Origin of the sequence: Pantoea sp. BJ2 (assembly GCF_040255075.1) — a bacterium.
Lineage (GTDB): Bacteria > Pseudomonadota > Gammaproteobacteria > Enterobacterales > Enterobacteriaceae > Pantoea > Pantoea leporis.
Map to the genome: position 1 here is coordinate 403,701 of NZ_CP158293.1, position 115,343 is coordinate 519,043.

The 115,343-nt window shown below is 53.0% G+C and carries 105 protein-coding genes and 3 pseudogenes (2 of these 108 cut by a window edge); 48 read left to right on the forward strand and 60 right to left on the reverse strand.

Annotated features, from left to right (window positions below; genetic code table 11):
* The 5 genes from AAF463_RS21345 to AAF463_RS21365 form a co-directional block, all read left to right on the forward strand.
* Positions 1–410, forward strand: the end of a protein-coding gene (locus AAF463_RS21345) for a beta-propeller fold lactonase family protein (protein ID WP_350262431.1). 739 nt of this gene lie to the left of the window's left edge; the window shows 410 of its 1,149 coding nt (coding positions 740–1,149); its start codon lies beyond the left edge, outside the window; its stop codon occupies positions 408–410.
* Between the two features lie 42 nt (positions 411–452).
* Positions 453–1,160, forward strand: a complete 708-nt coding sequence (locus AAF463_RS21350) for a hypothetical protein (RefSeq protein ID WP_350262432.1) — start codon at positions 453–455, stop codon at positions 1,158–1,160.
* A gap of 115 nt (positions 1,161–1,275) precedes the next feature.
* Entirely contained in the window at positions 1,276–2,685 is a 1,410-nt protein-coding gene (locus tag AAF463_RS21355) for a c-type cytochrome (protein WP_350262433.1), read from the forward strand.
* Complete coding sequence (locus AAF463_RS21360) at positions 2,675–3,193, forward strand: sugar dehydrogenase complex small subunit (RefSeq protein WP_350262434.1); 519 nt, start codon at positions 2,675–2,677, stop codon at positions 3,191–3,193. Before AAF463_RS21355 ends, AAF463_RS21360 begins: the two co-directional genes overlap by 11 nt.
* Positions 3,190–4,842 (forward strand): GMC family oxidoreductase, encoded by a 1,653-nt coding sequence (locus AAF463_RS21365; RefSeq protein WP_350262435.1) that lies wholly within the window; start codon positions 3,190–3,192, stop codon positions 4,840–4,842. The genes AAF463_RS21360 and AAF463_RS21365 overlap by 4 nt, the downstream gene beginning before the upstream one ends.
* A 71-nt stretch (positions 4,843–4,913) precedes the next feature.
* Here AAF463_RS21365 and AAF463_RS21370 read toward each other — a convergent pair whose 3' ends face one another.
* From AAF463_RS21370 to AAF463_RS21415, 10 genes are all read right to left on the reverse strand, one after another.
* A complete protein-coding gene (locus AAF463_RS21370; protein ID WP_101761475.1) occupies positions 4,914–6,017 on the reverse strand; it encodes an NADH:flavin oxidoreductase/NADH oxidase in 1,104 nt (367 codons plus the stop codon).
* A gap of 97 nt (positions 6,018–6,114) precedes the next feature.
* Complete coding sequence (locus AAF463_RS21375; RefSeq protein WP_350262436.1) at positions 6,115–7,395, reverse strand: HipA domain-containing protein; 1,281 nt, start codon at positions 7,393–7,395, stop codon at positions 6,115–6,117.
* Positions 7,396–7,404: 9 nt separating this feature from the next.
* Complete coding sequence (locus tag AAF463_RS21380; RefSeq protein ID WP_222233953.1) at positions 7,405–7,854, reverse strand: helix-turn-helix transcriptional regulator; 450 nt, start codon at positions 7,852–7,854, stop codon at positions 7,405–7,407.
* A 153-nt stretch (positions 7,855–8,007) separates the two neighbouring features.
* The gene (locus tag AAF463_RS21385; protein ID WP_350262437.1) at positions 8,008–9,393 is read right to left on the reverse strand and encodes an amidohydrolase; all 1,386 of its coding nucleotides are present in this window, start codon (positions 9,391–9,393) and stop codon (positions 8,008–8,010) included.
* Positions 9,390–10,163, reverse strand: a complete 774-nt coding sequence (locus AAF463_RS21390; protein ID WP_350262438.1) for an isochorismatase family cysteine hydrolase — start codon at positions 10,161–10,163, stop codon at positions 9,390–9,392. Before AAF463_RS21390 ends, AAF463_RS21385 begins: the two co-directional genes overlap by 4 nt.
* A gap of 1 nt (position 10,164) precedes the next feature.
* Positions 10,165–10,587: a cupin domain-containing protein gene (locus tag AAF463_RS21395; protein ID WP_350262439.1), complete on the reverse strand. Its 423-nt coding sequence runs from the start codon at positions 10,585–10,587 to the stop codon at positions 10,165–10,167.
* A gap of 3 nt (positions 10,588–10,590) precedes the next feature.
* On the reverse strand, positions 10,591–11,529 hold the full coding sequence (locus AAF463_RS21400) for an ABC transporter permease (protein ID WP_350262440.1): 939 nt from the start codon (positions 11,527–11,529) through the stop codon (positions 10,591–10,593).
* Positions 11,526–12,641, reverse strand: a complete 1,116-nt coding sequence (locus AAF463_RS21405; RefSeq protein ID WP_350262441.1) for an ABC transporter permease — start codon at positions 12,639–12,641, stop codon at positions 11,526–11,528. Before AAF463_RS21405 ends, AAF463_RS21400 begins: the two co-directional genes overlap by 4 nt.
* Positions 12,625–14,178, reverse strand: coding sequence for an ABC transporter ATP-binding protein (locus tag AAF463_RS21410; protein WP_350262442.1), 1,554 nt, complete (start codon positions 14,176–14,178; stop codon positions 12,625–12,627). Before AAF463_RS21410 ends, AAF463_RS21405 begins: the two co-directional genes overlap by 17 nt.
* A gap of 5 nt (positions 14,179–14,183) precedes the next feature.
* Positions 14,184–15,194, reverse strand: a complete 1,011-nt coding sequence (locus AAF463_RS21415; protein WP_271460416.1) for a BMP family protein — start codon at positions 15,192–15,194, stop codon at positions 14,184–14,186.
* A 105-nt stretch (positions 15,195–15,299) separates the two neighbouring features.
* Here AAF463_RS21415 and AAF463_RS21420 point away from each other — a divergent pair, with 105 nt between their 5' ends.
* On the forward strand, positions 15,300–16,199 hold the full coding sequence (locus tag AAF463_RS21420; RefSeq protein ID WP_101761485.1) for a LysR family transcriptional regulator: 900 nt from the start codon (positions 15,300–15,302) through the stop codon (positions 16,197–16,199).
* 47 nt (positions 16,200–16,246) lie between these two features.
* Here the strand turns inward: AAF463_RS21420 and AAF463_RS21425 are convergent, their stop codons facing one another.
* Positions 16,247–17,062, reverse strand: coding sequence for a creatininase family protein (locus tag AAF463_RS21425; RefSeq protein ID WP_336768204.1), 816 nt, complete (start codon positions 17,060–17,062; stop codon positions 16,247–16,249).
* A gap of 137 nt (positions 17,063–17,199) precedes the next feature.
* Complete coding sequence (locus AAF463_RS21430; protein WP_350262022.1) at positions 17,200–18,123, reverse strand: substrate-binding domain-containing protein; 924 nt, start codon at positions 18,121–18,123, stop codon at positions 17,200–17,202.
* A 310-nt stretch (positions 18,124–18,433) separates the two neighbouring features.
* Here AAF463_RS21430 and AAF463_RS21435 point away from each other — a divergent pair, with 310 nt between their 5' ends.
* Positions 18,434–19,438 (forward strand): LacI family DNA-binding transcriptional regulator, encoded by a 1,005-nt coding sequence (locus AAF463_RS21435; protein WP_350262023.1) that lies wholly within the window; start codon positions 18,434–18,436, stop codon positions 19,436–19,438.
* Positions 19,439–19,609: 171 nt separating this feature from the next.
* On the opposite strand, the gene AAF463_RS21440 is transcribed toward AAF463_RS21435, so the two are convergent.
* Both AAF463_RS21440 and AAF463_RS21445 read right to left on the reverse strand, forming a co-directional pair.
* On the reverse strand, positions 19,610–20,602 hold the full coding sequence (locus AAF463_RS21440; RefSeq protein ID WP_101761489.1) for a sugar phosphate isomerase/epimerase family protein: 993 nt from the start codon (positions 20,600–20,602) through the stop codon (positions 19,610–19,612).
* A 150-nt stretch (positions 20,603–20,752) separates the two neighbouring features.
* Entirely contained in the window at positions 20,753–21,358 is a 606-nt protein-coding gene (locus AAF463_RS21445; protein ID WP_217548218.1) for a LuxR C-terminal-related transcriptional regulator, read from the reverse strand.
* Between the two features lie 396 nt (positions 21,359–21,754).
* Between AAF463_RS21445 and AAF463_RS21450 the strand changes: the two genes are divergently transcribed.
* Both AAF463_RS21450 and AAF463_RS21455 read left to right on the forward strand, forming a co-directional pair.
* Complete coding sequence (locus AAF463_RS21450; RefSeq protein WP_110866905.1) at positions 21,755–22,258, forward strand: GNAT family N-acetyltransferase; 504 nt, start codon at positions 21,755–21,757, stop codon at positions 22,256–22,258.
* A gap of 70 nt (positions 22,259–22,328) precedes the next feature.
* The gene (locus tag AAF463_RS21455) at positions 22,329–22,772 is read left to right on the forward strand and encodes a VOC family protein (RefSeq protein ID WP_350262024.1); all 444 of its coding nucleotides are present in this window, start codon (positions 22,329–22,331) and stop codon (positions 22,770–22,772) included.
* Between the two features lie 163 nt (positions 22,773–22,935).
* On the opposite strand, the gene AAF463_RS21460 is transcribed toward AAF463_RS21455, so the two are convergent.
* Positions 22,936–24,468 carry an IS3 family transposase gene (locus tag AAF463_RS21460; RefSeq protein WP_350262025.1) on the reverse strand — a complete coding sequence of 511 codons (1,533 nt, stop codon included), beginning with the start codon at positions 24,466–24,468 and terminating at the stop codon, positions 22,936–22,938.
* A gap of 119 nt (positions 24,469–24,587) precedes the next feature.
* Between AAF463_RS21460 and AAF463_RS21465 the strand changes: the two are divergent.
* Together AAF463_RS21465 and AAF463_RS21470 are read left to right on the forward strand one after the other, a co-directional pair.
* Positions 24,588–25,049 (forward strand): annotated as a pseudogene (locus AAF463_RS21465) (helix-turn-helix domain-containing protein); the annotation flags it as partial.
* A gap of 542 nt (positions 25,050–25,591) precedes the next feature.
* The gene (locus tag AAF463_RS21470; RefSeq protein WP_350262026.1) at positions 25,592–28,894 is read left to right on the forward strand and encodes an AAA domain-containing protein; all 3,303 of its coding nucleotides are present in this window, start codon (positions 25,592–25,594) and stop codon (positions 28,892–28,894) included.
* Here the strand turns inward: AAF463_RS21470 and AAF463_RS21475 are convergent.
* A protein-coding gene (locus tag AAF463_RS21475; protein ID WP_350262027.1) for an IS3 family transposase occupies positions 28,887–30,007 on the reverse strand; the annotation gives its coding sequence in 2 pieces (ribosomal slippage) (positions 28,887–29,749 and positions 29,749–30,007; 1,122 coding nt in all). The genes AAF463_RS21470 and AAF463_RS21475 overlap by 8 nt on opposite strands.
* 73 nt (positions 30,008–30,080) lie before the next feature.
* Between AAF463_RS21475 and AAF463_RS21480 the strand changes: the two genes are divergently transcribed.
* From AAF463_RS21480 to AAF463_RS21510, 7 genes and pseudogenes are all read left to right on the forward strand, one after another.
* Positions 30,081–30,473 (forward strand): AAA domain-containing protein, encoded by a 393-nt coding sequence (locus tag AAF463_RS21480; protein ID WP_350262028.1) that lies wholly within the window; start codon positions 30,081–30,083, stop codon positions 30,471–30,473.
* A gap of 1 nt (position 30,474) precedes the next feature.
* A complete protein-coding gene (locus tag AAF463_RS21485; RefSeq protein ID WP_350262029.1) occupies positions 30,475–32,319 on the forward strand; it encodes a phospholipase D-like domain-containing protein in 1,845 nt (614 codons plus the stop codon).
* Between the two features lie 494 nt (positions 32,320–32,813).
* Positions 32,814–33,016: pseudogene (locus AAF463_RS21490) on the forward strand (helix-turn-helix transcriptional regulator); the annotation flags it as partial.
* Positions 33,017–33,444: 428 nt separating this feature from the next.
* Positions 33,445–33,993 (forward strand): aldehyde dehydrogenase iron-sulfur subunit PaoA, encoded by a 549-nt coding sequence (gene paoA / locus AAF463_RS21495; protein ID WP_217548224.1) that lies wholly within the window; start codon positions 33,445–33,447, stop codon positions 33,991–33,993.
* Positions 33,990–34,940: a xanthine dehydrogenase family protein subunit M gene (locus AAF463_RS21500; RefSeq protein ID WP_110866897.1), complete on the forward strand. Its 951-nt coding sequence runs from the start codon at positions 33,990–33,992 to the stop codon at positions 34,938–34,940. Before paoA ends, AAF463_RS21500 begins: the two co-directional genes overlap by 4 nt.
* A 3-nt stretch (positions 34,941–34,943) precedes the next feature.
* Positions 34,944–37,142 carry an aldehyde oxidoreductase molybdenum-binding subunit PaoC gene (paoC, locus tag AAF463_RS21505; protein ID WP_350262030.1) on the forward strand — a complete coding sequence of 733 codons (2,199 nt, stop codon included), beginning with the start codon at positions 34,944–34,946 and terminating at the stop codon, positions 37,140–37,142.
* 17 nt (positions 37,143–37,159) lie between these two features.
* Positions 37,160–38,083, forward strand: coding sequence for an XdhC family protein (locus AAF463_RS21510; protein ID WP_350262031.1), 924 nt, complete (start codon positions 37,160–37,162; stop codon positions 38,081–38,083).
* Here the strand turns inward: AAF463_RS21510 and AAF463_RS21515 are convergent.
* Entirely contained in the window at positions 38,070–38,645 is a 576-nt protein-coding gene (locus AAF463_RS21515; RefSeq protein ID WP_110866894.1) for a nucleotidyltransferase family protein, read from the reverse strand. The genes AAF463_RS21510 and AAF463_RS21515 overlap by 14 nt on opposite strands.
* Before the next feature lie 183 nt (positions 38,646–38,828).
* On the opposite strand from AAF463_RS21515, the gene AAF463_RS21520 reads away from it, so the two are divergent.
* Together AAF463_RS21520 and AAF463_RS21525 are read left to right on the forward strand one after the other, a co-directional pair.
* The gene (locus tag AAF463_RS21520; protein ID WP_350262032.1) at positions 38,829–39,311 is read left to right on the forward strand and encodes a MarR family transcriptional regulator; all 483 of its coding nucleotides are present in this window, start codon (positions 38,829–38,831) and stop codon (positions 39,309–39,311) included.
* An 81-nt stretch (positions 39,312–39,392) separates the two neighbouring features.
* Positions 39,393–39,599, forward strand: a complete 207-nt coding sequence (locus AAF463_RS21525) for a hypothetical protein (protein WP_101761503.1) — start codon at positions 39,393–39,395, stop codon at positions 39,597–39,599.
* Here AAF463_RS21525 and AAF463_RS21530 read toward each other — a convergent pair whose 3' ends face one another.
* Positions 39,600–39,872 carry a hypothetical protein gene (locus tag AAF463_RS21530; protein ID WP_110866893.1) on the reverse strand — a complete coding sequence of 91 codons (273 nt, stop codon included), beginning with the start codon at positions 39,870–39,872 and terminating at the stop codon, positions 39,600–39,602.
* 398 nt (positions 39,873–40,270) lie between these two features.
* Here AAF463_RS21530 and AAF463_RS21535 point away from each other — a divergent pair, with 398 nt between their 5' ends.
* A complete protein-coding gene (locus tag AAF463_RS21535) occupies positions 40,271–40,447 on the forward strand; it encodes a hypothetical protein (RefSeq protein ID WP_158238597.1) in 177 nt (58 codons plus the stop codon).
* A 256-nt stretch (positions 40,448–40,703) separates the two neighbouring features.
* Positions 40,704–40,925: a hypothetical protein gene (locus tag AAF463_RS21540; protein WP_101761506.1), complete on the forward strand. Its 222-nt coding sequence runs from the start codon at positions 40,704–40,706 to the stop codon at positions 40,923–40,925.
* A 41-nt stretch (positions 40,926–40,966) separates the two neighbouring features.
* On the opposite strand, the gene ugpC is transcribed toward AAF463_RS21540, so the two are convergent.
* The 13 genes from ugpC to AAF463_RS21605 form a co-directional block, all read right to left on the reverse strand.
* Positions 40,967–42,034 (reverse strand): sn-glycerol-3-phosphate ABC transporter ATP-binding protein UgpC, encoded by a 1,068-nt coding sequence (gene ugpC, locus AAF463_RS21545; RefSeq protein WP_350262033.1) that lies wholly within the window; start codon positions 42,032–42,034, stop codon positions 40,967–40,969.
* Positions 42,035–42,037: 3 nt separating this feature from the next.
* Positions 42,038–42,862: a carbohydrate ABC transporter permease gene (locus tag AAF463_RS21550; protein WP_110866890.1), complete on the reverse strand. Its 825-nt coding sequence runs from the start codon at positions 42,860–42,862 to the stop codon at positions 42,038–42,040.
* Positions 42,863–42,871: 9 nt separating this feature from the next.
* Entirely contained in the window at positions 42,872–43,792 is a 921-nt protein-coding gene (locus AAF463_RS21555) for a sugar ABC transporter permease (RefSeq protein WP_192234862.1), read from the reverse strand.
* Between the two features lie 24 nt (positions 43,793–43,816).
* Positions 43,817–45,088, reverse strand: coding sequence for a sugar ABC transporter substrate-binding protein (locus tag AAF463_RS21560; protein ID WP_222183326.1), 1,272 nt, complete (start codon positions 45,086–45,088; stop codon positions 43,817–43,819).
* Between the two features lie 20 nt (positions 45,089–45,108).
* Positions 45,109–46,275, reverse strand: coding sequence for a PLP-dependent transferase (locus AAF463_RS21565; RefSeq protein WP_350262034.1), 1,167 nt, complete (start codon positions 46,273–46,275; stop codon positions 45,109–45,111).
* A complete protein-coding gene (locus AAF463_RS21570; protein ID WP_350262035.1) occupies positions 46,262–46,972 on the reverse strand; it encodes a FadR/GntR family transcriptional regulator in 711 nt (236 codons plus the stop codon). The genes AAF463_RS21565 and AAF463_RS21570 overlap by 14 nt, the downstream gene beginning before the upstream one ends.
* A 214-nt stretch (positions 46,973–47,186) precedes the next feature.
* Positions 47,187–47,651: a nucleoside deaminase gene (locus AAF463_RS21575; protein ID WP_350262036.1), complete on the reverse strand. Its 465-nt coding sequence runs from the start codon at positions 47,649–47,651 to the stop codon at positions 47,187–47,189.
* Between the two features lie 209 nt (positions 47,652–47,860).
* A complete protein-coding gene (locus AAF463_RS21580; RefSeq protein ID WP_101761514.1) occupies positions 47,861–48,202 on the reverse strand; it encodes a hypothetical protein in 342 nt (113 codons plus the stop codon).
* Positions 48,203–48,360: 158 nt separating this feature from the next.
* The gene (locus AAF463_RS21585; RefSeq protein ID WP_350262037.1) at positions 48,361–48,621 is read right to left on the reverse strand and encodes a biofilm/acid-resistance regulator YmgB/AriR; all 261 of its coding nucleotides are present in this window, start codon (positions 48,619–48,621) and stop codon (positions 48,361–48,363) included.
* Between the two features lie 442 nt (positions 48,622–49,063).
* The gene (celB, locus tag AAF463_RS21590) at positions 49,064–50,416 is read right to left on the reverse strand and encodes a PTS cellobiose transporter subunit IIC (protein ID WP_210080341.1); all 1,353 of its coding nucleotides are present in this window, start codon (positions 50,414–50,416) and stop codon (positions 49,064–49,066) included.
* 31 nt (positions 50,417–50,447) lie between these two features.
* The gene (locus AAF463_RS21595; protein WP_101761517.1) at positions 50,448–51,761 is read right to left on the reverse strand and encodes a 6-phospho-beta-glucosidase; all 1,314 of its coding nucleotides are present in this window, start codon (positions 51,759–51,761) and stop codon (positions 50,448–50,450) included.
* Positions 51,754–52,095 carry a PTS lactose/cellobiose transporter subunit IIA gene (locus tag AAF463_RS21600; RefSeq protein WP_210080343.1) on the reverse strand — a complete coding sequence of 114 codons (342 nt, stop codon included), beginning with the start codon at positions 52,093–52,095 and terminating at the stop codon, positions 51,754–51,756. Before AAF463_RS21600 ends, AAF463_RS21595 begins: the two co-directional genes overlap by 8 nt.
* A gap of 58 nt (positions 52,096–52,153) precedes the next feature.
* Positions 52,154–52,462, reverse strand: coding sequence for a PTS sugar transporter subunit IIB (locus tag AAF463_RS21605; RefSeq protein ID WP_101761519.1), 309 nt, complete (start codon positions 52,460–52,462; stop codon positions 52,154–52,156).
* Positions 52,463–52,750: 288 nt separating this feature from the next.
* Here AAF463_RS21605 and AAF463_RS21610 point away from each other — a divergent pair, with 288 nt between their 5' ends.
* From AAF463_RS21610 to AAF463_RS21620, 3 genes are read left to right on the forward strand one after another with little or no spacing between them, the layout of a single operon-like run.
* Positions 52,751–53,698, forward strand: a complete 948-nt coding sequence (locus AAF463_RS21610; RefSeq protein ID WP_350262038.1) for an SIS domain-containing protein — start codon at positions 52,751–52,753, stop codon at positions 53,696–53,698.
* Positions 53,699–53,756: 58 nt separating this feature from the next.
* Positions 53,757–54,299 (forward strand): TetR/AcrR family transcriptional regulator, encoded by a 543-nt coding sequence (locus AAF463_RS21615; RefSeq protein ID WP_350262039.1) that lies wholly within the window; start codon positions 53,757–53,759, stop codon positions 54,297–54,299.
* On the forward strand, positions 54,296–55,408 hold the full coding sequence (locus AAF463_RS21620) for an MFS transporter (RefSeq protein WP_350262040.1): 1,113 nt from the start codon (positions 54,296–54,298) through the stop codon (positions 55,406–55,408). The genes AAF463_RS21615 and AAF463_RS21620 overlap by 4 nt, the downstream gene beginning before the upstream one ends.
* Here AAF463_RS21620 and AAF463_RS21625 read toward each other — a convergent pair.
* Positions 55,395–55,535 carry a hypothetical protein gene (locus AAF463_RS21625; protein ID WP_167391175.1) on the reverse strand — a complete coding sequence of 47 codons (141 nt, stop codon included), beginning with the start codon at positions 55,533–55,535 and terminating at the stop codon, positions 55,395–55,397. The two genes, AAF463_RS21620 and AAF463_RS21625, sit on opposite strands and share 14 nt — an antisense overlap.
* A gap of 65 nt (positions 55,536–55,600) precedes the next feature.
* A complete protein-coding gene (gene blaPSZ, locus AAF463_RS21630) occupies positions 55,601–56,734 on the reverse strand; it encodes a PSZ family class C beta-lactamase (RefSeq protein WP_350262451.1) in 1,134 nt (377 codons plus the stop codon).
* A 116-nt stretch (positions 56,735–56,850) separates the two neighbouring features.
* On the opposite strand from blaPSZ, the gene ampR reads away from it, so the two are divergent.
* On the forward strand, positions 56,851–57,735 hold the full coding sequence (gene ampR / locus AAF463_RS21635; RefSeq protein WP_192234829.1) for a LysR family transcriptional regulator AmpR: 885 nt from the start codon (positions 56,851–56,853) through the stop codon (positions 57,733–57,735).
* 309 nt (positions 57,736–58,044) lie between these two features.
* On the opposite strand, the gene clcA is transcribed toward ampR, so the two are convergent.
* Positions 58,045–59,427, reverse strand: a complete 1,383-nt coding sequence (gene clcA, locus AAF463_RS21640; protein ID WP_350262041.1) for a H(+)/Cl(-) exchange transporter ClcA — start codon at positions 59,425–59,427, stop codon at positions 58,045–58,047.
* Positions 59,428–59,593: 166 nt separating this feature from the next.
* Positions 59,594–60,070, reverse strand: a complete 477-nt coding sequence (locus tag AAF463_RS21645; protein WP_350262042.1) for a ferritin-like domain-containing protein — start codon at positions 60,068–60,070, stop codon at positions 59,594–59,596.
* Positions 60,071–60,265: 195 nt separating this feature from the next.
* Here AAF463_RS21645 and AAF463_RS21650 point away from each other — a divergent pair, with 195 nt between their 5' ends.
* Complete coding sequence (locus AAF463_RS21650; protein ID WP_137387362.1) at positions 60,266–60,538, forward strand: hypothetical protein; 273 nt, start codon at positions 60,266–60,268, stop codon at positions 60,536–60,538.
* 17 nt (positions 60,539–60,555) lie between these two features.
* On the opposite strand, the gene AAF463_RS21655 is transcribed toward AAF463_RS21650, so the two are convergent.
* On the reverse strand, positions 60,556–60,801 hold the full coding sequence (locus tag AAF463_RS21655) for a hypothetical protein (protein ID WP_350262043.1): 246 nt from the start codon (positions 60,799–60,801) through the stop codon (positions 60,556–60,558).
* A gap of 4 nt (positions 60,802–60,805) precedes the next feature.
* On the reverse strand, positions 60,806–60,967 hold the full coding sequence (locus AAF463_RS21660; protein ID WP_217548267.1) for a YnfU family zinc-binding protein: 162 nt from the start codon (positions 60,965–60,967) through the stop codon (positions 60,806–60,808).
* 406 nt (positions 60,968–61,373) lie between these two features.
* Here AAF463_RS21660 and AAF463_RS21665 point away from each other — a divergent pair, with 406 nt between their 5' ends.
* The 5 genes from AAF463_RS21665 to AAF463_RS21685 all read left to right on the forward strand — a co-directional run bounded on the left by AAF463_RS21665 (position 61,374) and on the right by AAF463_RS21685 (position 73,291).
* On the forward strand, positions 61,374–69,836 hold the full coding sequence (locus AAF463_RS21665; RefSeq protein WP_350262044.1) for a glucoamylase family protein: 8,463 nt from the start codon (positions 61,374–61,376) through the stop codon (positions 69,834–69,836).
* Between the two features lie 106 nt (positions 69,837–69,942).
* Positions 69,943–71,313 carry an amidohydrolase gene (locus tag AAF463_RS21670; protein WP_350262045.1) on the forward strand — a complete coding sequence of 457 codons (1,371 nt, stop codon included), beginning with the start codon at positions 69,943–69,945 and terminating at the stop codon, positions 71,311–71,313.
* Positions 71,314–71,447: 134 nt separating this feature from the next.
* Positions 71,448–72,158 (forward strand): SDR family oxidoreductase, encoded by a 711-nt coding sequence (locus AAF463_RS21675; RefSeq protein WP_101761530.1) that lies wholly within the window; start codon positions 71,448–71,450, stop codon positions 72,156–72,158.
* A gap of 138 nt (positions 72,159–72,296) precedes the next feature.
* A complete protein-coding gene (locus tag AAF463_RS21680) occupies positions 72,297–72,740 on the forward strand; it encodes a hypothetical protein (protein WP_350262046.1) in 444 nt (147 codons plus the stop codon).
* 5 nt (positions 72,741–72,745) lie between these two features.
* Complete coding sequence (locus AAF463_RS21685; RefSeq protein ID WP_350262047.1) at positions 72,746–73,291, forward strand: RNA polymerase sigma factor; 546 nt, start codon at positions 72,746–72,748, stop codon at positions 73,289–73,291.
* 27 nt (positions 73,292–73,318) lie between these two features.
* Here the strand turns inward: AAF463_RS21685 and AAF463_RS21690 are convergent, their stop codons facing one another.
* The gene (locus AAF463_RS21690) at positions 73,319–74,338 is read right to left on the reverse strand and encodes an MBL fold metallo-hydrolase (RefSeq protein WP_350262048.1); all 1,020 of its coding nucleotides are present in this window, start codon (positions 74,336–74,338) and stop codon (positions 73,319–73,321) included.
* A 134-nt stretch (positions 74,339–74,472) separates the two neighbouring features.
* Here AAF463_RS21690 and AAF463_RS21695 point away from each other — a divergent pair, with 134 nt between their 5' ends.
* The 3 genes from AAF463_RS21695 to AAF463_RS21705 all read left to right on the forward strand — a co-directional run bounded on the left by AAF463_RS21695 (position 74,473) and on the right by AAF463_RS21705 (position 76,639).
* Positions 74,473–74,802, forward strand: coding sequence for a gamma-glutamylcyclotransferase family protein (locus AAF463_RS21695; RefSeq protein ID WP_350262049.1), 330 nt, complete (start codon positions 74,473–74,475; stop codon positions 74,800–74,802).
* 141 nt (positions 74,803–74,943) lie between these two features.
* Complete coding sequence (locus AAF463_RS21700) at positions 74,944–75,747, forward strand: MBL fold metallo-hydrolase (RefSeq protein ID WP_350262452.1); 804 nt, start codon at positions 74,944–74,946, stop codon at positions 75,745–75,747.
* Between the two features lie 91 nt (positions 75,748–75,838).
* Positions 75,839–76,639 (forward strand): MetQ/NlpA family lipoprotein, encoded by an 801-nt coding sequence (locus tag AAF463_RS21705; RefSeq protein WP_110866857.1) that lies wholly within the window; start codon positions 75,839–75,841, stop codon positions 76,637–76,639.
* 41 nt (positions 76,640–76,680) lie between these two features.
* Here AAF463_RS21705 and AAF463_RS21710 read toward each other — a convergent pair whose 3' ends face one another.
* Complete coding sequence (locus AAF463_RS21710; RefSeq protein ID WP_350262050.1) at positions 76,681–77,790, reverse strand: SDR family oxidoreductase; 1,110 nt, start codon at positions 77,788–77,790, stop codon at positions 76,681–76,683.
* Positions 77,791–78,138: 348 nt separating this feature from the next.
* Between AAF463_RS21710 and kup the strand changes: the two genes are divergently transcribed.
* Together kup and AAF463_RS21720 are read left to right on the forward strand one after the other, a co-directional pair.
* Positions 78,139–80,007 carry a low affinity potassium transporter Kup gene (gene kup, locus AAF463_RS21715; protein WP_350262051.1) on the forward strand — a complete coding sequence of 623 codons (1,869 nt, stop codon included), beginning with the start codon at positions 78,139–78,141 and terminating at the stop codon, positions 80,005–80,007.
* Between the two features lie 350 nt (positions 80,008–80,357).
* Entirely contained in the window at positions 80,358–80,663 is a 306-nt protein-coding gene (locus AAF463_RS21720) for a DUF1471 domain-containing protein (RefSeq protein WP_350262052.1), read from the forward strand.
* Positions 80,664–80,792: 129 nt separating this feature from the next.
* Here AAF463_RS21720 and AAF463_RS21725 read toward each other — a convergent pair whose 3' ends face one another.
* From AAF463_RS21725 to leuC, 4 genes are read right to left on the reverse strand one after another with little or no spacing between them, the layout of a single operon-like run.
* Positions 80,793–81,755, reverse strand: a complete 963-nt coding sequence (locus AAF463_RS21725) for a LysR substrate-binding domain-containing protein (protein WP_350262053.1) — start codon at positions 81,753–81,755, stop codon at positions 80,793–80,795.
* Positions 81,756–81,786: 31 nt separating this feature from the next.
* Positions 81,787–82,701: an alpha/beta hydrolase gene (locus AAF463_RS21730; RefSeq protein WP_350262054.1), complete on the reverse strand. Its 915-nt coding sequence runs from the start codon at positions 82,699–82,701 to the stop codon at positions 81,787–81,789.
* The gene (leuD, locus tag AAF463_RS21735) at positions 82,698–83,333 is read right to left on the reverse strand and encodes a 3-isopropylmalate dehydratase small subunit (protein ID WP_350262055.1); all 636 of its coding nucleotides are present in this window, start codon (positions 83,331–83,333) and stop codon (positions 82,698–82,700) included. The genes AAF463_RS21730 and leuD overlap by 4 nt, the downstream gene beginning before the upstream one ends.
* Position 83,334: 1 nt before the next feature.
* On the reverse strand, positions 83,335–84,756 hold the full coding sequence (gene leuC / locus AAF463_RS21740; protein ID WP_350262056.1) for a 3-isopropylmalate dehydratase large subunit: 1,422 nt from the start codon (positions 84,754–84,756) through the stop codon (positions 83,335–83,337).
* A gap of 456 nt (positions 84,757–85,212) precedes the next feature.
* Here leuC and mqo point away from each other — a divergent pair, with 456 nt between their 5' ends.
* On the forward strand, positions 85,213–86,859 hold the full coding sequence (mqo, locus tag AAF463_RS21745) for a malate dehydrogenase (quinone) (RefSeq protein ID WP_101761541.1): 1,647 nt from the start codon (positions 85,213–85,215) through the stop codon (positions 86,857–86,859).
* 90 nt (positions 86,860–86,949) lie between these two features.
* Here mqo and AAF463_RS21750 read toward each other — a convergent pair whose 3' ends face one another.
* The 5 genes from AAF463_RS21750 to AAF463_RS21770 all read right to left on the reverse strand — a co-directional run bounded on the left by AAF463_RS21750 (position 86,950) and on the right by AAF463_RS21770 (position 91,385).
* Entirely contained in the window at positions 86,950–88,200 is a 1,251-nt protein-coding gene (locus AAF463_RS21750) for an NAD(P)/FAD-dependent oxidoreductase (RefSeq protein ID WP_350262057.1), read from the reverse strand.
* A 126-nt stretch (positions 88,201–88,326) separates the two neighbouring features.
* The gene (locus AAF463_RS21755) at positions 88,327–89,145 is read right to left on the reverse strand and encodes an ABC transporter permease (RefSeq protein ID WP_350262058.1); all 819 of its coding nucleotides are present in this window, start codon (positions 89,143–89,145) and stop codon (positions 88,327–88,329) included.
* A 1-nt stretch (position 89,146) separates the two neighbouring features.
* Entirely contained in the window at positions 89,147–90,001 is an 855-nt protein-coding gene (locus AAF463_RS21760) for an ABC transporter permease (RefSeq protein ID WP_350262059.1), read from the reverse strand.
* A 63-nt stretch (positions 90,002–90,064) separates the two neighbouring features.
* Positions 90,065–91,096, reverse strand: a complete 1,032-nt coding sequence (locus AAF463_RS21765; protein ID WP_192413067.1) for a polyamine ABC transporter substrate-binding protein — start codon at positions 91,094–91,096, stop codon at positions 90,065–90,067.
* Entirely contained in the window at positions 91,086–91,385 is a 300-nt protein-coding gene (locus tag AAF463_RS21770; protein ID WP_350262060.1) for a hypothetical protein, read from the reverse strand. Before AAF463_RS21770 ends, AAF463_RS21765 begins: the two co-directional genes overlap by 11 nt.
* A gap of 79 nt (positions 91,386–91,464) precedes the next feature.
* On the opposite strand from AAF463_RS21770, the gene AAF463_RS21775 reads away from it, so the two are divergent.
* Positions 91,465–92,427 carry a LysR substrate-binding domain-containing protein gene (locus AAF463_RS21775; RefSeq protein ID WP_101761546.1) on the forward strand — a complete coding sequence of 321 codons (963 nt, stop codon included), beginning with the start codon at positions 91,465–91,467 and terminating at the stop codon, positions 92,425–92,427.
* Between the two features lie 32 nt (positions 92,428–92,459).
* Here the strand turns inward: AAF463_RS21775 and AAF463_RS21780 are convergent, their stop codons facing one another.
* The 8 genes from AAF463_RS21780 to AAF463_RS21815 form a co-directional block, all read right to left on the reverse strand.
* Positions 92,460–93,389 (reverse strand): glyoxylate/hydroxypyruvate reductase A, encoded by a 930-nt coding sequence (locus AAF463_RS21780; RefSeq protein WP_350262061.1) that lies wholly within the window; start codon positions 93,387–93,389, stop codon positions 92,460–92,462.
* Entirely contained in the window at positions 93,386–93,835 is a 450-nt protein-coding gene (locus AAF463_RS21785) for a type II 3-dehydroquinate dehydratase (protein WP_350262062.1), read from the reverse strand. The genes AAF463_RS21780 and AAF463_RS21785 overlap by 4 nt, the downstream gene beginning before the upstream one ends.
* A 64-nt stretch (positions 93,836–93,899) precedes the next feature.
* The gene (locus AAF463_RS21790; RefSeq protein ID WP_350262063.1) at positions 93,900–94,511 is read right to left on the reverse strand and encodes a glutathione S-transferase family protein; all 612 of its coding nucleotides are present in this window, start codon (positions 94,509–94,511) and stop codon (positions 93,900–93,902) included.
* Entirely contained in the window at positions 94,508–95,506 is a 999-nt protein-coding gene (locus tag AAF463_RS21795) for an NAD(P)H-quinone oxidoreductase (protein WP_350262064.1), read from the reverse strand. Before AAF463_RS21795 ends, AAF463_RS21790 begins: the two co-directional genes overlap by 4 nt.
* 18 nt (positions 95,507–95,524) lie before the next feature.
* Entirely contained in the window at positions 95,525–96,673 is a 1,149-nt protein-coding gene (locus AAF463_RS21800; protein WP_350262065.1) for an ABC transporter ATP-binding protein, read from the reverse strand.
* A 38-nt stretch (positions 96,674–96,711) separates the two neighbouring features.
* A complete protein-coding gene (argE, locus tag AAF463_RS21805; RefSeq protein ID WP_350262066.1) occupies positions 96,712–97,863 on the reverse strand; it encodes an acetylornithine deacetylase in 1,152 nt (383 codons plus the stop codon).
* An 8-nt stretch (positions 97,864–97,871) separates the two neighbouring features.
* Positions 97,872–98,546, reverse strand: coding sequence for a DUF1028 domain-containing protein (locus tag AAF463_RS21810; RefSeq protein WP_350262067.1), 675 nt, complete (start codon positions 98,544–98,546; stop codon positions 97,872–97,874).
* 13 nt (positions 98,547–98,559) lie between these two features.
* On the reverse strand, positions 98,560–98,985 hold the full coding sequence (locus tag AAF463_RS21815) for a RidA family protein (protein ID WP_008106850.1): 426 nt from the start codon (positions 98,983–98,985) through the stop codon (positions 98,560–98,562).
* 232 nt (positions 98,986–99,217) lie between these two features.
* Here AAF463_RS21815 and AAF463_RS21820 point away from each other — a divergent pair.
* A pseudogene (locus tag AAF463_RS21820) lies at positions 99,218–99,376 on the forward strand (acyl-CoA thioesterase); the annotation flags it as partial.
* Between the two features lie 123 nt (positions 99,377–99,499).
* Here AAF463_RS21820 and AAF463_RS21825 read toward each other — a convergent pair.
* A complete protein-coding gene (locus tag AAF463_RS21825) occupies positions 99,500–100,519 on the reverse strand; it encodes a LacI family DNA-binding transcriptional regulator (protein ID WP_336768245.1) in 1,020 nt (339 codons plus the stop codon).
* A 249-nt stretch (positions 100,520–100,768) separates the two neighbouring features.
* Between AAF463_RS21825 and ascF the strand changes: the two genes are divergently transcribed.
* Both ascF and AAF463_RS21835 read left to right on the forward strand, forming a co-directional pair.
* Positions 100,769–102,220: a PTS cellobiose/arbutin/salicin transporter subunit IIBC gene (gene ascF / locus AAF463_RS21830; RefSeq protein WP_271460460.1), complete on the forward strand. Its 1,452-nt coding sequence runs from the start codon at positions 100,769–100,771 to the stop codon at positions 102,218–102,220.
* A gap of 11 nt (positions 102,221–102,231) precedes the next feature.
* Entirely contained in the window at positions 102,232–103,668 is a 1,437-nt protein-coding gene (locus AAF463_RS21835; RefSeq protein ID WP_101761556.1) for a 6-phospho-beta-glucosidase, read from the forward strand.
* Positions 103,669–104,024: 356 nt separating this feature from the next.
* Here the strand turns inward: AAF463_RS21835 and AAF463_RS21840 are convergent, their stop codons facing one another.
* Positions 104,025–106,112: an FUSC family protein gene (locus AAF463_RS21840; RefSeq protein WP_350262068.1), complete on the reverse strand. Its 2,088-nt coding sequence runs from the start codon at positions 106,110–106,112 to the stop codon at positions 104,025–104,027.
* 379 nt (positions 106,113–106,491) lie between these two features.
* On the opposite strand from AAF463_RS21840, the gene AAF463_RS21845 reads away from it, so the two are divergent.
* Genes AAF463_RS21845 through AAF463_RS21855 form a run of 3 tightly spaced genes read left to right on the forward strand, consistent with a single transcriptional unit; the run spans position 106,492 to position 108,834 of the window.
* Positions 106,492–107,148, forward strand: coding sequence for a YfiR family protein (locus AAF463_RS21845; RefSeq protein WP_233501695.1), 657 nt, complete (start codon positions 106,492–106,494; stop codon positions 107,146–107,148).
* A gap of 1 nt (position 107,149) precedes the next feature.
* Positions 107,150–108,364, forward strand: coding sequence for a diguanylate cyclase (locus AAF463_RS21850; RefSeq protein WP_350262069.1), 1,215 nt, complete (start codon positions 107,150–107,152; stop codon positions 108,362–108,364).
* The gene (locus AAF463_RS21855) at positions 108,361–108,834 is read left to right on the forward strand and encodes an OmpA family protein (RefSeq protein ID WP_271460465.1); all 474 of its coding nucleotides are present in this window, start codon (positions 108,361–108,363) and stop codon (positions 108,832–108,834) included. The genes AAF463_RS21850 and AAF463_RS21855 overlap by 4 nt, the downstream gene beginning before the upstream one ends.
* Here AAF463_RS21855 and AAF463_RS21860 read toward each other — a convergent pair.
* Positions 108,821–109,795 (reverse strand): UV damage endonuclease UvsE, encoded by a 975-nt coding sequence (locus AAF463_RS21860; protein WP_350262070.1) that lies wholly within the window; start codon positions 109,793–109,795, stop codon positions 108,821–108,823. The two genes, AAF463_RS21855 and AAF463_RS21860, sit on opposite strands and share 14 nt — an antisense overlap.
* Positions 109,796–109,878: 83 nt before the next feature.
* Entirely contained in the window at positions 109,879–111,909 is a 2,031-nt protein-coding gene (locus AAF463_RS21865; protein ID WP_350262071.1) for a choline transporter, read from the reverse strand.
* A gap of 255 nt (positions 111,910–112,164) precedes the next feature.
* Between AAF463_RS21865 and betI the strand changes: the two genes are divergently transcribed.
* The 3 genes in view from betI to betA are tightly spaced (at most 28 nt apart) and all read left to right on the forward strand, a layout consistent with a single transcriptional unit that may run on beyond the window.
* Positions 112,165–112,758 (forward strand): transcriptional regulator BetI, encoded by a 594-nt coding sequence (gene betI, locus AAF463_RS21870; RefSeq protein WP_101761563.1) that lies wholly within the window; start codon positions 112,165–112,167, stop codon positions 112,756–112,758.
* A 13-nt stretch (positions 112,759–112,771) separates the two neighbouring features.
* A complete protein-coding gene (gene betB, locus AAF463_RS21875; protein WP_192413098.1) occupies positions 112,772–114,244 on the forward strand; it encodes a betaine-aldehyde dehydrogenase in 1,473 nt (490 codons plus the stop codon).
* 28 nt (positions 114,245–114,272) lie between these two features.
* On the forward strand, positions 114,273–115,343 hold the 5' portion of the coding sequence (betA, locus tag AAF463_RS21880) for a choline dehydrogenase (RefSeq protein ID WP_350262072.1). The gene runs 609 nt beyond the window's last position; only the first 1,071 of its 1,680 coding nucleotides appear in the window; the start codon lies at positions 114,273–114,275; the stop codon falls past the right edge of the window.

The following is a 115,343-nucleotide window of genomic DNA, read 5'->3' on the forward strand; positions in this document are numbered from 1 at the left end:
CGACACCGTCACTCGATCCAGCCATTGCCGCCAACATGCAGCGTGGCGAAGCGCGACCACTGACTGGCGATGATGATTTGCCAAAATCCGCCAAACCGCGTTTATGGCAAGCCGATATTCATATCACGCCGAATGGACGTTTCCTTTATTCCACCGAACGCACCAGCAGTCATATTACTGCGTTTCATGTATCACCGATCGATGGTCGATTGACGTTGATTAATAGCACGCCAACAGAAACTCAGCCGCGTGGATTTGCTATTGATAATTCCGGGCGCTATTTAATTGAATCGGGTCAGAAGTCGACACAAATTTCGCTCTATTCCATAGATCAAACTACTGGCAAACTGACATTAATTGAGCGCGTCCCTACCGGCAAGGGCGCTAATTGGGTCACTATCGTTGAGTAAATTTCTGCTCTACTTAATTCAATCGTAAGAAAAGGAGTGTTTATGTCGACTATTCGCAAAACATTATTCAGCACATTATTGTGCTCGACGCTGTTAAGCGCAGGATTACCGACACAAGCGGCTGAAAAAGGGGTTGCCACCGATCTGGAACCACTGCACCACGTCATTCTGGAAAATAAATACGTCACGGTAATGCGCGTATTAATTCAACCCGAACAATCGACGCTATTTCATGAGCAGCATCTGGATTATGTTAATACGCACATTGAAGGGAGTCCGGTCAAAATAGAGTATCCCGACAAGCCGGTAAACATGACCGAAATGAAAAGCGGCAATGTTAAATTCGGTGAGCATCAAGGGAAATCGGATACGGATAAGGTTACCAATACCGGAAATAACGTCAATCATCAGGTGGCGTTCGAAATTAACATCCCAGGCCCGCAACATTTCGGTAACGCTTCCCGGCCTGCCAATGCCGCATTTAGTCAGGTGCTGGATAAGAAAACCGTGAGAGGCTGGAAGGTCACGCTTAAGCCTGGCGCCAGTACCGGCGAATATACGCAACACGGGCCTGGCGTGCGCGTGTTCTTCACCGAAGGGCGGGTACTGATTGCCGATCAAACTCATACCAATCGGGTAAAAGAAGTTTGGGTACATCCCGGCGATGCCTTTTTAACCGAGCCAGGTAAAGTCGATATAACGGCCGCAAGTGGCGAGAATATTATCTTCAATGATTATGAATTGTTATAGCACTGTTTGTATTTTGTGAATTGACGTTGTCTGATAATGTGCACTTCTGTGGGTTGCCACAGAAGTGCATTATTGTTTTTACCATACTAATAATTATTTACCGGAAGTAATTACAATGAAAGCAAGAAAGGTGAGACAGTGTTGTCTGCCTTTCGCGTTGAGCATTCTGATGTCTGCCACATTTTCAGCTCACGCTGAAGATGCAGCTGAGTCTGCAGCTCTTATTGCGAAAGGCAAGTATCTGGCTATTGCTGCGGACTGTGGAGCTTGCCACACCGCACCGAATCAGGGCAAGGAAATGTCGGGTGGCTATATTATCTCCTCGCCGTTGGGGAATATTGTTGCCAGTAATATCACGCCATCAAAAACCGCCGGCATTGGCGATTATAGCGAACAAGATTTTGTTAAAGCCGTGCGAAGTGGCATTAATAAACAGGGGCAACATCTTTATCCGGCGATGCCTTACACCTCATACGTGAAAATTTCTGATGCCGATATGCATGCGCTGTATGTTTATTTTATGCACGGTGTAAAAGCAGACGATAATGTACCGCCAGCAACGGATTTGCCTTTCCCGTTTAATATTCGCTCAAGTATGTTCTTCTGGAATATGCTGTTTGCCGATAATAAGCCGTTTATTCCGGCAAAAGATAAATCTGATGTGGTTAATCGCGGTGATTATCTGGTCAATGCATTGGCGCACTGCGATACCTGCCATACGCCACGTAACGCGCTGATGGGGCAAAACAATGCTCAGGCCCTCAGCGGTGGCAGCCTGGGCAGTTGGTATGCGCCGAATATCACTCCCGATCAACAAGCCGGCATTGGCAACTGGAGCAATGCGCAGATCGCGCAATATCTCAAAACGGGCCATGTTGCAGGCAAAGCGCAGGCAGCAGGTCCGATGGCGGAAGCTGTCGAGCACAGCTTACAGCATCTATCTGATGACGATATCAAGGCGATAGTGGCTTATCTGCGGCAGATCCCCGCAGTGACTCAGGCCACCCATTCGCCACGCGACGCGCTTGGCAAACCTGCAACAGATGAAGCGGCGCTGCGCGCGGTTAAAAATCCTGATGCGGGCTGGCAGGTTTACGCCAGCTCTTGCGCTAACTGCCATCAGGCGGATGGTGCGGGCAATCACTTCTATCCTTCGCTGTTCCATAACACCGCCACCGGCGCACCGCAGGCCGATAACCTGATTGCCACCATTGTCTACGGCGTACATCGCCAGGCTGATGGCAAAGATGTGGTAATGCCCGCTTTCGGCCCGGATGGATTATTTACCGATCGACTGAGCGATCGGCAAATTGCCGACGTCAGCAACTACGTGCTGAAAAACTTTGGTAATGCTCAGCTGAACGTAACGCCTGAACAGGTGAAAACCGTGCGTGAAGGCGGCCAGCGCCCGCTGATTGCACGCCTGTCGCAGCCTGCTGTGTGGGGCGGTGGCGCGGTAGTTGTCATTATTTTACTGGTGCTGCTGGTTTCAATTTCGCGTAAGGGGAAAAAGCATGGCGCATAACCTTTCCCGACGTCGTTTGCTGCAAGGCATGGGTATTTTGTCACTCGGCGCGATGTGTAATTCCCTGTCCCCGGCGCGCGCTCTGGCTGCCGATCAGCTGGCTGAAAATGGTTTTCTGACCGTTTCGCAGTTCCTGGTGAGTCGCCCGGTCGGCCCGATTTTGGGGCAGCGCTATTTCGATGCCTTAAATCGCCATAATGCCGACTTCACACACCGGCTTAGCAGCCTGCAGGCATTGTTGCAGCAGCATAATTTTGCTCATGTCGACGAATTTCTTGCCGCATTTGGGGCCGATAATTCTGATTGGCAAACGGCAAAACGCATCATTTCTGCGTGGTACACCGGCGTGGTCGGTGACGGCAGCGATCTGGAGTTGATCGCGTATGCCGATGCGATGATGTACCTGCCCACCAAAGATATTCTGGTGGTCCCAACCTATGGCGGCGGGCCGTTCTACTGGGCAGTAACGCAAGATGGCAAAGTGGCAACCACAGGAGAAGGCGCATGAGTGCACAAAAAGTCGATGCCGATGTGATCATCATTGGCTCGGGCGTGATGGGCGGGTTGATCGCCTGCCAGATGGCGAAAGCGGGTAAATCGGTGATCATCCTCGAGGCGGGCCCGCGAGTCTCTCGTCAGGAAATCGTCGAACGTTTCCGTAATTCCCCATTCAAGATGTCGTTAACCAACATCAAATTACAGGGCGTGGGTTCGCCTTACCCCAATCCGCCGCATATTCCGTCCACCTACGGTGACTATTTGCAGCAGGTTGGGCCGGTTAAATATCCCACCAAATACCTGCGCGTTGTCGGTGGCACAACCTGGCACTTTGGCTCCGCGCTGTGGCGCATGATCCCCAACGATTTCAAACTTAACACCCTTTACGGTCGTGGCCGCGACTGGCCTTTTGGTTACGACGAGCTGGAGTCGTGGTATGGCAAAGCCGAGCATGAGCTGGGCGTTTCAGGCGTCGATGGACAAGATGAAAGTGGGCAGGGCGGCAAAGCCTGGCCACCGCGATCTACGCCATTCCCGATGCCGGGTTTACCAACCAGTTATCTGTTTGATCGCCTAACCGAGATGTTGGGTAAAGGCGGTTATAACCCGGTACTGGAACCGAACGGTCGCGCGACTAAGCCGTGGGGTAAGCGCCCGATGTGTGGCGGCAACAATAACTGCAATCCGGTTTGCCCCATCGCCGCCAAATATGATGGCTCGATGCATATTGATGAAGCGGAACGTTTGGGAGCGAGGCTGCTGGATAACGCGGTGGTCTACCGTATTGAAGCGGCGGATGACGGCAAAATCACCGGCATTTGGTATAAAAAGCCGGATGGTTCCGAGCACCATTTAACCGCCGACTACTTTGTGCTGGCGGCCTACGGTATCGAATCGCCCAAGCTACTGTTGATGTCGACGTCGGAGAGATATCCCAACGGCATCGCAAACTCTTCCGATCAGGTGGGGCGCAATTTGATGGGCCACACCGGCATTAGTATGAACGTGATGATGTCAGAAGATGTGTGGCCAGGTCAGGGGCCGACTGAATTACTGGTGTATCTGAACAACCGCGATGGCGCCTTCCGCAAGGATTTCCCCAGCTACAAGATCAAAGTGCGCAACACGGTGCCAACTGCAGATTATGCTGCATCGCTGATTGAGAAAGGCGTGCTGGGCTCCAAACTGGATGCTGAAATCCGCCGCCAGTCGGCGCGCTCGCTGAACTTTGCTATTGATTTTGAAACCTTGCCGCTGGCGGAAAACCGCGTTACGCCGAGCAAGACGAAAAAAGATGCGATTGGTATTCCGTTGCCGGAGATTTATTACAGCGTGACGGATTACTGGCATGCCGGGAAAGAAGCGGGCATCAAAGATTTTCACAGGTTCGCAGAGCTGCTGAATGCGGAAATATTATCGATCGATACTAAGTTTCAGGATCGCCAGCACATCATGGGCACCACCATTATGGGCGATGATCCCCACAATTCAGTGGTAGATCGCGATTGCCGCACGCACGATCATCCCAATATGTGGATTGCCGGAACCAGTGTGATGCCGTCGGCGTCATGCATGAACCCAACCTTGACCGGCGCGGCGTTGAGCTTGCGTTTGGCTGAGCATATGTTGCAGACCATGAAGTCGGAAGTAGCAGGTTAGGTGTGAATCGGTCGCCATAATGACGACCCTACGTTGGAGCGGTGCGCATTGATGCGCACCGGCTCAAATAATCACTTTTTATTCGAAATTAGCGTGCCTTTCAGGCCGTGCGGCTCGGAGCGCAGATACTGCGGTGGCGCTTTGGCCTGCGCGCCCAATTCAGCGGCGGCATGCCACGGCCAGCGCGGGTCGTAAAGTACTGCCCGCGCCAGCGCGATCAAATCTGCGTCACCTACCTGCAATGCTTGTTCTGCCTGCTTTGGTTCCGTAATCAAGCCTACGCCAATCACCGGAATCTTTACCTGTTTGCGGATGTCGCGTGCAAAAGGCAATTGATAACCGGGACCAACCGTGATTTTCTGCTGCGGTGACAAGCCGCCGCTGGAGACGTGTACGTAATCGCTGCCCGCCGCTTCGAGTTGCTGGCTGAAGACAATCGACTGCTCAACATCCCAGCCACCGTCAACCCAATCCGTTGCAGAGAGGCGCACACCTACCGCCACTGAATCTGGCACGGCGCTGCGCACCGCATGGAACACTTCCAGAGGGAAACGCAGACGATTCTCCAGCGAGCCGCCGTACTCATCCTCACGCTGGTTACTCAGTGGCGACAGGAACTGATGCAGCAAATAGCCGTGCGCAGCATGCAGTTCAATCAACTGGATACCGAGTTTCGCCGCACGCTGCGCGCTGTCAACGAAGGCCAGTTTCAGGCGCTCAAGATCCTGTTTACTTAGCGCAACCGGTGCGCGATCTTCAGGATTAAAGGCTTGCGCGGATGGTGCAACGGTTTGCCAGCCACCTTGCTCCAGCGACAGCTGATTGCCGCCCAGCCACGGCGCGGCGCAGGACGCTTTGCGTCCGGCGTGACCGAGTTGAATACCAATGGGAGTGTCAGAATAGTGACGGATATCTTGCAGAACGCTGGCTAAAGCCGCTTCCGTTGCATCATCCCACAAGCCTAAATCGCCCGGAGAAATACGTCCGGCGGCTTCCACTGCTGTCGCCTCAATGATCAGCAAACCGGCGCCGGAAAGTGCCAGTTGCCCGAGATGAATGCGGTGCCAGGCGCTGGCTTTGCCATCCTCCGCAGAGTATTGGCACATCGGCGCGATGACGATGCGATTATCGAGCGTTAACTTACCCAGTTGCGTCGTACTAAACAGTAAACTCATTGAAACCTCATCTTCAGTGGCTGAATGGCTTTAAGCTTAGGGCGAAAAGCGCATTTTGCAGAGGGCTATGAGTTTGAATGTTGTAGCAAAAAGTAAGTTAAGCGGAATGTGCCGCTGCAAGTCGAAACGCATCAGACATTTTTTCCTGCTCACGTTGTGATAACCCTAAATGTCTGGCGACCACGCGCCATTGCGCAACAATGCTGCTGAAGTTTTCTATGATAGTTTCGGCTTCAGATGCCTTCAGCCGGAAATAGGGCGCAACTTCACGCGCCAAATCGAGATCAAGCGCATTATCAGCTGCCGTCACATTTAATTTCAGACCATCAGCATAGGGCACTGGATTGAGATCGAAGGCGGCAGATAACCGCCAGCCCTTGCCTGGAACCAGAATAAATCCATGATTGCGCAGATGATCATCGGTGTTAGAGACCAGCATATTAAAGACAATCCGCGACCACAGCTCGCGTAAATCAGCATTGGTTTGGGAACCATGACGAATCAATACTTCCGCCAGTTCGAGATAACTCACTCCGGTGGATGCATCTTCGCCATCAGTATGGCCAGTCATGGTCATCGCGGAGGCAAAGTGCAGACGCTTCCCTTCGGGCGTGCGATCGAAACGGCGCACCATGAAACAGTGATAATCGCTGGCAAATTTTTTCGCCATGGCAGCGGCAACGTTAAGTTCACAAGCCGTGGCGAGAGCATTGACGACCATTTCCCACCCACCCACATCATATTCATCGCGGATGCTGGGGAACTTGGCGATAAATAGCTGACCTTGCTCATCAACCACACTAGCTTTGGGCCGTGCGCCACCCAGAGAACCGCCTGGAGCGATCAACATCCTGAGCCATTCATGTCCCTGAACAGCACGGTTATCCGGATCGCTTTCCAGCGCGCGGCTTGCACGTTCAAGTGCTGCGATTTCAGTAAATGGGGGAGCCGCAGTTTCCAATCTGTTATCAAGAAATTCCCCCTGATCCTCCAGCCGGTAACGTAAAGCACCCACGCGATACAGGTCATGAACCCCCAGTAAAAAATCGGATTCAAACATGCGCGTGCCGGAAGGCAATAATCCGCCACGGATATCGCGTTCCAGGCGACGCTCCATCAATAAGCGTCCCCATCTGTCGGGGCTGGAATCGCCAAACACACCAAATCCAGCACGATTGTTGGCAGGATATTGTGGCCCTTCGAATAAGTGGATGCCGGGATCTAACTGGATCAACATCAAATCGGGATCGCTAAGCGCTTGCGGATCATACTGAAATTCAAAAGATTCACGCGCCCGGCTGCGGCGAATATGCAGATAACCGAGACGTTTTGGTTGCTTGAGTCCGTTCCAGTCGGCGTAGACGCTAATCATGGTCATTGTCGTGTCCTATTTTTTCTTCCCTGAAATTAGCAGTGAGGCGAGGCCGGCAGAGGTGACTGTCTGAGCGTTTTTTTGCTCAACTCCGCGCTTATTCGCCTCAGCTACCTGCGTGCTGTTCTCACCCTCATCAACCTTATACGCTGATTTAGCGGCAAATAATTTAGTCGTTGAGGTAAGACGTGCATCTTGCAGTTGGCGACCCAGAGTATCCTCAGCAGCCAGCAGATTGAGATCCTGTTCGAGTCCTAACACCTGCATCACAGCCAGATAGGCTCCGATAGTCACACCCGCGCTACCCGCTTCAAGCGAACGCAACGTCATCGGGGTCATTCCCGCGCGTTCCGCCACCTGTTTAGCCGTAAGTTTTCTTCTTTTACGAGCGAGTTTTAATCGCTCTCCAAAAGCGGCAAGCATTTCGCTCGTTTGAGGAAGAAGCAGAGAAGTTCGCTGTGCCATTGTGTCACTATTTTATCTTTTAATGGGGTTAATGGATAAAATATTAGCATTTTGTCGATCTGCATTCCATTTTTAATGATTAAAATAAAAACGAAAAAGTGCTAATAAATTATCATTTAATGAACCTAAAATATAAAATATTAGCACTTCAATTTAAAACGTCGCCGATCGCCAGCCGCGCGCTTTATCATTGCCGGTGCGCACCGCCAGTGAATGCGCTGCACGTTGCGAACGCGCCATCACCTCTTTTTGATTGAGCTGGGTAAACTCCCCGGCGCGCAGCAGATAAGCGCCATCAACAAATACATCGCAGACTTCATGGCCGAGCGCCGAGTTGACCAACGATGAAACCGGATGATGGATTGGCGTCATCGCCGGATGTGAAGTATCAACGATCACCACATCGGCACGTTTGCCGACTTCCAGCGAACCCACCAGATGGTCGAGGCCAATTGCCCGCGCACCGTCGATGGTGGCCATCTCCAGCACTTTTTCCGCCGTCATAATGGTGGGATCGCGGTGCACGCCTTTTTGCAGCAGCGCCGCCACTTTCATCGCCTGAAAAAGGTTGTGATTGTTGCTGCTGGCCGGGCCGTCTGAACCCAAACCAACGGTTAAGCCGGCAGCCAGCATATCCGGAATCGGCGGCACGCCGGAAGCGAGGTAGAGATTGCTGCAGGGATTGTGCGACACGCGCGTGTCATGATGTTTAAGTGCGCGGATGTCGCGCGAATTGCACTGCACGCAATGCACCGCCAGCACATCCGGGCCGAGGAAGCCGATATCGCTGAGGAATTCGGTATCGCTGGCCTGAAAACGCAGCTTTGCCTGCTCGATCTCAAAATCGGTTTCCGCCACATGCGTAGTGATCAGCACGCCGGTTTCATCCGCCAGCTGGCGCGTGCCGCGCAGCACTTTCTCATCCAGCGCCCAAATCATGCTTGGTGCCAGACCGACTTTTACCCGGCCATCGACCTGGTGATAACGATCGATCACCGCGCGCGCATCGGCCAGCGCCTGTTCAGGCGTTTCGATCAATTCAGCAGGAATACCGTGCTCTGCGCCGCTGGTGAGAAAACCGCGACACACATGACCGCGAATGCCGCTGACTTCAAAGGCCTCGATCACTTTGGCGGTTAATCCTGGACGCGGATGCGCGTACATAAAATCGACCAGCGACGTGACGCCCGAACGCAGTGATTCCATGCAGCCGTGCAGCGCGGCGGCGTAAACATCCTCTTCTGTCAACGCTACGGCGCTGGGTCCGGTCATGCAGGTGAACCACTTTTTCAGCACCATGTCATCGCCGAGACCTTTCAGCAGCGTCTGAAACAGATGCGTATGCGTGTTCACCATGCCCGGCATGATAATGCGTTCGCGGCAGTCGATAATTTCCGCTTCAGGATAGCGCTGCTGCAAAGCGTCGCGCGTGCCGATGGCGCGAATGGTCTTATCTTCAATCAGCAAACTAGCCTGTTCCAGAATCTCGCGTTGCGGATTCATGGTGATCATCCAGCCGTCAGCCAGCAGGTAACTCATGAGGCGTTCTCCAGTTGCTGCTGTAATTCGGCGGCATTGACCACAAAACCAAAGCATTGCTGCACGTTATACAGCGTGGCATCGCGGCAATAAGCCGGCGAGGTGGTGGCGCTGCAATCTTCCAGCAGCAGGCAGTCGTAACCGCGAAAGTTGGCATCCTGTAAGGTGCAAAGCACGCACTGATCGACGTTAACACCGGCAAACAGCAGCGTGGTGACGTTGAGATTGCGCAGAATGCTGTCGAGTTCGCTGTCCTGAAAACCGGACATGCGGTATTTGTTGACGCGAATGTCATTGGCATCCGGCGTCAGTTCGTCCACTACTTCCGCCGCCCAGCTGCCGGCCTGCAACACCGGCGCGCCGGAAACCGGCAGCGGATCGCCTAATCCCACGCCATCACCGTTCGGGTTATAGACGTGCAGCAGCGCAGGGCTGAGATTGAGTTTATCAGCGCGATTGCCCCAATTGAGCCAAATCACCGGCACCTGTGCAGCGCGCAGCGTCGGCAGCAAGGCTTGCAGCGCCGCAATTGGCGCGCGCGCGGGCGTGACATCGACGCCGATATGCCCGAGCCAGCCTTCGGCATGACAAAAGTCGTTCTGCATATCAATCACCAGGATAGCCGTGCGCTGCAGATCAAAAATCACTGAACGTTCACGCGATGTAAGCTGCACGCTGCGCGACACCTGCGCTGGACGCCGCGTATCAACCACTTGCGCTGAAACGCGCCATTGATTGTGTCGACTGCTGCCTAAAACGTTCTCCGGCATATCAGGCTCCCGTTAACACGCGGATATCTTGAGCATCGAGCGTGACAGGGTCACCGCTACGAATCAGTTCAGAGAAGCCTTCATTCGGCGTCATCACCGTCAGCGTATAGAGTTTGCTGCTGCCGGTATTACGAATGGCGTGATCGTTGCCCGGATGCAGCAGGAGAGAATCGCCTTTCCTTATCTCAATTTCATCATCGTTACAGCGCGCCACGCCTTCGCCGTGTAGTACATAAAAGAACTCGTGCGCGGTGGCGTGTTCATTCGGTGGCGTAGCACCGCCGACGTTGAAAATCTCCACCACGAAAATGTTCTCAATGCCGTCTAACGGCTTGTCGAACAAGATGGCGAAATAGTTGCTGCTGTCCGCACTGATACGGAACGCCTTAACATCCGCAAGATTGTTGAAACGAAACGATTTCATAATTTATTCCTTTCGATAAGGCTGCGTTAACGCGCCGGGTTGCAATGTGCGTCCCACCACGCCGGACATCGCCAGAATGGTGAGCAAGTAAGGCAGCGCCAGCAGCACCTGCGGCGGCAGCGTGTTTTCAAACAGCTGTAGCGAGAGTTGCAGGGCATCTGCAGCGCCAAAGATAAAAGCGGCGACCAGCGCTTTAAGCGGGCTCCAGCGTCCAAAGATGACAATCGCCAGCGCGATAAAACCTTGTCCACTGACGATGTTGTCGCGGAACAGGCCGATCTGCGCCGTGACCAGATAGCTGCCCGCCAATCCAGCGCCCACGCAGGAGAACAGCACGCCCCACGTGCGAATCTTCAACACGTTGAGCCCGGCGGCATGTGCCGCGCGCGGGTTTTCGCCCACCGCACGCAGCGACAGGCCGAAGCGGGTGTGAAACAGACCAAAGTGCGCCAGCACCGCCAGCAGCAAAGTGAGATAGAGTGGCAGCGGCTGCTGGAACAGAATCGGGCCAATAAACGGCAGCGAAGAGAGCAGCGGCACATGCCAGGGTTCGAGCATTGGGATGGTGGGCGAGGATGCATTGCCCATTACCAGCGCGTAAATCCAGGTGGCTAATCCCGCTGCCAATATATTGAAGACGATGCCCACCACAATCTGGCTGGCATAGGCGCGCAGGTAGAGCGCCGCCAGCACGCAGCCAACCAGCAGTCCGCCGACGCCACCGGCGATAAAGCCCAGCGCGGTCGATCCGCTCTCAACCGCCGTCATGTAGCTGGAAAGCGCGCCCAGCAGAATAGTGCCTTCAATACCGATATTCAGTACGCCGGAGCGTTCGGCATAGATCTCGCCCAGCGCCGCCAGTAATACCGGACCGGCAAGGCGCACTGCGGCGGCCAGCCAACTGACGAAAAAAGCGGTATCGAGATTCATCCACAGATTCATGAGTGTTCCTCCGCCAGATGGCTGCGCGATTTACGCCCGCCGGGCAGGTTGATGCGGTAATAGCGCATCAGATCGCCCGCCAGAATCAGTAGCACCACCAGACTTTGCAGAATCAGCACCACCGATGTGGGCAAGCCAGTTTGGCGCTGCATGGCGCTACCGCCCACTTCCAGCCCGCCGTAGAGAATGGCGGTCGGGATCACCAGCAGCGGATTGAGGCGTGCCAGCAAAGCCACCACCACGCCGATAAAGCCGACGCCGCCGGAAATGCCTTCCATCAGGCGATGTTGCACGCCTAATACCGCGCACAATCCCGCCAGCGCCGCCAATCCTCCGCCGAGCAGCACCGCGCCCATTTGGCGGCGATTGACATCCACGCCGCTGTAGCGCGCCGCGCGCGGATTCAGCCCGGCAATTTTGATTTCGAAACCGGCGGGCGTGGCACGCATCAGCCAGAAGACAAACAGCGTGGCGACTAGCGCGATGGCGATGCCCCAATGTGCGCGCATGCCGTTCATCACAAACGGCAGCCAGCTCTCCACCGGCAAACGTGGCGTCTGCGGCAGATCGCCCGGCGCGCGCATTGGGCCGGAAACCAGATACTGCACCATGAACAGCGCCACATAGTTGGCCATCAGCGAAATCAGCACATCGTTGCCGCCAAATTTTACCCGTAACGCGCCAACCCAACCGGCCCAAAGCGCGCCCGCAAGGAAGGCGGCAATCAGCACCATCGGCCAGTAGAGCAGCGCGGGAATCGTCCACGGAAAGCCCTGCGGCGTACCCGACAGCGCGATCCAGCTGGCCGCCGTGGCACCCAGCAGAAAACAGCCTTCGAAGCCGATATAACCGAGCCCGGCGCGCCACACCACGATGGTTGCCAGCGCGATCAGCATCAGCGGCGTGGATTGCACCAGGCTGAGACCAAAGCTGCGCAGCGAGCCAAAAGCGGCATCAAACAGGAAGCCATAAGCCGAGAGCGGATTGCCGCCAAACGGGATAAACAGCAAACCGGCAATGATGAAAGCGGCAAGGATGCCGCAAAAACTGGTTAACACTAGCGCGCCGCTGGATTCGGCGGGCGCCAGACGTCGCTCAAGCAGCTTCTTCATGGTTGCCTCCGGTTTTTTTCAGGTGCGCGCCCGCCATCAGTTCGCCGAGGCGTTCTGGCGTGGCGTCGGCGGCGTCCATTTCTCCGGCAATCTGGCCGCTGTACATCACCGCGATGCGATCGGAGAGATTGATGATCTCCTCCAGCTCGGCGGAGATCATCAGAATGGCGCAGCCGCGATCGCGCGCCGCCATCAAACCCTGCCACACGCTCTCAATCGCGCCGACATCCAGCCCGCGCGTAGGCTGTTCAACCACTAATAAGCAGGGATTGCTGGCGACTTCGCGCCCGAGAATCAACTTTTGCAGGTTACCGCCGGAGAGTTTTCCGGCTTCGAAATCGGCATCCGGCGTGCGTACCGCAAAGCGGGCGATGATGTCGCGCGCATGCTGGCTAATGCGCTGGCGATCCAACAGCCAGCCGCCCGCGCGGGTGAAGGTGCGCTGGCGGCCAAGCATGGCGTTATCGGTAATCGATAAATCGGTCACCGAACCGACGCCACGCCGATCCGCCGGAATAAAACTGATGCCTTTATGGCGGCGCGTAGCGGGGGAATCGTCGCTGATGTCTTCGCCATTCAGCAGAATGCGGCCTGCTTCCAGTTCACGCAGGTTAAGGAGCGCTTCCGCCAGCTCCGATTGACCGTTGCCTTCCACACCAGCAATGCCGAGGATTTCGCCGGCAGCGACGTTGAGCGACACGCGCCAGATTTTCTGCTGGCCGCTGGCATCACGCACTGCAATGCTCTCCACCTGCAACACGGTTTTGCCCGGCTGGCACGGCGTTTTTTCGACGCGCAGCACCACATCGCGCCCAACCATGCGGCGTGCCAGATCGCGTTCCGAAGTGTCTTTAATATCCACCGAATCGACCATTTTGCCGCCGCGCATCACCGAAACGTGATGGGCAATCGCCATGATTTCATACAGTTTGTGAGTGACAATCACTACCGAACGGCCTTCTGCGCACAGTGATTTCAGGGTAGCGAACAGGCCGGCTTTCTCCTGCGGCGTCAGCACCGCCGTCGGTTCGTCGAGAATCAGCACCTGCGCATCACGGTACAACAGCTTGAGGATCTCCACACGTTGCTGCACGCCGATCGGCAAATGCTGCACTTTCGCCCAGGGATCGATCGCCAGCCCGTGTTTATCCGATAGCGCCTGCAAACGCGCCGCCGCCGCGCGCAGATCAAGTACGCCGCTAGCGCCTTCTTTTAATCCCAGCACCACGTTTTCCACCACGCTCATCGGCTGCACCAGCATGAATTCCTGATGCACCATGCCAATGCCGCAGGCGATGGCATCGCTGGGATCGCGAAAACGCTGCGCCTGGCCATCCACCTCAATGCTGCCTTCATCGGCCTGATACAGGCCGTAAAGGATTTGCATCAGCGTGCTTTTGCCCGCGCCGTTTTCACCCAGCAGCGCGTGGATTTCGCCGGCTTTAATGCTGAGCGACACGTCATCATTGGCCACCACGCGCGCAAAGCGTTTGGTGATATTTTTCAGCGCGACGCGGATGTTTGCTGTTGCTGTCATGATGGTTAAACCACTGGCTTCAGCGCGCCGCTATCAAGCTGCTGCCAGATCTGCTGGAAGCTAGCCCATGCGCTGGCACTCACCAGTTTGGCGTTGTAATGTTCGCTGCCATTGACCACCGACCAGGCTTTGCCAACGGTGGGGTGCCATTCGTCGCCGCCTTTGAAGGTTTTATTCGCCACCGACTCGCCAACCTGTTCCACCATCCAGTCGAGGTTCTGGCGGAAGCTGCAGGCAACATAATCGGGCGCGACATCACGCTGATCGACATAGCAGCCGATAGCTTTGACTTTCGCCGCTGCCGCGCCTTGCATCGCGCCGAGGCCGGTGACGTCTGCGGCATGCCAAATCACATCCGCGCCGTTGCCAATCATGGTGGTGGCAGCTTCACGGCCTTTGGCGGCGTTGTCGTAATCGCCGGTCACCACGCCCATGCCTTTGATGCCCGGACGGGTTTTCTCAGCGGCCTGAATAAAGGCGCGCATCATTGCCTGCTGCGTGGGATTATCGCCGCCGCCCACAAAGCCGACCGCTTTGCCTTTTGCGGAGATCAGCGCCGCCAGCGCACCGGCGGCATAGGCGCCTTGCAGATAGGCGAGGTTGACGTATTCCACGTTGTCCGGTGATTTTTCGCCTGGCTTGAAGGTGGACGCGAAGAAATAGGTATCAGGATATTCCGGCGCGATTTCGGCAAACGCCGAGCCGTATTCAAAGCTGTGGCCAATGATCAGCGTGTAACCGTCATCGGCGTAGCCACGTATGGTTTGATCCATCTGCGCCTGCGACACGCTTTCGCTGTGCGCCACGCTGAAACCGGCTTTTTGCAGGCTCTGCAATCCGGCATACGCCAGCGAACTCCAGCCGCCATCGGCAACCGAGCCGGGCAACAGCAGGGCGATTTTTATGGTGTTATTCGCCGCCATCGCTTTGCGCGACAACATCGGTGCCAGCGCGGGTAACAACAGTGCGCCAGCCACTAACTTCGCAAACTTTCTGCGGGATACGTCTGCCATCATGTGTTCTCCTGGTGTGGTTTTGATGTATTAATCACCGGAAGAGCATTATCTTAAAAGCATCATTTTTAGTACTTACCGATGCCTAAAAGGCAACGCAGGGGGAATATGCTGCAACATCGTTTGTTTGTGTATATCGATCAGGTGGCGCGCAGCGGTTCGATTCGCAAAGCGGCTGAACGGCTACACATTTCGGCGTCGGCGATTAACCGCCAGCTGATTGCGCTGGAAGAGGAGCTGGGCACGCCGCTGTTTCAGCGTTTGCCGCGTAAAATGATTCTTACCGCCGCCGGTGAAGCGCTGATTCATCATGTGCGGCAGAGCTTTAAAGAGATTGAAATCGCGCAGATGAAAATCGAAGAGCTGAAAGGACTGCGGCGCGGCGAAGTGACGGTGGCGATGATGAGTGGATTAGCGGCGAACCTGATTCCGCGCGTGGCAGCGGAGTTTCGCCGCGCCAATCCGCGCGTGAAATTGCTGCTGCAACAACTCACCACCGGCGAGAACATCACTAACGCGGTGGCAAGTGGCGAGGCCGATTTGGGGATTGGATTTGATTTCGACCTGCAGCCGGTACATCGCAACATTGCCAGCGTGCCGGTGCGATTGGGCGCGGTGGTGGGCGCGGGGCACCCGCTGGCGGAGAAATCCAGTTTACGTTTGAGTGATTGCTTGCCGTATCCGGTGGTGATTGCCGACAAATCGATGGTGATTCGGCCTTACCTAAATGAAGTGTTCGCGCGCGCCTCGATCAATATGCAGCCAGTTATTGAAACCAATTCGATCGAGGTGATGCGCCAGTCGGCAATGATGGATCAAACCCTGACGTTTCTCACGCCGATTGATATTGAATCTGACCAGCGCAGCGGCCGGTTAATCTATATTCCGGTGCGTGAACTGGCCCAGCACACGCAAACACTGATGTTGATCGGCCACGATCGTGGTACCAGCGCGATTGGTAGCGTGTTCGCCGAAACCATTAAAGGGATGATGTCGGAATTGCGTTAATCGTAGGGTGCGCATTAATGCGCACTTGGTCACCTTACATGGCGACCCTACGAGAATGCGGTGCAATCGGTCAGGAAATGAATATCGAAATCGTTCACTTCGCGTGCCAGCTTTAGCAGCGCATGTGCAGCACGATCGGTGGCAATCGCACCGCGCTCAGCATCCGCCGCTGCGGCGTTGCCGGTAGCACCAGACAGATGCAGATCCTGCGCCATCCAGCCAAAACCAATGCCGCCTTCCGGCGTTAAAATACCGCCGGTCGCTTCAAGCGCCACCGAAGTGGAAACGAAATTAGCGGCGTGCTGCATCTGCACCAGTTCAGGGTGCAAATGCAGCATCATGCTGGTTTCTGATTCACCGCCGTGAATGCCGTGATTAAGTTCATGCGCGCTGTAGAGATCCGATGCATCAATGGTACGGAACCAGCTGGCGCTGACGGCAAACATGCCCAGTTCGATGCGCAGCTGGCGACAGACGATTTCCATCAGCTGCGGCTGTCCGCCGTGCGAGTTCCAGAAAATCAGCTTGCGAATTCCGGCGCGCCAGGCGCTTTTCGCGACTTCGAACCACACTTTGCCTAACACGTCATACGGCAGCGAAAGGGTGCCGGGATAGGCAAGATGTTCATCCGATTTACCCATCGGCAGCGCGGGCAGCACCAGCAAAGGAAGATCGTCGGGCAATAATTCCACCGCGCGTTGAATAATGCCGGCGTTGATCGCCGCATCCACACGCACCGGCAGATGCGGGCCATGTTGTTCAACTGCGCCAATCGGCAGCACGGCGACGATATTCGCCATATCAAGTTCACTGAATTCCCGGGTTGAGAGATCCCACCACCAGGGCGAAGACGGTTTGAGCATGTTGACCTCCATTTTTAACCCCAACATAGCGAGTTAATAGTGCAATGGAAGCAACAAAATTCGCACTTAGCGTTGCTTTAAAGGCAATGGTCATAAGCAGGTCGCCATGAATGATCGGCGACCCAACAAGAGCGGCGTTACTTCTGATTTTTACTGGTGAATTCCTGATAATTTTCTTTGGTCACCGTATGGTATGGCACCCAGTTGTAGGCTTCGGTCTTTTTACCGCTCAGCATGTCGTAAGCCACATCGACTGCGCCGGTTGCCTGACCTTTCGCATCCTGGAAGATCGTCACCGCCATTTTGCCGTTCTTAATAAACTGCAAACCATCCGGCGTGCCGTCGATGCCGGCGACTAACACATTGTTTTTCTTCAACTGATCGAGCGCCATAATCGCCCCGATCGCCATTTCATCGTTGTTAGCGATGATGGCGTTGATATCATTCCCATCCTGCAACCATGACAGGGTTTTATCGACCGCTTCGTTGCGCTGCCAGTTGGCGCTCTGTTTCTGGATCACTTTCAGGCCGGGATGATCCTTCACATAATCTTCAACCGCTTTGGTGCGCTGACGTGCTTCTTCGGTGGAGAGGGCGCCCATCAGAATGGCGATATTTCCTTTGTTATCCAGACGTTTGGCTAAGGCTTCGATCTCCATTTTGCCGCTTAACGCTGAGTCGGAACCGACATAGGCCATTTTACCGGTCAGTTTCACTTCGGGTTTACGGTTCACGAAGATCAGCGGGATATTGGCTTTTTGCGCGGCGGCGATCACCGGCATTACGCCTTGCGTATCCACCGGGTTGATGATGATCGCGTCTGCGCCCTGATTGATGAAATCATCCACCTGCTGGATTTGCAGAGATACATCGCCTTTAGCATCGGCAAACTGGCTGTTAAGCCCTTTGTCTTTAAGCTGCTTTTCCATCTGACTTCGTAAGATGGAAACAAAATTGAGATCGAGATTAGCCAGAGCGACGCCAACCATGTAGGTTTTCGCCTGGGCAGTGAACATACTGAGCAAACCGCAGATAAGCATTACTACTTTGAATAATTTCATTTTTTTATCTCTGTAGGGAAGGTTTCTATTATTTTGCATCCGGGTGCAAAATCAACGGGATGAGTTCCGCTGATTGACATCATGTTCAGACGGACAACGCGATGTGCTGCATTCACTCTCTGGCACGGTTGAAAAATAGTCAACGCAGCAAAAAGCGATTTCATCACCACGATCACAAAATCATCACGATTTGCACCCGAGTGCATTACAGAAATGCAACCGGGTGCAAAGTTTGCAAAAATCGCCTCTTGCTTACATGAGGAATCGCTCTATGCTCGCTTTTTGTCAGGTAATTTGCGGAAGGGAGCCGATGACCAGAACAGTAAAAAAAGCCACGGCCAGCGATGTAGCACTTCTTGCCGGCGTATCGAAATGGACGGTATCGCGCGCGTTTATGCCTGGCGCTTCAATCTCTGAGAAGGCGCGCGAGAAGGTGATGCGCATCGCTAAAGAGCTGGGATATCGGCCCAATTTGCTGGCGCGTAGTCTGGTAAAGAAGAAAACGCATATTATTGGCGTAGTAATCGACGAGCTGAAAAATCCGCATACGCTGATGATTCTCAATGAAGCTACGCAGCAGCTACAACGTCGCGGCTATATGGCGATGATCCTCAACATCACCGACGGCGAGCCGTATCGATCGGTAATGACGCAGGCGGATCAATTGCAGATCGACGGCATTTTGTTTCTCGGTACGGTGTTATCGGCGCAGCTGATTGCGCTGGTGGAGGATATGTACAACATTCCGCTGGTGCAGCTGTGCCGCAATACGCATGCGCAGGGCATCGATGTGGTGGCGATTGATGGTTATGCCGCCGGCAAGCAGATCGCCGAGCTGTTGCTGGCGCAGGGCGCGCAACGGTTTGGTTTTATGCAAGGTCCGGATACACCAACGTCACATCTGCTGCGCAAAGAGGGATTTGAAGCGACGCTGCAACAAGCAGGCTGTCAAATTGATGTGCTGCTTAAAGCCGGCAGCTACGATCGTGCACGCAGCTGGCAAGCGATGAGCGATTATCTGCATCAACCGGATGCGCCCGCAATTGATGCGCTGTTCTGTGAAAACGATGTGCTGGCGCTCGGCGCGATGGAAGCGATGCGCGCCGCCCCGACCAGGCCAAGGATTGCGGTGGTGGGATTCGATGATATTGAAGAAGCCAGCGCGCCAGGCTGCCAACTCACCACCTTTAGCCAACGTATTGATCTGCTGATCGCCGAAGCGTTAAACCGATTGATTGATGGTCGCGAGAGTGCGGATGAGCATTGGCGGCGGGGTGAAATGCGAGTACGGCGTTCGCATTTGAGGTCGCCATAAATGACGTAATGCTCCTCAGTTAAGACATGAAAACCCGTAATTACCGAGAGCACACATTGTAGCGGCGCAATTCATTGCGCGATAAATCGCGCCGCTACGGAAGGTGCGGTAATTTGATTCGGCGCTTGACTGATCACCATTACGCCATAAATGACGACCCACGACGTAAAATCACTGTTCTATGCTGGTCAGCAACGCATTTTGAATAATTCTTTGCGCTTTCAGCGGGTTTTGCTCACGCTGCGCTTCCTGCAACGCGGCGATATCCAGCTTATCCAGCGCGCGATAGATATGTTTGAGGAAGCGAATCGACAGATTGGCGGCTTCAACATGATCTTCACGGAACGGGAATTGATCAAGCTGCCACACGCCGTCCCAGTTATTGATCTTCAGAACATAGAAGAACTCAAAAATCTCGGTCATGTGCACGGTACCGACCACCAGATCGTCATCCCAGCCGCGCAGGTTGTCGTTGACGTCCATACCAAACAGACGACCACGATCGATAATCAGCTGGGCGGAATCCGCTGGGGATTCACCGGCAAACAGTGCATGACCAAAATCGAGCAGCACGCCAACGTTATCCAGTCCAATATCCTCAATGCCGAGCAGCGTACGCGCAGCTGAATCCCAGGTCATTTTCACGCGTGGTTCACGCGGTTTGTACTCGATAGCAAATTTGACGTCTGGATTGGCGCTCGCCAGTTCGCGCATACCCTCTACAGCCATCTTCCACAGGTTTTTATGATCGACCTGGAACGGATAATCCCAGCCATCCTGACCCGGCCAGACTTTCACGTAGTTAGCCCCCAGCTCACGCACTACGGTGGCGGCTTCGTGCATTAAATCAAACGCCTGTTGGCGAATGGCGGCGTCGGGATTGGTGAAAGCACCGCGTGAAAAGCGGCGCAGATAGATTTCTGGCGTCACGCCAATCGCTTTCAATCCGGCATCGGCGAGCGCTTGTTTAACCTGCGCTACGGTTACGCCTTCGGTGAAGGGATAGGGCACATCAACATAGGATAGATCCTCGACACTGCCAGCGAGTTTAATCTGATCAAGGGTGCTAAGCGCTGGCCCGTAACCATCTACGGCGTAGCGATCGATATAGTTGGCGAAGTGCCACAATCCGGCACCAAATTTCGGATACGTGTAGGAACTCATTAGACCTTCTCCTCAGATGATTGCGTCATTGAATATATATTCACATATGGTTATATATTCCATTCTGCGCCTCGGCGTGCGCAGTTAACCAGCAATCATTGACGGAAATGCAACCGTAATCACACAATATTCGATGCCATGCCCCTTTGTTCAAACCGGTTTGCTGTGATATCCCATCCGGCTTAACCGGCTGAATAACTCTTTATTATTGGCGCAGTTGAGCTTGCGAATAATACTCTGCCGATGATGGCTGATGGTTTTACAACTGAGATGCAGTTTGTATCCAATATCGGTGAGATTGCTGGTTTGCCCCAGCATGCGCAATAAGCCGAACTCCCGCGCTGAAAGGGTTTGCTTGGTGCGGCGAACACCCGCCTCAAATTCTGTAGCCAACGGTAAACCTAATACAGCATCAGAAAGCGCTTTCAGACTGCACTTTTTCGAAAGAAAAGTAACACCTGGCAGCAAACTGACCACATAGCTTATGACCGCTTTCTCATGCAAATCGGTTAGCACGATAATCCGCGTGTCTGGCGAAGTCCGTTGGACTTTTAGCAACAATTCGGTAAAGAATTGCACATCGCGGCCATAAGCGGTTAATTCACTGATGAGCAAATCCGTTCCTGCGATCTTACTCAGCGCTGAGTCAATATCGTCACTATCTATATTTTTTACATGAATAAATTTCCCGGAAAAATAACGCGAAATCCCTTCAGTAATCCATTTGTTATTGTCTATCAGCGTTAATGACAACATAGTTATCCCCATCTTTATTATGCTGGCATTAAAGCGCGATCCCGGTGCTATGAATATCGGACTGGGGAAGGGAGGTTTGTACGAAATTTCCCAAATTCGCGATTACAGATTTAAAGGCATGTCAGTGTTGTTGAGATATAACCGCTGGGTGAACGTATGGCCGCGCTGGGCGTTAGCCTTGCATCGGGCTTGCCACTGAAAAAAATGTGAACCAAAAATAAGAACATGCAGCGATGCACAGCCAGGAACGGCAGCGGGTGGTGTATCAGCCTGGCGCCTTTCATTTGCTGTTGAGGAAAATAGCCGACATAGTTAACTGGAGCAGCAGCTGGATATTTCTGAAGCGTCACCGTATGCGATGACGCTGGTGTAGGCTCTTCATTAAGTGGAGGAATGATGGAATTAGAAACAACCCGACTGCGGCTGGAACCCTTTGAGCTCGCGCATTTTGACGGACTGCGAGCGATGGAAAGCGATCCGGAAATTATGCGTTACATCAGCAATGGCGTAGTTAAAACGCCAGAAGAGACCCTGACGAGTATTGAACGCGTTCAATCGCGCTGGCAACAATATGGTTTTTCCTGGTGGGCGATGCGGGAAAAAGAGTCTGGCGAAATCGTCGGTGCTTGCTGTCTGCAGCATTTAGCCAATCAGGATGGTGCGCCATTGGAAATTGGCTGGCGTCTCAATGCCAATTATCACGGCAAAGGTTTTGCCACCGAAGCCGCGCAGGCGATAGTTAAGTTTGCGGTAGAACAGGTTGGCGTTAAATATTTGGTTGCGGTGGCCGATCCTGAGAATGCCGCTTCGCAGAAGGTGATGCAGCGGCTTGGCATGACCTACAAAGCGATTGAGCAACACTACGATGTGCCTTGCGTGGTGTATGAGCTTCATCTTTAGGCATTCGTGAACAAGTGCCATCAACATTTTATGTCATATTCCAATTCTGCTTATTTTACAGGATTGGAATATGAAAGAGCACGATATTGGTTTTAGCCACATAGCGCTGCAAGTGAGAGATATAGAACGCAGCATCGATTTCTATCAACGTTACGCAGGGATGCAGGTGATCCATGAGCGGGCACCAGGCATTGCAGAAGCGCAAAAAGTCGCATGGCTTTCTGATTTAACACGTCCATTTGCGTTGGTGTTGGTGCAATCTCAAACCACATTGGATACGCCTCTGGGTCCGTTTGGTCATATTGGCGTTGCGTGTGACAGTAAAGAAGAGATTGATGCCAGGGTTGCTCAGGCTGAATGCGAAGGTGTGTTACGCCGCCCAGCGCAACAATCAGCCGCTCCCGTCGGTTATTGGGCATTCTTCGCCGATCCCGATGGCAACACGCTTGAACTTTCATATGGCCAACAGATTGGCCTTGAGATTATTACCAGCCGCCTTAACGCGGGTGTTTAACGTTAAACGTCACTTGAAAGGGGGACGGTTGATATCGGGTTTAGACGTGGCTAGAGTGCGTGATGAGACACTTCATTTAACATAATCATGATTATGCGCACTTAAGTTGTGGGTGCTATTTGATAATGTCACTTTTGGAGATGCGGATGTTTTGTTGGACTGGTTATGTTGAGATCCTCAGATGCTGCCGGTACTTCACCGGGCTCATTGCACCTAATGAGATTTTAATACGCTCCTCGTTAAACCAGCGTATGTACCTGTCTAGGAAGCACATAAAATTTTCCAGCGTTGCGCCCGCCCAGTTTCTACCGTAGTACATTTCATTTTTGACCCGCCCGAAGAAGCCTTCGCACGCTGCGTTATCCGATGAGCAACCTTTGCGCGACATGGACCTTATAAGTCCCGACGCGTTGATACGATCAAGCCAGCCCGGCCATCGATAATGACTGCCTCTGTCGCTGTGTATTACCGGCTTTTCATTTTCTCTGAGCGTATCGATCGCATCATCCAGCATGGTATTTACCAGCTTTGCATCCGGTCGCGTTCCGATAGTCCAGCTCACCACTTTGCCATCAAAACAGTCAATGACTGGTGACAGATAGACTTTGCCTGCTGGGATCTGGAACTCGGTTATATCGGTCAGCCACTTTTCATTTGGCCTGCAGGATCGAAAATTTCTGGCGAGAAGATTTTCAGGTGCCGGACTGATTTCTCCGCAATAAGCGTTGTAGCAACGCCTTCCGGTTCGTTTAACAACAAGCTGCTCTTCAGCCATCAACCTGCGGACGACCTTCTCAGAGATATGCATGTTATTTTTACGCAGCATCGCGTGCAGACGCCGGTAGCCGTAGCAACGGTAATTCCCGTCAAAGAGTTTTGCCATCGTCACGCGTATTTCAGCGTACTTATCGTGCCGGCGCAGCTTTGCTTTGTGATAGAAATAGCAACTGCGCGCAAGTCGCAGTGCATTAAGCAGCTCAGCTAAAGGATATATTTCCTTAAGGGCATCAACGACCTGGGTTTTGTCCCTGTTCTTCAGGGTCTGGAAGCTGATGCCCATGTCTTTTTTTATCAGTTCATTCGCTTTAGTCAGAATGTCACGCTCAAGCTGCAGCTGATGAACTTGCTGTTTGAGCCGTGCGAACTCTTCTAGCAGTGCATCCTGGTTTTTATCCTGAGAACCTGATTTACGTTTACGCATGGATTGATAAGCCTCATCGTCGATTAAGTCTTTCTTCCACTTGTACAGAACCGGAACGCTGACGCCTATATTTTGTGCAACTTTAAGAGCCGTCCCGCGCCGGTTGCAGAGTGCGCGAACAGCCTGTGTTCTTTCGTCCGGACTGAAGCATTTGTTGGTATTCGAGCGAATAATCAGCGGACGTCGTCCCGGATAAATCTCTATGACCCAGCGTTTAAGCACTTCGCTGCTAGGATATCCGATGGCGCGGCAAGTGAAAGCAAGACATCCACCATGCGTAAGATAATGCTCAACAGCGGCGACTTTCTGCGCATAAGAGTAACGTTCCCTTGGCTTTAATTCTCTCGGTAAATCACCCTTCTCTTCATAAATACGAACCCAGCGGCCAAGCTGTTTTATGGACGGGTAACCTAATTCCCTGACTACTACAGACGCTTTTCTGCCATATAGATAATAGAGTTCAACAGCGCGAATCCGGTCCTCATAAGAATGCATAAATCATCTCCTGAAGGTCCAGGAAAACATCCGCACTCCCCTTTAGCTAGTTCATAATGTCACCCAGATATGGCGCTTTTGCCACCTTTTCTGGGAGATCTCTGCTGATGCTGGTGACCATGTCGAACAAAGAACTTCACCGCCTTCCCGTCATTCAGGCTGTTATCGAAAAACGTCTGCGCCGTCGCGATGCGGCTTCACAGTTGCAGCTCACTGAACGTCAGGTTCAGCGGTTGATGAACCGCTATCGCGAGTCCGGCGCTGCCGGGCTTACGAACGCGCGCCGCGGTAAACCCGGCACTCACAGGATTGATGATGCGCTGCGATGCTGGGTGACTGCTGACGGACTCTGGATCCCGCACGCTCGCCGTCAGCCCCGGATTTATCAGCCACGCCAGCGGCGGGATTGTCTTGGCGAACTTATCCAGATCGACGGATCTCACCATGACTGGTTCGAAGGCCGCGCACCAAAATGCTGTCTGCTGGTTTACATCGATGACGCGACCGGTCGTCTGATGCACCTGCGCTTATGCCAGAGTGAATCGGCCTTTGATTACATGATGGCCACGCGCGATTACATCAACAAGATTGATGATGCATTGCGCTGTCAGATACTGACGCTGCTACATGAAAATTACGACGGTTTCGTTCCCATTTCTGTAGCAGAAAACATTCAGGAACGTCAGGTGTTGAACACTCTGAGCACACAGTGGTTCGCAAAAACGATGCAAAAATGTATATACTAAATACCCGCATCCGGTGATGTCTGAAACCCATTTACAATTAGGCACTAATTTTAAAAAATACGCCCCGAAGTGTGTTCACATCTTGAAACGGCCTTCGGTTTTGGCCAATCCTGTACTCTTCATACTTGGCCTATCAAGATAGCTCCCCGCACTTATCTAATGATTAACCAGCATAAAATTACAGTTGAAACTGAGATAGATATCGAATGATTTGTTGAATTTCTTACACTACAAGATTATAAAGGAATGACAGTGTCAGCCCTCAGATCCGACCTCGTGGATGAATATGTCGATGAACATATCCAGATGTGGTCATACAATTTTCATAGACATTTTTTAATTACTCAAAGCACTTACCAAGGACACAAGGTGATCAAATGCATGATATAGACGAACTCCCCTATTTTAATAAATTCACGGACCAGTTCTTGATACGCAATTACGACTTTCAATTAGGTAATCCCGGGCTTCTGTGCGCAGAAGTTGATGGCTTGCAGGTAATTATAAAGTATTGGTTGAACCGTGATGAAGATCAAACCGAAATACTTAAAGAGATCTGGCTTTATGAAAAAAGACAATTGCAAAGATTAAAAGGATGTCCGGGTGTTGGTGACTTTATATCACCTATACATGAATCATATACTGATAAGCATGGCTTTTATTTAGTGATTAATAGTGGGACACGTTTACCTCTGGCATACCATTACGAGTTAATTTCACAAACTTTACAAATAAAAAGAGCTTGGATCTTTAATCTTAAACAAATACCTAACCGATTAAAATTCTGGAGAAATATTAGCAGAATAGTTTCTGCAATTGGTATTTTACACTCGCAAGGACTTTTGCATAGACATCTTAATTTAGACTCAATACTCACGGACACTACCGCTGACCTTGATTTTCAACTTACTGGATTTGAATGGTCTATTCGCGTACAAAGAATGTCAGAATCGAAAGTATTAAATGAGTCTTTAGAAAAAATAAGAGACTCTTTCTCATTTCTTACCGACTGGATAGATCTTGGACACCTAATATGTAGAATATTAAAAATCAATGTTGAAGAGATATCTAAAAGCGACTTTAAGATTGATGAACTTATTGTAAAAACCGGATTAACTTTGAATGAAATTGTATTTATAAAGGGAATGATCGGAGTCATTGATATTGATAAGAGCATATCAAGTAAAGTTTTAAATTCTGATATTGCATTAAACAAAATAAAGGAAATAACCTCAGATTTAGATGAATTATTACAAAAAAGCCCTGAACCATTAGCTATCGCATTTCTTTTCAACACATCCTCAATAAAAACACATAAAATCATAGGTAAAACATCTGTTTTCAATGCTGTACAACATATCCTTCATGAAAAACATTCAATCTATCTAAAAGAAGATGATTTCTCTGATCTTCTTGAATTCATAAATAAGGACATCAAGGAATCAAGCTTAACTAAAATATCAAACAACGGCTCTGATGATGAGTATTTATTGATTGGCTCTCAGCTAACATATGTCATTAGCAAAAATAAGATCAGTAGACAAGACTTAGATGGTCATTGGGATGTTGCTTTTTGTCACTCTGCATATTTATCTCAACCAAAAAATATAAATCCAAGAAACAGAAAAATAAAGATTCAAAGATATATTCAGTGCGTTATTCATACAAATAAATCTGAACTGCAGAGAATTAATCCACATCCATGGAATGAATACATAGACAATTTGAACTTACCATATGAAAAGGACGAGATAGCAAAGGATTTGACCACGGGATTTGCAGCATACCATTTAACTGAAATTGCATTTGCCAAAGCTGAAATATACCCAATTGAGGTTGTATCCTATGATTTAGATGAGGATGACCCCTCGCTATACAATGTTAAATTGCGGACACGAATAGATCCCGAAGCAGAAACAGTATCTGAAAGTCTATCCATAAAAAGCCCTGCCGTAAGACTTAAAAAAATATTCACAGAGAATGGTGAATACTCGAGGTGGATGTTTTTAAGCAACTCAAATTTTAATGATGAAGACCATGAAATTGTCTTGGACTTTTTATCAAAGCAATCAAAAGATGGTGATGTAATTTATGAGTTTACAACGAGCATCCCAAACCCGGATTTCAAGTCTCCATTCATTATTACCAGTTCAACGCAAGGTACAATTAGTCAGTTGAGTAGACGAGCCGCAGCAATTGATGCTTTAAGCCAACATGATGAACTTATCAGCCTGCTCAAATCGCCACATAAGTGGATAACAAATTCTAGTGAAAATTTAATCCTTCACAAATCATTTGAGGAGTTAGATAGCTCTAAAAGAGATGTTTTTAAGAATGTAATGAATACTCTCCCGTTATACTTAGTCCAAGGACCACCAGGTGTTGGAAAAACATATCTTGTAACTACATTGGTACAACAAGTATTTTCAAGTGAGCCTAACAGCAGATTGCTTCTTACAGCACAAAGTCACTCAACAGTACATCATCTATTTAATGAGGTCAATAAAGCACTCGACAAAGAGCATCCCGAAAACAATCCGTTATTAATAATAAGTTGTGTAAAAAGCGGTTCCCACGATGATGACGTTGACCCAAATTTAAAAGTTGACGAATTAGCAAGAGAGAATATTGAAAATCTTATTTCTAGTGAGTTATTTAGACGCTGTCCTTCAGAAAGCACAAAGAGTAGAGTACATTCTTTGAATAGTATAGGTAATCGTTCGGGAAGGAGTACATTAGTTAATCAACTCCTCAAATCAGCTAATCTAGTTTTTGCGACAACCAACTCTAAGCAGGTTGAAGGTCTAATCAAATCTAGAACTCAGTTCGATTGGTCAATAATGGAAGAAACTGGCAAGGTTACTGGTCTTGAGCTTTTGAGCCCGATGCTATTATCACACCGGAGATTAATGATTGGGGATCATAAACAACTACCCCCCTATGCTTCGGAAGTTATGAGGAAAGCTTTAGGAAACACTGATAATTTAAAAAAAGCCCTCCTGTTTTCACAAGACATTTATAACAACAACATAAAAGGTGAATTTGTTAAGAAAAAATTAGGTCAAGAAGCTCTAGATAGCTTCACTGATCAAGATTATATTGACATTTGCAACGAAGCTTTACGCCTTCATTTATTATTTGAAACCTTAATAAATGAAGAGGAAACCGCATTAAAAAGCTCAAGTAAATATTATGGCGATGCGAAAAAACATAAGCCGGTGGCTAGCATGTTAGAAATTCAGCATAGAATGCATCCAGTTATTGCAGACGTTGTATCTGAAGTTTTCTACAATAAAAAGCTAAGCACTTCATTAGTTAAAAAGGATTTTTATACTAAAAATAATAAACCATTTCATTTCGATACCAGTTCTGAAATTGCAATTAACAGTACACCGATAGTATGGATTGAAACACCTGATGTGCAGGCAAACAAAGGGACGCAATCCGGAGATAGAATGCCCCAATGGAACAATCCTTTTGAAGCTCAAATTGTTGTAGAATTAATCAAAATGCTAAATGTTAAAGCTGGAGTAACAAAACCACCAAAGCTAGCTTTATTATCACCATATAATAAGCAAATAGAAAAGATATCAAATCTCATAGATAGAGAAGTCATCAAAGGCCTAAATCTTGATAGCTTCATTGACCTGCCCCCAGTATTAGATACAACCTTCAGTTAGTAATGTCGGTTGGTTTTTCTTCATGTTTCCCGTTTCGCCAGCATGCTGCAAATTCAGACGGCGTCTGGTAATTCAGCGATGAATGAGGTCTGGACTCGTTATAGTCCTGCCGCCAGTCACTAATGATTTTCCGGGCATGAAGAATATCGCTGAACCAGTGCTCATTCAGACATTCATCCCGAAAGCGTCCGTTAAAACTCTCAATAAACCCGTTCTGTGTTGGCTTACCCGGCTGGATGAGTCGCAGTTCCACGCCATGCTCAAAAGCCCACTGATCGAGCGCACGGCAGGTAAATTCCGGGCCCTGATCGGTTCTTATCGTTGCCGGATAGCCACGAAACAGCGCGATGCCGTCCAAAATACGCGCGACCTGAACGCCTGAAATACCGAAAGCAGCGGTGATCGTCAGACACTCCTTCGTGAAATCATCCACGCAGGTCAGGCATTTAATCCGGCGGCCGCTGGCAAGTGCATCCATGACAAAATCCATCGACCATGTCAGGTTCGGCGAATCCGGGCGGAGAAGCGGAAGCCGCTCAGTCGCCAGACCCTTACGGCGTCGCCTGCGTTTTACACCCAGACCATTAAGGTGATAGATGCGGTAAACCCGCTTGTGGTTGACGTGAAGGCCCTCCCGACGCAATAACTGCCAGATACGCCGGTAACCAAACCGGCGACGTTCAAGTGCCAGCTCTGTGATACGCAGAGATAGCTGCGCGTCAGCAGCCGGACGCTGAGCCGAATAACGACAGGTTGAAAGGGACAGACCAGCCAGCCTGCAGGCACGGCGTTGTGACAGACCCGTTGTCTCACACATGACTTCTACGGCCTCCCGCTTCTGGTCTGTCGTCAGAACTTTCGGCCCAGAGCCACCTGAAGCGCCTCCTTATCCAGCATAGCTTCAGCGAGCAGCTTCTTGAGGCGGGCATTCTCCTCTTCGAGTGACTTGAGCCGCTTCACTTCGGGGACTTCCATGCCGCCAAACTTCTTGCGCCAGGTGTAGAAGGTGGCATCTGAAATAGCATGCTTGCGGCAGAGTTCCCGGGCCGAAACCCCGGCTTCAGCCTCGCGGAGAATGCTGATGATCTGTTCGTCGGAAAATCGCTTCTTCATGGGGATGTCCTCATGTGACTTATGAAGACATTACTAACATCGCGGTGTATTAATCAACGGGGAGCAGGTCATCATGAAACCAGATGATTCGGCATCATTTTGCAGTACAGTAGATGCATTTCAGGGAGCAGAAGCAGATTTGACTATAATATCGCTGGTAAGAAACAATAGTGATTCTTATCCACTTAGCGCGCTAGGGATATTATTGGATAGTCGAAGAATGAATGTTTTATTCAGTCGAGCTAAGCATCAATTAGTTATCGTTGGCTCTTATCAATTCTTGAAACATTGGGCTTCAAAAATTAAAAATGAAGAATTAAGTAAGGGTAATCAACGAAATGAGTTTTTGTATAAATTAATTTATAAACTCGAAGAATTAAAGGCTTCTGGACAAGCTACATTTCTTAGCTCAGACGCATTAATATCTAATAATTTGGGCTGCAGCATTAAGAAAAAAGGAAATTAAAATGACTAAAAATGATTCCAGCCATAAGATTTTTGTCAAAATTCCATTTGGATTCGGAACTTATCGATTAAAAATACTTCGTTCTCAGAAATGGGGTGCTATTGATTTGATGATTCTCATTTCATTACTAGAAGGACCTAAAACCTCTCAACAAATTTCAACTGAATCGTCCCTGCCAAAGCAGCTCATCATTGAAATTTTAATTCCACTAATGAAGGCTGGTTGGGTAGAAATTGTAAATTCAGACAACCAATTTTTATTTACTTTAACTGAACGCGGAGTGGCTGTAGCTGATGGAGAAGATCTTCCTCCCAATCAAGACCCCATGAGTGTTGTTAGAAGTTTCCTTATCGATCCCTTAACTGAAGAATGTTATCGATTTGAGAAGAAAAAAAGAAAGCAAAACTATCTAATCTACAAGAGACCTAAAGCTAATAGCTTAGCAAAACAATATGGAAATTACTGCATAGAGTTGAAGGTTTTGAATCCAAAGTTCTCGCCAAAAATTTCAGAGATATTAAACTGCTTACCAAATGAAAATGAAGAAGTTGTTGGGATTGAAGATGAATATATCAAAGAAAACTTCAGTAACTCGCTCAGATTTATGCTTGCTTGTGTTGATAGTGAAAATAGAGTTACAGGCGTTCCTGATATTTCAACGACTCTGAAAGATGCAATCATTGAGGCCGCAATAAAACAAAGGAAGCAACTACTTGAAGCCCCCTTACTAGCATCAACCTCCAAGAGTAAAGCTGTTGCATTCGAAGTAACTGCAAAGGAGCGAGCTTTTCAAGAAAGGAAAGTTGATCCACAAATGATAAAAGTAATATCAGGAGGCGATGATCATCATCAACACATAATTGAGTGCATAACTAATGCGCACTCTCGATTGATAATTCATTCAACATTTATAAATCCTTCAACTATTGAACTTTTCATAGAATATTTACTTGCGTGTGCCAGAAAAAGAGTAAAAATTGACATTCTTTGGGGGCAAACAGAGCCAGATGAAACGATTAAATTACAACAATATAATCAAATAATTGTAGCAATTGAAAAGTTTCAACAACGCATAAATTCTGAAGGCCTATCTACACAGATTAATATACATTCCACCCCTACGGGGTCACATTCAAAATTCATTATTTGTGATGATAAATATGGATTTTGGAGTGTTACTATTGGTTCTTGTAATTGGTTATCAAGTGGTTTTAATCGATTTGAAGCTTCAGTAAAAGTTACGGATACATCTTTTGTAGCTGACTGCCTTAACATAACTTCTGAATTAGCCACAGGTAGCCTAGGCGTTTCAAATATGTTGAGCCGTGATTTAGCAATAGAGGCTTCTCGGTTAAGTAAAGTTATTGATAATGATCATAATAAAATTAGCAATGCTGTTAGCGTGCAATTACTTACATCACGAGAGCACCATGCCTTGATTAAACAAGCCAGTGATCGAGTAAGCGATAGTTTCTTCATTTGTAGCCATAGGTTTAGCTTTGCTGCAGACAGGCCTATTTTGACACCGCTAATATCTGCAAAAAAAGACAACCCTAACCTTTCGATAAAGGTTGCTTACGGACGTACGAGTGGAACTATGAAGAATAGAGATGTTAGATTACTTAATAAAGATCTTGAAAAAATTGGATTTGATATTATCAAAGCTGATGATCCACAAATTCATGCTAAATTCGTTGTTTGGGATACTAAAAATTTGATTATTAGTAGTCTAAATTGGTTATCCTCTTCATCTAAAGGCCATGATTTTAGTGAATTAGGGGTTTACTTGCATGGTTCTAGTTTCGGAGACGAGATTTTGAATTCATTTAATGCCATCTATGACTAATAGTAAGAAATAAGTTATGCATACTGATAATTGAAACATTAATTTTTTATTACAGGGCAGTGAGCACCTGCCCTAAACACTTAAACTAAAATTTAATATACTGATAATCTTATCAACATAATAATATAATAATTCATTTTTATTCGGATGCTGTTACTTTAGGAAAAAAGAATATGTTCGTTGGCAACGGAACATGCGGTGCCCTTATATCGCACCTCGTCCTTTAACATTGAAATAATAAATTTACTGTTGATATTTATTCGTAATTCTTTCACGACTTAATTACCTTTATCGAAAAGGATTATATAACAACCTTCATTCTCCCCCACCCACGACAGGAGTGTGCATCCGATCATGACACCTAATATCCAGCACAAAGCTAATCCCTATTATGATGGTAAAACACGAAATATAGGAATTGACATCTCGTAACTCGACTTTATTAACTCCATAATATTGGGTGTTAAAGTCATTTTTGGACGTTAAGCCACAATATGCTGGATTTAACTCTCAGCAAACCCGAAGAAATCGTCAAGCTGTTGAGCGGATGAAGCAGGCGGATGTCGCGGCCAGAGCGGGAATTGGCGTAAATACGGTTTCCAATCTGGAAGCGGGTCGTAACGTCGGCTTTGAAAACCTGGTGGAAGTGGCGATGGTGCTCGGTCGGGTTAACGAGCTGGAAGCGCTGTTTGCCCCTCTGAAAGGTCCCCGGTTGCGCAGAGATTAAACGCGCTCACCTGTTAGCGCTCGGGCAACAGGAAACTGAACTCACGCCAGCGCAGGTAGGCGATATCATCGATAATTACAGTTCGGTTGCATCTGGCTTTGCCCGCAAAGCGGCCGATTTGTTCCCAGAGCAAATCACTGCGGAAACGCTACGCTTTCTCCAGGCGCGCATTGACGAAAACATCAAAAACCTGGCGAATTAGTTAGCCGCTGCGGCCCCAAAAAAGCGCCGTTTTCTCGGGCCATTCAGCGCCCTAACCTGCTTTTATTACTCCCGCTCATAAACCCATTTCGTGATTACGGATAATGCTTTCGCAGATGCCGACTATGCTTACCCTTCTAAAACCATACAAAAATAAGTTGTACCCCAACATTTAACCCTTTTACTGGAGGTTTGGCATGAGCAGCCAACACTTAACAACACCTGTGCCGTCAATGGTGCCGATCAGCTTCAAAGTCAACGGTATAAAGCAGCAATTAAACGTTGATACCCGCACCACGCTGCTGGACGCATTGCGTGAGCACCTGCATTTGACCGGCACCAAAAAAGGCTGCGATCACGGCCAATGTGGCGCCTGTACGGTGATGGTCAACGGACGTCGCATCAACGCGTGCCTGACCTTAGCGGTGATGCAGCAGGATGCAGAAATCACCACCATTGAAGGTTTAGGAAATCCGGATGAGCTGCATCCCTTGCAGGCGGCGTTCATCAAACATGATGGTTACCAGTGCGGCTACTGCACGCCTGGGCAAATATGTTCATCGATGGCGGTGCTGGAAGAGATCAAAGCGGGCATTCCCAGCCACGTCACCCACGATCTGGTTTCCGCGCCCAACGTGACTGCGGATGAAATTCGTGAGCGCATGAGTGGCAATATCTGCCGCTGCGGTGCCTATTCCAACATTCTTGCGGCGATTGAAGAGTACGCGGAGGGCCTGGAATCATGAAAGCCTTCACTTACCAGCGGGTCAAAACCCCGGCTGAAGCCGCTACCAGCGCCCAGCAACATACCAATGCCAAATTCATCGCCGGCGGCACCAATCTGCTCGATCTGATGAAGCTGGAGATTGAGACGCCCGCGCATCTTATTGATGTGAATGGGCTTGAGCTGGACAAAATCGAGGCCACAGCCGATGGCGGATTACGCATCGGCGCGTTGGTGCGTAACACCGACCTGGCGGCCGATGCGCGTATTCGCCGCGATTATGGCGTGCTGTCGCGCGCGTTAGTGGCTGGCGCTTCCGGCCAGTTACGTAATCAGGCGACAACCGCTGGGAATCTGCTGCAGCGCACGCGTTGCCCCTATTTCTATGACACTAACCAACCGTGCAACAAACGTTTACCCGGCAGCGGCTGCGCGGCGCTGGATGGCTTCAGTCGCCAGCATGCGGTGGTCGGAACCAGCCAGGCCTGTATCGCCACCCATCCGAGCGATATGGCGGTGGCGATGCGTTTGCTGGATGCGGTTATCGAAACGGTCAGCCCGGATGGGCGAGAGCGCAAAATCCCGATTGCTGAATTCTATCGTGCGCCTGGCAATACGCCGCATCTGGAAACCGTGCTCACTCCTGGCGAGCTGATTGTGGCCGTTTCACTGCCGGCCCCGCTGGGCGGCACGCACATTTACCGCAAGGTGCGCGACCGCGCGTCCTACGCTTTTGCGCTGGTCTCTGTTGCCGCCATCATTCAGCCGGATAAATCCGGCCGCGTGGCGCTCGGTGGCGTGGCACATCAGCCGTGGCGGTTGGCAGAGGCGGACAATGCGGTGATTCAGGGCGCGCAGGCAGTGAGCGATCGGCTGTTTGCCACGGCGCAACCTACCGCTGAAAACGAGTTCAAGATCATTCTGGCGCAGCGAACGCTCGCTTCCGTATTGGCAGAAGCGAGGGGATAACTGATGAAATTCGAAAAATCCGCAGGCAATAACCCAATTGATCAGCTGAAGGTAGTTGGTCAGCCACTCAATCGCATCGACGGACCGCTGAAAACCTCCGGCCTGGCGCATTACGCGTACGAATGGCATCACGAAGCGCCCGATGCGGCGTACGGCTATGTGGTCGGCGCGCCGATCGCCAAAGGAAAAATCACCGCCATTGATGTGCAGGCAGCGCAAAATGCGTCGGGCGTGTTAGCGGTGGTGACGGCTAACAACGCGGGAAAACTGGGCAAAGGCGATAAAAATACCGCTCGCCTGTTGGCCGGCGACACCATCGAACACTATCACCAGGCCGTCGCACTGGTTGTGGCGGAGACGTTTGAGCAGGCGCGTGCTGCGGCCAGTTTAGTGAAGGTGGATTATCAGCGTGAGCGCGGCGCTTATGATCTCGCGCAGCAAAAGCCGGGCGTTACCTCCGCGCCCGAAGATACGCCAGATAAGTCCGTGGGTGATTTCGCCGGTGCGTTTGCTGCCGCTGACGTCAAGCTGGATGCGCACTACACTACGCCTGACCAAAGCCACACCGCGATGGAACCGCACGCCTCGATGGCGACATGGCAAGGCGATAAACTCACCGTCTGGACCTCGAATCAGATGATCGACTGGTGCCGCACCGATCTGGCCGCCACGCTCAACATGCCAATGGAGAAGATCCGCATCGTGTCGCCTTATATTGGCGGCGGCTTTGGCGGCAAGCTGTTCCTGCGCAGCGATGCGGTGTTAGCGGCGTTGGGTGCGCGCGCGGTAAAGCGTCCGGTCAAAGTGATGCTGCCGCGGCCATTAATCACCAATAACACCACACATCGACCGGCCACCATTCAGCACATTCGCATTGGCACCGATAAAGCCGGCAAGATTCAGGCCATCGCGCATGAAAGCTGGTCGGGGAACCTGCCGGGAGGCACACCTGAAACCGCCGTGCAGCAAACGGAACTGCTTTACGCCGGTGCTAACCGCTTTACCGGATTACGACTGGCGACGCTGGATCTGCCCGAAGGTAACGCCATGCGCGCACCGGGTGAAGCGCCTGGGCTCATGGCGCTTGAAATTGCCATCGATGAAATAGCGGAAAAAGTGGGCATTGATCCGATCGCCTTCCGCATCCTCAATGATACGCAGGTCGATCCGGCCAAACCCGAGCGCCCTTTTTCACGCCGCCAGCTGGTTGAGTGCCTGAATACCGGCGCCGAGCGCTTTGGCTGGTCACGACGCAACGCCAAACCGGCAATGGTCAAAGAGGGACGCTGGCTGGTCGGCATGGGTGTTGCGGCCGGTTTTCGTAACAACATGGTGGCGCCTTCCGGTGCGCGTGTGCATCTCGACAATAAAGGCATCATCACCGTTGAAACCGACATGACCGACATCGGCACCGGCAGCTATACCATCCTCGCGCAAACGGCGGCGGAGATGATGGGCGTGCCGATCGAGCGTGTGGCGGTTCATTTAGGCGATTCAGACTTCCCGGTTTCTGCCGGTTCCGGCGGCCAATGGGGCGCGAACACCTCAACATCCGGCGTTTACGCCGCCTGCGTGAAATTGCGTGAAGCGGTCGCCAGCAAACTGGGCTTTGATGCGCAACGCGCTACTTTCAGCGACGGTCAGGTGCATGACGGAAACCAGAGCGCGCCGCTCGCCCAGGCCGCCGCTGAAGCCACCATCACCGTGGAAGACACCATCGAGTTTGGCGATCTTGACGAGCAATATCAGCAATCCACTTTCGCCGGACACTTCGTTGAAGTCGGCGTGGACGTCGCTACCGGTGAAGTGCGCGTGCGGCGCATGCTGGCGGTTTGTGCCGCCGGGCGCATCCTCAATCCCAAAACGGCGCGCAGTCAGGTGATTGGTGCCATGACGATGGGACTTGGCGGCGCGTTGATGGAGGAGCTGTTCGTCGATGAACGCCTCGGTTATTTCGTCAACCACGATATGGCGGGCTATGAAGTGCCGGTTCACGCCGATATCCCGCAGCAGGAGGTGATTTTCCTTGATGACACCGATCCCATCTCCTCACCGATGAAAGCAAAGGGCGTGGGTGAACTGGGCTTGTGCGGCGTCAGCGCGGCAATCGTCAATGCCATTTACAACGCCACCGGCGTACGCGTGCGCGACTATCCGGTGACGCTGGATAAGTTACTTAAAGGCTTGCCTGCCCTTGTCTAAAGTTGAGGAGAAGCGCATTGCAGCAGCTACTGATTGATGACGATCTGCAACCGCAGATCAAGCCGCAGCAGGCTTTGCAGACCGATGACAGTGAAAGCATCCTGCGCTTCGCGCTTGAAGCAATGGAGGCAGATTCCGCTGCCGTGCTGGTCACGCTGGTTGAGATTCGCGGTGGCGCGGCGCGGGCATTGGGTGCGCAGATGGTGGTGCGGGAAGATGGCCGCTATTGCGGCTATGTTTCCGGCGGCTGCGTGGAAGCGGCGGCGGCTTATGAAGCGTTGCAAGTTATCGCCACTAGCAAAGATCGCTTTGTGAGATATGGCGAAGGATCGCCTTATCTGGATATTGTGCTGCCCTGTGGCGGCGGCATCACGCTGGCTTTCCATCAGCTACGTGACGCGCAACCGCTTAGAAACGTGCTGGATTTGCTGGCAAAGCGTCAACCCGCAGCGCTGCGCTATCTGCCGACGTTTCAGCGGCTGGCGAGCGCTGCTTGCACTGAGATGACCGGCTGGCAGGAGGATGCCTTTATCACCGGCTATCTGCCAAAAACACGCGTGGCGGTATATGGACGTTCAGTCGAAGCGTTGGCGACGGCGTCGATTGCGCAGGCCGCTGGTTACGAGGTGCTTTCTGGCGAGGATGTGCAGGCGCAGGCCGTTGATCCCTTCACGGCGGTGATTTTGCTGTATCACGATCTCGATCGCGAACTCCCGGTGCTTCTGGCAGCGCTGCGTTCTGCGCCCTTCTATATCGGAGCATTGGGAAGTCGGCGCACGCATGCAACGCGTATTAAGAAATTGCTGTCGCTAGGGTTTAGTGAGAAAGAGATTGCGCGCATCAAAGCGCCGATAGGCATCTTTGCCCAGGCGCGCGATGCGCGCACACTAGCGCTATCAATTGTCGCGGATGTCGCGGCGGCTCGGCTCAACGTGGTTTAGCCACCACATCGAGATCGCGCTGTACAGCAGCGTCCGCTTCAAGGGTGACCAGTAAGCGCGGGTCCAGCAGCGCTCTGGCACCTTCATCGCCCTGCAAATTGCGTAACGCCTCAGCGTAGCATCCAGCAAACCCGACCGGATGGCCGGGTTTGCCTTTATAGGTAAGACGCACCTGCGCCGCGCCCTTTTCTAACGCCTCTTTTACTTGCCGATAATGATCCACCGTTAGCCACGGCATATCTCCCAGCGTAATGATCCATCCGTTCCAGTGAGCGGTCATCGCCACGCCCGCCGCAATGGATTCGCCGCTGCCGCCACTTTCACACAGCACAAGCTGCACGCCTGCCTTTACTGCATGCTGACGAACCGCCAGATAGTCGGGACGCGTCACCAGCGCCACCGGCAAGCCACTCAGCTTTGCCTGTTCAATCACCGTTTCAATTACCGTCGGCGCATCGTCGTTTATGCTGGCCAGCAACTTATTGCCGCTGCCGCCGCTGGCGATATAACGCGAACCTTTACCTGCCGCGAGGATGAGAATGCCGGGCGTTGCTGAATCCATAGAAGTTTTAAACCTTGCATTACCATCGATTGTTAATGAAATTATAGCTAATCATATGATTTATAATAGATATTAACAAAAAATAGCCAATCCAAATTAGATTGACTTCAATCTAATTTATGTCAATATATTCACGTTTTTCAGTCTCAATGACTGCAACTCTGCCTTAAAAATAGTGGTGATATGAAAGAGTTAAACGATGAAGTTTGCTGTGTAGGTCCTGAGAGTGAAGCGCCGGTGACTGTCGACCAGTTTCTCTGCTTCGCGCTCTATTCCGCGTCCCTTGCGATGACCAAACTTTATCAGTCGCGACTGAAACCACTGGGTTTGACCTATCCGCAGTATCTGGTGCTGCTGGCGCTATGGGAAAAAGACCATGTCACCGTTTCAGAATTGGGCGCGCGCGTGCAGCTGGATTCAGGCACGCTCAGCCAGCTTTTAAAGCGACTGGAGCAGGCTGGCATTATCAGTAGAAAACGCGATGTTGGTGGCGATGAGCGCAGAGTGTTGATCTCCGTCACTGAGCAGGGACAAGAATTAAAGATCTCGGCGGCCGGCGTTCCGGCTGACATGGTGTCAGTGATGGATACGCCTTATGAAGAACTGGCCGATCTCACTGCACGTGTTACCACGCTGCGCCAGAAACTGATCAATGCCCTGCCCTGAGGGCGCGAAACAATACATTCCTATGAATGCTTTGGAGCAAGCTGAAAAATGTTAATTAGCAAAGGAATTAAGGAGAAGGTGATGTCAGACGAGAAAGCGGAAAATATGGATGACATTCATGCTGTCATTGGTCACGCCGTGTCATGCCTGCTTAAATCCGATCAACCTTTGCAACTTGATCACATTACTGCGCTATTGAAGCAGCAAGAAGAAGCCGCGCCCGTTCAGCTCAAGCAGGATTATGTCAACGCGATGAGTAAGATTGCGGAAAAGTGTTTAGCATCGTAATCAGTGCTTTTTCTGATTCGGGATATTAGCATGCTTCTCACTACTGAAATCTTGTCCGTCGCGTTGCGTGCTGGTCCTGACGCTATGATTTCTGACATCCGCCAGTGCGCGTTGGCAGGCAACTCGCCTGTAGCTTTCCTCTTCTGTTTCCGCCATCTCTTCAAGTTTGGCTATCAGCGCCGCAGAGGATACTGCAACCTGGTCTTCTAAAAGAGCAAGCAGCGCCTCACCAATCATTCGGTCCTTCATCTGTTCATCGTAACTGCTGGTCATTTAATTCTCTGTGTAGTCATATTTACTCAAGCTTAAGAGTTATTAACCAATGGCGTTGTTATCTTGAGAAAATCAACGTGCGTCAGTCAGGTTAAGAGAAAACAATTGTTTTGTAAAATCCAATCTAATTCAGCAGCGCTATCAGCAAGTCCTGCCGCATAAAAAATGATCGCCTCGGCGCGATGACATTCCCCGATAAAAACAAGCTCATCCAACTTGATTAAAGATAAGAAAAGTCTTAGTGGCCTCGCGTACGTTTTCATGGCGAAAAATCACCACGGGAAATAATTAGTATGAAAGCCGCAAACCCTGCTTTTCTCACCTCACTTTGCTTTACTGTTATCGGTTAGGATGCAGCGAAATTGAAAATCTATCAGTTCAGAAAATTCACTTTTAATGTGAAGAATCATGAAGTCACCTGCGACGGCAAGATGATGGCGGAGATAGCCACCACCGACTCTGCGCGTGTTATGCAAGGCGATGGATTAACCGTTATTTTCTATCACTATTTTCCGGAAAAAGCTGCGGTGATGAAGGATGGCCAGTTTGTCGATTGGGCCAGACTGAAACGTTAACGATAATGCGGGCAGCAAGGAGGCTGCACTCTCTTCTACAGGCGTGATAAACACTCGCCAGCGCATTCCATTCGTCTGTGACTTTTATCAATGATTAATAACGTTAAATAAGCCGATTAAAAAGCGTTCACTGATACAGCATGAGGGTATTGCGCTAAAATATCTTTGTTTACAGTTTATAACGGTAGGATTTATTCCACTTACTACACTGGAAGCGTGTATTTGCACGCTATTAACTTTATAAGGAATAAATCCAGTGCGTAAATTTTCTCTAATTGTATTAACTGCAGGCGTGCTGCTGTCGGTCACTTCTCAGGTTGAAGCGAAAGGCTGCATTAAAGGTGCCGTTGTCGGCGGCGTGGCGGGCCACGTGGCACATCACGGCGTTGCGGGTGCAGCAGCGGGTTGTGCGGTTGGTCACCATATGGCGAACAAAAAGCAGAAAGAAGCGGATAGCAAACAGCAGCAGTCTAAGTAATTCCCTGAGCTGCCTGTGCAAACAGGCAGCTGTAAAACGCGTTATAAACGCTTTTGCGAATCCGCATCAAACAGCATCGCGCGATCCGCATCAATGGTCACAGGCAGAATATCCCCCGCCTGTGCGCCAGAACGTTGCGTGGTGAACAGCATAATGTCGTGCCCCAACAGCGATCCATGAATCAGCTCGGATAATCCCGTCGGCTCCACCAGCGACACTTCTAACGGCAGCGCATTCATCGCGCCCGCTTCGGCAATCGCCACGTTTTCGGGGCGGATACCGTAAATTACCGCTCGCCCAGCCTGATGCTGCGAACAATGCTGATTCAACGGCAACTGTGCGCTATCGCCAATACGCACGCCCTGCGCGGTCATCATGCCATTGATGAAGTTCATTGATGGCGAGCCAATAAAGCTGGCGACAAACTTGTTCGCCGGTGTGTCATACAGCTCGAGCGGCGTACCGACCTGCTGAATCACACCGTTGTTCAGCACCACAATGCGATCCGCCAGCGTCATGGCTTCAACCTGATCGTGCGTCACGTACACAATGGTGTTGTTCATCTGCTGGTGCAGCTTCTTGATCTCGACGCGCATCTGACCGCGCAGCTGTGCATCCAGGTTCGACAGCGGTTCATCAAACAGAAACACCTGCGGCTGACGCACGATGGCGCGTCCCATGGCCACACGCTGCCGCTGACCGCCGGATAACTCTTTGGGTCGGCGATCAAGCAGATGCGTCAGGCTGAGAATTTCCGCCGCACGCCTCACCTTCTCTTCAATTTCTGCGCGCGGACGCTTCTGAATTTCCAGGCTGAAGCCCATATTGCGCGCCACCGTTAGATGCGGATAGAGTGCGTAACTTTGAAACACCATCGAGATATCGCGATCTTTGGGTGCCACATCGTTCATCAGCTGGTTGCCGATACGAATATCGCCGCCGGTCGCCAGCTCCAGTCCGGCGATGGTGCGCAGCAGCGTCGATTTGCCACAGCCGGATGGTCCCACCAGTACCACGAATTCGCCGTCTTTGATGGTGAGGTTAATATCGCGCAGCACCTCAACGTTGCCATAGCGCTTGTCGATCTGTTTGAGCGTGATTTCAGCCATGATTTACCCCTTAACCGCACCGGCGGTGAGTCCCTGAACCAAATAGCGTTGAATAAAGGCGAAGAACAGACAGGCCGGGATCAGCGCCAGCACCACCGCCGCCATCATCTCGCCCCAGGAAACGGCAAATTTCGACACGAAGCTGAGCAGCCCAACCGGGAAGGTCATCACTTCGTTTTTGTTGATCAGCATCAGCGAGAACAGCAGCTCGCTCCACGCTGCGGTAAACACAAAGCCCAATGTGGCCGCCATGCCCGGCAAGGTCAGCGGCACCAGCACGCGATACAGCGCCTGAAAACGCGTGCAGCCTTCCAGCATCGCCGACTCCTCCAGATCTTTGGGAATCGCATCAAAGAAGGATTGCATCAGGAAGGTGGCAAACGGCACGTTAAACGCGGTGTAGATCAGAATCAGCCCCAGCAAGCTGTTGGTCAGGCCCAGCGGCGCCATCACCTTGTAAATCGGCGCGATGATCATCACCAGCGGAAACATCTGCGTGAACAGCAGCAGTCCGGCGATTAGCACTTTGCCGCGGAACTGGAAGCGCGAAAAGGCATAGCCGGCCGCAGCGGCAATCAGCGTGGTAAGAAACGCGGTGCTAAACGAGACAATCAGGCTGTTGGTAAAAAAGGTCGGGAAATCACTGTCGGTCAGCACTTTTTTGAAATGACCAAAGGTCACGCCGCTCGGCAATAACGTTACGCCCTGACTAAACAACAGTTGGTCCGGCGTCAGCGAGATTTTGATGATCCAGTAAAGCGGAAACAGCGCGAACAGCAGATACGCCGCAATACTCAGGCGATGGCCAATCAGCGGTAAGAGTCGCATCGTCGCCTCCTATTTCAGCAGCTGATGACGGATGCGCAGCAACACCAGCGCATAACAGGTCATCAGCAGTAACAGAAACACCGCCATCGCTGAGGCATAGCCAAAGTCGAGCTTGCGATAGGCGGTGGTGAAGATGTAGCTGGAGAGAATCGAGGTCGATCCCGCCGGACCGCCATCGGTCATCACCACAATGAGATCGGCAAAATTGGCGATCCAGATGGTGCGCAGCATCACGGTGATGGCGATCATCGGTGCCAGAAACGGCAGCGTGACGCGACGAAACTGCTGCCAGCCGCTGGCACCGTCAATCGAGGCCGCTTCGTACAGATCTTTGGGAATCGACTGCAGCGCCGCCAGCAGCGTGATGGCAAAGAACGGAATGCCAAACCAGACGTTGGCGATCACCGGTCCCCACATAGCCAACTGCGGATCGGACAGAATGTTGTACGGCTCACTCAGCACGCCCAAATCGCTCAGCCACTGCGGCAATGGGCCGACTACCGGATTGAACAACCATGACCAGGTCAAGCCAGAGAGAAACGCCGGAACCGCCCACGGCAAGAACACCAGCGCCTGCACCCAACGGCGAAAACGGAACTCGCGATTGAGCAGCAGCGCCAGCGCCAAACCGAAGAAGAACTGCAGCAGCAGCGAGCTGAGCGTCCAGTTCAGCGTGTGGCCCAGCGCTTTGAAAAAGCGCCGGTCATCAAACATCTCGCTGAAGTTATCCCAGCCGACCCAACCGGTCTCCAGCGGATTCAGCAGGTTAATGCTCTGAAACGCATAGGAGATGCCGATCGCCATCGGCACAAAGATGAACAAAGCGATCAGCAACAGGCCAGGCGAGAGATACCACCACGGCTCAGCCAGCCGACTCCAGCGGAGGCGGCGGCGCGCCGGACTGTTGGGCAGAGAAGCATCAAGCATCATAATCACACTCCGCGTGGTTGAAGGTTACTGCGTGGCAAGCCAGGCTTTCTGCTCTTTGCTGAGATAGTTCGCCCAATCCTTCACCATGCTTTCGGTATCGTTCTCACCCAGCAAGGTTTCCTGGCTGCTCTCTTTCACAATCACCGAGTTGAAATAGCCCCAGCCTTTGAGATGGGTTGGCATGGTGAGTGGCACATAGTTAGGATCGTTCAGCTCTTTGAACCAGCCGGCGAACTGCGGCGTTTGGTAAAACGGGTCTTGCTCGGCACCTTTGTAAATCGGCAGCGTGCCGACGAATTTTGACCATGCGAGGTTGTTGGTTTTGTCACTGAGGAAGGTAATCAGCGGCCAGGCGAGATCCTTCTGTTTACCCTGCTTGAACATCGACCAGCCGGTATAGCCAATGGTCGGGAAAGCTTTGCCTGACGGGCCAACCGGCATCGGAGCCACAGCGAAATCATCGGCCGCCATGCTGTTTTTAATGGCGATCAGCGCGTCGGGATCCTGATCGAGCATTGCGCATTTACCTGAATAGAAGCCCGAAACGATCTCATTGAAGCCCCAGTTAACGCTGTCTTTCGAGGCGCCGCCCTTTTGATACATATCCACCAGCAGCTGCGCGCCTTTCATCGCACCCGGCTCGGTCAGCGTGCTGTTACCTTGTTTATCGAAGAACTCCGGTGAACCGTTCATCGCCGCCATAAACATCATCCAGGCGTTGGTGCCGCCCACGCCACCACGCATGCAGTAGCCGCTGATGCCATTCCCCAATTTGCTGATGCGCTGAGCATCGCTGGCGAATTCCTCCATGGTTTTGGGCGGTTCACTCAATCCTGCCTGCTGGAACAGCTTTTTATTCCAGAACAGCGCGCGCAGATAAAAGCCGTACGGCACCATGGTGGCTTTGCCGTTGGCAGCGCGCGCCATGGCCAGCGTTTTATCGGTGAGCTGCGGCGTGGCATCCCAGCTTTTCAGGCGCGGCTCGAGGTCTTCCAGCATATTGTTACTGGCATACAATCCTTGCCAGGTATCCGGCATTTCCACCACATCCGGCACCTGACCGCTCTGCAGCATGGTGCCGAGCTTTTCAAACGCCTGGCCCCACGGCAGTGAAATCAGTTCAATCTCCGTGCCGGGATGCTGGGTTTTATACTCATCGAGCATTTTTTGCAGCAGCGCGGTGCGCGGCGGGCTGGTAATCACTTCCACTACGGTAAGCTTGGCGGCGAGGCTGCTCATCGCTGCACTCAAACCCACGGCTAACACTAATGCTTTCACGGCAAAACGTTGCGTCATGACTTTTCTCCAGTGAGTGATTACGCGCGATTCGCGCTGGCAAGGGCTTGCTGCAAATCGGCCCACAAATCGTTGGTCTCTTCAAGGCCGACCGAGATGCGGATCAGCCGTGGCGAGACGCCGAAATCCACCGCCGAGTTAAATTCACTGGCCTGGTTGATCACCGAAATCGCCGGCATCACCAGGCTCTCAAATCCGCCCCAGCTCACGCCCATGTGGAACAGCTCCAGCGCGTTGCACAGCTGTGGAATATCCACCTGCTCCGCCACTTCAAAGGCAAACAGACCGCTGTAGCCGCGCAAGGTGGACCACGACTGCGGTTTCAGCCCCGGATGGCAGACGTCGGTCACCAGCGGATGCTCCGCCAGTTTCTCGGCAATGATCAGCGCGCTTTGGTGATGGTGTTTCATGCGCAGCGGCAGCGTGCGCAGGCCGCGCATAAGCAGTGACGCTTCATGCGCCGAAAGTTTGCCGCCAAGGTAAGGACTGATGTGACGCGTAATGTTGTTGATGTGCTGCTGGCTGGCGATCACCAGACCAGCCACCACATCGCTGTGGCCGCTGATATATTTCGACGCCGAGTGCACCACGATATCGATGCCGCACAGTAGCGGCTGCTGGAAAATCGGTGATGCCCAGCTGTTATCGATCATGCTGACCACGCCCGCTTCGCGCGCCATCGCGCCGAGCTTATTCAGATTCTGTTCACTCATCACCCAGCTTGAGGGACTTTCCAGATACAGCAGGCTGGCATCCGATAAGGCCGCACCAATTGCAGCTTCGTCATCGCCATCGACAAACTCGGTAACGATGCCAAAGCGCTGGCAGAAGCCACGCAGAAAGCGATAGGTATCGGGATAAACGTGATTAACGCACACCACTTTTTTACCCGGCGCCACCACGCTGAGAATCGCATTGCTGATCGCCGCCATGCCGCTGCCAAAAGCCAGACAGGCTTCGCCGCCCTCCAGCGCCGCCATCTTGTCCTGCAGCGCTTTTACCGTCGGGTTATCGACGCGCGAATAGAGCGGCTGATCGCTCTCGCCGCGAAAGCGCGCGATCATGCTGTCGTAATCACTGAAGGTGAACAGCGAAGACTGGTAAATCGGCGTAGTGACCGCGCCCATTTCATGGCGTTGATCGTGAGTGAGCAGCGTTTGTAGCGGAATCGACTTATCGTTTGGCATTCATTACATCCTTCATGTCGCGTTCGGTGATATCGAGAATTTGATGGCAGATGGCGCGCGATGCCGTGCAATCGCGCTGGCGGATAGCGTTGAAGAGTTCACGGTGCAGCGGGAAAGAGTCTGAAAACAGCGCCTGTTCCGGCGGTGATTCGAAAAATGCATGAAATGAGTCGTAAATGCCGTTGAGCATTTGTAGCAGCAATGGATTTCCGGCAGCCCGATAGATGCTGGCGTGAAATGCCCAGTCTTCCGCACCGGCAGAACCGATCGCCAGATGCACTTTTTCCATCTCATTAAGACGTTGCTCGATTTCGATCAGATCGGCAGCCGAGGCACGTTGAGCCGCCAACGCGCAGGATTCTGACTCGATAATGCGGCGCACTTCCAGCGCGTGTAGCATGTTGGCCGAATCGTTTTTAAAGCGCAGCGATAAGAAGCTGTCGTTGACGCCCACTTCCGCCTGCAAAAAAGTACCGCTGCCCTTTTTACGCAAAATAATGCCAAGCGCTTCCCAGCGTTTGAGTGCTTCACGCACCGTATTGCGGCTGACGCCAAGCTTCTCCGCCAGCACGCGTTCCGGCGGCAAGCGGCTGCCGGGCTGCGCACCCGACTGCGCCATATAGCGCGTTAGCGCATCGAGAATCAGCGTATCGCTGCGCGGCGTGGAAATAGGATGAAGCTCAGCCGGTATCTGCATGGCAATGCCCTAATTGGTCAAACATCTCTACCAATCGAATAGCAATGCGCGTGCCAGATTATTAATGCGCTGAATTAAATGAATTTTGTGCGGTGTTATAAGTGGACATTATGAGTTTTGCTGGTGCAAATCGAGGGGATTTGCACCAGTTGGGTACGTGGCAAGGGTGTTGATCATCTTGGGAGGGATTTAGCCGCGAGCAACTGACACGCTTTTATTTATTTAAAACCTGCCAGCGTTTATAGACGTCGAGCGCCTGCGGTCGAGGCTGATATTGCATCGGCAAGCGACGTTGTTCAATTGGCTTGCTGTATTCAGCGTAAAAGGTGTCCAGTTCAAAGTATTTACGATCGTCACGGTAATACGTCGAATACTCTTCGCGTTTGGTGATGTATATCACCTGCTTTGGACTGCAATAATAGAGTGCACCCAGACACATTGGACAAGGGCTGGCAAGAATGTAAATGTCGCAGTCTGTGAGGTTTTCGCTGCCTGATTGACGGCAGGCTTCGCGGATGGCCAGTATTTCAGCGTGAGCCGTGGGATCATTCGTCTGTGCGACCTGGTTTGCGCGCTCAGCGATTACCTTGCCATCGCGAACAATGACTGTTGCAAATGGGCGACCGCCCTCTTCAACGTTTTTCATTGCTAAATCAATCGTGCGTTGTACAAAATCCATTCGTTCCTCGCTTGTATACATAATTAACCATGACATTTTGAGCCTGGTTCAGATTTGTATAATGCGAAAGCGATGAGCTGGCTAAACGTATATGATTTAACCATTGAATGAGTAAAAGTTTATTTCTGATGGCGGTGATGGGCAGCACCGCCTTTAGGAGAGTAATAATCTTAATCGCAAGCTCGCATTTTAAGACTAATTACTGAGGACTACCATTGATGAGGGTTACGCAAAAATTCTGCCTGGCTCGGCAAAATTTCAAGATCCCGTTTTCTACAAAAAACCTGCGACGGCATATTTCCTGTTAACGGCGCAATGTCACGCAGTTTCATTTCACGGTTAACTTTAGGTAACCACTCTTCGAACTGTTTCGCGTAGGAATCCGCTAGATTTTTATCATGGGTGCGCCCGACAAAAAGCTTACTTTTAGCGAGACGGGAAATGTCCGTCGCATATATTTCGTAAAGATCGCCGCACTGTACAATTTCAATTGCGGTGAAATGCATATTGGGCCAGAAACTCACTTTTGCTGAAAAATTGCTGTAATTCATAAAATATCACTTATTGTTGGATTTATCTGTGTGCCAGATTATTCTGGTCGGGCCAGTAATTATAACGCCATTCTCATGATCTGATACTGTCAGATAAATCCTGAACTTTTAAAATTGAATCGGTTCAAAACCCACGTTCTTAATTGTGGGAGATTATCTTAACTAAAAGAACCGTCATCATCCGGCGTCTTTCCTACCACAATTTGCAGCGTATTCCGCAGACAATCCTGGAAAATCACATCATTGGTGCTCTCAAGCTCTGCCAGCAGATAGGCAATAATGCTCTTATTGGTAACAGTTTTTTTGTCTTTTATGATAGCGGTGATAATTGAGCCCAATATTTCGGCCTCAGATTTCAGTTTTACAGAACCACAATTGAAATAGGCGATAAAATCGGTACTGATATTCATTTTTTGCATGCGTTTCCCCTGGCGACGTTAGTGCCAGCACTTTATGGAGTAATAAAAAATTAATGGAATAGTCTGAAAAATGAGATCGCAAATGATCTCGTTAAGCTGATTGAATTTAATAAAAGGGGAATATTGTTAATTTTAGAGAAAATGTCTATCAAGAGAGCCTGCTGACGTTTACATTGAATAGCGTGGGTTTCGGGGTGAAAGAAGTTATGTCACCACTTGATCACAAAAATATACAAACACGTAATAAGAGTACAGAAGTTTCTTTTAATAAAACCGCTGTTATTTTAAGCAATTGGAATAAAATCAGCGATAACAGTCAGTTGAGTGATAGTTAGAGTCCAAAGAGAATTGTAAATTAGTCCTGTTAGGTGATTAATGCGCATTGTTGTTTATCGGTTTACAGATTGCAGAAGCGCACATTGATGCGCTTCTGCCCCGGTGTTCAAGGCGTTACCGCTTCGCCGCTCACCACTTTTGCTTGCTGCAGGCTGGCCTCTTCCTCGCGGAACTTCAGACGATCCCAGACCCGGAAGAACGGATAGTAAATCACCAGCGAAATTGTCAGATTCACCACCTGCAAAACGGTGCCGGAAATATGCCCGCCGGTGGCCAGATAGCCGCTGACGAAAATCGGTGTGGTAAACGGCAGCGCAATCCCCGCTGGAGGCGCCACCAAACCGGTGCTCATCGCCGCCCACGACACAATCACCAGCACCACCGGCGTCAGGATAAAGGGCAGGAACAGATACGGGTTCATCACCAGCGGAATACCGAACACTAATGGCTCACTAATGTTAAACAGCGCCGCCGGTGCGGCAATTTTACCAAGCTGTTTCATCTGGCGACTGCGCGAACGAATCAGCATGAAAATCACCAATCCCAGCAGCGCGCCGGTGCCGCCGGGCGCAATCCACAAATCATAAAACTGCTGGGTAAAGATGTGCGGGATCGGTTGGTTGTGCTGAAACGCCTCGAGGTTTTCACTCATATTCGACAGCCAAACCGGCTGAATGAATACCAGCACAATCGCATCGCCGTGCAGTCCAAGCGTCCAGAGAATCCCAATCAGCAGCACCGAGAAAATCATGCCAGGCAAGGTGCCGCCCACGTGATGCATCGGCAAACCAATTACAGTAGCAATCAGGTTATTGATATCGCCGAACGGCGATGCTTCCACCGCCAGACGAATCACCAACACCACCGCCAGCACACAAAAACCGGGTATCAGCGCGAGGAAGGATTTCGCCACCGCAGGCGGCACGCCCTCCGGCATCTTGATTACCAAATTACGGTTGTGCACAAAGCGGTAGATCTCGGTCGATAGCAGCGCAACCACGATAGCCACGAACAAACCCTGGCTGCCAATCAGTGAAATCGGCAACACGCCGGTGACCAACTGCGTCGGCGCGCCCTCCACCGGGGCAAACAGCGTCTGCTGCGGAATGGTCATCACAAATGCCACTAACGCCATCGCGCCGCTGGTGAGCGGATCAAGCGTGCGATACTTCTCCGCCAGGCGGTAAGCGATGCCGAAGCTGGAGATCAGCGCCATGATGTCGTAGGTCGCGCGCACCGGATAAAGCAGTTTGTTGCGCCACGTCTCGCCAAACAGATCCGCCATTAAATGGCCCCACGCCGGAATCGGCAGATAGGCAAAGATCAGGAAGAAGCTGCCAATCAGCATAAACGGCATGTTGAGAATGATGCCGTCGCGCACGGAGAGCACATGCTTCTGACCGGCGATTTTCAGTGCGACGGGCAAGACATAACGGTCTATAAAAGTACGGTTAGACATAGGTGTTCCTCTGGCTCAGTGGCGCAACGGATTATGGCGTGGCGAACTGCGGCAGCCACGGCTTGTTTAAGGTCAGCACTTCGTCAAGCAAGGCTTCGGCGGTCGCGACATCACCGACTAACGGATTGCCGAGCAGCGCCAGCAGCGCTTGCTCACGATCGCCATGCACTGCGGCTTCGATAGTCAGGCGTTCAAACGCTTTGATCTGCTGCGTCAGGCCATTCATCAGCGGCGGCAACTCACCAAACGCCAGCGGATGCGCGCCTTGCGCATCGACCAGACAATTCACTTCCACCACCGCGTCATCCGGCAAGCCATGAATCGCGCCGTTGTTGCGACAGTTCACCACCAGATTTTTGCCGCTGTTATTGTGAATTGCGCTGATCAGCTCGACCGCCACTTCGGAGTAATACGCGCCGCCACGGAAACTCAGCTGCTCAGGTTTGTGCGCCAGATGTGGGTCGGCATACAGCGCGAACAGTTCCGCTTCCACTTTCATCACCTGCTCCGCGCGCGTGCCTTCATGACCGTTTTGCGCTTTCTCCTGCTCTTCGGCCAGCATCTGCGGCGTTTGCCAGTAATAGCGGTGATACGGGCACGGAATCGCTTTGAGCGCGCGCAGGAACTGCGGCGACCACGGCATATCTTTGATGTTGTTCATGGTGAGCGATTGGCCGTCGCACAGTTGCTCGATCACCTGCGCAGTCACATCCTCGCCCCGGCACGTCACCTGATGCACCCAAACCAGATGATTGAGCCCGGCGAAGCGCAGCTGCACGTCATCCCAGGGCGCGTCGAGCATGCCGGCAATCATGTGATGCATATTCACCGGCACATTGCACAGCCCGATGATTTTCGCCTTGCTATAGCGCGACACCGCCTCCGTCACAATTCCCGCCGGATTAGTGAAGTTGATGATGAAGGCGTCCGGTGCCAGTTCCTCGACTTTGCGCGCTACCTTGAGCATCACCGGAATGGTGCGCAACGCTTTGGCAAAGCCGCCAACGCCAGTGGTTTCCTGGCCGAGCCGACCATATTTCAGCCCGAGGCGCTCATCCGCCGCGCGCGCGGCCAACAATCCCACACGCAGCTGCGTCAGAACAAAACGAGCACCGCGAATCGCGTCATCCAGCTCAAAATGGACGCTCACTTTTACCTGCTCCAGCCCGTTTTGCTGCAGCATGCGGCGAGTAAGATCGGCGATGACATTAACCTTTTCACGCCCTTGCTCGATATCCACCAGCGCCAGTTCCGTCACCGGCAGCTGCGCATAGCGATTGATGATCCCTTCCACCAGCTCCGGTGAATAGCTGCTGCCACCACCAATAATTGCGATCTTAAGCATCTGTGCCTCCTGCCGCTGTGCGGCGGTAGAGTTCAATGATTTCGCCAGCCAAATCCTGAATCAGCATGGCGTTCATAAGATGATCCTGGGCGTGCACCAGAATCAGCGTGACCGGCAACTTACCGCTGCCTTCATCCAGACCAATCAGCGCGGTCTGCTGCTGGTGCGCAGCGCTGATGCTTTCGCCTGCCGCCGCCAGCTGTTGCTGCGCCTCGCTGAAGCGCCCTTCTCGTGCCAGTCGTAGCGCGCTGATGGCCGCGCTGCGGGCTGCGCCGGCCTGCACCAGCAGCAGCATAATTTCCTCTTCGAACTCGATAGCCATGATTTCAGACATGCAGAATCCCCCACAGCACAACGCCGTGTAATGTCAGTCGGATGATTAAAAAGGACGTTTAAGAGGCGTGTAATGCCAGCGCTTTATCGAGCACCTGTTCGCCACGCATCATGCCGTAATCCATCATGTCGATGACGGCGACAGATTTGCCTTGCGGCGCGGCTATGGCGCTAAGACGGGCTGCTTCGAATTGCACCTGCGGGCCAAGCAGAACCACATCGGCATCCGGCAGAATGCGTTCGAATTCCGCCACCGGCACGGCTTTAATGTCAATTTCCAGACCGCGACCTGCAGCGGCGTGCTGCATTTTGCTCACCAGCATGCTGGTTGACATGCCTGCAGCACAGCAAAGTACGATGCGCATAATTTCTTCTCCTGTGATTTGTTCCGGCCATTTAAGACCTGTCTCAGAGACGCTGTAAAGTGGCTGTGGGCAAAGGATTTTCTGATGGATGGATAATTTATTGATACAAGTCAGATGGATACGATTAAAATATTAATGAAAATATTTTTCACGAGTGTGATCTTAACCGTAATTTAACAGTGAAAAGCCCGACAAACGGCGCTAAGACCCCGCAATAAGCTGAAAAAAAACTCAACATGAAAAATAATTTCATGCATGATGGACCTTCGCTACTGAGGATGTGATGAGCTAATGGATATTGTCTGGCAATTACGACAGCAGTCGGAGCGCGCGGATGCGCAGGAATCGAGGCTGGCGCGTTTTATTCTGGCGAACCTGCACGCCAATGTACACGTCACCATGGAGAGTCTGGCTACACAGGCTGGTGTGAGTCCGGATGTGCTAAGACGCTTTGCCACCTCGGCGGGCTGTCAGGATCTTGATGATTTTCTGCATCAGGTGCGGAAAGCCGGTCAGCAGCAGGATGTTGAATTTATCGATGTCATCCGCCAGCGGCAATCGTCGCTGAGTCAGCAGGAGAAACGCGTTGCCGAAGCGATTCTCAGCGACACTGCTTTTGCCGCTTCCGCCACCATCGAGCAACTTGCCGGCCGCGCAGAAGTCAGCGCCGCCACCATCACCCGCTTTGCGCGCTCGCTGGGTTGTGAAGATATCCGTGATTTGCGTATGCGGTTGGCGCGCGCGCCACAGAGACAAACCACTCACGCGATTGCACCGATTGAGGCCATTACTCAGGCGTTAACCCAGCAATATGGTCAAGCGGAAACGGCAACCTGGCAACGTGCCGCAGAGATGTTGCGTAAAGCCCGAAGCGTACTGCTGATTGGCGCATCGGGGCTGCAAACTACGCTGGTGGCGGACGTCCATCAGCGCCTGCAAAACGCCGGACTGGCCAGCGCGTGGATTCAGGATGACAACCTGCTGAGCATGACGCTGAGCCGTTTGCAACCGGACGATCTGTTGCTGATTCTCGCGCCTGATACCGTTAACAGCCACGTGCTTAGCGCAGTACACCATGCGCACATTCAAAAAACGCCGGTGATTGCGCTTTGTGCGAAGACATTAGATCTCGCCAATCAGGCCGATATCTGGTTGCCGCTGCCGGAAGCGCAACACGCGCGCCGTTACGGCATTTTGTTTGCGCTGGATCGGCTGGAGTCAGCATTAACTGTTCTCTAAGTAAATCTCCAACATCCTTAGATTTGCAAAAGTAAAACGATCGGTTTACTTTTAGAGGATGAAAAAGAAACGCGATATCATCAATGCCGCTGAGCGGCTGTTCTATCTCAACGGCTTTCACGCCATCAGCACCGATCGCATTTGCAGCGAGGCGAATGTCTCGACGCGCACCTTGTATCGCTATTTCCCCTCGCGTGAAGCGTTAACGGCCGCGGTGCTGGAGGCGCGACAAGATCGTTTCTTCGCCGCGTTGCAATCGCCGGACCATCCACAAGCGGTCAGCCACATGTTCGATGCGATGGCCGACTGGATGCAGCAATATGGCAATAATGGCTGCTTGTTTCTCAAGGCATGGGGCGAATACGCCGGAGAAGATGCCGCGCTAGCCGAACAGGCGCTGGCTTATCGCCACAAGATGCGCGATTACATTGCACGCGCCATTCAGCAGGCGCTCGGCAAGCAGCATGTCGCGCTAGCGGATGCGGTTTGGCTGCTGTTTGAAGGTGTGCTGACTTCCGCGCTGATCATCGGCGCGGCGCAGGCGTGCGAAGCCGGTAAAAACGCCGCGCTGCAGCTTATCGCGTTCAGTGAACAGACATGAAGGGTACGGCGCTCGGCATCACCGGATTTGCACTTATCGCTGTGACCTACGGTATGGCGCGTTTCGCCTGGGGCTTGATGATGCCCGAGGTGATGCACGACATCCCCTTTACCCGGCGCGTTTCTGGCGTGCTTTCGGCCTGTAGCTTTGCCGCTTACTGTGTGGCGGTGTTGATCGCGCCGATGATGACCGCCCGCGCCGGGCCGCGATTTCCTGCTGCGGTTGCCGCGCTGTGTGCCGCGTTGGGTTTGTTGATCATCGCGAGCGCGGTATCGCCGTGGATGCTGGGCGTGGGATTGTTTATCGCCGGCATGAGCGCCGGTCTCGCCTCGCCTGCGTTAGCGAGCGCTGTCAGCCAGCGTATTGAGGCTGAGCAACAGCCGCAGATGAACACGGTTATCAATGCCGGAACCAGCATGGGCATTATGTTGTCAGTGCCAATTTTGTACTGGCTGCCCGGCGGCTGGCGCATCGCCTGTGCGGTTTTTGCCGCGCTGGCGATGATCTGCCTGGTGCCGATTTGGCGCCAGCTACCCAATCACAATGAAAACGCTCAACGTGAATCCTGGTTAAGCCACCTGCGGCAGCGTTCGCTGCAGCGCCTTATCTTCATTGCACTGTTCAGCGGCGTCGCCAGCGCGGCTTGGTGGAGCTTCGGCCCGGATCTGCTGCATCACATTCACGTCAGCGACCGCATGGTTAGCCTGTTGTGGCTCATCGCTGGCGCAGCAGGCATTATCGGCGCGCTCACCGGCCCGATGGCGAAATGGATGGGGATAAAGCGGGTTTATTGGCTGTCGCAATGCTGCCTTGCCGTGCCCTTATTGCTACTGGCGTGCAGCCATCACTATTCAGCCTGGCTGTTTCCCGCCGTGGCGTTAGGTGGCGCGGCGTATGTTACGCTCTCGGGCGTGTTGCTGGTGTGGGGCGCACAAGCAAGCAGTAATGCCCCCGCCGTCGGCGTAGGCATCTTGTTCTTTATGTTGGCGGCGGGTCAGGTGATGGGATCGCTGCTGTTTGGACAACTCTTTATGCTGGCAGGCGCGCCAACCGCATTAACGCTGTTTGCCGCGCTGCCGTTGCTAATGATGTTTGTTATTCGTCGTTAAACGGATCTTTTTTGTCGTCTTCACTGTCATCGCGCGTTCTGGGGATCTCACCGTGTTCGCTGGGATTGTCCTTGGCAGGATGCTTTTCATCATTCACGTCGCGTTTATCTTTAGGGTGATTGCTCATCTGAAGCTCCTTTGTTGATCACCCATTAAGTGTAGTTGATGGGGCGAGGCGTTCGCCCCATAAGCTTACTGCAACGCTTTCAGAATCTGCATCGCGGCTTTAACCCGCTCGGTATTGGGATAATTTTTGTTCGCCAATATCACAATGCCAACCTGTTTCTCCGGGATGAAGGCGACATAAGCACCGAAGCCACCGGTTGCGCCGGTCTTATGCACCCACGACGCGCTGACACGCGGATGTGATTCGGCATCCCGCACCGGCTGCGGCCCAAGCGCCACTTTGTTATCCGCGCCCTTCGCCGCCATCTCCGCCTGAGCGGGCCAATCCAGCATCTCCCACCCCAAACCTTGATAGAGCGCATCGGTGCGATAGAAACGCGTTTGCGCGAAATCCAGCGCCTGCTGCAGCGGCTTATCGTTAACCTGCTGCGGATCCATATTGGCCTGCATCCAGCGCGCCATATCTTTAATCGACGACTTCACGCCATAGGCTTCAGCATCCAGCATGCCCGGCGACACGCGCACCGGTTTGCCTTCGCGGTAGCCCCATGCGTAAGCATTTTTCGCGGCGTCAGGCACGGTGATAAAGGTGTGCTTGAGCTGCAATGGCGTGAATACGCGCTGCTGCATTGCCTGTTCAAAAGTCAGCCCGCTGGGTTTCGTCGCCAGCCAGCCAAATAAGCCGATGCTGCTGTTGGCATATTGACGCGTGTTGCCCGGCGTCCATTGTGGTTGCCATTGTTGATAGAAGTTCGCCAGCGCCTTTTCGTCGGTCACGGCATCGGGCACCTGCAGCGGCAAACCGCCAGCGGTGTAAGTCGCCAGCTGCAGCAGCGTGATGTCGCGCCACTGCGGCGTGTTCAGTGCCGGCCAATATTTGCTGGCAGCATCGCTCAGCGCGATCTCGCCTTTATTCACCGCAACGCCACTCAGCACGCCGGTGAAGGTTTTACTCACCGAACCCAGCTCAAACAGCGTGTCTTGGGTGACCGGGCGCTGCTGTTTGACATCCGCCATGCCCCAGGTGAAATAGTGAGGCAGGCCTTTAACCACCACCGCCACCGCCATGCCGGGAATTGATTGCTGCTGCATTAGCGGTTTGATCGCCTGATCAATGGTTGCCTGCACATCCGCCTTCGCGGCGAACGCCATGGAGCACGCCGAGGTCAGCGCTGTAGCTATCAATGTTTGAGAAATCAATTTCACTGTAGTTAACCTTCCGGGTTGTTGTTCCGCAGGGAGTTTGACCAATTTGACAGGGTGCAACAAACTGTTAATTTTAGCGTCAGACAATAGAAAATCTTACAGGTTGGCGCATGACACGACCCTATATTCCCTTGAACGCGCTTAGAGCCTTTGAAGCCGCTGCACGTCATCTAAGTTTTACTAATGCGGCGATTGAGCTGCACGTAACCCATGCAGCCGTGAGCCAGCAGGTAAAATCGCTGGAACAGCAGCTCGGTTGCCAGCTGTTTGTGCGGGTATCGCGCGGGTTGATGCTGACCACAGAAGGCGAAAGCCTGTTGCCGGTGCTCAACGACTCATTCGATCGGATTGCCGATACGCTGGATCGTTTCTCATCCGGTCAAATGCGCGAAAAATTGAAAGTTGGTGTGGTGGGAAGCTTTGCCACCGGCTTGCTGTTGCCGCGATTAGAGGATTTTAACCGCCGTTATCCGCACATTGAGCTGCAACTCTCCACCCACAACAATCGCGTCGATCCGGCTGCCGAAGGCCACGATTACACCATTCGCTTTGGTAGCGGCGCCTGGCACGGCACCGAGGCGCAGTGTATTTGTCCTGCGCCGTTATCACCGCTGTGTAATCCGGCCATTGCCCGGCAGCTACAACAGCCTGCAGACGTGCACAAATTTACCCTGCTGCGCTCGTTCCGCCGTGATGAGTGGAGCCAATGGCTGCAAAGCATGAACGAACATGCGCCATCGCCTGCGCATCCGGTGATGATTTTTGACTCGTCGCTGACGATGATTGAAGCGGCGTTGTTAGGTGCGGGGATTGCGCTGGCACCGGTGAGGATTTTCAATCACCTGCTGCAAAGTGAGAAGCTGGTGCGCCCTTTCGCCGCTGAAATCGATCTCGGCGGCTATTGGTTAACGCGGTTGCAATCGCGGCCCGAAAGCACCGCGATGACGGCATTTTCTGGCTGGTTGATTAATACCTTTTTGCCCGGTGCGCACTAATTAAACGAACACGTGATTTGTAGCGCGAATGCGCAGGCCGGAGTCACTTTTGGTCCGGCGGTCCTCGCGCCGCTTGCGCGGTACCTTCACTTCACTCGTCGGCCTGACGGACCGGCTGAGACGGGACATCCTTGTCCCGGCTCCGCCTTTCGCCCGCGTCCTGCGGGCTCTCCTGGCCTCCTCGCTTCGCTCAGCGCTGCGGATTGCCGGACCAAAAGCGCCCCCGGCCTGCTAATAAGCTTAGGTGCGTGTTGTTGAAAAGGGCTCATTTGTCAGAGACCGCACGGGCGCTTTGCTGACCAACAAGCATTACGCAGTTTGTTTCGCCTTCGCCAGCGTGCGTGCAAGAAGTGCGGAGTACAGCGGTTTGCCGCCGAAGAATTGCGCGGCCAGCGTTGCGCCGAGACAGGTAATGATCATCGGCAAAATCAGCTGATAATTGTTGGTCATCTCCAGCACCAGCACAATGCCGGTCAGCGGCGCGCGCACCGACGCCGCAAACAGCGAGCCCATTCCGGCCACGGCAAAGGTTGCCGGCTCCAGATGTAAACCCGGCAGCCACTGCATGCAGAGCTGGCCGAAGCAGGTGCCGAGCAGCGTGCCTAGCGTCAGCATCGGGGCGAAAATACCGCCTGGCGCGCCGGAGGAGAAACAGCAGACAGTGATGAGCGTGCGCAGTGCGAAGAGCAGAAACAAGGCCAGCGCGCTATAGCTACCGCTGGAGAAATCGGGGATCAGGGCAATCCCGCCGTTGATGGCTTGTGGCAGCACCAGGCCAATCACGCCGCACGCGCCAGCCAGTAAGCTTCCCCACATCACCCAAGGTGCCACGCGACCTTGGTGCAAACGCTGAAACTGATCCTGCGCGAGGAAAATGAAGCGATTAAATGCCACGCCGCAGCCACCGAATAACACGCCTAATACCAGATAAAGCCACAGCGTATTAGTTGGCGCATCCTGCAACTGACCAATATTGATGATCGCCTCATTACCATTACACACGCGGAAAACAATGCTGGAGACGATAACGCCAACAAACACCGCTTTGATGGAAATCAGGCTGTAACGAAACTGCGGACGCATCTCTTCAATAATAAACAGGATGCCCGCCAGCGGCGCATTGAAGGCGGCCGATAAACCCGCGGCAGCGCCGGTTGCCAGCAACGTGTGGCGAGATTCAGAAGATTTAACGCGGAACAGATCGACACACATGCCACCGATATTGCCACCCAACTGCACGGTTGGCCCTTCGCGACCCAACACCATGCCTGAACCTAACGCGCCCATACCACCAATGAATTTCACCGGTAGTACGCGCCACCAGCGCACCGGTCGGAGCTCTTCCAGCGCGCCTTCGATTTCAGGAATACCCGATCCGCCCGCTTCTTCCGCGTAACGTCGCACCAGGAAATAGCCAATAGCGCCTAATAATGCCGAAAGGAAAAACGCACCGATTATTTTCACCAGCAGATTGTCACCGGCATCCGCGAGCCAGCTCAATCGCGTCTGCACCACAAAATTCACCGCTTTATCAAAGGCTACGCCAACCAAACCGGTTAGCACACCGACCAGCGCAGCCAGCAGTAATAGTGCAACGGGCGTTTTGTCGCGGCGTAATAGTTTCTGCATCAATAAGAAGCGCCCAGCACGTAAAATCGTTTTGGGCTCTGCGGAGTGATGATGAGCAGACATGCAAATCCCTCTGTATTCAGAACAGTGTTCAAACGTTAGTTTGAAAAAATAGGGATTAGCATACTGAGAATGAAGTGATTTTTAACCCAGGAATTCGCAAGCGGATTTTTCAGGATCGAAGAGGTTGGGCATTTTTAGCCGATGCATCAACCTCCTCTACGAGGAATTAATCCTGCTCTTCAGCAATCAGCGTCAGTTTTTCATCAGTGGCTTTTTCTTCTTCCAGCGTTTCACCCAGTAACCTGGCGGCATCCTGATAATCCAGCTTCAGGGCTAAGGCGCGCAAGGTGCCGTAGGTGGCGATCTCATAGTGCTCAACTTTCTGTGCGGCACCGATCAGTCCAGCATCGCAAACCGGCCCTTTTTCTACTTCATCGATAATTTCCTGCGCCTCTTCGGCCAGACCTTCCAGCGCATGGCATTTCATTCGTTTGATCTGCACGCCATCCGTGAGCTCAACCAGTTGATCAATACGTTCAATTTGTCCGCGCGTTTCTTCGAGGTGCTGTTTAAAAGCCGCAACCAGATTAGGATCAGAGGCTGCGCGAATCATTTTTGGTAACGCTTTGATGATCTGTTTTTCTGCGCTGTAAATATCAGAGAGATCATGCACAAACAGATCTTGCAGTGTTTTAATCGTCATAATATGGCCTTTTAGTAGAATAGAATATCAGGTAGGTAAAAACGTGGGCGAGAGTGAATAAGGAATTACGCCGGCACATAAGCCTGACTTAATCCTGGCGGACAATAGACAATTCACAAGCGAAGCCTGAAAATAAACTCACCGCATTGTTTAAATCATTGCCAGACTTAAACCAGGTCAATCGGAGAGAACATAATGAAAAAGCCAGGCCCGCCAGAGCTCAACGGCGAAATTATTCACGAACGCAGATTAATGCCGCTCGGATTAATTTCTCTGTATGAAGTTACCTTCAACAATGGCAAATATGCCGTTATGCGTCTGGATAAAGTTCAACCCTTTCATCAGGGTGACGTTTTTAAACGTGTTAATGACTGCTGGTATTGTGATGAACAACTGATACATCCTTACGCTTTTCAGTTTGTCGATCAGGCTGAAGCGCAACGGTCATTTATCGAATATGAGCGATAATATTATCTTGTGCTCTTTCATATCGGCGAGTGAAACGCAGCGAGTTGGTCCGGTTGCGCTGGCGGCAATGACATCCAGAAATTCACCTCTTTGCTGGTTTCATATTCCGCATGCGCTTCAAGGAAAATATGCTCGCCGCTGCGCGATTGCCCGCCATAAAGCCAGCCGCCCTGCACCTCACCATTTTCAAGTTGCACGATGCACTCCTGCTTGTAGCCGGGCGCTTGTTCATTTACATCAATCCATTCAAGAATATGGCGCATTGGCTTACTCCTCGGCAATAAACAGTGATTTACAGTGCGGGCACAACATAGCCTGTCCGCGCGCTTGCTTTAAGGAAGATTGTGGGCAAAACTTTTTACAGACTGGACACTGAGTTTTGACTTCCCGGCGTGATAAGCTTTCTAAAAATTGATTTAACCAGCTCATAATTTATTTCCTTTTTCCGTTAACTAATTCTAACACACCTGATTATTTTCATTGCCACTCACACTTGACAACCACGTTAAAGATCCTCAACCCCATCATTACGTTCAGTTAAATGTTCTAAATTAACTTTTATTTTATAAACCAACCGTAAGATCGATTTGGCACTATACTCAAAACAGACAAATATTTTCCCTCGCCCTCTCTTATACCGTCAACTTTCCTGTTGATAGTGCTGACTTTTATAATCCATTGGATTTTTTGCGACGCCATTATGAAAAATAAACTTTCCACCGGGCCATTCATTAGCAGTAGTGCGCTTCCGGCAACGGCACGCAGTAGTTTTGAGTTTTTACATCACAGCGGTATTTACCAGGCGAACCGGCCAGATGTTTTTTCCGAGCGGCAAATGGAAATATATGGCGAGCGTCTGGCAAAAACGCATCATCTTTCCGACGCCAAAAAAAGCTATAAATTATTGCAGCGGCTGACGGAAAACGAACAGGCGCTGATAAAAAGCGCAGAAATATTAAGTACCGGTGAGAAGCGTAATTTGACACCGGCTGGCGAATGGTTGCTGGATAATTTTTATATTATTGAAGAGCAAATTCGGATGGTGCGCCATCTGTTGCCCACCAAATTTGGTCAGGGTTTACCTGCGCTGAAAGACCCCGCGCACTCTTTGCGCATTCAGGCGATCGCGGATGAGATGATCAGCCACAGTGATGGCCGCTTAGAGTCAGCAGTGTTGGCGACCTTTATTCATGCTTATCAACGCGTGACGCCGCTGCTGATGGGTGAACTATGGGCGCTTCCCGCCATGCTGCGCTTTGCGCTGCTCGATAACCTCGCACGTATTGCGCAAGGCGTTGCTGAGATTCATCAGGAGCGCAGCCAGGCCGAAGCGTGGATTAATGAGATCGTTCATCACTCCGCCAGGGACGCCACTCGCGTGATTCAGGTGATCGCCGATATGGCGCACAAAAACGATCAGCTTTCCGGCGCGTTTGTCGCCGAACTGGCGCGTAAACTGAATGGGCAGAATCACTCGCTGGCGCTAACGTGGGTGGAGCAACATCTGCTGAACACCGGGCGTAATACTGCGGATGTGATTGAACAGTTCAACCGCCAGCTGGCACTGAGTCAGCTCTCGGTCAGCAACAGCATTGCCGGATTGCGCCAGCTTGGCGAAATCAACTGGCAGGATTTGGTGGAGTCGCTGAGCCTGGTCGAGCAGGTGTTGGCGCAGGATCCCGCCGGGATTTATCCCCAGATGCATTTTGACAGCCGCGATCAATATCGGCATGTGGTTGAAGAGCTGGCTCGCCAGAGCGAATTCGACGAGCTAAACGTGGCCAATCAGGTTTTGGCGCTGAGTCGTCAGGCCGCATTGCCAGCGCGCCAACAGCATATTGGTTACTTCCTGCTGGATAAAGGGCGTGCGCAGCTTGAGCAACAGCTAAAGCCGCGCCGTTCCTGGCTGAATCAGGCGCGCCATCATCTCAGCCAAACGCCGCTGCTCTCCTGGCTGGGCAGCCTGACGTTATTGACCACCGCTTTCAGCGCCGAAGCGCTGTTTTTCACTCATCAATCCGCGATGTCGGTGGTGCTGTGGCTGTTACTGGTGCCGGCGGTGATCTTAATCAGCAGCCAGCTCGCCCTGCAGCTGCTCAGCGAAGTGACAACCCGCACCCGCCATCCGGTACCGCTTCCGCGACTTGATTACGAGCGGGCGGTACCGGATGGCGATCGCACGCTGGTGGTGATCCCCTGTTTAATCAGCAGCAAACATGGCACCGATGCGCTGTTGCGGTCGCTTGAAACCAGCTATCTCGGTAATGCGCTCAACAACATCAGCTTTATGCTGCTGGCCGATTTCACCGACAGCGCGGCCGAACACGATGACGATGATGCCGAAATCATCGGTTACGCAGTGCTGAAAATTCAGGCGCTCAACCGCCGTTACAGCAGCAAGTCGCACAATGATGGGCTGTTTTCTCTGCTGCATCGCAACCGCATGCACAACCCTTCGCAGGGCGTGTGGATGGGTTATGAGCGTAAGCGCGGCAAACTGCATGCGCTCAATCGCTGGCTGCAGGGCGAAGCGGAGATGTTTAACGTCATCGTCGGCGCCAGCCAGGCGCAAATGCGCACGGTGAAATACGTCATTACCCTCGATAGCGACACCATTCTGCCGCGAGAAACCGCGCACAAGCTGATTGGCATTATGGCGCATCCGCTCAATGCGCCGGTGTTTGATGACAGCCTGAATCGCGTGGTGGAAGGCTATGCCATTCTGCAGCCCCGTCTGGCGGAGGAGATTCCGCCCTTTGGCCAGGGCCGCTACGCGCGTCTCTCCAGCAGCGTGCCGGGCAACGATGCGTATTCCTCCATGTCTTCCGATATCTATCAGGATCTGTTTGGCGAAGGTTCGTTTGTCGGCAAAGGCATTTACGATGTGGCAGCCTTTACCCGCGCGACGCGTAATACCTGCCCGGAAAATCTGGTGCTCAGCCACGATCTGCTGGAAGGCTGTTATGCGCGCTCCGGCGTGGTCAGCAATGTGGTGCTGTACGAACACTATCCGGATAACTATCTCAGCGATGTCGCGCGGCGTTTCCGCTGGGTACGCGGTGACTGGCAGCTGCTGAACTGGCTGAAACTACGCGTGCGACTGGAGGATGGCGGCTATCAGGCCAATCCGCTCAGTGCACTGTCGCGCTGGAAATTGTTCGACAACCTGCGTCGCAGCCTGATTTCGCCCGCCTTGCTGCTGCTGATGTTTCTGGCATTTAGTTGGGTGGCGAATCCGCCGTTTTGGCTCGGCTGCATTGCGCTGTTCCTGCTGTTGCCCAGCGCCTTAGCGTTGAGCATGGAAGGCATGCGCAAAAGCAAGACGCGCGCCTGGCAGCATCATCTCACTATCCTGTCTTCGGATGCGTTAATGCGCCTGAGCCGCGCGGGACTGACGCTGGCGACACTACCGCATGAAAGTTACTGGTCGCTGAAGGCGATTATCGTCACGCTGTGGCGACTCAACGTGAGCGGGCAATTTCTCCATGAATGGAAAAGCGCCTCGGCGGGCAGTTCGTCGCCCACGCCGTCACTGCGCCATTTTTATCAGGCGATGTGGTTTAACCCAGCGGCGGGCGTTGCACTGTCACTTTTAACCGCGCTGGTTAATCCTGAATTGATTGCGCTGGCGCTGCCGATCTCGCTGCTGTGGCTGATCACACCGTGGCTGTTGTGGCAGTTGAGTAAACCGGCCCATTCGCGCCAGAAAAAGCTCTCCACCGAGCAGCAACAGTTTTTGCGCCACACCGCGCGTCACACCTGGGCTTGGTTTGAAGATTTCGTCACCGCCGAACATAACCACTTGCCGCCGGATAATTTTCAGGAAGTGTTGCAGCCGGTGGTGGCGCATCGCACCTCGCCAACCAATATCGGCCTGTCGCTGCTGGCCAATTTAACCGCATGGGATTTTGGCTACATCACGCAGAAACAGGTGATTATCCGTTCGCTCGCCGCGCTGGATAGCCTCGATCGCATGGAGCATTTTCGTGGACATCTCTACAACTGGTATGACACTTACACGCTGAAGCCATTAAATCCGCGCTACGTCTCCACCGTCGATAGCGGCAATCTCGCCGCGCACCTCGCCACCCTGCAGGCCGGGCTTGCGCAGTGGAAGCATCTGCCGGTGCTCGCCTTGCCAGTGATCATGGCCGGTCTGCATGACACCTTGCTGCTGGCGAAAGCGCAAATGGGCACAGAGCGTAACGATCGCTGGGATGAGTTAACCGCGCAGTTTGATGCGCTGCAACAGGCCGCGCCCGTTGCGATTGCCAGTCATCTCTCGTCGCTGATCGCGCAGAGTGAAATTCTGCTGGCGCAGATGCAGCTGCCGCCGTTGCAGGTGAAATGGTTTGAACGGTTTATCCGCCAGCTCAGCGATTTGCAGCAGGAGTGGACGCTGTTTTTCAGCTGGATCACATCGGGTGATGATCTGCCTGCCGCCTTGCCTTCTCTGCTGTGGCTGAGTGAGTTAGAGCGTCATCGCCCCGGCCTCCATTCTCAGCTCGCGGCGTCTGTGATGTGGGCCGCACGTGAACGCATGGCGACCTTGCTGGAGCTGGAAGGACGGCTGGAAGATCATGCAAAAATGGATTTCCGCTTTCTCTATGTCGAAAAAACCGCGCTGCTCAGCGTGGGTTACAATCTTGACAGCGGCGCGCTCGATAAAGGCCATTACGATCTCTTCCCGTCCGAAGTGCGCCTGACGCACTACTACGCCATCTCTGCTAATCAGCTGCCGGTAAAAAGCTGGTTCGTGCTGGGCCGTTTGTTCACCCAACTGGATAACAAACCGGCGGTGATGTCGTGGAGCGGCTCGATGTTTGAGTACCTGATGCCGCATCTGGTGATGCCGGTTTACCCGGATACGCTGCTGGAAAAAATGGCACTGTCGGCGGTGAAGCAGCAGATCGCGTCCGGTGATGCCGCGCAGATTCCGTGGGGCGTCTCCGAGTCGGCTTACGCCGCGTTCGATGACAGCCAAAACTATCAATACAAAGCCTTTGGTACGCCAGAGTTAGGGCTGAAGCGTGGCCTCAACGATGATCATGTGGTTGCGCCCTACGCCTCGCTGTTGGCGCTGATGGTGCTGCCGCATCAGGCCACTGACAACCTGATGCGACTGAAGAAAATGGGTGCCTGCGGCAAATACGGTTTTTACGAGGCGCTCGATTTCACCGCGCAGCGCCTGGCGCGCGGCCAGCAATTTGTCGCGGTGAAAACTTACATGGCGCATCACCAGGGCATGGGTTTTCTGGCGATTTCGCATCTGCTGCATGAAGCGCCGATGGTGGCGCGGTTTATGTCGAGTGCGCGCTTCCAGTCTTCCTACTTGCTGCTGCAGGAGCGCGTGCCGGATGACATTGAGCTGTATACCCCGCGTCGGCATTTCGTTGACACCAGCGAGATCAAACCGCGTTCAGATACGCCCGAACTGCGCGAGTTCAGCGGCTCGGCGGCGCATCTGCCGCAAATCCAGCTGCTGTCGAATGCCAATTATCATGTGATGGTGACGCAATCCGGCACCGGGTATAGCCAGTGGAAAGGATTGGCGTTAACCCGCTGGCGCGCCGATGGCACCAGCAATCAGCACGGTATCTTCTGCTACATCCGCGATCGCCAATCCGGCGAGCTGATTAGCCCGACGTTCCAGCCCAGCGGTGATGCGCGCCCGCAGCACATTGCACGCTTTACCGACGCCGGCGCGGAGTTTGAATCGCGCATGGAAACGCTCAGCACCCGCACTCAGGTGGTGGTGTCGCCAGAAGATGATGTGGAAATCCGCCGCATCGTCCTGACCAACCATTCACGCCAGCTGCGTGAAATAGACATCACCAGCTATGCGGAAGTGGTGCTGGCTTCTGCCGCCAGCGATATGGCGCATCCGGCGTTCAGCAACCTGTTTGTGCAAACCGAAATCGTCACTGAACTGGAAGCGATTTTGGCGCATCGCCGCCCGCGCGATGAGAAAACCGAGCCGCTGTGGATGTTCCACGCCCTGCTGATTCACGGCACCAGCGAGCGCGATACGCATTATGAAACCGACCGCGCGCAGTTTATTGGTCGCGGCAGAACTGCCGCCGATCCGCAGGCGATGGCAGCCGATGGCGTACTCAGCGGCAGCGCAGGTGCGGTGCTCGATCCATTGCTGTCGATTCGCCAGAAAATCGCCATCAAAGCGGGTAAATCCGTCACCCTCGATCTGGTGTATGGCGTCACCACGCAGCGTGATGTCTGCCTTGGCTTGCTTGAGAAGTATCGCAACAATGTCTACGCCAATCGGATATTTGAAATGGCGGCCTCGCACAGTCAGGTGGCGCTGCGTCAGCTGAATATCCTCGCTGAAGATGCCAGTTTGTATAACCAGCTCGCCAGCGCGGTGATTTTTGCCAGCCCTGAAATGCGCGGCGACAGCCAGCGTCTGCAGCAGAATCGCCTGGGACAATCGTCGCTGTGGCGACACTCGCTGTCTGGCGACTTACCGATCGTGCTGGTGCGCATCGAAAACGGTACCCAGCTCAGCCTGGTGAGCAATATGATCAAAGCGCATCAATACTGGCGCCAGAAAGGATTGACGGCAGATTTGGTGATCCTCAACGGCGAGCAAATCGGCTATCAGCAGCTGTTGCAAAATCAGCTGCTCAAAATGATTTCATCAGGCGAGATGCAGATGCTGACCGACAAGCCTGGCGGCATCTTCCTGCGCCAAAGCGAGCATTTTGCGGCCGAAGATGTCACGCTGCTACTCAGCGTAGCTGCCGTGGTGCTGGAAGGCCGCAACGGCAGTTTGGCCGACCAGCTGACGGTGCTGTTAAAACCGCAGCCGGTGGCGCCGCCTTGCCGCTTCCTGGCGCATAAACAGGCCTTTCCTGCGCCCGCCCGCCTCGCAGTGCCGGAAAACATGCAGTTGTTCAATGGCACCGGCGGCTACAGCGCCGATGGCAGTGAATATCACATTTTGTTGTCCCCACATCAGCAGACGCCCGCGCCCTGGTGCAATGTGCTGGCAAATAAACAGTTTGGTAGCGTGATTTCAGAAAGTGGTCAGGCCTACACATGGTATGAAAATGCGCATGAATACCGCCTGACGCCGTGGCACAACGATCCGGTCAGCGATACGTCGGGCGAAGCCTTTTATTTGCGCGATGAGGAGAGCGGCGATGTCTGGTCACCTATGCCGCTGCCGATGCGCGGCGCCGGAGATTATTTGACGCAGCACGGCATGGGTTACAGCCGCTTTATGCATCAGGAGCAAGGCATTAGCAGCACGCTCACCACCTTCGTAGCTGGCGAGCAGGCGGCGAAAATCACCCTGATTCAGCTCAGTAATCTGTCTGGCAAAACCCGTCATTTGTCGATCACCGGCTACGTCGAATGGGTTCTGGGTGAGCTGATGAGCCAATCTGCCCGCCATGTACAAACTTCTTCGGCGATAGTGGCGGATGGCAGCGCCATTCTGGCGGTAAATCCCTATACCAGCAGCGGATCGATGCGCACCGCCTTCTTCGCCGCATCCGGCAATCAGATTGCATTCAGCGGTAATCGCCTTGAGTGTCTGGGCCGCAATGGCTCGACGCGTAAGCCCGCGATGATGCAAGCGCGCGGTTTATCAGGCAACACCGGCGCGGGGCTCGATCCCTGCGCCACTCTGCAAACGCTGACCACCTTGATTGACGGCGATACGCGCACGCTGGTGTTTGTGTTAGGCGCGGCGGAAGATACCGCAGCGGCGTTGACGCTGATGCAGCAATTTCTTCCCAGCGAACAGGCGGAAGCCGAACTGGCGAAAGTGCAGCAGCAATGGCGCAATCTGTTAAACAAAGTCGAGGTGCAAACGCCCGATACAGCGGTGAATCTGCTGGCGAATAACTGGCTGCTGTACCAAACGCTGGCCAGCCGTTTGCTGGCGCGCAGCGGTTATTATCAGTCCGGTGGCGCGTTTGGCTTCCGCGATCAGCTGCAGGATACGTTGTCGCTCACCCACGCCGCGCCAAACTTACTGCGCGATCAGCTGGTGCTATGCGCTTCCCGCCAGTTCCTCGAGGGCGATGTGCAGCATTGGTGGCATCCGCCCGCCGGACGCGGCGTGCGCACCCGCTGCTCAGATGATTATCTCTGGCTGCCCTTTGCACTCTGCCACTACATCACCGCCACGGAGGATCTTGCGCTGTTAGAACAGCCGATTAGCTATCTTGAAGCGCCACTGCTCACCGCCGAAGAAGAGTCAGTTTACAGCCTGCCGAACGTCAGTCAGCTGCAGGAAAACCTGTGGCAGCATGGCTTGCGTGCCATTCAGCATGGTCTGCGGTTTGGTGAGCATGGTTTGCCGCTGATGGGTTCCGGCGACTGGAATGATGGCATGAGCGAAGTGGGTATTGCCGGTAAAGGTGAAAGCGTCTGGCTCGGCTTTTTCCTTTACAGCGTGCTCACGCGCTTTGCCGCGCTCTCCACCCGTATCGATCAGCCGGAAGCCGCCAGCTTGTGCAAACAACAGGCGGAGAAGCTGAAAACGGCGCTCAATCAGCTCGCCTGGGATGGTGAATGGTTCCTGCGTGGCTACTTCGATAACGGTGAAACCCTGGGTTCACAGCGCAACGCCGAATGTCGCATTGATGCCATCGCGCAGAGTTGGTCGGTGCTGTCTGCGGCTGGCGATCACGACAAATGCGCCTCGGCGATGCAGGCGCTCGATCAGCAATTGGTGGATAGCGATAACGGCCTGATTAAACTGCTGACGCCGCCGTTCAATGGCGCAGGCCCCAATCCGGGATACATTCGCGGTTATCTGCCTGGCATCCGTGAAAACGGAGGGCAATACACGCACGGCGCGCTGTGGGCAATTATGGCGTTCGCCGAGATGGGCCAGGTCGAGCGCGCATGGGCGTTGCTGGCGCTGATCAATCCGATCAATCACAGCCTTGATGCTGCCGCTGTTGCAACTTACAAAGTCGAACCTTACGTGATGGCGGCGGATGTTTACAGCGCCGAGAACCATGAAGGTCGTGGCGGCTGGACGTGGTACACCGGATCGGCGGGCTGGACTTATCAGCTGATCATCGAAAGCCTGCTCGGCATCACGCGCCACGGCGATACATTGCGGCTGCGTCCGCGTCTGCCCAAAGCATGGCCGGGCGCGAAGGTGATTTATCACGAAGGGGCCGCGCGCTATGAGATTGAGATGCGGCGCACGCCTGGCGCTTATCAGCTGTGGCTGGATGATGTGCTGAGTGCCGATGATGCCATCGCACTCAGCTGCGACGTCGGAAATCATCAGGTACGAATTCATCTCGCTGAGTAGCAATCACTGCGGTCATTAGTTTTCACCATAGCCAGCAGTGGAAAATATCGCAGCGCCCTGCCAGCGGCTATTTTAGGGTTATTCTCCCTTACAAGGAGAATAATTCATGAGCCTCTTATCACCCGGCAATCGCCGGGATTTTCTCTCCGCCGGCATGAAACTCACCGCCGCAGGCACCTTGCTCAGCGCGGGCATGAGCCGCAGCATTCAGGCGGTAGAAACCTGCCAACCGGCGCCTGCCAGCCGCGTTGATGCCACGCACTTTTTGCTGCGCAATGTGCGCCTGGAAGAAGCCTTTATCCGCAATAAAGATGTGATCACCGCCACGCAAACCGGTTTGTATGATGTCGAGGTGAGCGCTGGCAAGATTGCCGCCGTTCATCCTGCGGGCGTTAGCCTTAATCTGCCAACGTGGGACGCCGCAGGTTATCTGCTGCTGCCCGCCACGCGCGACATGCATATTCATCTCGATAAAACCTTTTACGGCGAAAGCTGGCGCGCCCCGCTGCCGCGCCATAGCGTGATTGATATGATTCATCAGGAAGAGCAGATCCTGCCCGAACTGCTGCCGACTTCTGAAATCCGTGCCGGAAAACTGATTGGCCTGCTGCAATCCAAAGGCAGCAGTTTTGCACGCAGCCATTGCAATATTGATCCGGTCAGCAAATTACACGGTCTGGAGCATCTGCAGCAGGCGATTGCCAGCCATCGCGATGATTTTCATGCCGACATTGTCGCCTTCCCACAGCACGGATTATTGCGTTCGCACGTTGAAAGCATGATGCGCGAAGCGATGAAGATGGGCGCGCACTACGTCGGCGGACTGGACCCAACCAACGTTGACGGCGCGATGGAGAAGTCACTGGATACCCTGTTCAGCATCGCGCTCGACTTCGCCGCACCGATCGATATTCATCTTCATGAAACCGAACCGCACGGTGTGGCGGCGATCCGCTACATGCTGAAAACGGTGCGCGGCAATCCTCAGCTGAAAGGCAAAGTCACCCTCAGCCACGCCTTTGCCCTGGGGACGTTACAGGGTAACGAACTGACGGCGATGATTGAGGAACTGAAAGAGCAGCAGTTTAGTATCGCCACCACCGTACCGATTGGTCGCGTAATCATGCCGCTGCCGCAGTTGCGCGCCGCAGGCGTGCCGGTGTGGTCTGGCACCGACACCATCGCCGATCACTGGCAGCCCTTTGGCAGCGGCAGCATGCTGGAGAAAGCCAACGTCTATTCGCAGCTCTATCGTGGGCCGGATGAGTATTCACTGAGCCGCGCGTTAGGTATCGCCACCAACGAGGTGTTGCCGCTGAATAGCCACGGCGAACAGCAATGGCCGAAAGCGCAGGACCACGCCACCATGATGCTGGTTAACGCCAGTTGTTCTGCGGAAGCTGTTGCGCACATCGCGCCGGTGATGGCGACGTTCTTTAACGGCAAACAGACGTTTGGCAGCTTGAGAAAGGTGTAAACTTCGACCTGGTGCGCATCAATGCGCACCCTGCAAAAGCTGTATGGCGAAAGCCAGCAATTCATAGTCAATTTAGGCATTTGCCTGCGGCCGTCCTTTTCCATAGCTTGAAATCATCAACAGGAGAGGAACCTATGACAGCATCAGCACTACCGGTCGCGATTGTCACCGGCGGCAACAGCGGCATTGGCCTGGAAACCGTGAAGTTATTGGCGGCCGATCATCAGGTTTACGCGATTGGGCGCAATCAGCAAACGTTGCAGGCTTTAGAACAGGTCACCAATGTGATTCCGCTTGCACTGGATATCACAGATTTTGCCGCCGTGGCCGCGTTTACCGCCACATTAAATCGGGTTGATGTGCTGGTGCATTCGGCGGCGATCTCGATTCTCAGCACCACCTTCTCCGCCACGCCAGAACTGTGGCAACAGCACCTGAACATTAATGTCATTGCGCCTGCAGAACTCACGCGCTTAACCTTGCCCGCCCTGCGCGCCTCACAGGGCAAAGTGGTGTTTATCAACTCCGGCTCCGGGACGCTGGCGTTAGCGGGACACGTCATTTACTCCGCCTCCAAATTTGCCCTTACCGCGCTGGCGCATGCGCTGCGTAGCGAAGAGAGCGAACATGGCGTGCGGGTCGCGACAGTCGCGCCCGGCCCAACCGATACGCCGATGAATCAAGCCTCGCGTGCCCGCGCGGGTAACCATGCGCCGATCAATCCGCAGGAGTATCTCGATGCGAGTTCGGTGGCGCGCGCCGTGCGGTTTATTGTGGATAGTCCGGAAGATACGCAGATTGCAGATATTGTTATTCGTCCACGCCGCGATAAAGCCAGGCGCTGATTCAGCAGTAAAAAATCATAACGCGAGGCTGCCATCCGGCGGCCTTTTTCTTTTTTACGTTTTTTTAGCAATATTCTCACTGCTCATTCGTCTACCTCATCACCAGCAGTTATCCGTTAATGTCATGAGGACAAAACAATGAGAGATTTTGATATGCACAGACACGGTCATCGGGAGCATTTTGGCGGTCATCGCCTGGCGAAACCGCTGCTGATGGGCGCGGTGATTATCGCCGCGCTGGGCTTGTTGGTGATGTCGCTGTGGAATGCGTTGCTGCCGGGCATCATCGGTGTGAAAAGCATCGGTTTCTGGCAGGCGCTGGGCTTGCTGGCGTTGTGCCGCATCTTGTTTGGCGGTTTGGGATTCCGTCCGGGCATGTTCGGCATGGCGCGTCGCCGCATGCACGAGCGCTGGATGCAGATGACGCCAGAACAGCGCGAAGAGTTTATGCAGCATCGCCGCAATCGCTTTGGTCATCGTGGTCATCACGATCGTTGCGACTGGCATGGTCGTCGTGATGAGCGAGGTGAAACGCGTCCGCAGCCAGAGAATAATCCGCCCAAATCCAGCGACGCCGGGTAAGCGTGATGGCGCAGGATTCACTGCCGATGTCGGCAATCACCGCCTGCCGCACTAAGCTAAATGCGTTCATTCGCGGGCGAACCGCGGTACGTGAAGATGCCGACGATATCTTGCAGGAAGTCACTTATAAGCTGATGCAGGTGGAACAGCCGGTGGAGAATGTCGCCGCCTGGCTGTTCCGGGCGGCACGCAATGAAATGACCGACCGGGCGCGGAAAAAACGTGAGCTGCCGCTCGCTGATTATTTTGGTGGTCGCGAAGAGCAGGATTTTCCGGAAGATGAGTTGGCAGAGACTTTATTTGGCGTGCCGCAGACGCCAGAAGATGAGTATCTGAAAACGCTGCTGTGGGAAGAACTGGAAGAAGCCTTAGCCGAATTACCTGACGCGCAGCGCGAGGTATTCGAGAAAACCGAACTGCTCGGCTACAGCTTTAACCAGCTGGCGCAAGAGAGCGGCAGCAGCGTGCAGACGTTATTATCGCGCAAGCACAAAGCGGTGCTATTTCTACGCACGCGCCTGCGTAACCTTTATGACGAAATAACCGGATAACCCGATTGCCTGGCAATCGGGCATCATTTACCACCACTTTTTCTCTTGCTGCGGCTGCAAAAATTGCACGCCTTGCCCGAGTTGTGGCATCGACACATTAATCTGCTGTTCCTGCGCCAGCGTCACTATTTGATTAAGCGGATCATTCCATGCATGAAACGCTAAATCGAAAGCGGCATTGTGAATCGGGAACAGCCATTTCGCGTTAAGGTCAATAAAGGCTTTGATGGTGTCTTGTGGCAGCATATGAATATCGGCCCAGCGGCGGTCATACGCACCGTTTTCCAGGAAGGCCATATCGAACGGGCCGAATTTATTACCGATCTGTTTGAAACCATCGAAATAACCGGAATCCCCGCCATAGAACAGGCGGAAATCATCGCTGATAATGCTCCATGAGCACCACAGCCGCTTATTACTGTCGAACATGCCACGGCCAGAAAAATGCTGTGATGGCGTGGCGACAAAATGAATACCGCCGATATTCTTTGATTCCCACCAATCTAGCTGAGTGATTTTTTCCGGCGCAACGCCCCAGGATATCAGTAAATCACCGACACCCAGCGGCGTCAGGAAATAGCGCACGCGATCTTTGAGCTGCAAAATGGTGTGATAATCCAGATGATCGTAATGATCATGCGAAAGAATGATCCCTTCAATGGGCGGCAAATCTTCAAGCGCAATCGGCACAGGCTGGAACCGTTTGGGACCAAACCACGTAAAGGGCGAAGCGCGCTGCGTAAATACCGGATCGGTCAGCCAATATTTGCCCTGCATTTTAAACAGCAATGAAGAGTGACCAAGACGAAATACGCTGTTATCCGCCGCCGCATCAAGTTGCTGCGCGTCGAGTTTGATTAACGGCAATGCAGATTCAGGTGCGGTGTTTTTCGGTTTATTAAAGGCAAAATCCCAGAATAGTTTGGCGAACTCAGTTAATCCTAACTGCTGGCGTGGGATCTTATTGTTAAACCTTTTGCCATCAAACTGAGCGGATTGCGGATAGCGTTTTATATTGCAGCGACAAATGCTCGAACTATTCAACATTGATCTTTTACCTCTCATCGCGGGTCCTTCAGAATAGTCACTTTTACGGCAACGCACATCGCATAATGGGCGGTTGATGACATCGCTAACGCCGAGAGTTAAAGTAACCCTTTTGCTTGATTTTATGAGGGAAAATGAAACGTTTATTTGTTTACGGTACGCTCCAGCCCGGCCATTCAAATGCGCATATTCTGGAAAACATCGGTGGCGAATGGCTGGCGGGAACGGTTTCAGGCACCTTTTATGAACGCGGCTGGGGCGCAGCAGCAGATTTCCCCGGCATTGTGTTGCAGGACAATGGCCCGCGCGTACCGGGTTATCTGTTTATGTCTGACAAGCTCGATCCACATTGGCCGATGCTCGATGAGTTTGAAGATGGCTACGATCGCGTGGAAGTTGATGTCACCACCAGCAATGGCGAGCTGATCACGGCGTGGATTTATCAGTTGCAGCCGCAACTTTAACTTCACAATGCCAGTATTTACGCCCACTTTCCTCTTCCACCCCAAATGCGGTGCAACGTCCTCAATACAATCTGTAATGATCTGCGCGCGTCCTGATTTCGGCTTCTAGAATGAATCTCAAATAGACGAGAGGAATTCATGATGATCAAAGTCTGCACCGCCTGCGGCACATCTTACGATGAGCAACAGAGTCAAATCGAACACTGTAAAATATGTGAAGATGAACGACAGTTTGTGCCGGCCAGCGGGCAAAAATGGACTTCACTGCATAGCCTGCAAGCCACACACTGCAATAAATGGCAGCAGCACGCTGCCAACGTGTTCAGTCTGCAAACCGTGCCCAGCTTTGCTATTAATCAACGCGCGTTTCTGCTGCAAACGCCGCACGGCAATATTCTGTGGGATTGCATCGCTAATTTCGATGATGCCACCAAAGCGATTATTACCGCGCTCGGCGGTATTCACGCCATCGCTATCTCACATCCGCACTATTACAGCACCATGCAGGATTGGGCAGCGGCATTCGACGCGCCGATCTATCTGCATGCTAACGATAGCCAATGGATTATGCGCGACAGCCCGCATATTCATCTTTGGCAAAATGACGAGCTGGAAATTGTGCCGGAAGTGAAACTGGTTCGTCTTGGCGGACATTTTGCTGGCGGATGCGTATTGCATTGGACGCACGATGACGGCGTGCTGTTGAGTGGCGATATCGTGCAAGTCGCGCCTGGCGCGAATGCGGTGTCATTTATGTGGAGCTATCCAAATATGCTGCCGTTACCGGCGGCGGCAGTCAGCGATATTATGCGTCGGCTGGCGGCGCTAAAATTTTCGCGCTTATACGGCGCGTTCGAGCAGCGAGAAATTGTCGCAGACGCGCAGCGGATCGTGATGCAGTCGGGCGAGAAATATATTGCCTGCTTGCAAAAGTCTCTCTCCTGAACGAATTGTAAGCAAACGCGCTGCGAATGGATGTACAGACGTCTAAACATCCATTATAGTCCGTTCCCTACGTTTAAAGGGAATCCGCGCAATGAAGAAAATTTTACTCACGACGCTGCTGGCTGCATCCGTGGCGCTGCTTAGTGGCTGCAACAAAGACGATGAAAATCAAATCAAAGTGGCCATTAATACCGGACCAGACCAGGCGCTGTGGGATACCGTGAAGCAAGTGGCGCACGACAAATATCAGCTAGATGTCGATGTGGTGGCCTTCAATGATTATGTGCAGCCGAATGAAGCGCTGTTCAACAAAGATGTCGATGCCAACGCCTTCCAGAGCCTGCCTTATCTGGAGATGCAATCCAAAGAGCGCGGCTACCACTTCGCCGTGGTCACCAACACCTTTGTGTTCCCGATTGCAGGCTACTCGCGCAAGATTAAAACGCTGAAAGCGTTGCCTGACGGCGCCACCGTGACCCTCTCCAACGAAGCCACCACGCTCGGCCGCAGCCTGCTGCTGTTGCAGGCGCAGGGCTTGATCAAAGTGAAACCGGAAGCGGGCCTGCTGCCAACCACGCTGGATATCACCGACAATCCGAAGAAGCTGAAAATTGTTGAGGTGGATACACCGCAGCTGGCGCGTACGCTGGACGATCCGCAGGTTTATCTTTCGATCATCAACAACAACTTCGCCGCGCTGGTTAATCTCTCTGCCTCGCGTGACGGCATGTTTATGGAAGGCAAAGCCTCGCCTTATGTGAATGCGATTGTGGCGCGTGAAGATAATAAAGACAGCGCCAACGTGCAGAAGCTGAAACAAGCCTTCCAGTCACAGGAAGTGCTGGATAAAGCCAACGAGATCTACAAAGGCGATATTATTAAAGGCTGGTAATTCGGCGAAAACTGCGCAGATATTAACTGCGCAGTTTCAGCTTATTTAAAATCGACCTCCATCAGCTCCGCAATAGTTGCATTACGCGTTGAAGCGACACAATGATGCAAATAGTCAGTAAACTTTGACGATGGCGGCATACCCAGCTCCAGCAATTTTTCATTGCTGAACACCACATTCAGTTTTGAAAAATGTCCATACAGATTCATGGCGCGTAATAAGATGCGTTCATTACAGGGACCAAACAGCGAAGAAAATGAGCTCCTGCTCGCTGCCAGTTCACGGTAATTCACTTTCTGATACGTTTCGGCCACCGCAACGTGTCCCGAGGCTTGTGCCATCGCCTGATCAATCTCAGCAAACGTGACGCTGCTATTTTCACCCGCTGAAATATGAATAATCGTTTTCTCCACGTTGGGAGCCGTCAATAACAACTCCAGCGCATCGGCACAGTAATCGACCGGCACCACATCAATACGGTCATTCAGCTCACACATAAATTTGCCTAACGTAAGCACCATACGAAATACCCAAAAAATGCTTGGCGACGGCGCACAGCCACAGTCCGAATGCCCCACCACAATGGATGGTCGCGCAATGACTAAGGGCAGATTAGGTAACATTTCGCTCATCATTCTTTCAACCGTCGCTTTACTCCACGTATATTCCACAACGTGTTGTTCGCGCAGCGTATTCAACTCACTTTCTACCACCAGCGAATTGGCTTCGGGCGCACACGACATAGCGGTACCGACATGCACAAAACGCTTGAGTCCTTTCACCCGCGCCATGCGACTGGCAAATGCGAAGGTGCCTTCTACATTGACTTTCCAGATCAGGGGATTCGCGCCAAACGAGGCGACAGCGGCGCAGTTAAGCACATGCGTAACCTTGGTCAAGCGCGCATCGTCAATAAACCGTTCCGGCTCAGCAAGATCGCCTATTAAGATGTTCTCGTGGGTGAGCCTGTTTAATTGACCGGCTTCAACGCCAAATTTAAGCAGGTTTTCCTTAATTCGCTCTAATCCTGCAGCTTGACTATTAGCCCGCACTAATAAAAGTAGTCGGTAATGATCACTTTTCTTGAGCAGATTAACCGCGACCGCACCGCCCAAAAATCCAGTTGCACCCGTTATGAGTACTGTATTCATATTTTTTAACCCACCGGTTCGTTACAGGAAAAACTGTGCATTTAGCTGGCTCGAATCTATGCTCGCGTGGGTAAATGATGAATAAATGCCCTGTGCTTTCCTGCGGGTAAAACCGCTCCAGTGAGCATTGGTTTATATATGTTTAAATGTGATATTTGGGCCTCAGTGCGCAGTCAAATATTCCACTACGCTCAGCGTGAAAAATGAGCGCGATATAAAAATGGTGTAAAAATATCGGCGTTACGCGTAAAAATGCTGTACGTAAATTCGCCTGCCACTGTTCGCTTCGGTCGCAAACAGGTATGTTCGCCCTCAATAGCCTCAACCCTGAGAAACCACAGGAAATCTATGAGTCAAAGTGAAAAACAGTCCTTGCCTGCTGGCATGCTGGCGGCCGCAGGGATCGTGTTTGGGGATATCGGCACCAGCCCGCTTTATACCCTTAAAGAGTGCCTCTCCATTTTGCCTAATGGCGCCGTCTCCACCACCGCAGTGATGGGATTTTTGTCGCTGATTTTCTGGGCGCTGACGCTGATCGTGACGCTGAAATACGTCTGCTTTGTGATGCGCGCCGATCATGATGGCGAAGGCGGCGTATTAACGCTGATGTCGCTGGCACGCCAGTATGTCGGGCCGAAAGCCTCGCACATCATTGTATTAGCGGGCTTGATTGGCGGCGCGTTCTTCTACGGCGATGGCGTGATTACGCCGGCGATTTCGGTACTGTCGGCGATCGAAGGTATTGAAGTGGTGTCACCTGAGCTGGATAAATATGTGGTGCCGCTGGCAGTGGCGATTCTCACGCTGCTGTTTATGATTCAAAAACACGGCACCGAGAAGGTCAGTAAGATTTTCGGCCCGGTGATGTTTGTCTGGTTTGTGTCGATTGCCCTGTTAGGCATTCGCGGCATCCTGCTTAATCCTGAAGTACTTTACGCGCTGAATCCCTCCTATGCGCTGACGTTCCTGCTTAGCCACAAAGCGCTTTCGTTTGCCGCGCTGGGCATGGTGGTGCTGGCGGTGACCGGCGCGGAGGCGCTGTACGCCGATATGGGACATCTGGGCAAAGCGCCGATTCGCATGGCCTGGCTGGTGATCGCCATGCCCGCGCTGTTGCTTAACTACTTTGGGCAGGGCGCGCTGGTCATTGCCGATGCGCAGGCCCTCAATAACCCGTTCTTTAATCTCGCGCCGGGTTGGGGACAGATCCCGCTGATTGTGCTGTCAACGCTGGCCACGGTGATCGCCGCGCAGTCGGTGATTACCGGCGTGTATACGCTGACGCATCAGGCGATCCGTCAGGGATTTCTGCCGCCGATGCGCATCATCTTCACCTCGCACACGGAGTCCGGTCAGATCTATATTCCGGTGGTGAACTGGCTGCTGTTTGTCGCGGTGACGGTGATTGTGCTGGCGTTCCGACAATCTTCGGCGCTCTCTTCGGCGTACGGCATTGTGGTGACCGGCACCATGGTGATCACCGCTTGTCTGGCGGGCGTGGTAGCGCTGCGTAACTGGAAGTGGCCGCTGCCGGTGGCGTTGGTTTTCCTGCTGTGTATGTTAAGCATTGATGTGCCGCTGTTCAGCGCTAACCTGATGAAATTGCTGTCCGGTGGTTGGGTGCCGGTGCTGCTGGCGCTGAGCATGATGGGATTGATGCTCATTTGGAGCAGCGAGCGTAATCGCCTAATCCGCAAGTTGAATAACGATCCTGAGAGCCTGCAGGCGCTGGTGCGATCGCTGGAAACCCATCCGCCCAGTCGTGTGCCGGGCACCGCAATCTTCCTCTCACGTAAAGAGCATGAGATTCCGCAGGCGCTGCTACATAACCTTAAACACAACCGCGTGCTGCATAAACGTGTAGTGCTGCTGCATATTCGCACCACCGATATCCCGCGCGTCTACAACCAGAAGCGTCTGAGCATCACTCAATTGTCGCCAACCTTCTGGCAAGTGACCGCCTCTTACGGCTGGCGCGAGACGCCATCGATGGCCGAGATCCTGCATTTGTGCGGACTGGAAGGATTGGGTTGTACCGTCAATGAAGCCTCGTTCTTCACCTCGCACGACACGCTGGTGATGAAGAAGAGAAAAGGTTTGATGCGCATTAAAGGCGGTATTTTCCACTTCTGCCAGCGCAATGCGCAGCGCGCACATGAGCAATTCAATATCCCGCCGAATCGGGTCATTGAATTGGGCGGGCAGCGCGAATTTTAATCTGCCGATGACATAAAGCGCAGGTATCGTAGCGGCGCAGTTCATTGCGCGATAAATCGCGCCGCTACTGTTCAGGCGTTATATTCAACCTCCTGTCGACTGTTAGGGTTAACACACCAAATGTAACCAGATGCAAAAATAGTCGCGTAAGGTTGAGTGAGTTGTGGCTGAATCTTTCTTAACATCTAATTAGCAATTAAAGCTAAAACGCTTAACCTGAAAAGGTGTTTATTAACTTCACCGGCAATCATCACTCGCCGTAAACATTTAGGGTGTCAGCACATTACCAACAATTGAAAGATTATTAGCTGCGGCCATTGGCTCAGTTATTATTTGCGAGGAGTATCGCCATGAAACAATTAATTAATGACGTAATATCTATTTTCACACCGCAATCTGTTAAACCGGTTTTAATTCGCGGCGATTTAACTCATCGCGAACTTTCATTGATTCATCCGGTAGGCTTTACTTCGGTGAGCTGGGCGACTTCAATGGAAGAGCTGAATGACGCCTTTGTGCAGAAAGCCGCTGCTGCCGGTGCGGTGGGTTATCACATCACCGAAGTGGAATCCCACGAACCGGCGCACGATGGTCAGCACGTCATGGCCGCTACCGCAACGTTGTATCATATCAATAGCAAAGTGGCTTATGGCTAATGCTAATACCCGTCATACTTCAAGTTGCAGGAGCGTTGGCCGCGCATGTTCACCCCAGTCACTTACTAATGTAAGCTCCTGGGATTCACATACTTGCCGCCTTCCTGCAACTCGAATTATTTAGGGTATTTATAATTTACCCTTCATCATCGGCAGGCTTTTTTCTGCAAAATAGTCAACAAGAAAATCAATAAACACTTTAATGCGCGGCGATTCAGAAGCACGCTGCGTGTAAACCGCCCAGATATTCGCTTCCTGATACCATTGCGGTAATACGTGCAGCAATTGGTTTTCGCTTAAATACGGCGCCACATCCCACACAGAACGCAACGCAATCCCGTGCGATTTTAATGCCCAATTCAGAATCACTTTTCCGCTATTCGATGAGTAATGGCTATTCAGGCGACAAACGATTTTATTTTCGCCATCGGTTAACGTCCAATGCCCAAAGGTATTATTATTTTCATTAATAATAAGACAGCTGTGATCGATTAAATCATCCAGCGTCTCCAGCGGACGTGACCGGGCTAAATAATCTGCCGTAGCACAAAGAATACGCCGATTGGCGGCTAATTTTCGCGCAATGTAGGCGTGATTCACATCATCACCCACCCGAATATCGACGTCAGTGCCTGACTGCAATAAATCAATATCGCGATCGCTGAGCATCAATTTGATGTTCAGTGACGGATGACGCGTCATAAATTCGGCAATCGCATCGGACAAATAATCCTGGCCAAAGCCAAATGAACAGGCCACAGTCAAATCGCCGGTTAATTCGCCGCGCCACTGCTGAAAGTTATTCAGGAAGGAATCCATTTCGTGCACCACGTGCAACGCACCTTCCAGCGCCTTTTCACCTTCTGGCGTCAGGCGCATCACGCGGTTGGTGCGGAAAAACAGCCGGGTTTCCAACTGCTTTTCGAGGATGGCAATCCGCTTGCTGATGTAGGATGGCGACTGGCCGAGCTCAATCGCAGCGCGGCCAAAACCTTCATAGCGCGCTACGCTGATAAAGACATACAGATCTTCGACTGACGGCCAACCCTGAAGCGGCTTCTGATAACTTTTTCCGGCAAGCAGTATTTTCATCACCATCACGGCGTTAGCGAAATTTAGCCGGTTATAACACAGAATCCAGAAAGCGCTGAAGCTGACTTAAAAACAGTTCAGGCACTTCCTCATGCGGTGAATGACCGCAAGGTAATGCGTTGCCCTGAATATTGCGCGCTTTATCCCGCCAGGTTTCCACCACGTTATATAACTGGCCAACCGTGCCCTTTTCTCCCCATAACAACAGAAGCGGCGCTTCAATGCGTTTAGCGCTGTCCTGCGCATCATCGTCTAAATCAATCGTCGCCGCGGCGCGATAATCTTCGCATACCGCGTGAATCATCTCTTTATTTTGATAACAGCGCAGGTAATCGTTGAATATGACCTCCTCGGTGGCGCCCGGCGTTTTTAATTGCCCATCAATGTGTTTACGCAGGAATAATGCCGGATCGTGGCCGATCAGGATTTCAGGTAATGGATAAGGTTGAATCAGGAAGAACCACCAGAAATAGCGCGTGGCAAAGGCTTTGTTGGTTAACGCGTACATGGTCGCGGTCGGCGCAATATCAACAAACACGCAGCAGGAGAGTTTTTCTGGATGATCGAGCGCCAGTCGATGGCCCACGCGTGCACCGCGATCGTGCCCGACAAACACCACGCGCTCTAATCCCAACGCCTCGATTAACAGGCTGATATCCTGCGCCATCACCCGTTTCGAGTAAGTGCGATGCGCCTCATCACTCGGCGGCTTGTCGCTGTCGCCGTAACCGCGCAGATCCGGCAGGATTACGCGATACTGCTGCGCCAGCTGCGGTGCAATTTTGCGCCACGCCAGATGATTTTGCGGATGTCCGTGCAGCATCAGCAGTGGCGGACCTTCGCCGCCCATCGCAACGCGCAGCGTCACGCCGTTCGCCAGACGCACATCGCTCAGCGTAAAGCCGCTGATAAAGGGTGAATCACCGCGTGGCGTAATCTCACTCATGCTGGTGCGTCCTGTTGGATTTGATCGCGCTTCAGCCACGGACGCTGAGCAAAATGCTGCGCTTCAAACTGTGTAATGTCGGATTCGTACTGCAACGTCCAGTCCACCGCGCTGCCGCCGCCCAATAACATCTCGCGTTTTAAGGCACTGATCGAAAAGGCAATGCGTTGATTATTAAAGAGGATTGCCTGTTGTTCCAGCGACACGGTAATGCGATTACTGGCGGCATTGTTCGCAACCTCGCTTAGGCGCTGATAATCCTCTTCGCTTAACGTCAGCGTCAAAACGCCATTGCGCTGGCAGTTATCGTCGAAGATGCCGGCAAAACTGGTGCCGATAATGGCGCGGATGCCGAGCTGATTAAGTCCCCAAACTGCATGTTCGCGGCTGGATCCACAGCCGAAATTGGCGCCCACCAGTAAGAAGGTGGCGTTTTCCCAACCGGCTTGATTCAGAATGAAAGCGGGATTTGGGCGGCCGTCGGGCAGGAAGCGCAGGTCGAAGAACACACCGCGATCCAAATTCTTACGATCGATGCCTTTGAGAAACTGCTTTGGCATGATCACATCGGTATCAATATTGGCCGCCGGTAATGGCGCCAGCGTGCCCGTCATGTTGTTAAATGCTTCCATCTTAAACCTCTGCAGTCATGAATTTGCGGACATCAACCAGATGGCCGGCAATCGCGGCGGCGGCGACCATCGCCGGGCTCATTAAGTGCGTGCGCGCACCCGCGCCCTGGCGGCCAGGGAAATTGCGATTGGTGCCGGACGCACAGCGATCGCCGGGCGCTAACACATCTTCGTTCATCGCCAGGCACATTGAGCAGCCCGATTGACGCCATTCAAAACCGGCGTTGACGAAAATCGCGGCTAACCCTTCCGCTTCTGCTTGCTGACGCACCTGCGTCGATCCCGGCACGATAATGCCACGCACGTGCGGGGCGATTTTGTGTCCGTCGATAATCGCGGCGGCAGCGCGCAGATCTTCAATGCGCCCGTTGGTGCAGGAACCAATAAAGGCATGCGTGATGGCGATCTCCGCCAACGGCGTGCCGGGTTCCAGCCCCATATATTGCAGCGCGCTCCGCAGCGTCTGCTGTTTCACCGCATCTGTTTCCTGCGCCGGGTCGGGCACGTGGCCGGTAATGGCACTGGCTTGATCCGGGCTGATTCCCCATGTCACTTTGGGTTCAAGATCGCTGCAGTTGATGGCGATGCGGCTATCGAAACGCGCGTCCACATCGCTGCGTAAATCGCGCCACTCCGCAACGGCCTGCTGCCACAACTCGCCGGTCGGCATTTGCGGTTTGCCGGCGATATAGGCAAACACTTTTTCATCCGGTGCGATTATCGCACCGCGTGCACCGGCTTCCACTGCCATGTTGCACAGTGTCATGCGCCCTTCCATGCTCAGCGCTTCGATGGCAACACCGGCAAATTCAATGGCAAATCCGGTCGCGCCTGATGCGCCAATCTGCTCGATCAGCGCCATGATGATGTCCTTCGCCGAACACCCAAACGGCAGCTCACCGCTTACCGTCACCAGCATGGTTTTAAGGGTGCGATAAATCAGGGTTTGCGTCGCCAGCAGGTGCTCGATTTCCGAGGTGCCGATGCCGAAACCGAGCGCGCCAAACGCGCCGTAAGTGGTGGTATGGCTGTCGCCTGCGGCAATCACCATACCGGGCATTACCAGGCCTTGCTCGTGTGCGACGACGTGTTCGATGCCTTGTCGCGGGTCAAGCACATCGAACAGTTCGATGCCAAAATGCGCGGCGTTCTGGCGGAAGTAATCGACTTGTAACTGTCCGCCCGCGTCGGTCATCGCCTCATCACGCTCGGGGCGCGTTGGGTTAACGTGATCGACATTCAGCAAAATGGTGCCCGGATTGCGCACAAGACGCTGGTGATCGCGCAGGCCGCTAAACGCCTGCGGGCTGGTGTATTCATTGAGAATCGAGCGATCAATATAGAGCAGCACATGCCCTTCATCATCTAACTTACGAACCAAATGCTGATCGATCAGTTTTTCATACAGTGTTTTGTTAGCCATGCCGTTGCCCACGCGAAAAGTAAAACAAGTCATTAGAGACGTTAGGGTAAATCAGTTTGTGCGCGAGGAACGAACACGCTTCGTGAAGTGATGTTTTATGAAATGTGCAGTAGCTAAGTTGGTCGCCATGAACAGCAAAAACTTCGCGCACGCTTTGTAGCGGCGCAATTGATTGCGCGATGAATCGCGCCGCTACGCAATGTGCGTAAAATAGCAGGAGTTTTATTTGACCTAAGTCGCGTCTACCGATATAAAGAATAACCGCGCAGCTTAAGCGGTTTATCTCCGATTAATTCCCCCTTCTGCTTATATTTCACGCTATTTTATTTTTTTAAGTTAATTAATTAACACCAATACTTTATTAACTAAAAACAAGTTAATCATTCCGTAACAATCTCTTAATGTGCAAACCGAATTTTTAACGTTCACCTGCATTGCATAATAAGTAGGACTGGAATGACTCACACCAAAAAGATCGTGTCTGCCCTATCGCTGGCAGCGCTGCTTGTCTCTTCAGCGGTTCGCGCTGAAGACGCACCAGAAAAAACTGACGTTCTGCTGATTGGCGGCGGCATCATGAGCGCCTCGCTCGGCACCTGGCTGCAAGAGCTGCAACCGGGCTGGAAACAGCTGATGGTTGAGAAGCTGGACGGCGTCGCGCTGGAATCGTCCAACGGCTGGAACAATGCCGGTACGGGTCACTCTGCTAACATGGAGCTGAACTACACGCCTGAGCGTGCAGACGGTTCAATCGACGTTAGCAAAGCGCTGGAAATTAACGAATCCTTCATGATTTCGCGCCAGTTCTGGACGTCGCAGGTGCAGCGCGGTGTGTTGCACGATCCGCACTCCTTCATTAACTCGACGCCGCACATGAGCTTCGTCTGGGGCGACAAAAACGTCGAGTACCTGACGAAGCGTTACGATGCGCTGCAGAAAACCACCCTGTTCCAGGGCATGAAATTCTCTACCGATCATCAGCAGATCCAGCAATGGGCGCCGCTGGTGATGGAAGGTCGTGACCCGAACCAGAAAGTTGCGGCAACCTGGACGCCAGTCGGTACCGATGTTAACTACGGTGAAATCACCCGTCAGCTGATCGGTAGCCTGAAGAAAGATCAGAACTTCAAACTGGAAACCTTGTCAGAAGTCACTGATTTCAAGCGTAACAGTGATAACTCATGGCACGTCACCATCAAAGATGTGAAGAGCGGCGATAAGCGTTCAGTTGATGCGAAATACGTGTTCATCGGTGCTGGCGGCGGCGCGATTAAGCTGCTGCAGAAAACCGGCATTCCGGAAGCAGATAACTACGGCGGCTTCCCGGTCGGCGGTTCGTTCCTGATGACCGAGAACCCAGAGATCGCTAATCGTCACCTGGAAAAAGTGTACGGTCAGGCTTCTGTGGGTGCGCCACCGATGTCGGTTCCACACATCGATTCACGTACCCTCGACGGTAAGAAAGTGGTGCTGTTTGGTCCTTTCGCTACCTTCTCCACCAAGTACCTGAAAAACGGTTCGCTGTTCGATCTGCTGAGCGCGACCACCACCAGCAACATCATGCCGATGACGCATGTGGGCATCGACAACTTCGACCTGGTGAAATACCTGATTGGTCAGGTGATGCTGAATGACGACGACCGTTTTGCTGCGCTGAAAGAGTACTATCCAAACGCGCGTAAAGAGGACTGGAAACTGATTCAGGCGGGTCAACGTGTGCAGATCATCAAGAAAGATGCCGAAAAAGGTGGCTTGCTGAAACTGGGTACCGAAATCGTGACCGATCAGCAGAAAACCCTGGCGGCACTATTGGGCGCGTCACCGGGCGCATCGACTGCTGCACCCATTACGCTCGACGTGATGAAGAAGCTGTTCCCAGAGCAGTTCGCTTCGCCAGAGTGGCAGCAGAAGATCCGCGCTATCGTGCCAAGCTTCGGTCAGAAGCTTAACGGCAACACCGCGCTGACGCAGCAAGTTTGGGACAACACCGCAGCGACGCTGCTGTTGACCAAGCCGCCGGTCATCAACATGGGTGATCAGACGGTTGCGCCAACGCAGGCTAAGCCGCGTACTGAATCAGGCAAACAGGATATGGCGCTGTAATTCCCGCCAGAAGTGAATCAAGCCGGACAATGTCCGGCTTTTTTATTGTCTTTTGTAGGGGCCGAATTTATGGCGATCTCACGGAGATTTTTACGACTTTTTATAATCGGTGTAGGCGTTTTGTAAAACCACATGGTCGGCAATATATTTGGCATCGTGCCATACGCCATAAATAAATGATGATGCGCGATTCACCAGATTGGGCAAGCCAAGGAAGTAAATACCCCGTTCGGCGGAAATACCGCGTTTATGGAATGGCGCACCATTAGCATCAAAGGCATCCACTTTCAGCCAACTAAAATCAAATTTAAAACCGGTGGCCCAGATAATGCTGGTAATACCTGCGGCCTGTAGATCCAGTTCTGATAATGGATTAATTAAACATTCTGGATCTGGCAATAATTCCCATGCTTGCGGCTCGGGCGGTAAGTCCAGGCCATTACGTTCAATATAGGCATCGGCATCACGCAGTACGTTGAAATACGCTTTGTCGCCTTCAGCAATATTGTCCATTATACCCTCAGCAAAGCTCAGCACGCCGTTATCCCAGGTTTTGGTGATCCCCACCAACGTAATGCCCATGTGCGCCAGTCGGCGAAAATCGACCGTTTTGCCACCTTCATAACCACTCACGGCAAAAGCAACGTGCTGTTTCTTCGGCTTGATTTTGACTTCATCCCATAAGCCCAGCGCGCCCAGCCACCAGCAATAATCGCGGTCACGATAGGAACGTGGCGGACGGTAATGTTCGCCGATGGAGAGCGTCACTTCACGGCCAGATTTACGCAACTCTTCCGCAATTTGTGAGCCTGAAGCACCAGCGCCCACCACCAGCACGCCGCCCTGCGGCAGCTGCTGCGGATTTTTATACGCCGATGAATGGATTTGATGCAGCGCAGCGCTTTCCGGCACGATCTGTGGAAAAGCGGGTTTCTGGAAAGGACCGGTAGCCGCCACCACATTGTCAGCTTCAAATTCACCGGCCGACGTCAGTATCTTAAAACCGCTACGTTCTGGTAGACGCTCAACCGAATGGACTTCCACGCCGGTGCGCACCGGCGCATCGAGCATTTTTACGTAGTCTTCGAAATATTGCGCCATCCGCTCTTTCGGTGGGAACGCTTCCTGGGAAATATTATCGAATTTCATTGAAGGAAAACGATCGTGCCAGGCTGGGCCATTGGCCACCAATGAATCCCAACGTTCTGAACGCCAGCGTTCAGCAATACGGCTACGCTCTAACACCACATGTGGCACGCCCATTAACGACAGATGTTCACTCATCGCAATACCTGCCTGACCCGCTCCGACCACCACGGTATTAATTTTTTCTACTGACATGTGAGATCCCTAAAGATGATCGACCCCGATCTTTTCATGGAAAAGAGTAATCAGGTGCCGGATGACTACTATTCAGATTAATAAATGCTGTGCTATTCAATAAGCACAGCATTCCATGCGAATACATTAATGCCCTGCTTCGACGTTCAATATTCTCCCCAAGCCTAAAAACTTATTCGCGATAATTAACATCGTCGCAGTTACGGCAATATAAATAACCGACAGTGCAGCCAGCGTTGGGTCGGCAAATTCACGCACATAGTTGTACATTGCCACCGGCAAGGTCTGCGTCGCTTGCGTGGTAATAAACAGCGAAGCGGTAAATTCGTTGAAGGAGAGGATTGCGGCAAATAACCAACCGCCAAACAAGCCCGGCAAAATCAACGGCACGGTTATGGTCCAGACCACGCGCAACGGCGAAGCGCCGAGGCTTGCAGCCGCCATTTCAATACGTTGCTCAAGGTTTTTCAGCGACACATACACGCTGCGCAGCACAAACGGCAGTACCAGCACGACATGGCAGAAGATCACCAGTGAATAACCGCGTCCAATGCCCAACTGCGAGACCAGCATCAGTAAGCCGAGGCCAATGGTGAAGTGCGGAATAAACAACGGTGACAACAGCACGCCTTCCAGTACCTGTTTACAGGGGAAAGTGTAACGTTCAATGGCAATCGCCAGCGTGGCGCCAATAATTACCCCCAGCGTTGAGGCCCACGCCGTCACAATCAAACCTGAATAGAAGCCGTGGCGGAAGTCATCGTAGTTCACAGCACGCTCAAACCAACGCAGCGACCAGCCTTTCGGTGGGAAGAACAGCACCGAGGTGCTGCTGAAGGAAGAGATCAACACCACAATGGTTGGCAGCAACACGAACAACAAAATCGCAATCACCAGCGAGCGTCCCGCCAGGGTAATCAATTTGTCGTTGAGGGATCGGGTCATTTCAGTGGTCTCCCATCGCATGGAGGAAGCGGCTCATACGTTTCAGCGCCATCAACAGCAGAATGGTCAAAATCAAACCGGCAATGCTGAGCGCAGCGGCAAACGGAAAATTCATTGAAGAGAAGCCCAGTTGATACACCATGGTAGCCACGGTGCTGACGCGTCCACCACCTATCAGCTGCGGCGTAGCGAAGGCGCTGAACGTCCAGGCAAACGCGGTGGTCAGGCTGGAAACGATACCGGGAATCGACAACGGAATGGTCACCGTCATCAAGGTGCGAATCGGCCCTGCCCCCAGACTGGTGGCGGCTTTCTCATAATCAGGATTAATGTGCGACAGCGCAGTCGCCAGCATCATCACCATGATTGGCATGGTCACATGCACCAGCGCGACTACCACGCCGGTTTGGGTAAACATAAACTGGATCGGCTTGTTTATCAGACCCACCGCCAGCAGCAAGCTATTGAGGAAGCCGCTATTACCCAGCACGATGATCCAAGAATATGTCCGTACCACTTCGCCGAGAAACAGCGGCGTAATGGCGATAATCAAGATGGTGGATTTGATCCAAGTGGTGCGCGTTCTCACCAGCGCATACGCCAGCGGATAACTCATCAGCAGCCCAAAAATCGCCGTTTTCGCACTGAGCATCACCGTGTTGATAAACGCATCGGCATAGATTTTCTTGAATAGACCGTTAAAGTTCGCCAGCGTGAATCCGCCTACATCTAGCGATCCTGGAATATAGGCCCGCACGCTAAACTGCATCACGGCAAACATGGCCACCACCAGCCCAAGCGCCGTGAACGTAGCGGGGATAATGAACCAGGGTAAGAATGTCGGTTTTTTCGTCATAGACGTTGCTGCCTGAATAAAGTGTTGCAACTCACCGGGCGGCCAATCGGCCGCCGCTATTTATCAATGTGACATGATGTTTTCAGAGAACCACTGACGCCACTCGGCGGTTTTCTCCGCGCGCAGTTGCGGATCGGTGTTGATGGTGGCATTCCACTGCTCAGGCGTGGTCAGCATGCCAGGCAGCTTCGCCAGTTCTGGATCGATATGCGCATTGGTCACCGTTGGGCTGCCGCGATAAATTTTCGCCACTTCCTGCTGGATTTCCGGTTTCAGCGCGATATTTATGAACTTGTAGGCCAGTTCCGCATGTTTGCTGCCTTTATTGATACCGACGGTATCGACGCCCAAAATCGCGCCCTCTTTTGGCACTGCCAGCTTAATGTTGACGCCTTCTGCAATCATGCTGTAGGCGTTCATCGACAGCATCACCTGTACCGGCGTTTCACCCGTGGAGATCAGCTGCTGGCTGTTGGCATCATCGGTATAGAAGGATTTGATGTTCGGGATCAGCGCTTTCAGCCTGGACTGGCCTTGTTCCCAATGCGCTGCATCCGAGCCAGAAAGTTTGGCGGACACCGCGATGATATGGCTCGGATCCCAATCTGGCAGCGCAATCGAGCTCTTCAGCTCCGGACGCCACAGATCGTTCCAGCTGGTAAATTCTTCACCCTTCGGCACTAAATCTGGACGGTAACCGATGGTGTAAACGTAGCCCCACACGCCAAGGTGATACGGGCTGACTTTGGCCTGCTGTACCAGATTCACCGCGTTAGGGATTTTGCTCATGTCGAGCTTTTCAAACAGGCCGCTGTTGGCATACAGATAACCGACATGCGCGGTGGTAAAGGTGACGTCAGTTTCCGGCGAACCACCCGCCAGCTTGGCTTTGTTCAAACGATCGATGGTGCCGCCGGTGACGAACTGCACTTCTACGCCGGTTTCTTTGGTGAACTCCTTGGCGATAGTTTGATCAATCAGATCCTTAAAGCTGCCACCCCAGGTGCTGACAATCAGCTTATCTGCGGCCACTGCATTCCCTGCGCTCAATACACACGTGGTCAATAACGTTAAGGCACCCATCTTACGCAACATATTCTTGTCCCCAATGAATGAAATGGCTGTTGTCGCTGCTTTGCACCACCGTCTGGTCCATCGCGTCGCAATGCTCTAAAACAGTGCGAAGGCGGCTCTCGGGTGTTGAAGCGATAATGCCGTTGCGGTGAGATTGGGTAAAACAGCATTTCCCTCGCTGTTGCATCAGGATTTCTGAGGCTAAAAAAGTGGCCTGCTTAACAAGGATTTTCTGAAGCAGGAGTGAGGCAGACGCGAATGGTCGCTGGCGCAAGGACAGGTGATTATGCTGTGAGTCGGAATTTGGCATGAGAAATGCTTGAATTGAATCGACCTTATTAGAATGACTGACGCGACATGAGCGTGTCAGCGATCTCAGGAGAACCTGCATGCTCAGTCGCATCACCCAGCGTCAGCTGGAATATTTTGTCGCTTCCGGTGAAGCGGGCAGCATTATTGGCGCCTCGGAGCGTATTCACGTCTCCTCTCCGTCAATTTCCGCCGCCATCACCCACATTGAGTCTGAGCTTGGCGTGCAGCTGTTTGTGCGTCACCATGCCCAGGGCGTTTCACTCACCGCTATCGGCCATCAGGTATTAAAAGAGGCCAAACTGATCCTCGAACAGATGTCGAACCTTTACACCATTGCATCGGAATCAATGAACAACGTACGCGGCCCGCTGCGTGTTGGTTGCCTCGATACGTTAGCGCCAATGTTGACGCCGGAATTGGTGTTTGGCTTTGGCCGCGCCTTTCCCGGCGTGCGTATCTCGCTGGTGGAAGGTAATCATGAGTTGCTGTTAAAACAGCTGCGCTCAGCGGATATCGATATCGCCCTCACCTATGATTTGGTTCCCGCCAGCGATGTGACTTTCCAGTCGCTGGCGCAACTGCCGCCCTACGTGATGGTGGGCGAGCATCATCCGTTCGCCACACAGTCCGCGGTTTCGATGCAGGATCTGGCTGCTGCGCCGATGGTGCTGCTGGATATGCCGTGGAGTCGTGAATATTTTCTTGGCTTGTTCAGCGAAGCCGGGGTGACGCCGAATGTGGTGATGCGATCCAGCAGTATGGAAACGGTGCGCGCGATGGTGGCCAACGGAGTCGGCTTTGGTATCGCTAACGTACGACCTAAAGCGCATTTGTCGCAGGATGGTAAACGCTTGATTCGCGTGCGGTTGGCGGGGGTTAACAAGGCGATGCAGTTGGGTTATGCCACTATGGCGCAGGTACAGCAATCCAGGGTGGTAAGCGCTTTTGCCGAGCGTTGCCGCATGTTTATTTCCGACCAATATATTCCCGGCATGGCGGCACCGAGTTATTTCGATCCGCAAGTGGTGCGAGTGGCGTGAGATCCCTGGTCGCCATGAATGGCGACCAGCGGTTAATACCCCTGCTGCGGGAAGACCTGATGCAATACCGCTTCGCCGCGTGCGGCGCGCTGGATATTCGCGGCGACCTGCGGTGCCGCGCTGGCCGGAATGGCAACCGAAGCCAGATGCGGCGTGATCAATACATTATCCATACCCCACAGCGCATCTTCGGGCGGCAACGGTTCGCGGTCAAACACATCCAGCGTCGCCTCGGCGATCTGTCCACGCTGCAACGCCTGCGTTAACGCCGCCTGATCAACAATCGCTCCGCGCGACACATTGATAAACGCGCAGCCGTGCGGTAACCGTGCCAGTCGTTCAGCACTCAGTAAGCCCTGGGTTTGCGGCGTGAGCGGCAGCATCACTACCAAAATATTGCTGCTGGCGAGGAAAGCATCCAGCGCGTCTATTCCGCTGCTACAGGTAATGCCATCGATGGTTTTCTGCGATCGTGACCAGCCGCGCACATCCAATCCCTGGCGCGCCAGCTCCAGCGCGGCGTGCGCGCCCAATTCACCCAATCCCAGCACGCCAACGCGCACGGTTTCCGGCGAACGCGGATGCAGGTAATGCCAGCGTCGTTCACGTTGTGCCCGCTCAAAAGCCGGAATGTCACGCACATAACGCAGCACGGCAAACAGCACGAAGCTGGCCATCATCCGCGCCATATGCGGGTCAGACAAACGAACAATAGGGATATCCGGCAAATCATCGCGCCCGACCAGCGAATCAACGCCCGCGCCCAGATTTATAAGCAGTTTCAGGTTGCGATAAGGGGCGAAAAAACCTTGCGGCGGCTTCCACACCAACGCGAAATGCACCTCATCATCGTTTTGCACCTCTTCCGCCCGGCAAAGCGTTACGCCCGGCAGATGCGATGCGAGCAACGTTGACCACTGTTCAAAACTGTCAAACTCGCTGTAAAAGACCAAAATACTCATGCCGCATTCGCCTTGATCAACTCAACTACCGCATCTATTGCCAGTTCGTAACCAATCACGCCCAAGCCGGCAATCACGCCAGTGGCGGCTTTTGATACCAGCGAATGATGGCGGAACGGCTCGCGTTTCCAGATGTTACTCATGTGCGCTTCGATGATCGGGCCATCAAACATCAGCAATGCATCGAGAATCGGCACCGAAGTGTAGGTTAAACCGGCGGCGTTAATGATCAATCCGGCAGCCTGCTGACGCGCTTCCTGAATCCAGTCAACCAGCACGCCTTCGTGATTGCTTTGGCGAAATTGCAGTGCGATGTTGTGTGATGCTGCCCGGCGCTGGCAGCGTTCATCAATGCTGGCAAAGCCTTCGCTGCCGTAAGTGCCGTTCTTGTCCATGCCGTACAGATTGGCGTTCGGGCCGTTAAGGAAAAAAATCTGCTGTGTCATCTGAGCTCCTGAGTCACTGTGCCGTTGTCGCCCGAAAGGGTGACCGAATGACGATTAATGGCGATCAATGCGGGCGCGTGGCGGCCATCGCGGGATGGGCATCGAACAGGGCGAACCACGCGGCAGTCAGCGGATGGTTTGCCCGCCAGTTAAGAACATCGAAGCGGAAATCGAGATAACCGAGCGCGCAGCCGATGGCAATCAAACCCACGTCATCAGGCTGCGTACTAAAACCCGCAACCTGACACTCAATTTCCCGTAGCGCCGCATGGACTTTTTTCAGCTGAGTATCGGCCCAGCCTTGCCACTGCTTTTCCAATGGGCGGGCACTGTACTCGTAACGCGCCAGCAAGGCGGCATCGATCAAACCGTCGCCCAATGCCTGGCGCGACAAACTCAACCAGCGCGCATCACCCTGTGACGGGATTAAGTCGCCCTTCGCGCGGGCATTGAGGTATTCGCATATCACGCGGCTGTCGTACAGACATGCCCCTTGTTCGGTTCGCAGTGCGGGCACTTTGGCTAACGGATTAACGATGGCGATGCGCTCATCACGTTCAACCGGATGCGCCGCCGAATCCAGAAGCTCAATCTCATTCGTGAGCCCAAGACAATGCGCAGTCACCATCACTTTGCGCACATAGGCAGACGTGGTGGCGTAAAACAGTTGCATCATGCCAACGCTCCCTGCTGATCCACGCTCAGCAACACTTTGCCAATGTTGGCGTTGGCCTCGAGGATACGATGTGCATCCGCCGCCTGCGCCAGCGGCAAAATTTGATGCAGCATGGGTTTGATTTTGCCTGCTACGATTAGCGGCAGCAGATGTTTACGGATGCACGTCGCCAGGCGCGCCTTTTCAGCAGCACTTTTGGGGCGCAGCGTGGAAGAGGTCAAACTCAGTCCTTTACGCATCACCAATTGCAGATCGAGCTCGATCTTCGCGCCCTGCATAAATGACAAGCTTACATGACGTCCGCCTTGCGCTAATACGCTAAGATTGCGCGCCACGTAATCACCACCCACGTTATCCAGCACCACATCCACGCCTTGCCCTGCGGTTTCCGCTGCAATCACCGCGACAAAATCCTCTTTATGACGATCAATGGCGCGCCAGACGCCAAGCTGTTGCAGCGCCGCAATTTTGTCGACACCGCCTGCGGTGGCCACCACACGTGCATCACAGGCGTGCGCACATTGGATGGCAAAGGTGCCAACGCCGCTGGCGGCACCGTGAATCAGTACGGTTTCACCGGGGGCTAAACGGCCCAGCTCAAACAGGTTGTGCCACACAGTAAATGCCGCTTCGGGGATGCCCGCTGCATGCGCCAACGGCAGATTATCGGGCACCGGCAAACACAACTCAGCGCGCGCCACGCAATAGTCGGCATAACCGCCACCGTTCAGCAGCGCCATTACCGCGTCGCCGGTGGTGAAACCACTAACCCCTGCACCTAACGCCACCACGTTACCTGCTACTTCCAGACCGAACACATCTGAGCTGCCCGGTGGGATTGGCATGCCGTTACGCTGCATAATGTCAGGACGATTAACGCCCGCGCTGGCGACGCGAATCAATACTTCACCCGCCGCAGGTTGTGGCACGGTACGTTCTACCACCGTTAACACCTCTGCGCCGCCCGGCTGGCGGGCAATTACCGCGTTCATCATTTCAGGCACCATCGGATTTTATCCTTGCTTAGCGGCGGTAAAGGCGCACACGCCTTCATCATCAAAGGTGATGCCCACTACGCTACCCACTGGCCAGCGGGTTAGGGATTCCAGACCCGACTGGCGCGCAAACAGCGAGGCGCTGCCGAGGGCTGGCACATCAAGATGCACATCAACGTGATCGCCCTGAAACACATGGGTGATCACCGTGGCGCTCAGGAAACAGTGCGAAGAGAGCGGCCCCAATTGAATGTTTTCCGGACGCACATACACATCGAGTCGCTCGCCAACGCTCGCCTGCACGCGCTCTGCCGGCAGACGCAGCGCGTTGCCGCCCAGCTCAAGCACCGCAGCGTGATCTCGCCCGGCATAACGTCCAGGCAAGATGTTGACGTCACCGACAAAGCCCGCCACAAACGGATCGCGCGGCTGGCGATAGATTTCATCCGGTGTACCGATTTGGCGCACATGCCCCGCCGACATCACCACCACACGATCGCTCATGCTAAGCGCTTCGCCCTGATCGTGGGTGACAAACACCGTGGTGACGCCTAACTTGCGCTGGATGGCTTTCAGTTCGACCTGCATCGATAAACGCAGATTCTTGTCCAGCGCGGAAAATGGTTCATCCAGCAACAAGACTTTTGGACGGATCACCAGCGCACGCGCCAGTGCCACACGCTGCTGTTGTCCGCCGGAGAGTTCACGCGGTTTTCGATGGCCGTAACCCGCCAGTTTGACCAACGCTAATGCTTGCTCAACGCGCTCCGCGATTTCGGCCTTTGGCACCCCGCGCATACGCAGACCATAACCCACATTTTTTTCCACCGTCATATGCGGAAACAGCGCGTAGTTCTGGAACACGATGCCGATTTCACGCTGGTAAGGGGGGATTTCCGTGACCAATTCGCCATCAATAAAAATCTCGCCGCCATCAGCTTCAGCAAAACCGGCCATCAAATTGAGCAACGTGGTTTTTCCGCAGCCCGAGGGGCCAAGCAGGGTAATAAATTCCCCTTCCTCAATAGTCAGGGAAATTTTGTGCAGCGCGATAGCGTCGCCAAACTTCTTCAGCACGCCATCTAACTGTACGGCGATGTTGCTGCTTTTCACTGCTGGGCGCGGCATATCGGGCTGTGGCAATCGGGTGATTTCTGCACTGACCATGAACTCTCCAAAGCAATTTGTGTGACGTTGTCACATTATTATTGTCTCATCCATGCGGCTAAGCGCTGCAACATGGCGTCACAGGCATCCAACTGAGCGATGCTGATGAATTCGTCGGGTTTATGACCTTGCGCCATGCTGCCAGGCCCACAAATCACGCTGGGAATACCGGCCTGGTGGAACAAGCCGCCTTCGGTGCCAAAGGCTACCGTGCTGAAGTCGCTGGATTGAGTGAGATAGGCGATCAATCGCGCAGCGTCACTTTGCGCATCGGTTAATAACCCGGGATAGCCACTGATAGGATAAAAACGGATCGCGCTATCCGCTGCGATTGACTGCATACGCGGCACCAGCTCTGATTGCGCGAAGGTGTCGATCTCAGCGGCAACGGCTTGCGCGTCATGCTGGGGCAAGGTGCGCACTTCAAAATCAAAGACGCATTCAGCGGGCACAATGTTCAATACAGTGCCGCCACGAATAATGCCGGTTTGCACCGTCGTAAAAGGGGGATCAAAACGTGTGTCATGTTGTTCAGTCTGCGCCAGGCGCTCGCCGATCGCCGTTAATTGATGAACAAGCTGCGCAGCATATTCGATGGCATTGACACCCTGCGGCGCATAGGCAGAATGGCAAGCCGCGCCCTTCACTTCGCAGCGCACACCCAGTTTTCCCTTATGACCGAGCACCGGTTGCAGTTCGGTGGGTTCACCAATCAGGCAGATTGACGGCTTTTCCGGGCGCTGCGACAGCGCCTCCAGCAAGGTGCGCACGCCCAGGCAGCCGACCTCTTCGTCATAGGAGATTGCCAGATGCAGCGGCTGCTTTAGCGGCTGTGCCAGAAAATGGGGCACTGCCGCCAGCATGCAGGCGATGTAACCTTTCATATCAGCAGTGCCGCGCCCGTATAACTTGCCGTCACGTTCGGTGAGCGTGAACGGTGGCACGCTCCAGTTTTGTCCCTCCACCGGCACCACATCGCTGTGGCCGGAGAGCATCACGCCGCCATCGCCAGCGGGTCCAAGACGTGCATACAAATTGGCTTTACTGCGTTCCGCGTTGTGAATTAGCTCACCGCTTACACCCAAATCATTCAGGTAACGCCAGACGAAATCGATCAATGCCAGGTTGGATTCACGGCTGGTGGTGTCAAACGCCACCAGCTTTTCAAGCAGTTGTCGGCTGGTAAACATGGAAACTCCTACTCGTCGCCCGGCACGCCATAACGGGGTGCCTGCGTTGGATCAATGGCGCGCGTCACGTAATCGTTCATTTGCGGTTGATAAGCCAGCCACAACTGGACGAGTTCGCTAATTGGCTCGCCATCCGTCCAGTCAACACGCAGATCGACAATCGGCCACACCTGATCATCAACGATCGACAATGCAGAAGAGTGCACCGGCCCCGCTTCCCCGCCCGCCTGCATGCCCGCTTGCATCGCCGCCATTAAGCGCTCGGCTAAATGACCGGAATGCTGTTCGAAGGCGTTTACCATCGCCGGAATCACCTCAGGATTAGCCAGCAGATTGCCCGCCGCAACACAGTGATGACCGGTTTGCGCGTTATGAATGCCCAGCGTTTTGTCGCCGCTAAAGCAGGCCGCTTGGCCATCGGCGGCTAACACCGTCACCTGGCGATAAGAGGAATAGTCGTCGCTGGCGAGTCCGGCTCTGAGCGCGGCTTCTGCGATGTCGCCTTGTTGCAGGCGATCAAGAATGCGCGGGCCTAGCGCGGGTAAGGTAATGTTCTGGGTTGATACTGCGCCCACTGCCGCGCGTAGCCATGGGCAACGTGCGCCTACCGCAATGCTGGATGAGCTAATGGCAATGCCGATTTGACCGGTTGCGTCGCAGCGTCCCACAATGGATAACGTCATCGTTTCGCGCCTCTTATTCCGCTTGCCAGTCGTCAGGAATAACCGCGATCACATCGATTTCCATCAACCATTGCGGCTGACCTAAACCGGAAATCACCAAACCGGTGGAGATCGGGAACACACCTTTCAGCCATTTGCCAACCACCTGATACACCGGCTCGCGATAGCGGGGATCAATGATGTAAGTGGTGGTTTTGACGATGTGCGATAAATCGCTGCCCGCTTCTTCCAGTAGCTGTTTAACGTTTTTCATCGCCTGTTCGGCTTGCGCGGCGGGATCGCCTAATCCTACCAGGTTGCCCGCAAAGTCGGTGCCAATTTGCCCACGGACATACACGGTATTGCCCGCGCGCACCGCCTGACAGAGATCGTTATCCAGCGCCTGATTGGGATAGGTTTCTTTGGTGTTGAATTTACGGATGCGAGTATGTGTGGTCATGCTGGCCTGCTCTGCGAAAAAAGGGTTTCGCAAGGTATACCCTCCTACGCCTGGCAGCGAAAACAGCATTAACCGAGGTGTTGCTTTGAAAAATCCGAAGGAGCTAACGGTGATGATTTTTAGCATTAAATTGTGAACATCATCACCTGCCGACTAACCGGCGTTTACCGGACGTGCGTTCTGAGGTATACCACCCTGCTTATTCCCCTAACTCTCAGATAAGGATATAAAAATGTTTGCAAAGCAGTATGAGGTGGATGAAAAGCATATCGATTTTCAGGGCGTGGTCGATGGCCTTTATTATCCGTTTTATATGGAGTGGACGCGCCACGCTTATATGCGTGAAGCTTTAGGTATCGATATTGAAGGAGAGTTTAAACAGGGCAAAATTACGCGCCCGCACCGGATTGCGGTGCGGGGGGAACCCGTTTTCCCCTCAGCCTGTTAATAGAGAAATAAATTTCCACATAACATCAGTGACTAAATGAGTGGAATCAGAAACCCCAATTTTTCATCACTGAGGGTGATGCGGTCCCGGCCCAACTGATTCACGCATAATTAATTCTCCGGCAAAGGTTTTGTCATTGCGCATTTCGCCGCCATCCAGCATGGAAATCAGGCGTTCAATGGTTTCCTGAATCATCTCGGTTACCGGCATTTTCACGCTGGATAACGCCGGAATGGTAAACGGCGCCAGCGGGATATCATCGAAACCGATCACTGCCACTTGTGCAGGCACCGCAATCTGCGCGGCCGCCAGCGCTTTGAGCGCGCCCACCGCCATATCATCGTTACTGGCCACCAGCGCCGTGAAATTTCTGCCCTGCTTCAGTAACTGTTGCACCGCTGTCATGCCGTTTTGCGCCTGCCATTTTCCTTCGACCACCAGCGCATCTTCAACGGCAATGCCATGTTTGGTCAGCGCCGCGTGGTAGCCCGCCAGACGTTCGCGGCCGGTCGGCGAATCCAGTGAACCGGTGATAAAGGCGATGTCGCGATGGCCCAGCGCAATCAGCTGCTCCACCGCGACGCTGCTGCTGCGCTGTTGATCCGAGTAAATGCAGTAACTGTCGTGCTGACGCAGACGGCGGTTGATCACCAATATCGGGTGTTTATGCTGCGCAATGATGCTGTCCATTTCATCGGTGGTGAGAAAACGCGGATAGATGATCACGCCATCGCAGCGCAAATCAAGCAGGAACTGAATGGCCGCACGCTCCTCTTCGGCGCTGTGTTTACCATCCACCAGCAACAACTGACGTCCCTGCTGTTCCATCAGGCGCGCAGAGTGCTGCATCAACTCGCTGAAGTAGCTGCCGGTGTAAAGGGTATTGGTGATCACTAGCCCAATCGTCTGGCTGGATTTGGTCGCCAGATTGCGCGCCAGCAAGTTAGGGCGGAAATCAGTAGCGGCAATCGCCTGATACACCTTCTCGCGTTTTTCCTGGCTGACATAGCCGTTGCCAGACAGCACACGCGATACAGTCGCTTTGGATACGCCTGCTACTTTTGCCACCTCGATTATCGTCGCCATGATTCACTCTTTTTCCATGCTCATTGCAGCAGTGTACCTAAGCCACGAAATAGGCGGCAATTTTTCTGCCATTACCGCATAGCCGTCCAGTTACTCAAAGCGATCAACTTCACACTTTCCACTATCAAATTTTAAATTTCTTGCCTGGATTACATTGCATCTTCATGATTTTGTGAAACCGGTTTCTCATGATGAAAAATCACGCAGAAACCGTTGTACCCCTACCAAATAATCAGAGATTAAAAATCCATGGCTAAAAATTATGCGGATGTCTCGCGCGCCATCGTGGCTGCGCTCGGCGGCCTGAACAATATCGAAGCGGTGACGCACTGCATGACGCGCCTGCGTTTCGTGGTGAAAGACAGCGCAAACATTGATAACGCCACACTGAAAGCCATTCCCGGCGTGATGGGCGTGGTGCACACCGACACGCAGTGTCAGGTGATCATTGGTAACAACGTGAACCTCGCCTATCAGGAAGTATTAAAGCTCGGCACGCCGAACAGCGAAGGCGCCGCGCCAGTGAAACGCAAAATCACCTTGCGCAGCATCGGTGCCGGTATTCTTGATGCGCTGGTGGGCACCATGTCACCGTTGATCCCGGCGATTATTGGTGGCTCGATGGTAAAGCTGTTGGCGATGGTACTGGAGATGAGCGGCGTGCTGGAGAAAGGCTCTTCCACACTGATCATCCTCAACGTGATAGGTGACGGCGCGTTCTTCTTCCTGCCGATTATGGTGGCCGCCTCCGCCGCGCTGAAATTCAAAACCAACATGTCGCTGGCGATTGCCATCGCGGGTGTGCTGGTGCATCCCAACTTTGTCGATTTAATGGCGAAAGCCGCACAAGGCCAGGCGGTGGAATTTGCTTACATTCCAGTGACGGCGGTGAAGTACACCTACACGGTTATTCCGGCGTTAGTGATGACGTGGATTCTGTCGCATATCGAATACTGGGTTGATCGCATCACGCCTGCGGTTACCAAGAACTTCCTCAAGCCGATGCTGATCGTGCTGGTGGCCGCACCGATTGCCATTGTGCTGATTGGACCGCTCGGCATTTGGATTGGTAGCGGCATTTCCGCGCTGGTCTACACCATTCACGGCTATCTTGGCTGGTTATCGGTGGCGATTATGGGCGCGCTGTGGCCGCTGCTGGTGATGACCGGGATGCATCGCGTATTTACCCCCACCATCATTCAAACCATCGCCGAAACCGGCAAAGAAGGCATGGTGATGCCGTCGGAGATCGGGGCCAACCTGTCGCTAGGCGGTTCTTCGCTGGCGGTGGCATTCAAAACCAAGAACCCTGAACTGCGTCAAACCGCGTTTGCAGCGGCGGCATCGGCGATTGTCGCGGGCATTTCTGAACCGGCGCTGTATGGCGTGGCGGTCAGGTTGAAACGTCCGCTGATCGCCAGCCTGATCAGCGGGTTTATCTGCGGCGCAGTGGCCGGGATTGGTGGGCTTGCCAGCCATTCAATGGCCTCACCAGGCTTGTTCACCAGCGTACAGTTTTTCGATCCCACCAATCCGATGAGCATCGTGTGGGTCGCTGGCGTGATGGTGCTGTCGGTGGTGCTCTCCTTCATTCTGACGTTGATTCTCGGCTTTGAAGATATCCCGGTCACCGAGCCCGCACAGCCAAAGCCGGTGACGGATGATGCCAACCCCGCCAACGTTAATTTATCCAAGGTGTAAAAGAGGTTTTTATGTCTGAAGTGACATTTCCAGAGGGATTTTTGTGGGGCGGCGCATTAGCCGCTAATCAGTCAGAGGGGAGCTATCTGGCGGGCGGTAAAGGTTTAACCACGGTGGATATGATCCCCCACGGTGCGCATCGCATGCCGGTAAAGTTGGGCCTGGAAAAGCGCTTCGAACTGCGCAGCGATGAATATTACCCAAGCCATGACGCCATCGATTTTTACCGTCGCTATAAAGACGATATCGCGCTAATGGCAGAAATGGGTTTTACCGTGTTCCGTACCTCTATTGCCTGGAGCCGTATTTATCCGCAAGGCGATGAATTGACGCCTAACGCGGAAGGCATCGCGTTCTATCGCAGCCTGTTTGAAGAGTGCCAGAAATATGGCATCACGCCGCTGGTGACGCTGTGCCACTTCGATGTACCGATGCATTTGGTGACCGAATACGGTTCGTGGCGCAATCGCAAAATGATCGAATTTTTCAGCCGCTATGCGCGCACCTGCTTTGAAGAATTCAACGGTCTGGTGAAGTATTGGCTGACCTTTAACGAGATCAATATCCTGCTGCACAGCCCGTTTTCCGGTGCAGGTTTGGTGTTTGAACCGGGCGAAAACCCGGAGCAGGTGAAGTATCAGGCGGCGCATCACGAGCTGGTGGCAAGCGCGCTGGTGACCAAAATCGCCCATGAAATTAACCCGGAAAACCAGGTCGGCTGCATGCTGGCGGGTGGCAACTTCTATCCGTGGTCATGTAAGCCGGAGGATGTATGGGCCGCGCTGGAGAAGGATCGCGAAAACCTGTTCTTTATCGATGTGCAGGCGCGCGGCGCTTATCCTTCGTATGCCGCGCGGGTATTCCGCGAGAAAGGCGTGGAGATTGCGATGGAAGCGGAAGATGCCGCTACGCTGCGTCACACCGTTGATTTCGTCTCCTTCAGCTATTACGCCTCACGCTGCGCCTCGGCAGAGATGAACGAGCAAAACAGCAGCGCCGCCAACGTGGTGAAATCGCTGACCAATCCGCATGTTAAACGCAGCGATTGGGGCTGGGGCATCGATCCACTCGGTCTGCGTATCACCATGAACATGATGTATGACCGCTACCAGAAGCCGCTGTTTCTGGTGGAAAACGGCCTCGGCGCGCACGATGAAATCAATGCCGACGGCGAGATTAACGACGATTACCGCATCAGCTATCTCAAGGAGCATATTCAGGCGATGGGCGAAGCGATTGCCGATGGTATTCCGCTGATCGGTTATACCACGTGGGGGTGCATCGATTTGGTGGCGGCCTCGACCGGCGAAATGAGTAAGCGTTATGGGTTTGTTTATGTCGATCGTGATGACAAAGGCAACGGCAGCCTGGAACGCATCCGCAAAAAATCATTCTGGTGGTACAAACAAGTGATCGCCAGCAACGGGCGGAATCTGGAGGCGTTGTAAATAAGTGGTCGCCATGAATGGCGTAATGCTTGTCTGTTAAAAAGCATTTTTAGTTCTGGTGCGGGCGCTGACACGTCTGCGCCTCTGGCAAATGTGCGGTTTTCAACAACACGCATTGAAGGTTCGGAGCAGGCCGGGGGCACTTTTGGGCCGGCAATCCGCAGCGCTGAACGAAGCGAGGAAGCCAGCAGAGCCCGCAGGACGCGGGCGAAAGGCGGAGCCGGGACAGGGAAGTCCCGTCTCCGCCGGTGCGTCAGGCAGACGAGCGAAGTGAAGGTACCGCGCTAGCGGCGCGAGGACCGCCGGACCAAAAGTGACCCAGGCCTGCGCGCTCGCCGCTAACATTGCTGACGACTCTAAGTGGCTGCCTGACGCTGCAAAACTTCACTTTGACGCGGCGTGGCGGCTGGCCACGCTTGTTGCGGGAAAAGATAGAGCCGAATACTGAACAGATGAAACAGCGGCGTCAGCACCCTTTCGTCGTGCTTCGCCAGTTGTTCCAGCTTCAGCAACAGTAAATCCAGCTCATCCTGCAAATCCGCATGCGGCGGGGTTTGCAGTGACTTCAGGCGGCGTTTGAGAAACAGCGCCAGCTCATGAAACATCTGTCCACTATCCAGATGATATTGCTGCAGCAGCTCTTTGTGGCGCGCGTAATAATCAAAGCTATTCACGCCCAGCCACACTTCCTTGAGCAACATGCCGGCTGAACGCATATCGGGATGCGGATCGAGCCGTAAGCGCGGCAACACCACATTCACTTTATCCAGCATCAGGCTGATAAAACGTTGCCGTCCCAGCAGTGACGAACCGTTTCGTTCGGTCTCTTTAATAAAGCGCAATAGCTCGCGCAGACCTTGTCGCACGGCGCGGCGCGCGGTCCATGATGGGCGTTTGTTACGCATGATGGCGGTGATGATTACCGCAAACATCACGCCCGCCATGGTGGCAATCGCGTTATTGATTAGCAGCACCAAATCAGGTTTTAAATGGTGGCCGAGGCCGATAAAGCCGGGGATCTGAATCGCTACGCTCAGGCCTATCATGTTGGTCGAGGGCCGCGCGATCATCAGCGCCAGAATCATCAGTCCGGGCGCGAGACAAATCATCAGCGCCTCAAACGAAGTGGCTTGCGGCAGCAGCAGCGCCACATAAATTACGCTGATAATGATCGCCACGATTACGCCACGTACAAACAGCTTCATTGAAGTTAGCGGCGTATCCTGGCTGGCGAGCAATGAGCAGAGAATCGCCGCCATCACCGGTGCCGATGCGCCATCACGCCAGCCCGATCCCATCCACAGCAAGCAGGAACCGAAGGTGGCACAGAACGCGGTTAACGCCGAAAGCCGAATTAGCCCTTTATCAAAAAAACGGTGCGTGCGTTTGCCGCGCGCCAGTGTGGTGTCGCCCGACAGGTCGCTCACCAATCCACCAACGCTTTGATAGGCCCCGGCAATACGGACAAAATCCGCCAGCCGTTCCATTAATCCGGTAAAAAGCAGCCAGTTTTCAGTAGGCAAGTCGCCGTTTTGCCAGGCGAGGTTAAGTTCAGCCTGACAAGCGCTTAACGTCTGCTGGATGCCGCCGGTTTCCCCTACCGCTTCACCATCATTGAGCCACTGTAGAAATAGCTGAAAGGTTTGCGCCACGTTTTCCGGAAAGGCGATTTGCAGTATCGAGAGCCGCTGCAGGCGCATCTCGATAGCCGTCAGCGTCGGGATCAAATAGGAGAGATGTTGATACTGCACGCTAACCAGGCGAATCAGTCTCCGCGCGGCGTCACCTTCATAAACGCAGTGGGTGATCAGCACTTCCACCTGCTGCGGATGCGTTGCCATGCGAATCAGAATATCGTCACGCTCGGGCGAACTATCGCTGGGAATGCCGGAAAGCAAATCGCTGCACAGTTTGCGCGCGTTGAGATACCAATGGCTTACGCTCTGCTCCAGCAGACTGCGCATCGATACCGGAAACAACAGCGCATGCACAAGGCTGCTGCAGACGATGCCGAGCGTGATCTCTTCTATACGCGAAATCACCGTGCTGGTGATCGACAGCGGCGTGGTGACTTCCGGAAAACCCATGATCGCCGCGCTGTAACCGGCCAGCATAAACACGTAACTCTTCGGCGTGCGGTCGTGCAGTGACAGATAGAGGCAAACGCTGACCCATAACGAAATGCAGAAACAGAACAGCAGCGGATGCTGCACGGTCGGCGGAAAGATAAAGAAGACGAATACGCCGCCCAATAGTGTCCCCAGCAGACGGAACACCGATTTGGAAATGGTTGAGGCGGAATAGAGCTGTGACGCGAGCAACACCGTGGTCACCGCCCACGCCGGTTTATCCAGATTCAGTTCGAGTGCGAAATAGAGTGCCAGAAAGGCGGCCAGACAGGTTTTTACAGCAAAAAAAACGGCGTTTTTTGAAAACCACTGCATGACACGGTGACCAGGATGTACTGAATGTTGCGTATCCTGCCAGAATGTGAAAAAGCCTCACCTCGATAAATATGTCGAATTATTTCGTAATCGAAAACCATGTTCATCGCGCGGTTTGCACGTGGCGCAGATGCGTAAGCACGGCTAATGAAAATCCACGTTAAAGATGCGGTTTTGTCGCTAAATTATCCGGCATCAGCGATTTAAGCCGTTTTAACGCGTAGCAGTTATCAGGCCGATAAATGTGTGCTGGATCACACTTTGGTGAAGTGCGCCCTTTTTGGTCGTTTATCCATAAAATAATTTCACGCAATGCCGTCTACAAATATCGCAGAAATTTGTGGAATGCTCGGGTGAGCATTTTGCGAGAAAAGTCGCCATGAATATCGGCCCTACGAACTGTAGGTACATTTTTAACCGTAGCGGTGCTACTATTTGCGCGCTGAATAATGCGAAGAACTCTCGGGAACGCAGTATGTTACGTAAACATCAACTTCATCGGGAAGCCGACGTCCTGCTCTCCCTGCTCCATATCTGCAAAATCGTCGTAACTGCCCTATTTCTGCTGCTGTTTATTTCTCGCTCAGCAATTGCTGAAATAAAAGACGATAAAGCCAATCGCATTGTCAGCGGTATTATTAGTTTTACCCATTGGCCGGGTTTAACCGGCGCGCCACAACTCTGCGTATTTTCCTCCGCGCAACATCTCTCATTGCCACAAAATAGTGTGCCTTCAGCCGTTCCGTTTAGCGTGGTTTATCTCTCCAGCGAAAGTGAACTGGCAACGCAGCATTGCGATGCGGTCTATTTTGGCGATCAGACGCCGCAACAACAGGTTGAACTTTTTAATCACCTCAAAGGTAAGGCGGTATTAACCCTCGCTGAAAACAATGCGGAATGTACCATTGGCGCCGCCTTCTGCCTGATTTTTAAACCCGACCACACGCTGTTCTCAGTCAACCTTGATTCGCTTGCCAGGAGCGGCGTCAAGGTGAGTCCGGACGTACTGTTGCTGTCCCGCAATGGAAGCAAATAAGATGAAAATAGAAAATTCACTCAATGATAAATCATCGATTCGTAACAAGCTGCGCAAGATTAGCACCATCAACTCTGCGGTGATTTTATTGCTGTGCTGGCTGCTGCTCTCGTCGACTTCCCTGCTGTTTATTAAAAGCTACGAGAAAAGAAATCTGGAATTAATTGCCGCCACGCTCAGCACCACGCTGACGGCCGCCACGGTATTTGAAGACAGCTACGACGCGCATAATAAAATCGCGCGCCTCGGCAATGAAGGCATGTTCGATTCCGCAAAACTGGTGACTGACGATCACACTGTTTTAGTTGACTGGCATGATCGACAAGAACAGACCGGCTGGTATCCGCGATTATTACGTGAGTGGATTTATCTTAAACCGCTCAGCGTTAATATTAACCACTCGGAAGCCAATGTCGGTACGCTGACGCTGGAAGGCACCGTTACCGGCGCGGCCGATTTCATCCGTTATTCGCTGATGATTCTGACCAGCGGCATGCTGTGCGTGTTAATCATCTCCTTCCTGCTGAGTGAATTTCTCCATCGCGGCATACTTGCCTCGTTGCGTAATATCACCAGCTCGATCCACTACGTGATCCATTCTGGTGATTTTTCCTTACGTATCCCGGAAAGCCCGACGCGCGAATTTCAGCTGTTTTCCAATGACCTCAACTCGTTGCTGACAGAGATGCAGACGCTGCAGGCTTCTCTGATCCGCGATAATCGCACGCTGGCCGCCAAAGCGCTGGAAGACCCGCTAACCGGCCTCGCCAATCGCGCCGCCTTTGTGGCGCGTTTAACCCAACTGCTCGATCAGCAACTGGCGAAAGAGCGCTTTGCTTTGCTGTTTCTCGATGGCGATCGCTTTAAAAGCATCAATGATAACTGGGGCCATGCCGCCGGTGATGAAGTACTGAAAGCGATTGGTTCGCGCCTTTCCGCATTGGCATATAAACAGGATTTAGTCGCGCGTTTAGGCGGCGATGAGTTCGCCATGCTGGTGAGCAGCCGCGCCAGCGAGGCGCAATTGCAGTTGCTGATGCAGGATATTAATAAAGCCATCAGCCAGAAAATTGTTATTGCTGAAGGCACTCCGATTTCCACCTCGGTGACCATTGGCTACGCCTGGTCGCAGCACGGCGATACGGTTGAGTCGATTCTGGAACGCGCAGATACGAACATGTACAAAAATAAGGGAAAGAGTAAGGTGCGGAGATGAAGATGAAAATTTTCCTGATGGTGTGTGTGCTGGCGCTGGTCGGTTGCCAGGCAAAGGGACGTTTCAGCGATGAACAGATCGCAGCGATGCGTAATGCCGGTTTCAGCCAAAATAGCGAAGGTTGGGGATTAGGTTTGTCGGACAAAATTCTGTTTGGCGTCAACGAATCTGAACTCACTCCCGCCAGTAAAAACACCATTCAGACAATGGCGAAAAATCTGGCGACGACCGGCATTAAGCATGTGCGTATTGATGGTCATACAGATAATTATGGCAAAGCGGATTACAACCAGCAGCTGTCGTTGAAAAGAGCCAACGCCGTTGCGACACAATGGGCGCAAGGCGCGGGAATTCCGCGCGAAAATATCGTTACGCGCGGCTTAGGAATGAGCGCGGCGATTGCCAGCAACAATAACCCGCAGGGCCGGGCGCAAAACCGCCGCGTGGCGATTGTGATTACGGCGCCGTGATGATCTGGCGCTCGACTGCATAATCGTACAAACGGTCGCGCGCTAAATTCTTCATCTTCACTTCGCACATAATATCGAAGGCATCAAACGACAGCGCCCAATCATTTAAGCTTTGATTGAAGTAATAATCGGCATGGGCGCGAAGTTTGGTTTTCGACACCGCTAAATCCTGCTGATCCGGGAAACCGTGATCGGGAATCAAACCTTCCTGCGCAATCGAATAGTGCAAAACTGGCCGCACACCGCGCCACGACGCTTTTATCAGCACGATGCGCGCATCATCAGCCTGAATATAGTGATTCTCTTTCACCCAATGATGGTGAATATCCAGCACTACCGGACACAACTCACGCGCCTGCAACACATCGTCCAGCGAACAGGATATTTCATCATTTTCCACCGTTAGCATATTGCGCGCTTCAGGGGTGAGCCGCAGAAACGCGGCGCGGAATCCCTCAAAGCCTTTTTTGCCGTTCATATGGATGTTGATTTTGAAATCCTGAAACTGTCGGCCATAACCCATTAATACCGCACAGGTGGCGTGATACTCCACATCCTCAATCGCGCGATCGACCACGCCGTCATTATCGGAGGCCAGCACCGTATATTGGCCGGGGTGGAATGAAAGCCGAATATTATTAGCGCGCGCCAGCTCGCCGCAGCGGCGTAGTAACGGCGTAAGATCGGGCAATAATTCACCGTACAGCTGAGTCGCTTGCGGCACCGTGTAAAGCGGCAATAGATCGCTGCCGATGCGCATCATGCGCAGCGCGTCGGGCTGCGTGGCCAGCTTTTCAAGCGTGAGAGTGAGATTTTGCAGATTGTTTTGCGCCAGTTGGTTTAGCAGCGTGATGCGTGATTCATCATCGAGGCCGAGAAAGCGCGTGCGGGTGGTGCTTTTGAAGGGATAAGGCTGTTTAGCCTGTTGATCCAAATACTTACAAGCAAAGCCTAATTTCATTTCATCCCCCGTTTAATCAGCGTGAAAGTGTAGCTGCGATCGGAGAAAGTGCCAGGTGCGCATCGAGGCGCACCTGGCTGAGATCACACGTCCGGGAAGGTCATATTGCTGCCCGGCGCTTCACGATGCAGGTGGATAAAGTTCAGGTGACGTTCGTACTGATCGAGAATATCGATGATCACCTGCTCTTTGTTATAGTCCATCAAATCATTGCCCTGGCTGCCTTCCAGCAAGAAGGTTTCCAGACGGTAATAGGTCGATTTACCGCTACGTGCGCGATAGGTAAAGCCCGGTACCGAATACTGCTGTGGCCAGATTTGATAAACGAAATCCTGCTCCTCGCCCAGCAACACGCGCAGATCAAGGTGGCCCAGCGGCTGCCCCTCTTCTGGCTCGGCACGCTCCAGCGATACACGTCCACCGCGCAGCTCCAGCTCTTTCGCCACATCCTGCATCGCCGGGAACAGCACCTCTTCCATCATCTTCTGCGTATAACGCGTGCCCGGATAGTTCATCAGACGCGACAGGCGCTTCTTCCAGCTCAGGCGATCGTTACTGGCCGGAATGTACGGCGCAGTGTCGCGGCTGGCGCTGGCGCGGCGGTGATCTTCCACCTTCAGGGATTTATACAGCCCGGCCATCACAAAGAAGATTACAAAGCTAAACGGTAAGCCCATGATCACCGTGGCGTTCTGCAAGGCAGAAATCCCGTTGGTCATTAGCATGCCCATCGTCAGCACACCAATCGCAATCGACCAGAAGATACGCAGCCAGTTCGGTGCATCGCTGTTGATGTCTTTCAGCTTCGAGGTGAAGTTACCCAGCACCAGCGAACCGGAATCCGCCGACGTCACGTAGAACAGCATGCCGGTGATGGTGGCCACCGAAGCACTGAATTTAAACGCCGGATACTGCGCCAGCAGGCTATAGAAGCCGCGTTCGGCATGCGCCATCACTTCCTGCGCAAAGCCGGCATCGCCGTGAATGATTTCATACAGCGCCGCGTTACCAAACACCGACAGCCACAGCAGCGTAAAGGTGAACGGGATAATCAGCGTACCCAACACGAACTCACGAATGGTACGACCGCGCGAGATACGTGCGAGGAACAGACCGACAAACGGCGACCAGGCAACCCACCACGCCCAGAAGAACAGCGTCCAGCTATTCATCCACTCGCGTGGCTGATCGAAGGCAAAGGTATTCAACGTCATGCCCATAAAGCGATTGATGTAATCACCAACGTTCAGCACCAGCGCGTTGAGCAGGAAATCGGTCTTGCCCATAAACAGCACGAAGAGAATTAAGCCCAGCGCCAGCGCGACGTTCAGCTCAGAAAGAATACGGATGCCTTTATCCACGCCGGATGTTACTGAGATGGTGGCGATGATCACCGACAGCACAATCAGCGCGGCCTGCGCCGTGAAACCTTCCTGAATATCGAACAGCACGTTGAGGCCGTAGTTCAACTGCACCACACCAATTCCCAACGTGGTGGCGATACCAAAGATGGTGCCGATCACCGCAGCGATATCCACCGTGTGACCAATCGGGCCATTAATGCGTTTGCCGAAAATCGGATAGAGCGCCGAACGGATGGTGAGCGGCAGGTTGTAGCGATAGCTGAAGTAGCCGAGCGCGATGCCCATTAATGCGTACATCGACCAGCCGGTGACGCCGTAGTGGAACAGCGTCCACACCATCGCCTGACGCGCGGCTTCCATGGTCTGCCCTGCACCTTCTGGCGGCTGCATGTATTGGGTTACCGGCTCGGCAACCGAGAAGAACATCAGGTCAATACCGATGCCGGCGGCAAACAGCATCGCCGACCAGCTCAGTAAGCTGAACTCGGGTTTAGATTGCTCCGGCCCCAGCTTGATGGCGCCGTAGCGCGAACACGCCATATAGATGACGAACACGATGTACAGCGTGGCAGCGAGCATGTAGTACCAGCCAAACGTGGAGGTGACCCAGTTAACGGCGGTCAGAAGCCAGCTGGCAGCGAGTTCGCTGTAAAAAATCGTGACAAGTGAAAATGTCAGAATCAGTCCGGCGGAGGTGTAAAACACCACAGGATTGATTCTGTCTTTTTCACTGGCAGGTGGATTAATCATCGATTACCTCTGGTTAATTTCCTGTAGTACGTGCCAAAGAAGCTCGCGGAGATCGCCATTAACGGCATCCCGACGAGGCAAAATGCGGTTTTCGTGGGATGCGCGTGCATACGCATCCGCTGAGTCCCTTCGCTTCGCCGCTTCGTTTTTGTAACAATCCAAGCACAGCATCCTAACAAATTTCTTTTTTATATTGAACGTGCAATCAAAAAAAGTTTTAATAGTGTTCTAAGATTGAAGTGGAGCTGGAGTGTTATGCCAAAGGTGGGAATGCAGCCGATACGTCGTCGGCAACTGATTGATGCGACCCTGAGCACCATCAACGAAGTCGGGATCAACGATGCCACCATTGCGCAGATTGCGCGACGTGCTGGCGTATCGACAGGCATCATTAGCCACTACTTCAAAGACAAGAACGGTCTGCTGGAAGCCACGATGCGTGACGTAACACGTCAGCTACGTGATGCGGTAGCAGCAAGGTTAAAACCGCTGGCAGACGCCACAACGGAAGCGCGCCTGCTGGCGATTGTGGAAGGCAACTTTGATGATTCTCAGGTGCACAGCGCCGCAATGAAAGCCTGGCTGGATTTTTGGGCCAGCAGCATGCATCAGCCACAGTTGGGCCGCTTAGAACGCGTGAGCAGCCGGCGCCTGTTTTCCACATTGGCAGCCGAGTTTCGTCGCGTTATCCCGCGTGAAAAGGCGCGTCTGGCGGCACATGGCCTCGCTTCATTGATTGATGGCCTGTGGCTTCGCGCAGCACTCAGCGGCAAACCGTTCGATTTGGCTATCGCCAGACAGCTCACCACCCAATTCATTCGTCAGCAATTGGCTGACCAGAATCACTGAGGAAGGAGAAATCATGTCCCGATTCACCGAGCAACACCTTTATATTGATGGCGCGTTGGTTCCCGCTGCGGCAGGTAACACATTCCAGACCATCAACCCGGCGAACGGCGAAGTGCTGGCCGACGTGCATGAAGCGGAACGCGCAGACGTTGATCGCGCTGTTGCCGCCGCGAAAAAAGGCCAGAAAATCTGGGCGGCGATGACCGCGATGGAACGTTCACGCATTCTGCGTCGTGCGGTCGATATTCTGCGTGAGCGCAATGACGAACTGGCCGCGCTGGAAACCCTCGACACCGGCAAACCGCTGAGCGAAACCCAATACGTGGACATCGTCACCGGTGCCGACGTGCTCGAGTACTACGCGGGCTTGATTCCTTCTCTGGAAGGCCAGCAGATCCCGCTGCGCGATACCTCGTTCGTTTACACCCGCCGCGAACCGCTGGGCGTGGTAGCCGGGATCGGCGCGTGGAACTATCCGATTCAGATCGCGCTGTGGAAATCCGCGCCAGCATTGGCCGCCGGTAACGCGATGATCTTCAAACCCAGCGAAGTCACGCCGCTGACCGCGCTGAAACTGGCGGAAATCTATACTGAAGCGGGCGTGCCGAACGGCGTGTTCAACGTGTTGAACGGTCGCGGCGCGGTCACCGGCCAGCTGCTTACCGATCATCCGGGCATCGATAAAGTCTCCTTCACCGGCGGCGTTGCCAGCGGTAAGAAAGTGATGGCCAATGCGGCCGGTTCGACGCTGAAAGATGTCACCATGGAGCTGGGCGGCAAATCTCCGCTGATCATTTTCGATGACGCTGACCTCGATCTCGCCGCTGACATCGCGATGATGGCGAACTTCTACAGCTCGGGCCAGGTTTGCACCAACGGCACGCGCGTGTTTATCCCAGCTAATTTGCAAGCGGCGTTTGAAGCCAAAATCGCTGAGCGCGTGGCGCGTATTAAGGCCGGCGATCTCAACCATCCAGATACCAACTTCGGTCCGCTGGTGAGCTTCGCGCATCGCGACAACGTGATGCGCTTTATTGAATCCGGCATCAGCGAAGGTGCGCGCCTGCTGTGCGGCGGTAAACGTCTGAGCGGTGCGGCTTTCGATAACGGCGCATGGGTGGAACCGACCGTGTTCACCGACTGCCGCGATGAGATGACCATTGTGCGTGAAGAGATCTTCGGGCCAGTGATGTCGATTCTGACTTATGAAAGCGAAGAAGAAGTGGTTCGCCGCGCCAACGCTACTGAATTTGGACTGGCGGCCGGTGTGGTAACTCAGGATCTTAACCGCGCGCACCGCGTAATTCACCAGATTGAAGCGGGCATTTGCTGGATCAATACCTGGGGCGAATCTGACGCCGCAATGCCGGTGGGCGGTTACAAACATTCGGGTGTGGGCCGTGAAAATGGCCTGATGACGCTGCAAAACTACACGCAAGTGAAATCTGTGCAGCTCGAAATGACCCGTTTTCAGTCCGTATTTTAATTTTGGCTTTTAACCTGAGGAACGACTAATGGAATTTGATTACATCATTATCGGAGCCGGATCCGCAGGGAACGTTTTGGCAACAAGACTGACCGAAGATAGCAGCGTCAATGTGCTGCTTTTAGAAGCGGGCGGCCCAGATTACCGCTTCGACTTCCGCACGCAGATGCCTGCGGCGCTGGCGTTCCCGCTGCAGGGAAAACGCTACAACTGGGCGTATGAAACTGAACCTGAGCCGTACATGAACAACCGCCGCATGGAGTGCGGGCGCGGTAAAGGCTTGGGCGGATCGTCGCTGATCAACGGCATGTGTTACATCCGTGGTAACGCGATGGACCTCGATAACTGGGCCAGGGAGCCTGGCCTGGAAAACTGGAGCTACCTGAACTGCCTGCCCTACTATCGCAAATCAGAAACGCGCGATATCGGTGCCAATGATTATCACGGCGGCGAAGGTCCGGTGAGCATCACCACCTGTAAACCTGGCAATAATCCGCTATTCGCAGCGATGATTGAAGCCAGCGTGCAGGCAGGTTATCCGCGCACTGATGACCTGAATGGCTATCAGCAGGAAGGTTTCGGGCCAATGGATCGCTTTGTGACGCCGAAAGGTCGCCGCTCCAGCACCGCGCGCGGTTACCTCGATACCGCGAAAACCCGTCCGAACCTGAAAATCGTTACCCATGCGACCACCGACCGCATTCTGTTTGAAGGTAAACGCGCGGTTGGCGTGCAGTATCTGCTGGGTTCCAGCAATACCTCGCACCAGGCGCATGCACGTCGTGAAGTGCTGCTGTGCGCCGGAGCCATCGCCTCGCCGCAGATTCTGCAGCGTTCCGGAGTCGGATCCGCTGAACTGCTGAAACAGTTCGATATCCCGCTGGTGCATGATTTGCCGGGCGTGGGTGAGAACTTGCAGGATCACCTCGAAATGTACCTGCAATATGAGTGCAAAGAGCCAGTTTCGCTCTACCCGGCCTTGAAGTGGTGGAACCAGCCGAAAATCGGTGCGGAGTGGCTGTTTAATGGCACCGGCGTCGGCGCCAGCAACCACTTTGAAGGCGGCGGCTTTATCCGCAGTCGTGAAGAGTTCAGCTGG

Coding starts and splice junctions, on each gene's coding strand:
- argE (WP_350262066.1), bottom strand. CDS start 97,863: ATGTTTACCAGCCGACAACTGCTTGAAAAGCTGGTGGCGTTTGACACC.
- AAF463_RS21695 (WP_350262049.1), top strand. CDS start 74,473: ATGAAACGTTTATTTGTTTACGGTACGCTCCAGCCCGGCCATTCAAAT.
- AAF463_RS21380 (WP_222233953.1), bottom strand. CDS start 7,854: ATGGCACAGCGAACTTCTCTGCTTCTTCCTCAAACGAGCGAAATGCTT.
- AAF463_RS21785 (WP_350262062.1), bottom strand. CDS start 93,835: ATGACACAGCAGATTTTTTTCCTTAACGGCCCGAACGCCAATCTGTAC.
- AAF463_RS21460 (WP_350262025.1), bottom strand. CDS start 24,468: ATGCATTCTTATGAGGACCGGATTCGCGCTGTTGAACTCTATTATCTA.
- AAF463_RS21565 (WP_350262034.1), bottom strand. CDS start 46,275: ATGCCAAACGATAAGTCGATTCCGCTACAAACGCTGCTCACTCACGAT.
- AAF463_RS21595 (WP_101761517.1), bottom strand. CDS start 51,761: ATGCTTAAGATCGCAATTATTGGTGGTGGCAGCAGCTATTCACCGGAG.
- AAF463_RS21515 (WP_110866894.1), bottom strand. CDS start 38,645: ATGGATTCAGCAACGCCCGGCATTCTCATCCTCGCGGCAGGTAAAGGT.
- AAF463_RS21400 (WP_350262440.1), bottom strand. CDS start 11,529: ATGAATCTGTGGATGAATCTCGATACCGCTTTTTTCGTCAGTTGGCTG.
- AAF463_RS21525 (WP_101761503.1), top strand. CDS start 39,393: ATGTCAGACGAGAAAGCGGAAAATATGGATGACATTCATGCTGTCATT.
- betI (WP_101761563.1), top strand. CDS start 112,165: ATGCCAAAGGTGGGAATGCAGCCGATACGTCGTCGGCAACTGATTGAT.
- AAF463_RS21390 (WP_350262438.1), bottom strand. CDS start 10,163: ATGCCGGAGAACGTTTTAGGCAGCAGTCGACACAATCAATGGCGCGTT.
- AAF463_RS21405 (WP_350262441.1), bottom strand. CDS start 12,641: ATGAAGAAGCTGCTTGAGCGACGTCTGGCGCCCGCCGAATCCAGCGGC.
- AAF463_RS21410 (WP_350262442.1), bottom strand. CDS start 14,178: ATGACAGCAACAGCAAACATCCGCGTCGCGCTGAAAAATATCACCAAA.
- leuD (WP_350262055.1), bottom strand. CDS start 83,333: ATGGAAGCATTTAACAACATGACGGGCACGCTGGCGCCATTACCGGCG.
- ugpC (WP_350262033.1), bottom strand. CDS start 42,034: ATGGCTGAAATCACGCTCAAACAGATCGACAAGCGCTATGGCAACGTT.
- AAF463_RS21750 (WP_350262057.1), bottom strand. CDS start 88,200: ATGTCAGTAGAAAAAATTAATACCGTGGTGGTCGGAGCGGGTCAGGCA.
- AAF463_RS21500 (WP_110866897.1), top strand. CDS start 33,990: ATGAAAGCCTTCACTTACCAGCGGGTCAAAACCCCGGCTGAAGCCGCT.
- AAF463_RS21370 (WP_101761475.1), bottom strand. CDS start 6,017: ATGAGTTTACTGTTTAGTACGACGCAACTGGGTAAGTTAACGCTCGAT.
- AAF463_RS21700 (WP_350262452.1), top strand. CDS start 74,944: ATGATCAAAGTCTGCACCGCCTGCGGCACATCTTACGATGAGCAACAG.
- AAF463_RS21435 (WP_350262023.1), top strand. CDS start 18,434: ATGACCAGAACAGTAAAAAAAGCCACGGCCAGCGATGTAGCACTTCTT.
- AAF463_RS21835 (WP_101761556.1), top strand. CDS start 102,232: ATGTCTGAAGTGACATTTCCAGAGGGATTTTTGTGGGGCGGCGCATTA.
- AAF463_RS21395 (WP_350262439.1), bottom strand. CDS start 10,587: ATGAAATCGTTTCGTTTCAACAATCTTGCGGATGTTAAGGCGTTCCGT.
- AAF463_RS21585 (WP_350262037.1), bottom strand. CDS start 48,621: ATGCAAAAAATGAATATCAGTACCGATTTTATCGCCTATTTCAATTGT.
- AAF463_RS21615 (WP_350262039.1), top strand. CDS start 53,757: ATGAAAAAGAAACGCGATATCATCAATGCCGCTGAGCGGCTGTTCTAT.
- AAF463_RS21770 (WP_350262060.1), bottom strand. CDS start 91,385: ATGCCAAATTCCGACTCACAGCATAATCACCTGTCCTTGCGCCAGCGA.
- AAF463_RS21530 (WP_110866893.1), bottom strand. CDS start 39,872: ATGACCAGCAGTTACGATGAACAGATGAAGGACCGAATGATTGGTGAG.
- AAF463_RS21760 (WP_350262059.1), bottom strand. CDS start 90,001: ATGACGAAAAAACCGACATTCTTACCCTGGTTCATTATCCCCGCTACG.
- paoC (WP_350262030.1), top strand. CDS start 34,944: ATGAAATTCGAAAAATCCGCAGGCAATAACCCAATTGATCAGCTGAAG.
- AAF463_RS21610 (WP_350262038.1), top strand. CDS start 52,751: ATGGATATTGTCTGGCAATTACGACAGCAGTCGGAGCGCGCGGATGCG.
- AAF463_RS21360 (WP_350262434.1), top strand. CDS start 2,675: ATGGCGCATAACCTTTCCCGACGTCGTTTGCTGCAAGGCATGGGTATT.
- AAF463_RS21650 (WP_137387362.1), top strand. CDS start 60,266: ATGAAAAAGCCAGGCCCGCCAGAGCTCAACGGCGAAATTATTCACGAA.
- clcA (WP_350262041.1), bottom strand. CDS start 59,427: ATGTCTGCTCATCATCACTCCGCAGAGCCCAAAACGATTTTACGTGCT.
- AAF463_RS21690 (WP_350262048.1), bottom strand. CDS start 74,338: ATGTTGAATAGTTCGAGCATTTGTCGCTGCAATATAAAACGCTATCCG.
- AAF463_RS21425 (WP_336768204.1), bottom strand. CDS start 17,062: ATGCTCAAACCGTCTTCGCCCTGGTGGTGGGATCTCTCAACCCGGGAA.
- AAF463_RS21455 (WP_350262024.1), top strand. CDS start 22,329: ATGAAAGAGCACGATATTGGTTTTAGCCACATAGCGCTGCAAGTGAGA.
- AAF463_RS21755 (WP_350262058.1), bottom strand. CDS start 89,145: ATGACCCGATCCCTCAACGACAAATTGATTACCCTGGCGGGACGCTCG.
- AAF463_RS21580 (WP_101761514.1), bottom strand. CDS start 48,202: ATGAATTACAGCAATTTTTCAGCAAAAGTGAGTTTCTGGCCCAATATG.
- AAF463_RS21375 (WP_350262436.1), bottom strand. CDS start 7,395: ATGACCATGATTAGCGTCTACGCCGACTGGAACGGACTCAAGCAACCA.
- ascF (WP_271460460.1), top strand. CDS start 100,769: ATGGCTAAAAATTATGCGGATGTCTCGCGCGCCATCGTGGCTGCGCTC.
- AAF463_RS21600 (WP_210080343.1), bottom strand. CDS start 52,095: ATGTCTGAAATCATGGCTATCGAGTTCGAAGAGGAAATTATGCTGCTG.
- AAF463_RS21645 (WP_350262042.1), bottom strand. CDS start 60,070: ATGACGATTAAAACACTGCAAGATCTGTTTGTGCATGATCTCTCTGAT.
- AAF463_RS21825 (WP_336768245.1), bottom strand. CDS start 100,519: ATGGCGACGATAATCGAGGTGGCAAAAGTAGCAGGCGTATCCAAAGCG.
- AAF463_RS21470 (WP_350262026.1), top strand. CDS start 25,592: ATGCATGATATAGACGAACTCCCCTATTTTAATAAATTCACGGACCAG.
- AAF463_RS21725 (WP_350262053.1), bottom strand. CDS start 81,755: ATGAAAATACTGCTTGCCGGAAAAAGTTATCAGAAGCCGCTTCAGGGT.
- AAF463_RS21840 (WP_350262068.1), bottom strand. CDS start 106,112: ATGCAGTGGTTTTCAAAAAACGCCGTTTTTTTTGCTGTAAAAACCTGT.
- paoA (WP_217548224.1), top strand. CDS start 33,445: ATGAGCAGCCAACACTTAACAACACCTGTGCCGTCAATGGTGCCGATC.
- AAF463_RS21560 (WP_222183326.1), bottom strand. CDS start 45,088: ATGACGCAACGTTTTGCCGTGAAAGCATTAGTGTTAGCCGTGGGTTTG.
- AAF463_RS21850 (WP_350262069.1), top strand. CDS start 107,150: ATGAAAATAGAAAATTCACTCAATGATAAATCATCGATTCGTAACAAG.
- AAF463_RS21810 (WP_350262067.1), bottom strand. CDS start 98,546: ATGACGTTATCCATTGTGGGACGCTGCGACGCAACCGGTCAAATCGGC.
- AAF463_RS21705 (WP_110866857.1), top strand. CDS start 75,839: ATGAAGAAAATTTTACTCACGACGCTGCTGGCTGCATCCGTGGCGCTG.
- betB (WP_192413098.1), top strand. CDS start 112,772: ATGTCCCGATTCACCGAGCAACACCTTTATATTGATGGCGCGTTGGTT.
- AAF463_RS21765 (WP_192413067.1), bottom strand. CDS start 91,096: ATGTTGCGTAAGATGGGTGCCTTAACGTTATTGACCACGTGTGTATTG.
- AAF463_RS21655 (WP_350262043.1), bottom strand. CDS start 60,801: ATGCGCCATATTCTTGAATGGATTGATGTAAATGAACAAGCGCCCGGC.
- AAF463_RS21780 (WP_350262061.1), bottom strand. CDS start 93,389: ATGAGTATTTTGGTCTTTTACAGCGAGTTTGACAGTTTTGAACAGTGG.
- AAF463_RS21620 (WP_350262040.1), top strand. CDS start 54,296: ATGAAGGGTACGGCGCTCGGCATCACCGGATTTGCACTTATCGCTGTG.
- AAF463_RS21485 (WP_350262029.1), top strand. CDS start 30,475: ATGACTAAAAATGATTCCAGCCATAAGATTTTTGTCAAAATTCCATTT.
- AAF463_RS21855 (WP_271460465.1), top strand. CDS start 108,361: ATGAAGATGAAAATTTTCCTGATGGTGTGTGTGCTGGCGCTGGTCGGT.
- AAF463_RS21665 (WP_350262044.1), top strand. CDS start 61,374: ATGGAAATATATGGCGAGCGTCTGGCAAAAACGCATCATCTTTCCGAC.
- AAF463_RS21355 (WP_350262433.1), top strand. CDS start 1,276: ATGAAAGCAAGAAAGGTGAGACAGTGTTGTCTGCCTTTCGCGTTGAGC.
- leuC (WP_350262056.1), bottom strand. CDS start 84,756: ATGGCTAACAAAACACTGTATGAAAAACTGATCGATCAGCATTTGGTT.
- AAF463_RS21775 (WP_101761546.1), top strand. CDS start 91,465: ATGCTCAGTCGCATCACCCAGCGTCAGCTGGAATATTTTGTCGCTTCC.
- ampR (WP_192234829.1), top strand. CDS start 56,851: ATGACACGACCCTATATTCCCTTGAACGCGCTTAGAGCCTTTGAAGCC.
- AAF463_RS21480 (WP_350262028.1), top strand. CDS start 30,081: ATGAAACCAGATGATTCGGCATCATTTTGCAGTACAGTAGATGCATTT.
- AAF463_RS21680 (WP_350262046.1), top strand. CDS start 72,297: ATGAGAGATTTTGATATGCACAGACACGGTCATCGGGAGCATTTTGGC.
- AAF463_RS21445 (WP_217548218.1), bottom strand. CDS start 21,358: ATGTTGTCATTAACGCTGATAGACAATAACAAATGGATTACTGAAGGG.
- kup (WP_350262051.1), top strand. CDS start 78,139: ATGAGTCAAAGTGAAAAACAGTCCTTGCCTGCTGGCATGCTGGCGGCC.
- AAF463_RS21365 (WP_350262435.1), top strand. CDS start 3,190: ATGAGTGCACAAAAAGTCGATGCCGATGTGATCATCATTGGCTCGGGC.
- AAF463_RS21440 (WP_101761489.1), bottom strand. CDS start 20,602: ATGAGTTCCTACACGTATCCGAAATTTGGTGCCGGATTGTGGCACTTC.
- celB (WP_210080341.1), bottom strand. CDS start 50,416: ATGTCTAACCGTACTTTTATAGACCGTTATGTCTTGCCCGTCGCACTG.
- AAF463_RS21845 (WP_233501695.1), top strand. CDS start 106,492: ATGAATATCGGCCCTACGAACTGTAGGTACATTTTTAACCGTAGCGGT.
- AAF463_RS21800 (WP_350262065.1), bottom strand. CDS start 96,673: ATGGTCAGTGCAGAAATCACCCGATTGCCACAGCCCGATATGCCGCGC.
- AAF463_RS21430 (WP_350262022.1), bottom strand. CDS start 18,123: ATGAAATTATTCAAAGTAGTAATGCTTATCTGCGGTTTGCTCAGTATG.
- AAF463_RS21570 (WP_350262035.1), bottom strand. CDS start 46,972: ATGCAGATACCGGCTGAGCTTCATCCTATTTCCACGCCGCGCAGCGAT.
- AAF463_RS21795 (WP_350262064.1), bottom strand. CDS start 95,506: ATGATGAACGCGGTAATTGCCCGCCAGCCGGGCGGCGCAGAGGTGTTA.
- AAF463_RS21675 (WP_101761530.1), top strand. CDS start 71,448: ATGACAGCATCAGCACTACCGGTCGCGATTGTCACCGGCGGCAACAGC.
- AAF463_RS21710 (WP_350262050.1), bottom strand. CDS start 77,790: ATGAATACAGTACTCATAACGGGTGCAACTGGATTTTTGGGCGGTGCG.
- AAF463_RS21685 (WP_350262047.1), top strand. CDS start 72,746: ATGGCGCAGGATTCACTGCCGATGTCGGCAATCACCGCCTGCCGCACT.
- AAF463_RS21625 (WP_167391175.1), bottom strand. CDS start 55,535: ATGAGCAATCACCCTAAAGATAAACGCGACGTGAATGATGAAAAGCAT.
- AAF463_RS21450 (WP_110866905.1), top strand. CDS start 21,755: ATGGAATTAGAAACAACCCGACTGCGGCTGGAACCCTTTGAGCTCGCG.
- AAF463_RS21550 (WP_110866890.1), bottom strand. CDS start 42,862: ATGCGACTCTTACCGCTGATTGGCCATCGCCTGAGTATTGCGGCGTAT.
- AAF463_RS21860 (WP_350262070.1), bottom strand. CDS start 109,795: ATGAAATTAGGCTTTGCTTGTAAGTATTTGGATCAACAGGCTAAACAG.
- AAF463_RS21660 (WP_217548267.1), bottom strand. CDS start 60,967: ATGAGCTGGTTAAATCAATTTTTAGAAAGCTTATCACGCCGGGAAGTC.
- AAF463_RS21670 (WP_350262045.1), top strand. CDS start 69,943: ATGAGCCTCTTATCACCCGGCAATCGCCGGGATTTTCTCTCCGCCGGC.
- AAF463_RS21350 (WP_350262432.1), top strand. CDS start 453: ATGTCGACTATTCGCAAAACATTATTCAGCACATTATTGTGCTCGACG.
- AAF463_RS21420 (WP_101761485.1), top strand. CDS start 15,300: ATGCTGCAACATCGTTTGTTTGTGTATATCGATCAGGTGGCGCGCAGC.
- AAF463_RS21720 (WP_350262052.1), top strand. CDS start 80,358: ATGAAACAATTAATTAATGACGTAATATCTATTTTCACACCGCAATCT.
- AAF463_RS21865 (WP_350262071.1), bottom strand. CDS start 111,909: ATGATTAATCCACCTGCCAGTGAAAAAGACAGAATCAATCCTGTGGTG.
- AAF463_RS21415 (WP_271460416.1), bottom strand. CDS start 15,194: ATGATGGCAGACGTATCCCGCAGAAAGTTTGCGAAGTTAGTGGCTGGC.
- AAF463_RS21790 (WP_350262063.1), bottom strand. CDS start 94,511: ATGATGCAACTGTTTTACGCCACCACGTCTGCCTATGTGCGCAAAGTG.
- AAF463_RS21815 (WP_008106850.1), bottom strand. CDS start 98,985: ATGACCACACATACTCGCATCCGTAAATTCAACACCAAAGAAACCTAT.
- AAF463_RS21385 (WP_350262437.1), bottom strand. CDS start 9,393: ATGAGTTACCTGCTGGCTGACGGCTGGATGATCACCATGAATCCGCAA.
- AAF463_RS21575 (WP_350262036.1), bottom strand. CDS start 47,651: ATGGATTTTGTACAACGCACGATTGATTTAGCAATGAAAAACGTTGAA.
- mqo (WP_101761541.1), top strand. CDS start 85,213: ATGACTCACACCAAAAAGATCGTGTCTGCCCTATCGCTGGCAGCGCTG.
- AAF463_RS21520 (WP_350262032.1), top strand. CDS start 38,829: ATGAAAGAGTTAAACGATGAAGTTTGCTGTGTAGGTCCTGAGAGTGAA.
- AAF463_RS21730 (WP_350262054.1), bottom strand. CDS start 82,701: ATGAGTGAGATTACGCCACGCGGTGATTCACCCTTTATCAGCGGCTTT.
- AAF463_RS21555 (WP_192234862.1), bottom strand. CDS start 43,792: ATGATGCTTGATGCTTCTCTGCCCAACAGTCCGGCGCGCCGCCGCCTC.